We start from the raw sequence: 115051 nt of genomic DNA on the forward strand, positions 1-115051 counted from the left end.
CGGCGATCTGCGCGCGAACCACGTCGATGCATTTGGTGGTCTTCACGTGCGGCCGGAACGCGACGCCGAGCGTGTTCATATGTCCCTGCATCCGCGCGATGTTCTTCTGCATCCGGGCAATGTCGATCAATGCGGCGGGGGTTTCGATCTGGTCGAGTTTCATGCTTTTACCGTGAAAAGGGAGTCATGCAAAGTCATGCCGGTTCATGCCGAAACGCGCGAGCCACGGCACGAGCGAGTCGAGCGTCGGCGCTTCGATCTCGGGCGGCTGCGCGCCGGTGACGAGCGGCAGGCCCACCCGATTGTGCCAGTACGTCCGCAAGCCGACGGCGGCCGTGCCGAACATGTCGTAGCTGGAGCCGGCGACGAACGCGGCTTCGTGGGCGTGCACGCCGAGTTTTTGCAGTGCAATGCGATAGGGCAGCGGGTCGGGTTTGTACACGCCGGCTTCTTCGGCGGTGACGATGGCGTCCCAGCGTACCGGGAGCAGGTCGGCCGCTTGCGTGCCGAGGCGCGCGGAACAGTTGGTGACGACGGCCAGCTTGCAATGCGGTGCGAGCGTTTGCAACGCATCGACTGCGCCGCTCCAGGGAGCGAGTTTCAGCCAGTCCGCTTCGAGCGCGAGCGCGGCGGATTCGGCCAGGCCGACCTGCGCGGCGGCTTCACGCACCAGTTGTTCGTAGGCGATGTACTGGCCGCAGCCGTAGGTCAGGCGCAGATAGGCGGCGCGCCACGCGCGGCCCGCCTGCTCGGAACCGGCGGCTCGATTCCACGAGGCCCAGGAGTCGAGCAGGGCGGTCAGGAGGTCGAACAGAACCGCTTTGGGATACGCGGCAGGCACGGAAGCGAGAGTCATGATCTAACCGGCGGTGGACGGTGAGCTGATTATAAAGTTGGCTCGTCGGCGGAATCTGTGGGTGGTTTGATGCGATTCATGAGGGACAGAGGAAGCGATAGAGTTTCTTGCAGGTAGCGTCAAAGGCGTTCTGCTCGTGCTCGGAGAGGTGCCTCGAAAGCGGGCCACCGAACTCGTGGATCTCATTGAGAAGCAGTGTGCGGGCATCCATGGCGGCTAAGTCCGGATCGACGTGACGGACTTCGATGAGATGGCCACCAAGCATCCAAAGGTGATCGCGGTGGCGGTGCAACGTTTTGCGGGCATAGCCGTGGGTCAGCAGGTGTTGCAGGAAAGGTGTGAAGACCTTCACGAGCGCCTGTCCGAATGGGATGTCCTCGTCCTCGAAGCGCCATGAGGCAGGCCAGTTCTGCAAGTCCGGGACGTAGCGCTCCAGTGCGTGCGGATCTGAGGTAACAATAGCGTCTTTACTGATTCCCGCGCGCTTGCTAACCATGTTGCTGACCCGCCTGCTCAATGCCTGCCATCATTTTCCCGGCTTCGTCTATGAAAGTGCCCGACTGTGCGAGCAGTCCAAAACCATCGAGATCGACGTGCGGCCACGCAAGGGTTCGAAGCCGATCTGTTCGTGTTGCAACCGGCCTGGCAGCGGCTATGACACGCTCGCATCGCGTAGTTTCGAATTTATTCCGATCTGGGGCTTCGCGGTGATTTTGCTGTACGCCATGCGCCGCGTCGACTGCCGTGAGTGCGGCGTGAAGGTCGAGACGGTGCCGTGGGCCATCGGCAAGCACACGCTGACCAAGGCCTACATGCTGTTTCTCGCGCAGTGGGCACGCAAGCTCTCCTGGAAAGAGACAGCGCAAAGCTTTCGCACCAGTTGGGAGAAGGTTGCCCAGGCGGTGGAGTGGGTGGTCGACTGGGGGCTGGCCCATCGCGAACTCGGCACCATCCGCGCTTTGGGCGTCGATGAAATCCAGTATGGCCGAGGGCACAATTATCTCACGCTGGTCTATCAGATCGAGGCCAGCTGCGTGCGCCTGCTTTGGGTTGGCCAGGAGCGCACGAAGGAAAGCTTCGCAAAGTTCTTCGTCATGATCGGCAAACGGTTGTGCGAGCAGGTCGAGTTCGTCTGCTCGGACATGTGGCGGCCCTACATCGAGATGATCGCACTACATTGCCCCAACGCGCTGAACATCCTCGACCGCTTCCACATCGTTGCCAAAATGAACAAGGCGATCGACGAGGTTCGCGCCGAGGAAGCTCGCCGCATGACCCGCGACGGCTATGAGCCAGTCCTCAAGAAGTCCCGCTGGTGTTTGCTCAAGCGGCCAGAGAACCTTACTGACAATCAGCGACTGCGCCTGCGCGATCTGCTGCACTACAACCTGCGCAGTGTCCGCGCCTATCTTCTCAAGGAGGAGTTCCAGCAGATCTGGGATTACATCTCGCCTGTCTGGGCAGGCAAGTTCCTCGATCAGTGGTGCACCCGGGTCATGCGCTCACGCATCGAACCAATGAAGAAGTTCGCACGCACCGTGCGCGCCCATCGAGAACTGATTCTCAACTACTTTCATGCGCGCAAGCAGTTCTCCAGCGGAATCGTCGAGGGTTTGAACAACAAGGCCAAAGTCACCATGAGAAAAGCGTACGGCTTCCGGACGTTTCGAACGACGGAAATCGCGCTATATCATGCACTTGGCAATTTGCCCGAGCCGCCGACAACCCACACTTTTTACTGACGAACCATAAAGTTTGATCAGCACGGCAACGTTCAAATAGGCTAACTCATAGATTCAGGCAGACTGAATCATTCATTTATGACCGGGCGTAACCGGTCGAAACCGGGCCTCGACACTCATCGCCGCCAGGGCGGCTGCGGCCTGAACCTGCCCTGCAAATACTGCATGAAATGGCGGGTACGCGCCGGCAGGCCCGTGCGCTGATGCGTGAGCGCGATGACGTCGGCAGCCGGCGCTTTCCATTCCGGCAGCAGGCGGATGAGTTTGCCCTTCGCCAGGTCGTCGGCCACGTCCCATTCGGAGCGCAGGATCACACCGCGGCCTTCGCAGGCCCACTGGCGGATCACGTCGCCGTCGTTGCAACTCAGCCGGCTCGCGACGCGCACGCTGCGGCGCGTGCGGCCTTTGTTGAACTGCCATAGCGAGACATCTTCGTTATTCTCGCGCAGCACGATGCACGGTAGTTTGCTCAATTCTTCCGGCGAATCCGGCGCGCCCATTCGCTTGATCAAGGCGGGCGCCGCGCAGACGAAACGCGCGTTCGGCGCAATCGTGTAGCCGACCAGGTTCGACACCGGCAACTCGCCGATATGCACGACGATATCGAAGCGGTCGGCCGTCTCGGTCAACGGGCGGTCGGACAGCGTGAGCGCGATATCGACATCCGGATTCTGCTGCTGGAATCCGGCGATCGCGGGCGCGAGGTGCCGCCGCCCGAACCCGAGCGGCGCGTTGATTCGCAGCGTGCCGACGAGGCCGCCGCGGCGCATCTGCAGTTCCTCGAACAGCGCGTCGAACTGCTGGACGAGCTCGGCGCCGCGTTCGCACAGCAACGTGCCTTCCTCCGTGAATTGCAGGCGGCGCGCGGTGCGGTTCACCAGTTGCGCGCCCAGCTTCTTTTCCAGTTGCTGAAGGCGCTGGGTGACCGCGGAGGGCGATAACCCGAGCTTTCGCGCGGCGGCGATCAGACTGCCGCTTTCGCGCAGCGTCAACAGAAAGCGGATATCGGCTGAATCGTTCATGTCGGCCACGTTTGAGTCCGGAAATCTGGCAGCTTAAAGTGTTTGGATGCGCGGTTCCAGTTTGGTTGACGAATGCGCCGACGAATGCGCCGAGGTTTGCAAGGTAAAGTGACGCTTCTGTCACCCGGTCGGCAGCGCGAGCCGCTAAAGTGTGTGTTTGCGCCGATTCCCGGCTGCTTTCATTTGAAGAGAAGTCCACATGCCGTTGTCCAATGGGCCGTTGAATGGCCCGTCAAACGATGCCGCGCGGCGCAGCACCCTGAAACAGGCAGTGTTTCTGCACACGGGCTGGCGTAGTGCGGGAACGTGGGTCTGGTCGCGTCTGCGCGAACTCGACACCGTGACCGCCTTCTACGAACCGCTCAGCAATGTGCTCGCGGAGCTGAGCCTTGCCGACGTGTCCGCGTCGCGCCCCACGCTGACTTCAGGGCACCCGCCGCTGGCCGCGCCGTACTTCGAGGAATACCGGCCGTTTCTGCAGGAAGGGATTCCCGGTGTGGCCGGATACCGACGCGGTTTCAGTCTCGATCGCTTCGCCAGCCAGCCGGACGCGGAATTTGCCCCAATGCAGGCCTATTTGCGCAATCTGTGCGAGCGCACCGCCGCACAGGACAGCGTGGCGGTCTTCAAGTTCTGCCGTTCGTCGGGCCGGCTGCCGTGGCTGCGGCAAGCTTTTCCGCAAGCCATGCACGTGGGCGTGTTGCGAAATCCGGCGTCGCAATTCGCATCGGGGTGGCTGCTCAGCCGGCAATGGAGCAACCCGTTTTTCGTGGCGGCGCCGTTTCGTGTGCTGGGCTTGAATCAGGCGGATCCGTTGGTCAGGCAGGCCATCGAAATTTGCGGTGTTGGTTTGCCGCCTGCCACGGCCACTTCGGAGGATGCTTATGCAATGGCGTGCGAACACTACGCGCGCTCGGCCGAAGGCAATAACGCGTATCGCGCGTTCGTGGCGTTGTGGATTCTCTGCGCGTTGCGCATGGCGGACGGTGTCGATCTGTTGATCGACATCGACCGGCTCGGAGCCTCGCGCGACTACGCGGCGGGTTTGAGCGCCGGGTTCGCGACGCAGAGCGGTTTGTCGCCCGACTTCAGCAGCGCCCGCGATCTGGTCGACGAGACGCGTCGCGGCGCCGCACGCATGAGCGGAATCGACGGACGGGCAATGCGCGCGGTGCATTCCGCCGCGCTCAAATTTCTCAAGGCGCAAGCTGGCAGCCATGCCGCCTTTGTGGAAGTGATCCGCGAGAAGATGGTGCTGGCCAACGAATTGACCGACGCCTGGCGCTGAGCCCGCGCCGCGCGCGGCAAACGGCCCCGGGCGCGGCGCGGCGGACTCGTCGCAGCTCAGGCGGCGGCCGCGACGGCCGCGCGCAAGCCGAGCAGATAGCTGTCCGCCCCAAAGCCGCAAATCTGTCCTTTGACGATTTCCGCGAAGACGGATTGATGCCGGAACGCTTCGCGCGCATGGATGTTCGACATGTGGACTTCCACCACCGGCACCGTCAGGATCGCCAGCGCATCGCGAATGCCGTAGCTGTAGTGAGTCCATGCTCCGGCGTTGATCATGACGCCATCGGCATTGTCCGTGAAAGCCTGGTGGATGCGCTCGCACATGGCGGCTTCGCTATTGGTCTGGAAGCTCTCCACCTGGACACCCAGTTCCTTGCCCAATGCCTGCAGGCTGCTATCGATTTCGGCCAGCGTCACGGTGCCGTATTGCACGGGGTCGCGCTTGCCGAACATGTTGTGATTGATGCCATGAAGCATCACGAAGGTTTTCATGGAGCTTGCCTTGAATGACGGAGTCGGTGGTGCAGTCGGCGCGACCTCAATGGGCCGCCGCGACGGCGCGTGTCGTATCGATCACCGAGCCGGTGTTGGCGGCTTCGGCGATCGCCTCGGTAATGCGTAGATTCTGCAGGCCGTCGCTGGCGCTCACCAGCGGTTCGGCTTCCTGGCGGATGACACGCTCGAAATGGTCGAGTTGAAGCTTGAGCGGATCGTCGCGCGTCATATCCGCGACACTCGTTTCAAAGGGCTTCCACCACGAACGGTCCTCAGCTTTTCGATAGGTTTTCAGCCGCATGGTGGGCACGGCGAGCGAACCGAAGGTGCCCGCGATCACATAGCAGTCTTCATCCGGATAGGTCGGGTAAGCCTTGTTTTCCTGCGAGGTCTGCTCCCAACTGCGAGCGCTGGCCGCCGTGTCCGACAGCATGAAGCTGCCGAGCGCGCCGTTCGCGAAGCGCAGGTTGATCGCCACCGTGTCTTCGACCGGAAAACCACGCGCGGCATGTGAGGAAAACGCCTGCACGGCCACGATATCGCCGCATAGCATGCGCAGGTTGTGCATCTCGTGAATCATGTTCAGCAGAATCGGACCACCGCCCGGCTCGCGCCGCCAGGGCGCGTCGGAGAAGTACGCATCCGGCTTGAAAAAGACCGCGCTGCCCATTACCGCGACCAGTTTGCCGAGCCGCCCTTCGTCGATCAGTTGCCTTGCGCGGGCCATAATCGGACTGTGCGCGCGATGATGCCCGATCAGCAACGGCACGCCGCAGCGCTCGACTTCGCGGACCAGCGCTTCGGCGGCGTCGACGGTGGGAGCGATCGGCTTTTCGAGCAGCGTGGGCACGCCGGCCGCGAGACAGATCAACGCGTGCTCCACGTGCAACTGGTTCGGCGTGGCGAGGATCACGCCGTCAGGGCGGTTCCGTTCGAGCAGTTCGTCGAGCGTGCGGTAAAGCGGGACGCCGGCCTCGTCGGCGAGCGCCTGGGCCGCCGGCGACGGATCGACGATCGCCGACAACGTGCATGTGCCGCTCTGCTGCGCGACAGCCATGTGAGCGCGGCCGATGTAACCCGCGCCCGCCACGGCGATCCGGATCCGGTTCATGGCTCGATTCCTCCGAAGCTCGGGCGGGACGGCTTACGCGAGCGCTTTCCTCGTTTCCGCCATGGTCTCGGCGCGGATCCGCTCGTAGCTGGGCTTGTCCATCGGCACGGCGTTGGGTTCGCCCAGATCGCTCAGCCTGACGCGGTAGTTCTCGCGTGCGCTCCATGCGGTCACCGCTGCGATGATGGTGATGCCGAAGGTGATCGAGCCGATGATGAGCGGAACATTATGCGATCCGGGCGGCGCGACGTAGGCGAACAGCGCGGGCAGCAGTGCGGTGATCGTCGTGCCGATGTTCTGGCCGATCGCCATGGCGGACACGCGCGAGCGGGTCGGGAACAGTTCCGGATAGAAGCTCGGGAAGATGGCGTTGTACCCTTGATAGATGATGCCCCACATGAGGATCGACATCACCATGGCGAGCGGGACGTTGCGGATGCTGATCGCGTAGAGGTAGCCGAACGAGAGCAGACCCGCGCCGAGCGCGCCCACGACGATGGGCAGGCGCCGGCCGATCCGGTCGGACAGATTGCCCACATAGGGAATCACCAGCACGGCGACGATATTGCCGATCACCGGAATCCACAGATAGACGCTCTTGGAAAAACCGATGCCGTACGAAGCCTGCACCGCGTAGGCCGCGCCGAAGATGGTCGCGACAACGGGTATCACGTTCATCAGCGAGCAGCCGACCACCCGCAGCATATCGCCCCAGTTGTAGCGGAAGGCCTCGACAATCGGCGATTTGGGTACGCTGCCGGCCGCGTCTTCCTTGGCGAAGGCGGGCGTTTCGTCGACCTCGCGGCGAATGATGTAGCCGGCAATCAGCACCACCGCGCTCAACAGGAAAGGAATCCGCCAGCCCCACGAGTTGAACGAGCTCTCCTCCATGAAATACGCGAGCGGCAGGAATACCGCGGCGGCGAGAATCTGGCCGGCCTGCACGCCTTGCAGGGTGAAACTCGCGTAATAACCGCGTCGCCCGAATGGCGCGTGCTCGAGAATCATCGAGCTCGCGCCCGAGATTTCACCGGCCACCGCGAAGCCCTGGATCAGGCGAAACACCACCAGCAAGGCGGGCGCGAGCAGCCCCACCTGATGATAGGTGGGCAGGAAGCCGACCGCCATCGTGGAGAAGCCCATCAGGAACATGCAGACGAGCAGGACGTTCTTGCGGCCGTGGGTGTCGCCCCAATGCCCGAGCACCAGTGCGCCGATGGGCCGCGCGACGTAGCCGACGCCATACGTGGCGAGCGAGGCCACGATCGCGATCTTTGGGTTGCCCGATGGAAAGAACAACTGCGGAAAGATAAGCGCGGCGGCCTGAGCGTAGATGAAGAAATCGTAGTACTCCAGTGCCGATCCGATCCAGCCGCTGGCGGTCGCCTTGCGGGCCTGCGAGCGGTGTTCGTGGCCGCCTGCCGATGTATTGGTTTCCATGTTGTCTCCTGAAACAGAAATGTTTTGATCAGCTTCTACGGCTGACTCATTTGCGCCCTGAAAGTGAAACTATGCAACCCAGGATTTACCGGGGCGCGGCCTGCTCGTGGATACTCGAATGCTGCTATGCAGCGAATGAATCGACGGTGGAGACAGGGTTTACGAGTGCCTGGTTGTCCGGAGTATCTGGCGGACCGGCCCGGCTTGCCCGATCGATCCGTTAAGGCTAGGGTAATGTGCTTCTGCACCGACACAATGCGGCCAAATGGAAAATCAGAATGCGCTCACAGCCAGCAATGAGTCTTTTCTGCGCGACCTCCAGTTGTTCTGCAACATCGCGCGCCGGAGCAGTTTCGTGGCGGCATCGACGGAAATGGGCCTGTCGCCTTCTCATGTCAGCAAGCGCCTTGCCATGCTGGAAGCGAGTCTTGGCGTGAAGCTCTTTCAGCGCACCACGCGCCGCGTCAGCGTGACCAGCGACGGCGAAGCCGCTTTGCAGTGGGCGCAGAAAATCCTCGACGACGTGCAGGGCATGGCCGACGCGTTCGCCGATCGCCGCACCGAGCTGCGTGGCTTGTTGCGCATCAGCACGAGCTTGAGGCTCGGGCGCAAACACGTTTCGCCGATTCTGGCCATGCTGCGCAAGCGTCATCCGAACCTCGAGATCTGGCTGGAATTGCTGGACCGGCGCGCCGATCTCGTCGGCGAGAACTTCGATATCGACATTCGCGTGGGCGCGGTGCAGGAGCCGCATCTGATCGCGCACAAGATCGTGGAGAGCGCTCGAATACTCTGCGCGTCGCCGGACTATCTGGAACGCCGCGGCATGCCGGTCGAACTTGCCGAGCTGGCTCAGCACGACTGCCTGCTGTTTCGCGGGCGCGACGACCGCTTCGGCGTCTGGCGCCTGAGCGGGCCGGACGGCGAAAAGAGCGTGAAGGTGACGGGCACCGTTGCGTCCAATCTCAGCGATATCGTGGTGCAGTGGGCGAGGGACGGCTTCGGCGTGGTGATGGTGTCGATCTGGGATGTGGCCGAGAGCCTGCGCGCCGGCGAACTGGTGCGTGTGTTGCCCGACTATATGCAGTCGGCCGACGTATGGGCGGTGACCGCGGAGCGGTCGTCGTCGTCGGCGAAGGTCCAGGTGTGCATCGAGTTTCTCAGGGAGCAGTTGACGAGCGGCCCGTATGCGCTGGTGACGCGCGGCGTGGGCGGCTTTTGACGGGGCCGCGGTCGTCACGCTGCTGGAGCCTGGCCGAGATTGCCGTGCCAATACAGTTGCCACGCAAAAAACAATACAGTGAGGCGCGGTTTTATTTGGCTGTATCGGGAGTATGACCGGCGCCGTCGATACAGTTGGCAAGTCTCAATGGAGCCTGCCGACGAGCGGATGGCCGCCCGGCGCGTGCGACGTAGCCTGATTTTTTGCCTATGACCCGGTGGCGATATGCCGCGGTTGATCCCGAATACGAGGTAAGGACATGAACGTAGTGAACGAACAAGCGAAGCTGTCGGTGCGGCAGTTGGGCCATTACATCAGCGGCGCCCCGGCCGAGCCGACCAGCGGCCGCTTCAAGGACGTGTTCAATCCCGCCACGGGCAAGGTGACCGGCTCGGTCGCCCTCGCGTCGGTCGAGGAAGTCGATGTGGCGGTCCAGGCCGCCAAGGCTGCCTTCCCCGCCTGGAGCGAAACCGCGCCGCTCAAGCGCGCCCGCATTCTGTTCAAGTTCAAGGAACTGCTGAACACGCATCACGACGAACTGGCGATGCTGATCACACGCGAACACGGCAAGGTGTTCACGGACGCGCAAGGCGAAGTGGTGCGCGGCATCGAAGTGGTCGAGTTCGCGTGCGGTATTCCGAACCTGCTCAAGACCGACTTCACCGACCAGATCGGCGGCGGCATCGACAACTGGAATCTGCGTCAGCCGCTGGGTGTGGTCGCCGGCATCACGCCGTTCAATTTCCCGGTCATGGTGCCGATGTGGATGTTCCCGGTCGCGCTCGCCTGCGGCAATACGTTCGTGCTGAAACCGTCGGAGCGTGATCCGTCGGCGTCGCTGCGGATTGCCGAGCTGCTGAAGGAAGCCGGTTTGCCCGACGGTGTGTTCAACGTCGTCAACGGCGACAAGGTGGCCGTGGATGCGCTGATCGATCATCCGGATGTGGCGGCGCTCTCGTTCGTCGGCTCGACGCCGATCGCCGAATACATTCATACGGAAGCGTCGAAGCGCGGCAAGCGCGTGCAGGCGCTCGGCGGCGCGAAGAACCATCTGGTGGTGATGCCCGACGCCGATCTCGACCAGGCGGTCGACGCCTTGATCGGCGCGGCCTACGGTTCGGCGGGCGAGCGCTGCATGGCGATCTCGGTCGCGGTGGCGGTCGGCAACGTGGCCGACACACTGATCGAGAAGCTGGTGCCGCGCGTCAAATCGCTCGTCATCAAGAACGGCGAGAATCTCGACGCCGAAATGGGTCCGCTGGTTACCGCCGAACATAAGGCCAAGGTGGCCGGTTATATCGCGTCGGGCGAGGCGGAAGGCGCGAAGCTGGTCGTGGACGGCCGCGCGCATCCGGTGGCGGCCGAAGACGGCTTCTTTGTCGGCGGCACGCTGTTCGACCATGTCGGCACGGAAATGAAGATCTACAAGGAAGAGATCTTCGGCCCGGTGCTGGCGGTGGTGCGTGTGCCGGACTTTGCGAGCGCCGTCGAATTGATCAACGCGCACGAGTTCGGCAACGGCGTCTCGCTCTTCACGTCGGATGGCGGTGTGGCGCGTGCGTTCGGCCGGCAGATTCAGGTGGGCATGGTCGGTATCAACGTGCCGATTCCGGTGCCGATGGCATGGCATTCGTTCGGCGGCTGGAAGCGCTCGCTGTTCGGCGACCATCATGCCTACGGCGAAGAGGGCGTGCGCTTCTATACGCGCTACAAGAGCATCATGCAGCGCTGGCCGGACAGCATCGCCAAGGGTGCTGAATTCACGATGCCGGTGGCGAAGTAAGTTATCGGGCAAGTCCGCTCCCATGAAAAAAGCCGCGCCCGATTCAGGCGCGGCTTTTTTCATGAAGCTGTGTCAACGGGCCGTTAAACGCCCGACGACGAATCTTCCTCCACTTCGCTCAGTACAGCGTTCTGCACCGCGGCCGCCGGGCTCACGTAAGCCGGCGCCTGGCGCGGGTCGTCGACGCTGTAGCGCAGGCGTCCCGCCTCGAGATAGACACGCAGCTGGCGATACTTCACCAGATAGAGCAGGCCGACCAGCGCCGCCGCGAAACCCGACGCCGCGCCCACGCCGAGCGCCCAGCGCGGGCCGAACCGGTTCGCGACCCAACCGACGACCGGCGCGCCGAGCGGCGTGCCGCCCAGCGCGATGGCCAGCAGAATGGCGATCACCCGACCGCGCATGGCCGGCTCGGTGGAAAGCTGCACCAGGCTGTTGGTGGAGGTCGTGAAGGTTTGCGTCGACACGCCGATCACGATCAGCGCAAGGCCGAACAGCACAGAGTTGGGCATCAACGAGGCCACCGTGCAGCCCACGCCGAACACGGCCGCCGCGCCGAGCAGCAGCGCCATGCGCGGTTTCGCCCGGCGCGCGGCAAGCAGCGCGCCGGTGACGGAGCCGAGCGCCATGGTCGAACTCAACACGCCGTATTCGCCGGCGCCCGCATGAAACGCGGTGACCGACATCGTCGAGATGAAGATCGGGAAATTCAGGCCGAAGGTGCCGATCAGGAACAGCATCAGCAAGGCGGCCTTCAGGTCGGGCCGCTTCCACACGTACTTGAAGCCTTCCACGAAACTGCCGTGCGAGCGCACGGCGCGAGGCTTCAGATGCAGTTCGCTCACGCGCAGCATGCGCAGCGAACCGAGCACCGCAATGAAAGATAGCGCGTTGATCAGAAACACCCAGCCGGTGCCTACCGAGGCGATCAGCAGCCCGGCGACCGCGGGGCCGATCATGCGGGCCGCGTTGAACGAGGTGGAATTCAGCGCGACCGCGTTCGACAGATCGTGCTCGCCGACCAGGTCCGACACGAACGTCTGGCGTGCCGGCGAATCGAACGCGGTGACGCAGCCGAGCAGTCCCGCGAATACATACACGTGCCACAGCTGCACGAGGCCGGTGACGGTGAGGATGCCGAGGCCCAACGCGAGAGAACCCATGGCCGCCTGGGTCGCGAACAGCAGCTTGCGACGGTCGAAGTGATCGGCGGCGTAACCGGTCAGCGGCAACAGCAGCATTTGCGGGCCGAACTGCAGCGACATGACGATACCCACGGCGGTCGCGTTGTGTTGCGTGAGTTCCGTCAGTACGAGCCAATCCTGCGCCGTGCGTTGCATCCACGTGCCGACATTGGAGACGATCGCGCCGCTCGCCCAGACCCGGTAGTTGAAATTGCCCAGCGAACGGAAAGTGCCATTCACCGGACTGTTCTCGCGGGAATGCTCACAGGGATAGCTCGCGCGGCGCGCGAACTGCGAGGCGGGTTCTGGCCCGAGGTCATGCGCGCGAGTGTTCGAGCAGAGCGAGCACTTCCTGCGTCGTGCCCGTTTCGCCGAGGCGCGGGAAGATGCGCGTGAGGCTGTTGGCGTGAGCGTCCGCATGGAGATCGGTCATGGCGTCGACGGCGAACGTGACGTTCAGGCCGAGTTCGTGTGCGTAGCGCGCGGTGGATTCGACGCCGATGCTGGTCGCCACGCCCACGAGCACCACTTGCGTGACGACTTGCTCGCGCAGGTACGCTTCGAGATCGGTGTTCGTAAACGCCCCCCAGGTGCGCTTGGTGACCCGGTGATCGGACGGCTGCGCGTTCAGCTCGGGCACCAGATCCGTGAAGCCGGCGGGGAAGTCGCCGGTGTTGCGCGCCTGTTCCGCGCGGCCCGGCGCGCCGCCGGCCACGTTGACGAGCACCACGGGCAGGCCGTGGCGGCGAAAGGCCTGCGCAAGGGCGGCCGCGCGCTCGACGACTTCGCCGGTGGGATGCGCGGTGGGCAGCGCGACGATGCCGCGCTGCAAATCGATGACGATCAGTGCGGTCTTTGCATCGAGCGTGGTGAGTGCCATGAAGTGCTCCTGGGAGTTACGAGTCGATGAGGCGTTTGAGCAAGTCGACGCCGGCAGCGAGTTGTCGTTGCTCGGCCGCCGAGAAGCGCGTCTGGATAGTGCGGAACAGCCAGTCTTCGCGCGCCGCGCGGCTTGCCTTGATCTTCTTGCGGAAAGCGGGGGTGAGGGAAAGAACCGTTTGCCGGCCGTCGTTCGGATCGGGCGCGCCGCTGACCAGCCCGGCGGCTTTCAGAACCGACAGCGTCTCGCCCATGGATTGCGGGCGCATGCCATGGGCGCGCGCCAGCGCGGTGACCGTGGCCGGACCTTCGCGCTCCAGCAAGCCGAGTACCTGCACCTGCGAAGGCGTGAAATCGCCGACGTGCGACTCTTCGCGCAGGCGGCGGCGCAGTTTGCCGACCAGCACGCGCAAGTCTTCCGCCACGATGTGCAGGGCGTCGGGATCGATCGGGGAGTCTTGCTTGGTCATGTTGCGATAAATATGAAGGCTACCTACGAAGGTTACCTTCGTATATGCCTGAAGTCAAGTTGGGGATGGGCGAGGTGGAGAATGGGCGCAGGCTCTGCCGGCCTCGCTGCGAAGCGCGGTGCGGGCGTGGGCGCCGAGCGCTCGCGTGCTCAGGTGTTCGGTACCAAGAAGACTCGCGCGCTTGTCTTTTTGTCTACGGCGATGTCAATATCTGGGCATGTCGCCGAGAATGACGACCCACACAAAACGACGAAACGTCCCATGCAACACGGTCCCGCCATCACTTTCCGGTTTGCCGGCCAGTCCGACGCGAACGCGATCCGCACGATCGAATCCGAAGCAGGGCAGCGCTTTTTCAGCGTCGACATGGCGGGGATCGCGGACGCGCCGCCTATGGATCTGGAACTCGTCGTTCGCAAGATCGCGGCACGGGAGATCATCGTCGCCGTCGATGCCGATGCCGATGCAACGTGCGCCGGTTTCGTGATGTTCGAGCAGCAGCCCACGCGCATCTACGTGCAGGAACTCGATGTGCTTACCGCGTATGCCGGACAGCGTATCGGCGCGGCGCTCATCGAGCAGGTCGCGCAACACGCGCGTGCGCGACGGCTCTCGCAACTCATCCTGTCGACGTTTCGCGAGGTGCCGTGGAATGCGCCGTACTACCGGCGGCTCGGGTTTCGCGATATTGAAGAAGCCGAGCTGGACGCCGCGCTGATCGAACGGCGCAATGCGCATATTGCGCGAGGACTCGATGAATCAAAGCGCGTTTTCATGCGGCGCGACCTGGCGTGACCGGAGCTACGCCCGCGCTGTGCACGGGCATGAAAAAGCGCGGCAGATGTGACCGGAACAGTTCGTTCCTGCCGCGCCTGCCGCGCCTTTTTTCAGCGTACTGCCAATGCATTGGCTGCTCTAACCCGGCAGCCTAACCTCCGCCGGCTCCGCCCATAGCTTCGCCTTTCCCGGTTTGTTTCCGTGGTTACTCCACGGTTTCCAGCGTCGGGTAATCCACATAGCCGGTTTCGCCGCGTGCGTAGTAGGTCGCCGGATTCGGTTGGTTCAACGGCGCATTCGTGGCGAAGCGACGCACCAGGTCCGGATTTGCAATGAACAGCTGACCCCATGCGACCGCGTCCGCCTCACCCGCCTCGAGCACCTGCTGTGCGGTTTCCCGGGTGAACTTTTCGTTCGCGATATACGGGCCGCCGAATGCTTTCTTCAATTGCGGGCCGAGACGGTCGTCGCCGAGCGCTTCACGTGCGGCGATGAACGCGATCTTGCGCTTGCCGAGTTCACGGGCGACATAACCGAAGGTGGCGGCCGGATCCGAATCGCCCATGGTGTGTGCGTCGCGGCGCGGCGCGAGATGCACGCCGACGCGGTTCGCGCCCCACACGCCGATGCAGGCGTCGGTGATTTCGAGCAGCAGGCGGGCGCGGTTTTCGATCGGGCCGCCGTACGCGTCGGTACGCTTGTTGGTGCTGTCCTGCAGGAACTGGTCGAGCAGATAGCCGTTCGCGCCGTGTACTTCGACGCCGTCGAAGCCGGCTGCCTTGGCGTTCTCCGCGCCTTTGCGGAATGCTTCGACCACGCCGGCGATTTCGTCGAGCGCCAGGGCGCGCGGCGTCACATAGGCGCGCTCCGGACGCACCAGGCTCACGTGGCCTTGTGCGGCGATCGCGCTCGGCGCGACCGGCAGTTCGCCGTTCAGGAACAGCGGATCGGAAATGCGGCCCACGTGCCACAGTTGCAGAAAGATCTTGCCGCCGGCGGCATGCACGGCGCTCGTAACGAGCTTCCAGCCTTCAACCTGTTCCTGCGACCAGATGCCCGGCGTTTCGGCATAGCCCACGCCTTGCGGCGTGACCGAAGTCGCTTCGCTGATGATCAGGCCGGCGGTTGCGCGTTCAGCGTAGTACTTCGCCATCAGCGCGTTCGGCACGCGGATTTCTCCGGCGCGTTGGCGTGTAAGCGGCGCCATGATGATGCGGTTCGGCAGCGTGATGTCGCCAATTTGCAGCGGATCGAAAAGAGTCGGCATATGAGTTCACCTTTGACGGCGGGCGCGTGGCCCGAGCGTGACAAAAAACTGCGTGATGAAAGGAGTGCGGCGATGCGGATCAAGCGCCTAGAGCTGGCTGTTCATGTGCTCGAGAAACGCCTGGATGACCGGCTCGTTGCGTTTGAAAAACACCCATTGACCGACCCGCTTCGACGTGACGAGACCCGCGCGCTGCAAGGCCGCAAGGTGTGCCGATACGGTGGACTGCGACAGGCCGCAGGCCGCGTCGATCTTGCCGGCGCACACGCCGTGATCGAGCGGCAATTCCTGGTCGGCGAAATGCGCGTACGGCTCGCGCAGCCAGCCGAGAATCTCCCGGCGAACCGGGTTGGCCAGTGCTTTGTGAATCGCGTCGATGTCGAGCGTCATTGGGTTGGTTTCAAGGTTTTCGACAACAGGCAGGCGTGGCGCTGATTGGTGCGCGCGCCTGCATCGTTACAAGGCGAATTATATATCGTATTTTTACGATATGCACGAAAGCACTACGGGCAGTGGGGCGATAGATGTCACCCAAGGCATTGTCATCAGCGCATCCGGTGATCCGCCGGCCCGACGTCTCGGGCTTCGCCGGCTCCCGACTCCTCTCGCCTACATGCTTTCAGTTTGCTCCCAACCTCCGCCCAACACCTTGTACAGCGTCACGAGATTGGCTTGCCGGGACAGCGTATCGGTCGCGAGTTGCTGTTGCGCGGTGTAGAGCGTGCGCTGCGCATCGAGGAGGGTCAGAAAGCTGTCCGTGCCCGCCTTGTAACGTGCTTCGGCCAGTGCGTAGTAACGCTGCGAAGACGTTACGTATTCGCGATCCGCGTGCACCTGATCGATGTAGGTGGCGCGTGCCGTCAGCGCATTCGATACTTCCTTGAACGCCGTCTGGATCGTGCTTTCATAGTCGGCGACCTCGATCTGCTTCTCGATCTTCGCAACATCGAGCGATGCCTTGTTGCTACCGTAATCGAAGATCGGCATCGACACGCTCGGCGCAAATGCCCATGCTCCCGTGCCGGCCTTGAACAGACTCGAGAGCGTCGAACTCGACGTGCCGGCCGTCGCCGTCAACTCGATCTTCGGGAAGAACGCCGCGCGCGCGGCGCCGATGTTGGCGTTCGCCGCTTTCAGCGCATGTTCGGCCTGCACGACGTCGGGACGCCGGGTGAGCAACAGCGACGGCACGCCGGCACCGATGTCGGCGAACATGGACTCGTCGTCGAATGAGCGGGCAGGCGGCAGGTCATCGGGAATCGGCGCGCCGAGCACGGCGACCAGATTGTTGCGGTCTTGCGCGACGGCACGACGATAAGACGCGAGGCTGGCCCTCGCGCTCGCCAGAGAATTCTCGGCTTGTTGCACGTCCAGTAGAGAAGAGTTGCCCAACTCCTGCACGCGCTTCGTGACCTCGTAGGTCGACTGATCCGCCTTGACCGTGTCTTCGGTCAACTGCAGCAGTCGCTCATCGGACAGCAAGGTCAGATAGTCGCTCGCCACGGTCGCGATCAAACTGATCTGCGTGCTTTGGCGCGATGCATCCGTGGCGAGATAGTTCTCCAGCGCCTGACGCTTGAGGCTGCGCAAGCGCCCAAAGAAATCGATTTCCCACGACGTCGTGCCGACATTGAGATCGCTGACGCTGCTCGTCACGCCTTGGGTCCGCTCGCGAGTCAGACTGCCGCTCGCGCTGATCGACGGCGCAAGCGCGGCGCGCGTAATCCGGTATTGCGCTTCGTATTCGGCAACGTTCAACGCTGCCACGCGCATGTCGCGATTGTTCGCCAGCGCGATCCCGATCAACCGCTGCAGACGTTCATCGCGAAAGAAGCTTCGCCACGCGGTATCGACGGCGAGCGGTGCTGCCGCGGCCGTGCCGCTCGCGCTCATTGACGCTGCCGCCGCGCTCGTGCTTTCGTAGCCGTCGCCTTGCGGATACGCCACAGCAACCGGCGCGACGGGCCGTTCATAGTGTGGATCGAGCGTGCAGCCCGCGAGCAGGGCGAGCGCGAACGCTACTGCGCAGGCACCGAGTTTGAGTTTCATCATTTCACCCCTTGCTGTTGGCTGGTGTCGCCGTGCTCGCCGAACAGCCGTCGCACGACGACGAAGAACACCGGCACGAAAAAGATCGCGAGGAACGTGGCGGCGATCATCCCGCCCATCACGCCGGTACCGATCGCATGACGGCTCGCCGAACCGGCGCCTGTGCTGATCACGAGCGGCAGGACGCCGAATACGAAGGCGAGCGACGTCATCAGGATCGGCCGCAGCCGTAGCCGCGCGGCTTCGATGGTGGCCTCGATCAGCCCGCGCCCCTGCGCCTGCAGGTCCTTGGCGAATTCGACGATCAGGATTGCGTTCTTGGTGGACAGGCCAATGGTCGCGAGCAGGCCGACCTTGAAATAGATGTCGTCGGAGAGCCCGCGGATATGCGCGCCCAGCACCGCCCCGAGCACGCCGAGCGGCACCACCAGAATCACCGCGATCGGAATGGACCAGCTTTCATACAGGCCGGCCAGGCAGAGGAACACCACGATCAGCGAAATCGCGTACAGATAGATCGCTTGCGAGCCGGCAATGCGCTCCTGGTACGATTGCCCGGTCCAGTCGATGCCGTAGCCCGCGGGCAGTCTCTTGACGAGCGCATCGACGGCGTCCATCGCCTGGCCGGTGCTGGTGTTCGCGCCGGTTTGCGCGGTCATTTCCATCGCCAGCGTGCGGTTAAAGCGCTCGATCTGCGGCGGCCCGAAGGTCCATTTGCCGGTGGCGAAGGCGGAAAAGGGCACCATCTCGCCGTCGTAGCCGCTCGTGGTTGAACTGCTGGTCGAGCCGCTGCTCGTCGAAGTGGTGCTGCTCGAACTGCTCGAACTGCTTGTGGTGCTCGAACGCACATACCATCGGCCGATGTCCGACGGCATCATCCGGTACGGCGCGTCGGCCTGGACGTAGACCTTTTGAATACGCCCCGTATCGACATAGTTGTTCACATACGAAGAGCCGAACGCCGTCTGCAACGTATCGTTCACATCGGCAATGGAGAGCCCAAGGGCGCTCGCCTTCTCACGGTCGATGTCGACATGGAACTGCGGCGTGTCGTCGAGACCGCCGGGACGCATGCCGGACAAGGCACGGTCTTTGGCCGCGAGCGCGAGCAGTTGCTGGCGCGCTGTCATCAGCTTGTCGTGGCCTTGGCCCGCGCGGTCTTCGAGTTCGAAGTCGAGGCCGCTTTGTGTGCCGAGCTCCTGAATGGCCGGCGGGTTGAGCGCGAAAATCTGCGCGTCGCGCGTGGCGGCGAAGTGCATGTTGGCGCGCTGGATGAGCGCCGCCGCCGAGCCGTCCTTGCCGCGCCGGGCGCTCCAGTCCTTGAGCTGTACGAAGGTCAACGCGTTGTTCTGTCCGGAACCGTTAAAGCTGAACCCGGTCAGTGCGATGATCTTGTCGACCTGCGCAAGCCCGAGATAGTAGGCTTCGACCTTCTTCACGGTTTCCAGCGTCTGCGCGGCGGGCGTGCCGACCGGCGCGGAAATCGAGGTGATGATGATCCCCTGATCCTCGTCGGGGAGGTACGACGAGGGCAGCTTCATGAAGAGCAGCGCCACGACGCCCGCGATCAACACGTAGATCACCATGTAGCGCATCGGATTGCCGACCACGCGCGAGACCGCCGAGTCGTAGCGATCCGTGCCGCGCGCAAGCACGCGGTTGAACCAGCCTAACACGCCGCGTTTCGCGTGATGCTCGACGTCGGTACGCCGCAGCAAGGTCGCGCACAGCGCCGGCGTGAGCGTCAGCGCGAGGAACACCGAAAGCAGCATCGCCGCGACGATCGTGACGGAGAACTGCCGGTAAATCGCGCCCGTCGAGCCCGAGAAGAACGCCATCGGAATGAACACGGCGATCAGGACGGTCGTGATGCCGACCAGTGCGCCCGTGATCTGCTTCATCGCCTTGCGTGTGGCTTCGACCGGAGACAGTCCTTCTTCGGCGATCAGCCGCTCGACGTTTTCGACAACCACGATGGCGTCGTCCACCAGCAGGCCGATTGCCAGCACCAGCCCGAACATCGACAACACGTTGATCGAAAATCCGACCGCCGACATTACCGCGAACGTGCCGAGCAAGGCGACCGGCACGACAATGGTCGGAATCAGCGTCGCGCGCAGATTCTGCAGGAACACGTACATCACGACGAAAACCAGCATGACCGCTTCGATCAGCGTCTTCACCACTTCTTCGATCGAGATCTTCACGAACGGCGTGGTGTCGTACGGATAGTCGACTACCACGTTGTGCGGCAATTGCCCGCTCAGTTCGTCGAGCTTGGCGCGCACGGCCTTCGCGACGCTCATCGCGTTCGCGCCGCTCGCGAGCTTGACCGCGAGCGAGGCCGCCGGCTTGCCGTTCAGGCGCGAGTCCGTACTGTAGTCGTCGCCGCCCACCTCGACGCGCGCGACGTCCTTGAGCATGACCTTCGAGCCGTCGCTGTTCACGCGCAGCAGGATCGCGCCGAACTGCGCGGGCGTGGTGAGCAGGCTCGACGCGGAAATGGTCGCGTTGATGGCCTGCGTTTTCGTGGACGGCGAGCCGCCAATCTGGCCCACCGAGAGTTGCACGTTCTGATTCGTGATAGCGGTGGTGACGTCGGCGGTGGTGAGCCCAACCGCCTGCAGCTTCACCGGGTCAAGCCAGATGCGCATGGCGTGTTGCGCGCCGAACAGCATAACGTCGCCCACGCCGTCGATCTGCGTGAGCGGGTCCTCGATCTGCGTCGCGATGATATTGCCCAGATCGATGGAATTCATGCTGCCGTCGGTCGACGACAGCGACACGATCATCAGGAACGCGTTGGCCGCTTTCGCGACCTGCACGCCTTGCTCCTGAACCGTCTGCGGCAGCGACGAACTGGCCTGCTCGACCTTGTTCTGCACTTGCACCTGCGCGATATCCGCGTTGGTGCCCTGCTGGAACGTGAGCGTGATGCGCGCCTGCCCGGACGAACTGCTGGTGGACGACATATAGAGCAGATGGTCGATGCCGCTCAGCTTCTGTTCGATCACCTGGGTGACGGTGGTCGCGATGGTTTCGGCCGAGGCTCCTGGATACGTTGCCGTGACCTGCACGGAAACCGGCGCCACGCTCGGATACTGTTCGATAGGAAGCGTCCCAATGGAAGCGCCGCCGATCATCATGATGACGATGGCGATGACCCACGCGAGGATCGGTCGGTTGATAAAAAATCCTGCCATGAGATTCTCGCTCTAACTATGGGCTGCCGACGGGTTGTCCGCGGTGGCGGGCGCGGCCGTTATGCCGGACGTGCCGGGACTTTCGACGGGCTTGACCACCGCACCGGCACGCGCTTTCTGCGAGCCCGCGACGATCACGCGATCGCCCGCCTTGAGGCCGCTCGTGACGAGCCAGTCGCTGCCTGATGCGGTGTCGGCCGTCACGGCTGTTTGCACGACCTTGTTGCCGGCACCGACGGTGAGCACGCTGGCAGAGCCGTCCGACGCACGGGAAACCGCGAGTTGCGGCACCGTGATCGCCTGCTGGTTCACGCCTTCTTCGAGCCGCGCGCGCACGAACATGCCGGGCAGCAACACGCCGTCAGGATTCGGGAACACGCAGCGCAAGGTCACCGAACCGGTGGTGGTGTCGACGGTGATATCGGAGAACAGCAGCTTGCCGGCTTGCGCATAGGTGCTGCCGTCTTCCATCACCAGATGAACCACGGCGCCGTCCGTGCCGGACTGCTGCAATTGACCGCTCGCGAATTCCTTCTGCAGACGCAGCCAATCCGCGGAGGAGCGCGTGACGTCGAGATACATCTCGCTCGTCGCCTGCACCGTCGCGAGCGCGGTGGTCTGCTCAGCGGTCACGAGCGCGCCTTCGGTCACGCTCGATTTGCCGATGCGGCCCGCAATCGGCGCCACCACCCTGGTGTAGCCGAGATTGATCGCGGCGGTCTTCAGCGCGGCGCGGTCGGCGACGACGTCGGCTTTCGCCTCGTCCAGCGCGGCGACGGCGTCGTCGTAGTCCTGGCGGCTCACGCCCTGGATCTTTGAGAGTTCGGCGTAGCGCGTGGCCTTGGTCTGCGCGGCGCTCGCCGTCGCCACCGCTTTGGCCAGCGTGCCGATCGCCTGGTCGTAGGCGGCCTGATAACTGGACGCGTCGATCTGATAGAGCACGGCGCCGGCCGCGACCTGCGAGCCCTCGGTAAACAGGCGTTGTCTGACGATGCCTTCGACCTGCGGCCTGACTTCGGCGACGCGAATCGCCGAGAGCCGCCCGGACAATTCGGTGCTCGACACGACGGTATGCGGGGTGATGGTCTGGACGCTGACTTCGGGCACCGACTGCACGGGCCCATGCGACGCCTCGTCGCCACAACCGGACAACATGAACGTGGCGGCGGCAATGGCCGACGCAAGCAGCGTGAACGCCGGCGCGCGCCGTAACGGTTCAACCACGATGGTGAGAGTGGGCATGCTGTGAGCATCCTTCGACTGGATTCGAACAAGGTCCGTCTGGCATGCGCCGTTCGCTCGCGAAAGAGCCCACGCGGCGCTGCGCCAGCGGCTGGATGGGACCCAGCATAGAGACCAACGTCTTACGGTGGCTTAGACAGGGATTACGACTTGTAACGGAGCGCGGCTCGTGGCGTGAGGGCGAGGTGAGCGGATGTAGTGGGAACGTGATGCCGTGCGCAAGACGCTCGAGCTGGCAGCGCCGCCGTAATAAACTGTAAGCGTGGCTAAGAACCCGCAACCGCTCGCGTCGCGCAATTCGTTATATTTCGACAAGTGGCCGGCGCGCGGAACTGCCGTGCGTCAACTCTCCTCATCGATCGGGGCCTAGCCATGCCAGACACGCCCATCCAGGTTTTGCTGGTCGACGACGACGCCGACCTTCGTGACCTGCTTCGAACCTTCTTCCAGCAACGTGGCATCGAGATGTCCGTGCTGCACGACGCCAATCATTTGAGCCGCCGGCTCGAACGCGAGCGGCCCTCGATCATCGTGCTCGATCTGATGATGCCGGGCATCGACGGACTCAGCGCGCTCAAGCAATTGCGCGCGAATGGCGACGCGATCCCCGTGATCATGCTGACGGCACGCGCCGAGGGTGTGGATCGCGTGGTCGGTCTCGAACTCGGCGCCGACGACTATCTCGGCAAGCCGTTCATGCCGCAGGAACTGCTCGCGCGTATTCATGCGGTGCTGCGCCGGCACGCGCAACCGGCGCCTGCGGCAGGGTCGCCGGTCGAGAAGCGCGAAACACTACGCTTCGGCCGCTTCAGGCTCGATTTCGCCAGCCGCACACTATTTCGCGAGGACGAGCCGCTCAAGCTGACCGGCGGCGAATACGCCTTGCTCGAGGTGCTCGCCCAGCATCCGATGGAAACGCTGTCGCGCTCGAAGCTCGTCGACCTGCTGCACGGTCCGTATTCGGAAGTGACCGAGCGGGGTATCGACGTGCCGGTGTGGCGCCTGCGCCGCCTGCTCGAAGACGATCCCGCCAATCCGCGTCTGATCCAGACGATACGTGGCACCGGCTACATGTTCGTGCCTCGCGGCAGTGACGATGACCAATCCCTTTAACACGCTGTTCGGCCGGCTCTCGTTGATGACCGTGAGCCTGATCGTGCTGGTTCACATTACCGCCCTGGTGCTCGTGGACCGTGAGCGCGGCCAGATCGACACGGCTCATGCGCAGCGCGCGCTGCTTCTCGCGGTTCAGGCCGAACATGATGGCGCGTTGGCCGCTTCGCATGTATCGGCGATACTCGGCATGTCGTATGTGAAAGCGGGCGACGCGATCGCGTCAGGCTGTCCGGCGCCGTGTGAGAACACCTCGGGTCCGTTCGAACGCGACTTGCGTGCGAAGTTGCCGCCCGGCAGTCAGGTGGTGGTCGACGCCGACGACGGCACGGTGTGGGTGCACTACGCGGGCAACCCGGATTGGCTCAAGCTGCAGAATTCGATGCTGCCGGCGCGGCGTTTTCTCGGTGCGTCGGCGACCATGCTGGTCTTCGCGGTGATCATCGCGTTGTTCGGCGCGTGGCATTTACAGCGCCCGTTGCATCGGTTGGCGCTCGCGGCGCGCGAGTTCCGCGTGGGCCATCGCGCGCCGGTTGTCGAGGCGAGCGGTCCGCGCGAGTTGAAGGAGTTGATCGGCGACTTCAACCAGATGGTGCACGAACTCGCACAGGCCGAGCAGGATCGCGCGGTGATGCTGGCCGGCGTGGCGCACGATCTGCGCGCACCGATTACGCGCATGCAGGTGCGCGCGGATCTGCTGCCCGACGAAGCGAACCGTCGCGGCTTCCTGCGCGATGCGGAGTCGCTGTCGCGGATCGTCACGCAGTTTCTGGACTTTGCGCGTGAGACTGCGGACACCTCACCGCGCACCCATGTCGATGCGCATTGCCGCCGCCACTACGGCGACAGTCTCGCTGACGACACACTCGTGCGTCTGAATCTGCGCGCCGGTGACGGCTTCGAGTTGCCGCTCGTCGACCTCGACCGGATTCTGACGAACCTGATCGAGAACGCGCTCACCTACGGCGAACCGCCGGTGGAAATCTCGACGTCCCGGCATAACGGCCGCTTCACGCTCGAGGTGCGCGATCATGGCGGCGGCATACCGGGCAACCAGCTCGACCGCGCGCTGCAACCCTTTGGGCGACTCGACGAAGCGCGCGGCGGCGATGCGCATTGCGGTTTAGGCCTCGCGATCGTGCGGCGTCTGGTGCGGTATAACGGCGGCGATTTTCATGCGGATAACGCGTCTGATGGTGGGTTCGTGGTGTCGATGACGTTTCCGGTGTAGTGGCATCACTGCGGCGGCCGGCGTGACGAATTGTTGGAGAAGCAACCCAAGCGGGAGCGGGCGTGGGTCCCTGACGGATTCCTCGACGCCGGCAATGTCTGGGGCAACGAAGGCAACAGCACCGGCGCCAACGGTTTGCGCCACAGCTACGGCGCGGGTCTCGAATGGATTTCACCTATTGGCCCGCTCAAGCTTTCGCTTGGCTTGCCGATCGTCAAACACGCGACCGGCAAATATCGGAAGTTCCAGTTTCAGATCGGCACGTCCTTCTGAGCGAGCGCACTGACTGGAAAGCTTTGGTAAGCGCTTCGCCCTAAGGGTATCTAATCGCGTTTTATAAGCCGGGAGCAGGTCGGTAACATAGGTGATGAAGCTGCATCGTCAATTTTCAAACCACCCATGGAACTAGAAAGGAAGCCAGAACATGACTGGTCGCGTATGCAGAGTCCTCCTGTCCGGAGCGAATGTGCGGCGGCTTTTTTTGACCACCATGCTGGCGGGAATCGGCGGATTGCAAGGTTGTTCGACTACGCTGGAAACCCTTGGACTAGGGGTTGGGTTAGGCATCGGCGTAGGTGCGATCGGCGCGGTTGGTACGATCGCGTGTGCGATCGGCTGCGAGCGTGATCGCGGATTTTGAGGGGGGCTCGCGAGGATCGCGGCGAGCGTTCGTAGCGGATCTCTACCGATGACACGACGGACATAATCGGCGCTCGAATGCCGTTTAGCGTTTGACTCCCGTAACGATTGCGCGACAACCCAAACCTTTTCGACTGAATGTGCGAGGTCCATGCTGGGCCAGGCAGCTCGCGCGCGTGATCGTCGGCAAGGGCGTGAGTCTTTGTCCACGTGGCGGGCCACCCGCTGCAACATGATTGTAGAGACCTCGCACGCCGAGTACCTTGCGTTGGACATCAACGCCACAAGCCTCCAACGGGATCCGGCGTGTCCTGGGCGTATCGACGCCGAAACGGGCGCTCGTTAACTGCTCGTCGGTGCCCGGCCCATTTCACAGCATTTTTACGCGGCCCATTGAAATCGTTTCGCGGTCTTTACGAGGTCCTCCGTATAGTGGGCGGCTGGTGGTTCGACAAAGAACACAATCGCGAGATTTGCAGGGGCTCATATGGCGTTCAAACAAACCAGGGGCGGTGTGACCGTCGAGGCTTGCGTGTTTCCCGCTCCGGGTCACATGTTCAAAGGTGCATTGCGCGTGACGACCGTGCGGCACGACCAACCGGTCCAGCGGATCACCGGGCGCCGTTGCGGAAGGCCTGTGGCTAGCTCCGGGCAAGCGCTGGAACTGGCCGAACTCGAAGCACGCCGCATGCTCGGCGTCTGATATGCCATGACACCGTCAAGACCCGCCATGAGGTTCAGGGGGCTGTGCAAGCTCATCGCCATTGTGTTCGTCACCAATCAGGTTCTCACGACACTCTTCAACTACGCCGCCCAGCAACTCGATCCCGCGCTGCCGCCTGAATCGCTGTGGATTTTCAGCTGCTTGACCTGCGGGCTCGTGACGCTGTGGTTGCAGGCCGATGCGCGGCGCGCGTTCGGCCTCGCGCGCGAGAAGGGCTTTGTGAAGAACGGCGGCGACGGCAAGCAGGACTTGCAGATCGCCGAGGACTGCCCGAAGCGATGGCTCGTGATCTTGCATGTCGAACTGAATCCGGCGGCGATGCAGGCCTAGCGGCGGCGCGCCGGCCGGCCGTATCCGCTTGTTCGAGCGAACGGCTAATACTTTTACACGGCGTTAACGCGGCTTTAGCTAACCTCGAGTTACACACCGTTCGACACCCAGGATTTCTCGATGATACGAATGCTGATTCCCGTCCTCGATCATGGTGGCGCCGTCCAGGCCGCGCGCTACGCGGCGTTCATGTTTCTCGAGCGCGGTGTAACGGAAGTCGAACTACTGGAGGTCCTCGAACCGGTCGGGGAAGGGCGCGCGGCGGCCTTCCACTCCCGTAGCTTCCTGTTGCGCCATGAGAAGCAGGCCATGCTGAAGGCGTTGATCGACGCCCGTACGATTCTCGAAGAAGCCGGCGTGCCTTACCGCTGGAAACGGGTCTTCGGGCATCGCACGAAAGCGGTCGCGGACTACGCGGCGACGACTCGCCCGGACGTCATGGTGATCGACGCGAGCCATATGGGCTTCTTTCGCCGGCTCGCCATGCTTGCCTCGCTGGCGAGGCGAACGGTCACGCCGGTGACGATGGTTCACTGAATCGAATCATCCGGGCAACGCCCGGAATCAGACCATGCCGCCGGGCTTCCCACCCGCGCGGATTGCCGGTATGCACTGCAATTTCGACAGCGACAACGGTCTGGCGACGAGGCCGCTCCGACCTACGGCGACACTTGCCGCTGGACCGCTTTCCGAGGATCGGCAAGCTCGCTGTCGGACCATCCGCCCCCCAGATCGCCGATCAGCGACGCCGCATCGAGCAGCCGCGTTTGCTGCACGTTCAATGCGGTCTGCTGAAGACTCAACTGCGTGGCCTGCGCGGTCGCGACGGTCGTAAAGTCCACGGTGCCCGCCTCGTATTCATTGCGCGCGATCTCGGTGCCGCGCGTCGCGTCGCGTACCGCGCGCTCCAGCACCTCGGCTTGCTGCGCGAGGATACGCAAGCCGGCAAGGTCGTTCTCCACACCCTGGAATGCCGTCAAAACGGTGCCGCGATAGTTGGCGAGGGCCGCGTCGTAAGACGCTTTTGCCGCATCGACCTGGGCGCTGCGTTGCCCGCCGTCGAAAAGCGTCTCGCTCGCCTGGCCGCCCAACGACCAGACATAATTGGCGATATGCAGCAGCCCGTTCAACGGCGACTGCGTGAAGCCGTCCAGTGCCGACAGCGAGATCGTCGGGTAATACGCCGCGACGGCCACTCCGATCGCGGCGTTCTGCGCGGCCATCTGCCGCTCGGCGGCGGCAATATCGGGCCGGCGCTCCAGAAGCGTGGACGGTACGCTAAGCGGTATGGACGGCAGCGTCGGCAGCGTGGTGTTGGTGGGCACGTCCAGTTCTTCTGGATTCCTGCCGACTAGCACGGCGATCGCATGAACGTATTGAGCTCGCGCCACACCCAGCGCAATCAGGTTCGACTGGGCCGACTCCAGTTGCGTGCGGGCGCTCACCAGATCGGAAGGCGGCACGGTGCCGGCCTTGTCCTGCTCGGCGACCACGCGCAACGATTGCTCGAACGCAGCCACGGTGTGTTTGAGCAAGTCGATATTGGCATCCGTCACGCGCAGGTCGATCACCGCATTCGCCAGCGCGATCTGTTCGGAGAGGGTGGCGTTGGCGAGCGTCGCCTGGCTCGCCTGCGCGGTGGCGGCGCTTTCTTCGATGTTGCGGCGCACGAGGCCCCACAGATCGGGCGCCCAACTCGCGTTGGCTTCGAGCGAGCCGGCGTTGTTGATGCGCTGGAAGCTGCTCGCGCCCGAGCGGCCCACCAGACTGCTGCTCAGATTGCCGGTCGACGAACGTTCGCGGGTCGCCGATCCGGTTATGCCGATCGTGGGGAACAGGGCGCTGCGCGCGAGCCGCACTTCGGCCAGCGCTTGCTGGTAATTCGCATAGTTCTGACGCACGGTCTGGTTGGATACCGAGACGAGCGGCTCGAGTTCGTCGATGAGCGGGTCGTTGAAGGCCGTCCACCAGTCGCCCTTGGGACGTTCGGCGGCGGGCTGCGCCTCGGTCCAGCCGGGCAGTTCTTTCCACGTGGCGGGCGTGGCGACGGGCGGCCGGTGATAATCGGGGCCGACCATGCAGCCGCCCGTCAACACAGTCGATAGTGCCGCCACTATGCCGGCCAGTCGGGTGAGGGAGATCGTCTTCATCATGCGCTCGTATCCGATGCTGCGTCGCGGCGATTCCATGGCAGGCGCGCCGACCATCTCGCGAGTCGCGCGCGCAGCCGGTCGAGATACAGGTAGATCACCGGTGTCGTGTACAACGTAAAAAGTTGGCTCACGAGCAGGCCGCCCATGACCGTCACGCCGAGCGGCTGGCGCAGCGACGCGCCCTGGCCGATGCCGATCGCAAGCGGCACCGCGCCCAGCACGGCGGCCGCGGTCGTCATCATGATCGGGCGCAGCCGCACCACCGCCGCCTCGTGAATCGCATCGCGCGCATTCATGCCCTCATGGCGTTGCAACTGGATCGCGACGTCGACCATCATGATGCCGTTTTTCTTGACGATGCCGATCAGCAGAATGATGCCGATCATCGCGATCACCGAGAAGGGCGTGCCGAAGATGAGCAACGCGAGTGTCGCGCCGATGCCCGCCGACGGCAGCGTCGACAGGATCGTGAGCGGGTGCACTGTGTTCTCGTAGAGCACGCCGAGCACGAGGTAGACCACCACCAGCGCGGCGAGAATCAGCAGCGGCACGGCGCCCATCGACTGCCCGTAGGCCTGTGCGGCGCCGGCGAACGCGCCGTGCACCGACGCGGGCATGCCGATCTCGCGCTCGGCCTGCGCAATCAGCCGGCCGGCCTCGCTCAGCGATCCGCCGGCCGGCAGATTGAACGAAATGGTGCCGGCCACGAGGCCGCTCTGGTGGTTCACCTGGGTTGCGGTGCGGCTGTTCGAGAAGGTCATCATCGCGGCAAGCGGGACCATGGTTTCGGCCGCGGTGCTGTCCGCGCTGCCGCTGGAATTGCCGCCCTTGCTGTTCGAGATGCTGTTGGTCTGCTGGTTCGCTTCGGCGTCGGCGTTCAGCGAGTTCGTGTTCGCCCCGGTGCTCGACGCGCTGCTGACGGCCGCCGCCTGCGGCACGGCTTTGACGGTGGCGCGGGACATCTGCGTCTGCTGCGTGCCGCTCGCGTTGCCGGCGGCCGTGCTCAGGAAGATCTGGTTGAGCGCCTGCGGATATTGCCAGTAGGCCGGCGCGACTTCCATCACGACGAAGTACTGATTGAGCGGGTTGTAGATGGTGGACACGGTGCGCTGGCCGAAGGCGTCGTACAGCACGTTGTCGATCTGGTTCGGCTGGAGGCCGTAGCGCGCCGCGGTCGCGCGGTTCAAGCGCACGTAGGTCTGCAAACCGTTCTGCTGCAGGTCCGAGTTCACGTCTTCCAGTTTTCCGCGGTATTTGCCGAGCTCGGTGACGAGTTTCGGCACCCACGTGAAGAGCGCGTTGGCGTCGTCGCTGGTGAGCGTGTACTGGTATTCGGCCGCGGCCTGGCGCCCGCCGATCTGCAGATCCTGCTGCGCCTGCAGAAAGAGCCGCGCGCCCGAGACGGCATTGAGCCGGGGACGCAGCCGGTTGACCACCTCCGTTGCCGAGAGATGGCGTTGCGCGAGCGGTTTGAGTTCGATGAACACGTTGGCCGTGTTCAATGCGCGCCCGCCGGTGAACCCCGCCACCGACGCCACCGCCGGGTCTTCCTTCACGATCGCCTGCAATTGCGCGAGCTTCTTTTCCATGGCGTTGAAGGAGACGCTCTGATCGGCGATGATCTGGCCGATCAGAATGCCGGTGTCCTGCTCCGGAAAGAACGTGGCGGACAGTAGCGGGAACAGGAACACGTTGAGCACGAGCAGGGCGATCAACAACAGGACCACCGCGAGCGCATGATCGAGCGCCGCCGCGAGCGAGCGGGAATACGCCTGCTTGAAGCGCTCGAACTGCGCCTCGGCCCGGCGCGCCCAGCGCGACTGCACGTGCGTCGTGCGCTCGCGGCTGAGCAGGTAGGCGCACATGACCGGCGTGATCGTCAGCGAGATGAGCAGCGATATCAGGATCGCAATCGAGAGCGTGACGGCGAACTCGTGAAACAGCAGCCCGACGATGCCCGGCATCAGCAGGATCGGCAGAAACACGGCGATCAGCGAGAGGCTCATCGAAACCACCGTGAAGCCGACTTCGGCGCTGCCGCGCAGCGCGGCTTCCTTCGGATCGAGGCCGGCTTCGAGATGACGCACGATGTTCTCCAGCACCACCACGGCATCGTCGACCACGAAGCCGGTGCCGATCGTCAGCGCCATCAGCGAGAGATTGTCGATGCTATAGCCGAGCAGATACATCGGTCCGAACGAGCCGACGATCGACAGCGGCAGCGCGACCGCCGGAATCAGCGTGGCGCGCGGCGACAGCAGGAACACGAACACCACGCCCACCACCAGCAGCACCGCGATGAACAGCGTGCGCTCCGTGTCGGCCACCGAGGCGCGCACCGACTCCGAACGGTCGATCGCGACGTTCACGTGGATCGCGCTCGGCAACGCGGCTTCGATGATCGGCAGGCGCGACTGGATCTGCTGGACCGTCTGCACCACGTTGCTGCCCGGGGTCGGATAGACGATCACGAGCACCGCCGATTTGCCGTTGTAGAGCCCGGCGTTGCGAATGTTCTCGTTCGAGTCGCGCACCTGGGCCACATCGCGCAGCAGGACGGGGGCGCCGTCGCGATACGCGATCACCACGTCGCGATATGGCGCGGCCTTGCTGATCTGATCGTTCGAGGTGACCACATAGCGCTGCTCGCCCTGGTCGATGTGGCCTTTCGCGCTATTCGCATTCGCCGCGCCGATCGCCGCGCGCACGTCTTCCAGGCCGATGCCGTAGCTATTCAGCTTGCCCGGCTCCAGCTCGACGCGCACCGAAGGCAAGGCGCCGCCGCCGAGCGTGATCTGCCCGACGCCGTCCACCTGCGACAACTGCTGCTGGATCACCGAATCGGCGGAGTCGTAGAGCTGCGCTTTCGTCAGCGTGTCCGAGGTCAGCGCGAGCACCATGATCGGTGCGCCGGCCGGGTTGTACTGGCGGTATGTCGGGTTGCTGCGCAGCGTGGTCGGCAGATCGGCGCGCGCGGCCTGGATGGCGGCCTGCACGTCGCGCGCCGCGCCGTTGATATCGCGGTTCAGACCGAACACGACGATGATCATCGACGAGCCCACGTAACTGATCGAGGTGAGCTGGTTCACGTCGGCGATGGTGGCAAGGCGCCGCTCCAGCGGCTGGGCGACCGTGGCGGCCATGATTTCCGGGCTCGCGCCCGCCATGTTCGCCTGCAGCGCGATCACCGGAAAGGCGACGTTCGGCAGCGGCGCGACCGGCAGCCGGAAATACGCGAGCACGCCGGACAGCAGGATCGCGACCGCCAGCAGCGCGGTCGCCACAGGGCGCCGGATGAAGAGCGCCGAGAGGTTCACGGCGCGCTCTCCGGCGGCGCGGCGGCGCCCTCGCTCGCGGCGCGGCGCCGCTCCTTCACGCGCTGCGCAAGGCGGTCGAAGAACAGATAGATCACCGGCGTGGTGAACAGCGTCAGCACCTGGCTGAGCGTAAGGCCGCCGATGATCGCGAGCCCGAGCGGGCGGCGCAATTCGGAGCCGGTGCCGGTGCCGAGCAGCATGGGCAGCGCGCCGAGCATGGCCGCGAGCGTGGTCATCAGGATCGGCCGCAAGCGCAGCAGCGACGCTTCGAAGATCGCCTCGCGCGCCGGCTTGCCGTGCACGCGCTCTGCCTCGAGCGCGAAGTCCACCATCATGATCGCGTTCTTCTTGACGATGCCGATCAGCAGCACGATGCCGATAATGCCGATCACGTCGAGGTCGCTGCCCGCGATCATCAGCGCGAGCAGCGCGCCGATGCCGGCCGACGGCAGCGTCGAGAGGATCGTCACCGGGTGAATGTAGCTCTCGTACAGCACGCCGAGCACGATATAGACGGCGACCAGCGCGGCGATCAGCAGATACACCTCGCTCGTGAGCGAGTCTTCGAATGCCTGCGCCGCGCCCTGAAACGACGACGTGATCGACGGCGGCAGGGCGACTGCGCGCTCGGCGTCGCGGATCTGGGCGACGGCCGCGCTGAGCGAGGCGTCCTGCGCGAGGTTGAACGAGATCGTCACCGACGGGAACTGGGCGAGATGGCTGATCATCAGCGGCGATTGCGTGATGCTGATCTTCGCGATGCCCGACAGCGGCACCTGGCCGCTGCTGCTGGTCTGGCTCGGCAGATACAGATTGCCGATCGACTGCACGGTGGGCAGCGTTTCGGGCTTCGCCACGAGAATCACGCGGTACTGGTCGGACTGCTGGAAGATGGTCGAGACGATGCGCTGGCCGAGCGCGTCGTACAGCGCGTTGTCGATCGTGGCCGCGGTGATGCCGTACCGCGCGGCGAGCTGGCGGTTGACTTCGACGTTCACGCTCAGGCCGTTGGTGTTCAGGTCGCTCGTGACGTCCGTGATCGAGGCAATCTGCTTCATGCGCGCGATCAGCGCCGGCACATACTGGTTGAAGGCCTGCTGGTTCGGCCCGCGCAGCACGAAGTTGTACTGGTTGCGCGAGATCGCGGTGTCGAGCGTCAGGTCCTGCTCGGGTTGCAGATACAGACGGATGCCGGGCACGTCGGCGACTTCCTGCTGCAGCCGGCGGCCGATTTCTGCGGCGCTCGCCGAGCGGTCGTCGCGCGGGCGCAAATTGATCAGAAAGCGCCCGTTGTTGAGCGTCGGATTGGTCCCGTCGATGCCGACATACGAGGTCAGCGACACCACGTCGGGGTCCTTCAGAATCGCGTCGGCGAGCGCGCTCTGACGCCGGACCATGGCCGGGTACGAGACCGAATTGTCGGCCACGCTGATGCCCTGGATTACGCCGACGTCCTGCACAGGGAACAGCCCCTTCGGAATCACGATGTACAGAATCGCGGTGAGCGCCACCGTGATGAGCGCGACCACCAGCGTCAGCGTCTGGTGATCGAGCACCCAGCGCAGGCCGCGTTCATACGCCGCGAGCGTCCTGTCGAACACGCCTTCGCTGAACCGCTCGAAGCGGCTCGGATGGCGTTGCGCCTGCGCGCGCAGGAGGCGCGCGCACAGCATCGGCACGACGGTCAGCGAGACCACCGCCGAAATCACGATCGTCACCGCGAGCGTGATCGCGAATTCGCTGAAGAGCCGGCCGATCACGCCGCCCATGAACAGCAGCGGGATCAGCACCGCGATCAGCGAGACCGTCAGCGAGAGGATCGTGAAGCCGATCTGGCCGGCGCCTTCGAGCGCGGCTTCGAGCGGCGTCCTGCCTTCCTCCAGATAGCGCACGATGTTCTCGATCATCACGATCGAGTCGTCGACGACGAAGCCCGTGGCGATGATCAACGCCATCAGCGAGAGGTTGTCGATCGAGTAGTTGAGCTGGTACATCACGGCGAGCGTGCCGATCAACGACACCGGCACCGAGATGCTCGGAATGATGGTGGCGGGCACATTGCGCAGGAACACGAAAATCACCAGCACGACCAGCACGACGGCGAGCACCAGTTCGAACGCGGCGTCCGAGACCGACGACCGGATCACGCCCGTGGTGTTCGCCACCACCGTCACCTGCATGCCGGCGGGCAGCGTGGATTCGAGCGCGGGCAACTGCTTCATGATCTGGTTCACGGTGGCGATCACGTTCGCGCCCGGCTGACGCTGCACGTTCAGCACGATGGCCGGCGTGCGGTTGTACCACGCGCCGCGCTCGACGTCCTGCGCGGCCTGGCTCACGCGCGCGACATCGCGCAGATACACCGGCGCGCCGTTCTGATAGGCGATCACGGAGTCCAGGTAGTCCTGCGGGTCCACGATCTGATCGTTCGCGTTGATCGTGTAGTCGAGTTCGGGACCGTCGAAATTGCCTTTCGGCTGGCTGACGTTGACGTTGGCGAGCAGGGTGCGCAGATCGTCGAGATTCAGGCCGTAGGCGGCGAGCTTTTGCGGATCCGCTTCGACGCGTATGGCCGGCACGTTGCCGCCGGCAGTCGTCACGAGACCGACGCCCGGCACTTCCGAGATCTTGGTGGCGAGACGATTGTTGGCGGCGTCCTGCAACTGCGTGAGCGACATGGACTTCGAGGTGACCGCGAGCGTGAGGATCGGCTGGTCGGCGGGGTTGACCTTGGCGTAGGTCGGCGGCGCGGGCAGACCCGCGGGCAGAAAGCTGTTGGCGGCGTTGATCGCCTGCTGCACGTTCTGCTCGGCAATGTCGAGATTGAGCGAGAGATCGAATTGCAGGGTGATGACGGACGCGCCTTCCGAGCTGTACGAGACCATCTGCTGCAAGCCCGGAATTTCGCCGAGCTGGACTTCGAGCGGGGCGGTGACGGTGGTTGCCATCACGTTCGGGCTGGCGCCCGGGTAGAAGGTCTGCACCTGGATGGTCGGATAGTCGACGGCGGGCAGCGACGAGACCGGCAGAAAGCGCACAGCGACCAGCCCGACGAGCACGAGCGCGACCATCAGCAGCGACGTCGCCACGGGCCGGAGGATGAACAGGCGGGAGAAGTTCATCGACGGGGCGGCCTACGAAGCCCCGGAGGCCGCGTCGGGCAGGGACGCTGCACGCGCGCGGCTGGCGGCGGACGGCGGTGCGGGCGCCTGCGCCGGCGTGGCAGCCGAAGCCCCCGAAGCCCCCGAAGCCCCCGAAGCCCCCGAAGCAGGCCGGGGCGTGGACGCCTTGATCTTCGCGCCGTCGCTCAACCGGTCCATGCCGTCGGTGACGACCACGTTGCCGGCGGCGAGCCCCGACGTGATCACCGTATGCTGGCCGTCGCCCGGTCCGAGCGTGACCTTGCGCACCGATACCGTATTGTCCGCGTTGACCAGATACACATAGTCGCCGGGCGCGCCGCTCTGCACCGCGGGAGTCGGCACCAGCACCGCGTTTTGCAGCGTATCGACCAGCAGCCTGACGTTGACGAACTCGTTGGGAAAGAGCGCCTCGTCGTCATTGGCGAACATGGCGCGCAGCGTGACCGTGCCGGTCGCGGTCGCCATCTGGTTGTTGACCGCGTACAGCGTGCCGGTCGCGAGTTGCCGGGAATTGTCGCTGCTGAATATCGTGACCGGCAGCTGGGCGCCGGCGTTGGTGCGCCGCAGCACCTTGTCGAGCGCGGTCTGCGGCACGGTGAATTGGACGGTGGTCGGCTTCATCGTCGTAATGACCGCAATGCCGGGTTGACTCGACGCGGTGACGTAGTTGCCCGGATCGACGAGGCGTAGCCCGACCCGGCCCGACACCGGCGCGGTGATGTGACAGTAGATCAGGTCGAGGGCGAATTGCGCGATATTGGCTTCGTCGGCCTTGATCGCCGCTTCGTCCTGCTGGACGAGAAATTTCTGGTCCGCATAGGTCTGCTCGGCGATCGACTTGCGCTCGTTGAGCTGCGTATAGCGCGCGAGATCGGCGCGGGCCTGGGCTAACGCCGCCTTGTCCTTGGCGAGTTGCGCCTCGGCCTGGCGCTTGCTGATTTCATACTGGCGCGGGTCGATTTGCGCGAGGAACTGCCCTTTCTGCACGTCCTGCCCTTCGCGGTAGCCGACGGCGGTCAGGTAGCCGCTCAGTTGCGGCAGCACGGTCACGGTGGCGACCGGGGTCACCGTGCCCAGTTCGTTCAACGTTTCCGGCATCGGTCCGGTGGTCGCGGCCGCGACCGTGACGACCTGGGGCGCGACGCCGGGCGCGGGCGCCTTCGAGCGCAACAGATGAAACGCCACCAGCGCGACCAGCGCCAGCGCCACGATCGCCAGCACGAGGCGGCCTCGCCGCGGACGCTTCGCCCCGATTGACGGCGCTTCGCTCATGACGGCCTCCGGCGGGACCCGTGGCACCCGGCGAACACTGTCCCTGAACGGCCAGGCCAATTGCGGTCGAAGAGCGTCATACGAACTCCGGGGATGGGTATCGCCGATGCCGGCGACAGGAATCCAGACAATCAGTAGCAGAGTCTATCCGACTGTGGCGCCAATTCTCGCGACATCGCCTGGAAGGAGTTTTCGGTTTGTTACGGCCAGCGGGCCGGGCCGCCGCGGCGGGCGCAGGTGTAACGGCGTAATTCGACGCAACAGGATCGCCGCTGCGCCGTCGGTGCGAATGCATGTTGGATATGCCGATGACGCCGCGCGGTGTTCCACAGGTGTTTCACCTTTTCGCGCAGCGCGATACCCTATACTTTCAACTCGAATCGTCCCGGCGCTCGCCTCCGGAAAACCTGTCTGGCTAGCCGCTGCGAAGTGGGCTTCAATCAATTTCGACTCGCCAGGAATGCGATGAGTGACACCATGCAGCCGCCGTTTTCCATTCTCTTCGTCGACGACGATGAGATGTCGCGCAACCACTTCGCGCGCGCGATGAGCGCCGACTACAACGTGCACGTCGCCCGTGACGCCGATGAGGCGATGACCGTGCTCAGCCGGTACGGCGCCGAGATTGCCGTGCTGGTGACCGACTTCCGCATGCCGGGCCGCGATGGCGACGACCTGCTGCGCGAGGTGGCGCAGGCGTATCCGCAGATCGTGCGCATTCTCGTGACCGCCTATGCCGACAAGGACATGCTGCTGCAGACGGTCAATACCGGCGACGTGTTCCGCATCCTCGAAAAGCCGCTGCGAACGGACATGGTGCGCGAGGTCCTGCAACTGGCGACCGCGCGCTACACGGAACGGGAAACGCGTCAGCAGCGGCTCCTCGCGATGGACGAGACACTCGCTTTCCTCGCCCACGAACTGAATACACCGCTGGCGACGATCTCGCTGTGCGCGCGCTCGGTCGAGAACGACGTGGCCGCGCAATACGATCCGCAGCGCCAGCGGGAGATCGGCCTCGCGGCCACTTCAATGCTGAACAACGCGCAGTATTGCCTGACCTTGATCTCGTCGTTCTGGGCGACCGTGCACAAGAGCGGCGGCCAGCAGTCCGCGTCGGGCGGCGCCACGCGCGCGGTCAGAGCAACCCGTTTGATTGCCGCATTGCTCGACACTTATCCATTTGTCGCGTCGCAGCGCGATTGGGTCAAGGTCGACGTGGAGGGGGATTTCGTCGTGCACGCCATGCCCAATTGCGTGGCGCTCGTCTTGTCTTCGTTGTTGTCCAATGCACTGCGCGCGCTCGACGGCAGAAGCGCGCCGTCGCTGCGTGTGGAGGTCGTGGCCTTTCCCGAGCCCGAGATCCGTATTCGCGACAACGGGCCGGGGATCGCGCCCGAGATAAAAGCGCGTCTGCTGCAAGATCCGGTCACCACTCACTCCGGAGCCGGCGGCCACGGCATGGGCATGATCTTTTGCAACCGCATCATGCAATCGTTTGGCGGCTGCCTGCGGATCGAATCCACGTTGGGCGCGGGGACCACGGTGACCATGGGCTTTCCCGGTTCCAACGGCCGCCTGCACGCCACGGGCGACGAGGAACCGTCGGACACTCAGTTGGCCTCGCGATGAGACCGAACGGCTTTCATGGCCATTCGTCGCGTAAGAGATCGCGGTGTTCGCGGCGTGCGTTGGCTGAAGCGAAATAGGCCTGCAGCGCGTGGGTCGAACGCTCGCTCAACGTGTCGATGCGCGCGAGCCAATCCGCTTGCGCCGGCCATCCGCCTTCCACCAGCCGCGCGTAAATCTGCCTGACGAATTGATGCAGCGCCCTTGCGCCAATGTTGCCGCTGACGCCGAGCAGAAGGTGCAGCGCGCCCTGTGTCGATTCGAGGTCCACGGCTGCGACACTGACCGCAAGCCGCGCCACGAGCAGGCGAATCTGCTCGATGCCTTTGAGGAACGAGTCGTCGAGCAGCTCGAGCGACGCCAATTCTTCGAGGTGCTTTTCGTCGAGCAGTTCGCCTTCCGTCATCATGGCAGGCGTGCCGGCCGGCGTGGGCGCCGGCGTTGCCGGCGCACCGGCTGGGGTGGGAACGGGCTCGCCGCGTTGGTGTGCGAACTGCCGCGCAAGGCACGCGTAGAGCGAGCCGCTTTGCAGCGGCTTTATCATGACTTCGTTCATGCCCGCGGCCAGACACGCCTGCACCGCCTTGATGTCCGCCTGGCCGGTCAGGGCAATGATCGGCACGGCGGCATACGCGTCGGCGCGGGCACGAATCAACTCGGTCGTTTCCACGCCGCCCATGCCCGGCATATTCATATCCATGACGATGGCGTCGATCACACCGTCCCGCTGCAGATGGTCGAGAACCGCCTGCCCATGGTCGGCCTCGACGACGCTCGCGCCGCATCGCTCCAGATAGCCTTTGGCCACCAGCCGGCTGTAGGTGTCGTCGTCCGCCACCAGGATCGACTTGCCGGTGAACGCGTCGGATTTCTGGTTCAGATGGTGCCGGTTGCCGTTTTCGAACAGCGCCTGAAGCGCCGTAATCAATTCGAGCACGCTGCAGGACTTGCTGATGATCTCGTCCATGCCGGCTCGCCGTGCGAGCACGCGCACCACCGTGCCGGGCTCCGCGGTGTACGCGGCGATCAGGACATTCCAGCTCGGATCGCCGTGGCCGGCGCGAATGGTCTCGGTGGTCCGGTAGCCGTCCAGAACCGGCATGTTGATATCCATCAACACGAGGTCGTAGGGAATGGACTCCCGCAGCACGGTCAATGCGATCGCGCCGTTTTCGGCCTCGCTCACGTGGGCGCCTACCTTCGATAACGCCCGCGAGGCCCTTGCGCGCTGACCCGCGTCGTCGTCCACGATGAGAATACGCTTGCCCTTGAAGAACGGCGTGGCGTGTTCGAGAATCCGCCGCTCGTGCTCCGCGACTTCGCTCTTCGGGACGACCGGAAATTGCAGCGTGAATTCCGTGAACTTGCCGAGTTCCGAGCGGCACGCAATGCTGCCGCCGAAGGCTTGCATCGCGCGCTGGCAGTAGGCGAGTCCCAGTCCTGTCCCGCCCGAGTTTCCCGCCGTGCGAAACGGCTCGAACAGATGCGCCAGCATCTCGGGCGCGATGCCCGGGCCGGTGTCGCGAACCACGACCGACTGTTGTTCGACCGTCAGCGTGAGCGTGGCCGCCGGCTGCGCGGCGATGTGCTGCAGCGCGTTCTTGATCAGATTGAACACCGTGAACAGATAGACGGTTTCGTCGACCTTGAAGGTGAAATCTTCCCGCACGACCAGCCTGACCTTGTCGCGTTCTGTTTCGTCGCCGAAGCCGTATTCCTCCAGCGCCTTACGCGTGGTGCCCGCCGCGCTCAGATAGGTCAGGCAATCCGGGCGAATGGGCTTGGCGCTGACTTCGTCCAGCGTCATGGCGATGATGCGCAGGCCGCGCTCGATCGACAACTGGCCATGCGCGAGATGGCGATACAACTCGCCGGCGTTCTCGCGCGGCAGCGCCGGCGAAGGGTTGGTTCTGGCCGTCGAAGGCAGGGCTTCTTCCACGCGATCCAGCACATAGCGCAGCTGGCTGAGCGGATTGCGCATTTCATGGGCGATCGAACCCGCGAGGGCCTGCAACGCGCGGTTCTTTTCGACGAAGATGCGCCCTTTGCTGATGGCATGACTGAAGGCCATGCTGCACAGGACGACCACCGGCAGCACCGCGAGATTCGACTGATCGGCCGCGCTCACCACGATCGGCACCGGGGAACTGAGCACCGCGGCCAGCGCGCCGGAAAACACGCCAATGCCGATGCAGCCCATCAGCAAAAGCGGATTGTCGATGCATAGCGCCAGAATGAAGATCATCATGACCTCGGTCATCATCCACATGGTGGAGAATGAGTTTCTGATCGCGAGGAAGGTGCAAACGAAGGGCAATACGTAGATCAGGCAGCAATGCCAGTAAATCAGCAGGTAATGATTGAACCGTTTTGGCCAATGCGCCTGGAAAATCAAGGGAATGCAGACGAGCGCCGCACTCAGCCGCAGGGGGAGGTTGTCGTAAGGCTGGGGCAGGACATAGGTCCAGACTACGTAGTAGATGGGGTGGCACAGGAGGCCCAGTGCGCCGCCCCATCGTATTGCAAACCGGCTTCTTTCCAGCACGTCCCGCATGCTCTCGCGCGGTATGACCATCAGGCCTCCAGTGACGTCTACGAACCCATCAATTCATGCTTGCCGCGAAGTTGTGCATCCAGCGTGATCGGCGAACCGTTTTTCCCATGAAACGGCCCGACCGCGAAACCGTACTTCTTCAGCAGACTGTGCGTGTAGGAGACGGACCACACGGGCGGGCTGCCGATAATGAAGTCGGACGCAATGCCTTCCTGCCAGGCGGAATAACCTTCGGCGAAACAGGTATAGCAATCGCGCGTGGTGGGCAGCCGGAACGGGAAGGTGGTATTGAGTCCGGCAGGGCCACGAGCGAAACACTCAATATATAGCGTATGGCTGCGTGACGCGAGTTCAGCCTCGACGCTCGCCGCCCGGGGATGGGAGTCGTCGATCCAGAACTGCGCGCGCTTGAGGTCGTCGGCGGTGAGGTAGGGCACGCTGGTGCTGCTCGCCAGAATGGCGCCGTCGAACTCCGGCAACGGCGTGTTCGGACTGAAGGTGTGCACCGAAACGCGGGTCCTGCCGAGCAGGTCCGAGGCCATCAACTCTTTGGCTTGCTCGGTGAGCAGGTTCACCTTGTCCGGCAGGTCGATCAAAACGAGTTCGCGCGGTGCATCTTTATAGAGCGCGTATTTGGCTACCGTCGTGCCGAGCCGGCCCGCGGCGCCGAATAGCGCCAGCTTCGTCTTGCCGAATTCGAGGTCGAGTTCATTGCAGCAGTGCATCGCCCAGTCTTTCAGCATCGCCGCGGTGGCGGCGTGGCCGGTGGTGATATGCGGCGGTCTGGTATCGCGCGGCAGTGCGCCGTAGTTGCAGGCATAAGGCGTGGAAGCGCCCATCGCCACCATGTTCAAGCCCGCTTGCCTTGCCAGTTCCAGTGCCGGGAAAAATTGCGTCTCGCGGAATCGCTTGATGCCGCGCGGGCTTCCCAGCCACATCTCGAGAGGAACCGGACAGGCAATATTGGCCCCGATGATCTGAGATCCTGAATAGATCGGCGATGCAATGAAAGGCCTGGTTTGCCAGAGTTCTTCTTCAAAAGACGCGTTTCTGGTCTTGACGTTATGAAATGAAAACGAAAGCGTATCCCAGTCGGTAGCGTGAAATAGAAACCCCACTCCGCCTTGACCCGCAGGCAGGTTATCGCGGATCTCTTCCGGGGTGATGGTGTGTTTGAGTGCCAGGGGGGCGCTATTTTGAAGGTGACGAATGCCGGTTGGCTCGTCGGGATTGGTTATTACTTTGTGGTGAACAGAGGTTCTCATTTGATTTTCCCTTTGATTGAACTCACGCCGGAGAATCAGCGCGACAGTCGACCGACACAATTGATGGTCAACCCTTCAACTCTAGAGAAAACTAATACAGCGTGCCCGTCTGTTGGTTCGCATTGCGCAGAATGGGCGTCGAGGCCGAATTCCGGATGCCCGCCTCGAGCAAAAGTTACCCACAGAAAATGTTCATATCCTTGTGGACAAGTCCTGGCCAGTCGGGCTAACTGATTGAGCGCAGGGCAATTTCTCCGTCATGACAGCGAATGTGCTCACTCCACCGGCGAGGCGAGCAGCGACACCGGCACGCCATGACAACTCACCTTGCCGACGATCGCCGCGCCGAGATTCCCGCCGGAGCGGGCGTGCGCGTCGAACGAGGTCGTCGCCCTGTCGACCCGCAGAATGTTGATGGGCCACGACGGCCGGGACAGCCGTTCGTGCGCAAAAGCGCCGACCCACAACGGTGTGGTGGACGTGCCGTTCTCCACGGCATAACCGCTGGGCCAGAAGCGCAGCACGTCGCGTTCGTCGCGCGTGTCGCCCGGACGCATGAAGACGAGCGAAGACGGCACGCCGTTGTTCAGCTTCGGCAAGACCGGCAGCGACACCGCCGCCACGTTGGGCGAAGCGAGCGAGAGCAGGCTGTGCGCCGACACGTCCGTGCCCTCCACCCACCCTTGGGCGCGCAACTGGCCGCGGATCGAATCGAGGCTCGAGGCCCACTGCAGCGTGAGCGGCTCCTTGCGGTCGCCGCCCATATCCGAGCGATAACACGGCAGGCGCTGCCACACCGACAGCGTCCACTGCGCCTGCGTGACCAGCACGGGCGGCGGGCGCAGCGCGCTGTCCGGCGGCGCTGCGGGCATGGCGAGCCCGAGTTGCACGCCCACGCTGACCAGCATGACCAGCAGCACCACCACGGGCATGAACGCGCGCTCGGGCGGCGTCTCCGGGTGCCGCCACATGGCTGTCAATGCAACGATCGCCACCCAGACGTACGCGAGCGCGGCGCCGCCGATCGCGTCGGAAACCCAGTATCTGCCGAAGTAGAGTCCCGCGAGCGCGACCACGATCACGACGATCGTGCTTGCGGCCGCCACCAGCACGCCCTCGAGCATGCCGACCCGGCGCGCCAGCAGGAAGGCGAGAAAGCCGTACACGATAACGGTCGCGGCGACGTGATTGCTCGGAAACACATAGGCGCCGACCATCAGTTCATTGGGCGGCGCGCGGTGCATCGCGAATTGCAGCGCGAAGATCAGCAACTGCGAGAACAGCACCGCCGCGAGCCAGTAGCCGATGGTGCGCCAGCGCTGTTCCAGCAGCATCCAGATCACGACCGTCACGGTCAGTACCGCGAGCGTGATGCTGCTGCCGAGCGTCGAGAGACCCGCGAGAACGGTATCGCTCCAGGGTGTGCGTACCGATTGCAGAAAGTGATAGACGGAAAGGTCCACACGCGTCAGCGGATCGCCGCTGAGCACGTCTTCGAGCACGCCGAAAAAGAGCGCGCCGGATCCGAGTACGATCAGCGACGCCAGCAGGATGCTGCTGGCGTCCGGTGTCTCGGGGTCGAGCATTTTCCGCGCGAAACGGCCGAACAGCCCAGGGTGCCGGCAGGCCCAGCTTCCCACATGGCGGCCGGCCGCGCTCGACCACGCGTTGGCATGCGAAAGCAGAACGCGCGCGCCGCGAAAGCTCAGCCAGATGATGCCCACCAGCAGCGCGATGATGACGACGAGCCGGAACGACACCGCGCCGGCCAGCAGCACCGAGGCGCCGAATATCATGCCCGGCAGGATATGCGCGGGCGCCCAGACCAGCGCCGACAGCACGTTCATCGCGTAGAAACGCAGCGGCGGCATGCGCAGCATGCCCGCCACCACCGGCACGATGGCCCGCAACGGGCCGATGAAGCGCGCCAGCACGACGCTCTTTGCGCCATGTTTGCGAAAGAAACGGTGGCCGGCCTCGAGCACTTCGGGGTGTTTGCAGAACGGCCAGAACTGGACGATCCGGTCTTTATAGCGGCTGCCGAGCCAGAAGCTCATGCCGTCGCCGGCAATCGCGCCTACGATTGCCCACACGAACACCCAGCCGAGACTGAGCGAGCCGGTGCCGGCCAGCGCTCCGGCGAGAAACATGGCGGTACTGCCCGGAATGAAGGTGCCGATAACGGCGACGGCCTCCAGAAAGGCCGCGAGGAAAACGACCGTGAGTGTCCAGCCCGGATGGCCGGCCAGCAGATGCAGGAGTTGAACGTAGGCGTGCTCCATCGTGTGTGATCAGCCGTATCTGGCATAACGATTGATCATAACGCGCACGGCGGCCGTCTTATTCCTTTTTGGAAGCCGGCAGCCGATGAATCCTGCCACGGGTTCGCGAAGCGCGCAGTGAATCGCCGGATGTGCCGTCTCAATGCGGTCGCAAACGTGCATGCGTCCGGCGATCCGCGCGCCCGGTTGCGTCTGGGAGGCGGCGTTGGACGCTCAGATCTCGTCGCTGAATTCGTCGAGGAAACGCTGCAGACGGGCGTGACGGATGCCGGCCAGACGCGCGCCCGCCGCCGTCTGAAACCCGGCGGACAGCTTCAGCAACTTGGTGTGGAAATGGTCGACCGTAAAGCGCGTGTCATCGAGCGGACGCTGCGCCGCGTGCGGATCGGCCGGGTCGTACAACGCGCGGCCCATCCGCCCGGCGACGTAGAAGCAGCGCGCCACACCCAGCATGCCGATCGCGTCGAGCCGGTCGGCGTCCTGCAGCGTTTTCGCTTCAACGGTGGCCGGCGTGACGCCGGCTGAAAAACTGTGCGCTTCGATTGCGTGCGCCGTCGCCCGAACTTTCGCCTCGGGCCAGCCGAGCGACGCCAGCACGCGCGCCGCTTTTTCCGCCGAGAGTCTCGATGCCTGCGCGCGCAGCGGCGAATTCTTTTCGACCGCTACGCAGTCGTGCAGCAGCGTCGCCGCGAACAGGACCTGCGCGTCGCCGCCTTCTGCCGCGTGGATCGACGCGGCGTTTTTCCAGACGCGTTGCAGATGCGAGGTGTCGTGCGCGGCATCGCCGTTGTCGTCGCACGCGTACGGCAGGAGGGTTTGGGCGAGCTCCTGAAAGGGGGCGAAGGGTGCAAAGGGGGCGAACGGGGCGTGGGTTGTCGAAGGCACCGAAGTCATCCAGGCGGTCTGGGAAGAAAGCCGTCGATTATCGCGCATCCGTTCGTCGGGCCCCGATTTTCAGTTCTGAACGAAGCGGGCGCGGCGTCGTCATATGGGTGAGCGGTCCGCACTGCTGAAGTCGCGGCCGCGCAATTCGACGATGTGACGGAGTGGCTATGAAGACAGTAAAGGGCAGTACTGCCGTGTGGGCATTGATGATCGGCTTCGCTGCAGCGGCGTGCGCGCAGCCGGCCAATGCAGGCACAGGCGTGATCGGCATGCAGTCGAACGGAAGCAACGCCACGGGCGGTGCGCCGGGAACGGGGCTGGGGACGGGCGCCGGCACGAGTGCGCCACCGGCCGTGGGAAGGACGGGCGCTGCGGGGGGCGGCCCCGCACTCAGCAACATGCGCGCAAACGGCACGAGCCTGAACGAGAACCCGGACCCGCGTGCGCCGCATCTCGCCGGCAGGCCGTTGCCGCCGAATTAGTCAGCAAGCGGCGCGCGTTCGTCGCGTGATAGCCGCGTATAAAATGCTCGCCTTAGCAACCGGAGCGGATTCAAAACACAAGGAGGTTGGCATGGCGTACGGCGAGCACACATACAAGGTATCGGTGCAATGGACCGGCAATCGCGGCAGCGGCACTTCGGGATACCGCGATTACGGACGCGATCATGTGATCGCCGCGGGCAACAAACCCGAGCTTCCCGGGTCGTCGGACCCGGCTTTTCTCGGCAACGCCAAACGCTGGAATCCGGAAGATCTGCTGGTTGGTTCGGCCAGCGCCTGTCATCAACTCTGGTATCTGCATCTGTGCTCGGATGCCGGCATTGTTGTGACCGCTTATCGCGACGACGCCGAAGGCACCATGCTCGACGATCCGAAGCAGGGTCGCTTTTCACGTATCGTGCTGCGCCCGCGGGTCGTGATTCGGGCGGGCGGCGACGTCGAACTCGCCGCGCATCTGCATCACGTCGCGCACGAGAAGTGCTATATCGCGAACTCGGTCAACTTTCCGATTCTCTGCGAACCGGTCATTGAAGTGGAAGGGCCGTAAGCGAGCCGCGCCCGGCTGCGCTTTAACGATTGCCGTCGAGCAGGTCGCCGAGCAATTCGTCGAACGCGGCTTGCGCGTCTTCGAGTTCCTGCAGCGCGGCGTCGAAGGTTTGCAGCGCGAATTGCGAAGGCTTGCCGCCGCCAGCCGGCGGGAATTGCGACTGCAGCGACGCGAACGCCGACTGCACCCGCTGCGTCGCGGTCAATACACGCGCCATCGCGGCGGTTTCTTCGGCTCGCGCCTGTTCGTGATCCATGAAAACTCCCGTTTAATCCAGTCGGCTCGCGCCGTTTCAAAGGCGTGACTATGCCACGTTCGCGTTCAGGACAGCGGCAAGCCGCCGTCGGCCTTTATCTCTCGCAACGATAGCGCCGATTCCACCGATGTCACGCCAGGCAGGCTGCGCATCTCGTCGCGCATGAACGTGCCGTAGTCGTCGAGGTCGCGCGCCACTACCTGCAGGATGTAATCGGCGCTGCCCGACACGTTGTGACACGCCAGAATCCGCGGGATGGCCTGCACCTCGCGCTCGAAGCGCGTCGCGACCGCCCGGTCGTGCACGGCAAAGCGCACATAGACGAAAGCCACCACGCCGAAGCCGAGCGCGGAGCGCGACAGCATGGCGCGGTACTGGTCGATATAGCCGTCGTTTTCGAGGCGCTTGAGACGCCGCGCGCACGGCGTTTCGCTCAGGCCGACCGTTTCGGCCAGCCGCGCATTCGACATGCGGCCATCTTTCTGCAGCGCGGCGAGGATCGCGCGGTCGGTCTTGTCGAGGTCGGTTGTCATGGCTCGGTGATGCTGATCGAGGATTGGGGGAAAGCGTGAGCTTAAAGCACAATGTTAGCGTATTCCGCCAAATACGAAGTCACCCGGCCGGTAATTCGCCAACAAACCCTCCGCCGGCAATAGCAAGATAGAGCCGTGAAAAACAGGAGGTTTTGATGATTTCCGTACACCTGCTGGCCGTCTATATCGCAGCGCTTTTCGTCGTCTATGCCGTGCCCGGCCCGGACATGGCGCTGGTGCTGCAAACCAGTATCGGCCGCGGCACGCGCAGCGGTTTCGCCGCCGCCGGCGGGCTGGGGCTCGCGCGCGCCACGCACGTCACGCTCTCGGCGTGCGGCGTGGCCGCGCTGATGCGCAGCGCGCCCTGGCTATACGACGTGGTGCGCTATGGCGGCGCGGTTTATCTCGCGTGGGTGGGCATCCAGATTTTTCGCTCGCCGGTGTTCGCGCTGCCCGATGGCGACAGCGCGGGCGTTTGCGCACGCGGCGAGTCGCGCCCGTTGCGGACCGCGTTCGTCAAAGGTCTGCTGACTAACTTGCTGAACCCGAAAGCGCTGTTGTTCTGTTCGGTGCTGCTGCCGCAGTTCGTGCGCCCGGAGGCGGGGCCGGTGGCCGTGCAGATGGTCGAGCTCGGGCTGGTACTGCTCGCCGTCGGCGCGTGTTTCGACGTGATGTATGCGATCGGCGCCGCCCGGATCGCCAACTGGATGCGGGCCCATCCGCTCGCGCAAACGCTGCAGCGCTGGACCTTTTCGGCCGCGTTGATCGGCTTTGCGTTGCGGCTTTCCCTGGACTGACGCGGCGGCATGACGAGGATCGCCGCGCGTCGCGCGGCTCCACGGGTTGGCGGCGCGGCTTACTTGCTTAGCTTATGCTCGCGCCGCGAGCGGTCCTCGATGATTTTCCTGCGTTGCTTGTCTTTCATTTTCTTCCAGCTTTTGCATTCGTCGCGGGTGCGCAGACAGCCGATGCAGAAACCGGTTTTGCTGTCGAACTTGCAGATGTCGATGCAGGGTGACGCGATGCTCATGGCGAAGGGCAATTAAAAGAAGGATCTGAAAACTCTCGCACGCGCCGTGCCCACGCGCAAAGTGATTGTGTTAATAAAGCCGATAGAGCGCCGCCCACTGTCAGTGGCATCACAATCCCTTGCTCGCCTCTATCGATGAAGACTTTTCTGCTTTATGCCGTGACCGCCGTTGCTGAAATTCTCGGCTGCTATTTGCCGTGGCGGTGGCTGAAAGAGGGCGGTTCGATCTGGCTGCTCGTGCCGGGTGCGCTCAGCCTCGCGTTGTTCGCGTGGCTCCTGACCCTGCACGGGACCGCCGCGGGCCGCGTCTACGCGGCTTACGGCGGTGTGTACGTGGCCGTGGCGATTGCCTGGCTGTGGTGCGTCGACAAGGTGCGGCCCACGCTGTGGGACGCGGCAGGCGTCGCCTTCACGCTGGCCGGCATGGCGATCATCGCGTTCCAGCCGCGCGTTTGAGCAGGCGGGAGGCGAGGCTCGTGCGCCATTGCCTCGTCCCCAAACGTCTTTCATCGACGTTCAAGCCGCGTTCGCACAGGCCGCGAGGTCATGCGGCCGCGCGCTTTACTTGATGCCTCCGAGATAGTCGAGCTTGCCGAGTTCGACGCCATTGTGACGCAGAATGTCGTAGGCCGTGGTGACGTGAAAATAGAAGTTCGGCAGCACGAAACCGAGCAGATACGACAGGCCCGTAAACTCGATCGGGCCCGTGCGCATTTTCAGCGTGATCTCGCGTTCTTCCGAGCCGTCGATCTGTGCCGGCTTGAACTCCTTCAGATAATCGATCGTCTTTTGAAGGCGGCCATGCAGTTCTTCAAAGGTCTGTTCGACGTCGTCGTACTTCGGCGCTTCGACGCCGGCCAGACGCGCGGCGCAGCCCTTCGCGGTGTCGCTCGCGATATAGACCTGGCGCACCAGCGGCAGCATGTCCGGGGCGAGCCGGGCGGTCGTGAACACCGAAGGCTCGATCTGCTTCTCGGCGGCGTGCGCTTCGGCCTTGCCCAGAATGACCTGCAGGTTTGTCAGGCCGCGGATCAACACGGGCAGTGATGCTTGATACATCGAAATTGACATGGGGCTTCCTCTGATTCTTTGATCGTGCGCGCGGACGGCGCGCGAGGCAACGTAACGGCTGGATTGCCGCTGCAGCATCATAGCGCGAGCGGCCGGGTGTGCGCATCGATGCAGCGCGGCGTTAGCCATTCGGACAACTGCCGCGCGCGCCGGAACTGTGTTGCAATGGATTGGTCGGACGGTTTGACGAAGTCCCTGAATCAGTAACTTGCCGCCGGCTTCAGGCAATGAGGTTGTGCAGGCGCGTGGCGTGCTGGGCCCACTGCGTGGAATGCGCCGTCACGCTAACTGGAGAGTCGACACCATGGTCAACAAGCATCCGCTGCCAGGCAGTGAACGAACAGTGGAACAGGGTTCGAAAGTCGTGGGGCAATGCGATCCGGCGGAGCGGATCGAGGTGTTCGTCATGTTGCGCCGTCAGCAACAGGCGCAATTCGACGCGCTGATGAGCAAGATCGAAGCCGGCGACCCGAATGTCAAGCCGCTCTCGCGTGAGGCGCTCGCAAAAGACTACGGCGCCGCGCCGGAGGACATCGCCAAGGTCAAGGCTTTCGCAACCCAGCACGGTTTGACGGTGGTGCGCGAAGATCCGGCCGCGCGCTCGGTCGTGCTGGGCGGCACGATTGCCCAGTTTCAGACCGCGTTCGCCGTCCACCTGGAACATTACGAGCATCATACGGCCGGCCAGTTCCGCGGCCGCACCGGCACGATCAGCGTGCCCGACGACCTGCGCGACGTGGTGCAAGCCGTGATGGGCCTCGACAATCGCCCGCAGGCGCGGCCGCACTTTCGCATCCGGCCGCCATTCCAGCCGGCCCGTGGCCCGCAGGTTTCCTTTACGCCGCCGCAGCTCGCCTCGCTCTATCATTTTCCGCAGGGCGACGGCGGTGGCCAGTGCGTCGGCATCATCGAGCTGGGCGGCGGCTATAACACCGCCGATCTGAAGTCTTATTTCGCGAGCCTCGGTGTTGCATCGCCCACGGTGAAGTCGGTCGGCGTCGATCAGGGCAGCAATCAGCCGAGCGGCGATCCGAACGGGCCGGACGGCGAGGTCACGCTCGATATCGAGATCGTCGGCGCCATCGTGCCCGGCGCGAAGATTGCGGTGTATTTCACGCAGAACAGCGACGCCGGCTTCATCGACGCGGTCAGTCGCGCGGTGCACGACGCGACCAACAAACCGTCGGTGATTTCGATCAGCTGGGGCGGCCCGGAGGCGAACTGGACCAGCCAGTCGCTGCAGGCTTTCAACAGCGTGCTGCAGACAGCGGCGGCGCTTGGCGTCACAGTGTGCGCGGCGTCGGGCGACAGCGGTTCGAGCGACGGCGCGGGCGGTGGCGACCAGGTCGACTTCCCTGCGTCGAGTCCGTATGTGTTGGCCTGCGGTGGGACGAACCTCACCGCGTCGGGCACGTCGATCTCGCACGAGGTGGTGTGGAACGACGGCGCCCAGGGGGGCGCGAGCGGCGGCGGCGTGAGCCAGGCCTTTACCGCGCCGGTGTGGCAGAACGGCTTGTCCGCCACGTCGTCGAGCGGCGGCAAGAAGGCGCTTGGCGGGCGCGGCGTGCCGGACGTGGCCGGCGACGCTTCTCCTTTGACCGGCTACAGCGTATTGATCGACGGCACGCAGACCGTGGTGGGCGGCACCAGCGCGGTCGCGCCGCTGTGGGCGGCGCTGATCGCGCGAATCAATGCGGCCAAGGGGCAGCCGGCCGGTTTCATCAATCCCAGGCTGTACAAGACGCCGGGCGTGTGCAACGACATTACGCAAGGCAACAACGGCAGCTTCGTGGCGTCGGCGGGCTGGGATGCCTGCACGGGCCTCGGCAGTCCCAATGGCCAGAAGGTGGCCGCCGCACTATAGTCAGCAACACACGCCTCGCAGCAGATCCGCTCGGGGCCATGTGCAGGACGTGAACGAACCCATGGAGCGATCATGACGAACACCGAGTCTGCTTCCGTTAGTCCGCAGTCGTCGAGCAACTCCCCTTCGGCTGCACCGGCGGCGGCCAGCACGCCGCACAAAGCCGGAGATCATCCGTTCTTCGATCCGGTCGCATACGGCAACGGGCCGGACGATTCCGTCACCGACATCACCGAGACGGCCGCGATCACGCATCATTCCATCACCATCGGCGGCAGCAAGATCAACTACACGGCGACCGCGGGACACCTCGTGATCGTCGACCCGAGCAGTTCACAGCCGGAAGCCAGGATGTTCTACGTGGCGTTCACGCAGGACAACCAGAAGGAAGAAGCCCGTCCGGTGACCTTCTTCTACAACGGCGGGCCAGGGTCGTCGTCGGTGTTCGTGCTGCTGGGCTCGTTCGCGCCGCGCCGCATCAAGACCTCGATGCCGAGCTTCACGCCGCCCGCGCCGTATTCGATGGAAGACAACCCGGACAGCCTGCTCGACAAGAGCGACCTCGTCTTCATCAACCCGGTCGGCACCGGTTACTCGGCGGCCATCGCACCGAAGAAGAACCGCGACTTCTGGGGTGTCGACCAGGATGCCGACTCGATCAAGCAGTTCATCAAGCGCTTTCTGACGAAAAACAACCGCTGGAATTCGCCGAAGTACCTGTTCGGCGAATCGTACGGCACGGCGAGAAGTTGCGTGCTGGCGTACCGGTTGCACGAAGACGGCGTCGATCTGAACGGCATTACGCTGCAATCGTCGATTCTCGACTACACGCAATCCGGCAACCCGGTCGGAGTGCTGCCCACGGCGGCCGCGGACGCCTGGTATCACAAGAAGCTCGGCATCGCGCCGCGGCCGACCGATCTCGGCACGTTCGCCGAGGAAGTAGCGCAATTCGCGCGCACCGACTACCTGGCCGCGCTGCGTAAATTTCCAGCCACCGATTCGGCAACGGTCGAAAAGCTCAGCGAATACACCGGCATCGATAAGACCACCTTGATCGCCTGGAGTCTGGATATCGCGTCGTACGACAGCCGGGGCAATTCGCTCTTCCTCACTACGCTGCTCAAGTCCAAGGGGCTCGCGCTCGGCGAGTACGACGGCCGGGTGACGGCGATCGGCACGGGCATTGCCGGCAAGATCGATCCGAATTCCGGCGGCAACGACCCGACCATGACGGCGGTTACCGGCGTCTACACGACGATGTGGAACGTGTATCTGAACGAGCAGTTGAAGTACACGTCGAATTCGTCGTTCACCGACCTGAACGATCAGGCTTTCCAGTACTGGGACTTCAGTCACATCGATCCGACCGGCGCGCAGAAGGGGGTGGACGCGAAGGGCAACATCATCCTCTACACCGCCGGCGACCTCGCCGCCGTGATGGCGCTCAATCCCGATCTGAAGGTGCTGTCGGCCAATGGCTTCTTCGACTACGTGACGCCGTTTTATCAGACCGTGCTCGATCTGCAGCAAATGCCGCTGCTCAGCCAGCAGGTCCGGCAGAACCTGTCGGCGCGCTTTTATCCGTCGGGGCATATGGTCTATCTCGACGGTGGATCGCGCACCGCGCTGAAGGCCGACCTCGCGAAGATGTACGAGGCGACGGTGGCCGATACGCAGGCGGTGAGCCGTATTCGCGCTCTGCAGGCGCGGGTGCAGAAGTAGCGGCGCATTGACGCGGGGCGTCTCAGACGCGTCGCGCGCGCAATGCCGGGTGTCGCGCGCGGCGAGTAGAGCGGGCCTTGTGAGGTAGGGCATGGGCAGCGCGCGCGAGTAGCGCCGCCGCGGCTTCCGGCGGACTGTGAAATCCGCCACATGCGGCTTGTGCGCGCAGCGCGCCTAGACAGGCTTTTTTACTTAAGCATATTGGATGTGTTTTAATTAGTCTGCGAATTGAACTATTGCGTGCCGCTCCCGGTGCGCCGACGAATGAACGCAGGCATCGCACACAGGCGTCGCACTCACCACTTCGGCGACCCCAGCGGCAGTACGTACGAAACGGCTATGCCGGCGCTTGCGCGCCAACGGCGCGCTGCACGCCCTCGGCGCGGCGCGCGCATGGCGCTCGCAGTGGGCCTCGCGGCGCTCTTCACGCTGTGCATGGGGGAAGCCCGCGCACAGGGCGCCGGCATGCTGGACGAACGCGTTACCCAGCGATCGGTGGGCGAGACGATTTGCCGACCCGGTTACGCCGACGCGGTCGCTCCGCCGTTCGACGAACTGATGGCGCACAAAGACCGCTTGCTCGCCGCGCGCGGCATCGATGCGGACAATGGCGCCGCGTTTGCGCTCGACCGGCGCGTGCCCATCGTGCTCGGCGGCTCGCCGGACGCGCCTTCCAATCTCGATCTCCTGCCGTGGGCGGGGCAACAGGGCGAGCGCCGCAAGGCCCGTGCGGCGGTCATGCTCAAGCACTGCGTCTGCGAAGGCAAATTGAGCCTCGCCGAAGCGCAGGCCGCGATTCTCGGCAACTGGTCGGCGGTTTATTCGGGCTTCAGCCAGACGTCTTGCGACGTGAGCCGGCTCGATGTCGCCGCCGGCGGTGAAACGGGCCGCGGCGCCGGACACGATAACCCGCCGTGAAGGCGGTCCCTTCGCCTGCGTCACCATTTCGTTCATGCGCACGGCTTGCAGTTCGCAGGCCTGCCCCCATCTTTCTTTCTGGAGAATCATCATGATCCGTTCGCGTCTTGCCGTCATGGCGCTTTCTTTTAGCTGCCTGTTCGGCAGCGCCGCCGCCTCCGCTGCGGAGCCGGTGCGCTGCGGGCGGGCCGACACGCTGCAGATTCGCGGCGATGTGCCCGCGGCGATCAGCTTCGACGTGTACCGTCAGTTGCGGCCGTTGAGCGCGCAACGTATTGCGCTGTTCCAGTCGGCGGGCGAGGTGAAGCGCCTGCCTGACGGTCTCGCGGTATGCGAAGTTGCCGACGACGGCGTCGACGATCCGTCCGCGGTGCTGGTTCAGTTGCCGCAGGGCAAGAACGCGTGGTGGGTGAGCGCGGCCAATGTGCAAGCGGCGGACTGATCGCGACGATCAGCCCGCCTTTTGCGCACGTCCCCCGCAGGATGCCGTGGCGATGCGTGGGTAGCGGCCGGGTTTAGCGCCCACGGCCCACGTTTGACGCGTTTGCCGGGTCTGTACCGGGAAATGAAGCGCTGTTTTGCTGTTTTTGACGCCGCTTATTCAGGTACAGTGCATTAACGGAGGTTTCAGGTCCGTTTTGACGTCGCTGTGTCACATCGCTTTTGCTGTGATTTGTGGCTATCCTGAACACAGGACGAAATTCGCAGGGGAGAATTAAATGCTTGCCTTTTATCTGTCATTGGCCGCTTTGGGTGCCGCTGGCGCCGCGTTACTCCACCAAGTCGCTGCTGCACAGGCGAAACAGCGTGCCGCTTTGCGCCCCGTGCGCGTCCAGGGCACGGAGCGCAACGCGCGCCGAGGGTAGGCCGCATGAACCTGATCGTTCGCAACATCGCGGAGTCGTGCAGCGAGCAGGAAGTGCGGGAATTCCTCAAGCACGAACTCGGGCATTACGCGAAGAACATCGAGGTGGTCGACGCCGGCAAGCCGGGCGCGTACGCCACGGTCGAACTGGACGCCGAAGTGCCGTATGTGGGCGAAGTCATCGCGCGTCAGATACAAGGCAAGCAGTTAGGCGGGCTGGCGCTGGAGGCCAGCGCCGATCTGTTCACCGACGAACCGCCCGCAGCCGGGTGACCTGGCGCGTCCGGACACGCACACGATCGTGCAAGCCTGAGTGTGGCGAGCGAAACAGGCGCGCTTCGGCTCGCGCATGGCCGATACACCCACTTCGCTGCATTCGGCGTAACACCTGCACACCCATCACTTTCTCAATCTTCGCTGGCCTCCCCCGGCCAATCGAACGGCGTGTAGGGCAGCGCCCGCTTGTGACGGGTGGCGTCGTAATAGCGCAAGACGGTGGCGCGCGCCGTATCGCTGACCGGTTTGCCTTCCAGAAAATCGTCGATAGCGTCATACGGGATGCCGTACGCGTCTTCATCGGGCCGTTGCGGACGCAACATTTCGAGGTCGGCCGTCGGCACCTTGTGCGCCAACGCTTCCGGTGCGCCTAGCGCCTTGGCCACCGCGCGCACTCGACGCTTGTTGAGCCCCGCGAGCGGCAGCACATCGGCGCCGCCATCGCCGAACTTCGTAAAAAAGCCCATCACCGACTCGGCTGCGTGATCCGTGCCGATCACCACGCCGGCTCGCGCACCGGCCACCGCGTATTGCGCGATCATGCGCTGGCGCGCCTTGGTGTTGCCGTGCACGAAATCCCGTTGCGATTCGTCTTTGAACCGCACGCCGCTGTGATCCAGCGCAGCGAGCATGGCATCGGCCGCGGGTTTGATATCGATGGCGAGATTCCGGTCCGCGCGAATGAAGCGCAATGCTTGTTGCGCATCGGCTTCGTCTTTCTGTTCGCCGTAAGGCAGACGTATTGCGACGAAGTGCGCGTCGTAATGTTCGGCGCGCAACCGTTCGACCGCGAGTTGCGCGAGCCGGCCGGCGGTCGTCGAATCCACGCCGCCACTAATCCCGAGCACGTATGTTTTCAGGCCGCTGCTGCGCAGATAACCCGCGAGAAAAGCCACCCGGCGCTCGATTTCATATTGGGCGTCGAACTCGGCGCCGATATGCATTTCTTTCGAAATATCGCGCTGCCGTGCGACTGGATCGTATTGCGTCATGATTCTCTTTGCTCCTCGCGTCCGCGTATGGGTCGAACGATCAACGTTGCGCGCGCAACAACCGTCAAGACGAAGCAGCGCGCCGGTATGACGGGCAGCTTTCGGTTCATCCGCTGCGACGCATTTGCTTTCTGGCGGTTTGCCGCCGCTGACCGGCTTCGATTCACCTTCCCGCTGCATTCAATCTGCCGCGTCGAACAGCAAATGTGTCCGACTATTACGGCTATTCATCTGAATCGTCGAATCATTATCGACAGATCGCTATGTGCTTAGTAACATCCTCGTCCGAGAGCGCCACATAAGCTGGCGGGCAGTCAATAATAATCAGGTTTGCTCCATTACGCGATGAACCACTCCGATCGGCCTGGCCAGCCTGTACTGGACCGTCTGACCTTCGCGTCGGTAGCTCGTGCGCGCGATGTGCTGTTTCATTCGTGTCAACTTTCTTCCGCGCGGAGCAATGCGCGGCGCTTGCCTTCTTTCCGCCGTCTGACGCATATGCTGGGCACCGCCTTCTGCGCGCTGTCCTGCGGCGCGGCGATCGCCGCTTCGGCGGCCGCTGCGGGATCGGCGCCGAGAGTGCCGACTCGTCCGCCGGCGCCCGTCAATATGTCCGCTATCGCCGCGCCCGATGCTGCCGGCGTGGTCGATCCGCGTCGCGCGTTCATGCTGCGGGACGTGTTCGCGCAAAGCGTCACACGCAAGCTGAAGGTGCCGCAGGCGGATCAGCAGGCCTATGCGCAGCGGCTGCAAGCCGCGCTGCGCGAGAACACGCTGGGCAATCTATCGGGCGAGTATGTCGTGCTGGTCGATCGCAACGCCAATGTGCAGGCCGTCTTCATCTATTTTCGCGCCACGCCGGCGGACGTCTGGCAGATGATCGGCGCGTCGCCGGTTTCGACGGGGCAGCCGGGCGAGTATGACCACTTCATCACGCCGCTCGGCGTGTTCGAACACACGCCCGCCAACATGGATTTCCGCTCGGAAGGCACGCAAAACGAGAACCATATTCGTGGTTACGGCAAACGTGACATGCGGATCTTCGACCTCGGCTGGGCACAGGGCGAGCGCGGCTGGGGCAAAGGCGGCATGTCGCAGATGCGCTTCCAGATGCACGCCACCGACCCCGACCGGCTCGAATCGCTGCTCGGCATTCGTCATTCGAAGGGCTGCGTGCGGATTCCCGCCTCGCTCAATACGTTTCTCGATCACTACGGCATTCTCGATGCCGAGTACGCGGCGCTCGTCGAGTCGGGCAGATCGCTGTGGGTGCTGAAAAGCGATCGCCACTTGACGCCGTGGGCGGGGCGTTACCTCGTCGTGGTGGATTCGGCGAGCAAGAGCCGCCCGGCATGGGCGCCCGCGCCCGGCGGGCAGACGCGAGCTAAGGTGCCGGCCGGCGCGGATACGGCGGATTGATTCGGGGGGGCGCGCCGCTCAGCGCGACGCCCACGAGCGCGACGGCGAACCCGGCGATCCGCGCCGGCAGCAACGCCTCGCCGAAGCCCGCTTCCGCTCAGCGTGAGCGCGTCAGCACGACACCCACGAGCGCGACGGCGAACCCGGCGATCTGCACCGGCAGCAGTGTCTCGCCGAAGCCCGCATAACCTTCGAACGCGGCAAGCGGCGGGGCGAGAAACATCAGCGCGGTGGCGCGCGCCGCGTCGCCGCGCCGGACCATCCACACGAGCAACGTGACGCTGATGCCGGAGAGCATCACGATGCCCCATGCGAGCGACGCCCACAGCGCCGGCGACGCGATCCAGCGATGCTCGCCGAGCGCCACCACGAGCACGCCCGCGACGAGCGCCGCGCCGAAGTTCTGCACCGCGCTCGCGCTGCGAATGTCGGCCCTCGCAAGCGAAGTCTTCTGAAACAGCGTTCCCGCCGTAATCGCGCCGATCGCGGCGATCGAGATCGACACGACCAGCCATGCCGGCGCGCTGCCGCGCGGTGTCGAGGCCGCGGCCGCCCCCAGCTTCGGTTCAAGCACCAGCACGACGCCGGCGAGGCCGAGCGCCATGCCGGTCCAGCCACGCCGCGACAGCCGCTCGCCGAACAGCGGCGCCGCGACGGCGGCCGTCGCAAGCGGTTGGAGCGCGCCGAGCAAGGCCATCACGCCGGCGCTCAAGCCTTGCGCAACGGCCCAGTAACCGGCGCCGAGATACACCCCTTGCAGCAATGCGCCCGCCACCAGATGTTTGCCGAAGTCGCGGCCGCCCGGCCATGCGGCGCGTGCCGCCAGCGCGGCCAGCGCGAAGACCAGCGCCGTGCCGCCGAAGCGCGCGAGCAGGAAAAGATTGGGATCGGCGTACGGCGTGATCGCGCGGGCGACCACGAACCCGGTCGACCACAACACGACGAAGACGGCGGCGATCAAGGAAGCGAGCATTGGATAGTGTGATGCGAAAAGCCGCCATCTTCTCGGGCCAGACGACGCGTGTCTTGTTCGAAGCTGCAATCGGTGAAACGAGGCAAGGCAGGGTAGCCACGCCCGTCCGCGCAGCGCCGCCTGAACGGCGCAGCGCCGCCATCACCACATCAGCAGCACAGTCCCCGCGCCGAGCACGCCGCCACACACGGCGCACGCCCACAGCAGCGCGCGCGTGCGCCGGTATTCGCGGCCGATCTCCGCGATCAGTTGCGCATTCTGCTGCGGCTTGCGCGCGCGGTCGTGCTCGTGCTGCAGATACCGTACCGCCAGTTGCGGCACGCGCGGCAACATATGCGCGAGGTGCGGCAACTCGCGGGAAATCCGCTTGATCCAGCCACGGTGATCGATGTCGCGCCGCGCGATATCCGCCAGCACGCCGCGTGTGATACGCCACGTGTCGAGCCCGGGATGCAGCGCGCGCGCCAGCATTTCCGCTTGATGAAACGAGCGCTGTGCGGTCGCGAGCCGCGCGGGCACCGCGCCTTCGAACGGCTGCACCGCATGCAGCAGATGATGAAACAGCGAACCCGCCGAGCGGTCTTCCGGCGCGGCCGCGAAATGCGCTTCGGCGCGCGTGCGCAACTCGGCTTCGAGCATCTCGGCGCGCGTGTCGTGCGGCACGTGCCCGGCATCGCGATGCATCTCGGCGAGCCGCGCATAGTCCTGATCGAAGAGCGCAGTCGCGCCGTGCACGAAGAACTCGCGCTCGCCGGTCGAGAGGCTCGACATGATCGAAAATTCCGCCAGCACGAGACGTCCCAGCGTGTCCGGTTCGATGCTCACGCGCACGCGGCGCGCGTCGAGGGTGGCGTGGAAGAAGCCGTGCTCGAACGCCTGCTCGGTCACCACTTCGACGATATGCGCAGCCAACGGCGCGAGCTTGACGTGATGCGCATGCAGGCCGGGCAGGTCGTTCGCCGGCAAGGTGCTGACGCGTCGCATCGTCAGCGTGTACGGGGTGCAGAGGTCCCAGATCACGTCCGGCACGACGATGCGCGCGTCGCCGTCGAAATGATGGCCGGTCTGGCTCAGATTGGCCGCTTCGGCGCGCAGATCGAAGCGGCGCAGGATGTCGTCCGCGAAGCTCTGCGCGAGCGCGCGCAGTTGCAGGCGGCGCGCGGTGCCGGAGAGCTTCTCCAGCCAGCGCGCGACCCAGCGCAGCAGCGCGAGTTCGTCGCCGATCTGCTGCAACTGGTCGGCGCGCACCAGTTTGATCGCCACTTCGTAATGGCCGTTCACCGGCACCAGCAACCGTGCGAGATGCGTCTGTTCGGCGAAGCCGCCGCGCACCGGCACCCCATCCACGGCGCTGAACAGCGTGGCGAGCGGCTTGCCGAACGCGCGCGCGAGCGCCTGTTCCGACTCGTGCGGCGGCAGCGGAGCCTCCATGTGATCGATCGCGTCGATCGCGTCGTGCAAGGTGCCGCTCGCGAGTTCTGGCCGCTCGGCCAGCGTTTGCGCGAAGCGGCCCGCAAGCGGCCCGAGTACCGGCAGCACGCCGTTCAGGCTTTGACCGCCGCGTCCCGCCGCCTGCAAGCGGCCGACCAGCTCGATCATCCAGTGCAGCTTGTGATCTGCCGGCGCGGCAAGCCAGATCAGGCGCGCGCCGTAACGCAGCGCGTGGAACAGCAGCAGGAGACGGCGAAACAGTGGCGGCATCGGCAGTTCGTTTGATGAGCCACGCGGCGTCCACGTCATTCGAGGGATGCGCGCGCGCGGCCAGGGGGTTCAGGTTAGCAGGTCGGCGCGCCGGGAGGAGCATCGCCGCGCGCCGCGTAATACAATACGCCGGCCTTCTCCAACCGTGGCGAAACCCCAGCGTGCCGGCTTCCGGCCTTTCATCGATGCTCGCAGAACAACGTCACCAATACATCCTGGCGCAAGTCGCTAAAACGGGCGCGCTTTCGGTCGCGGAACTGGTGCGCGAACTGAACGTGTCGCGCGAGACCATTCGCCGTGACCTGAACGCGCTGGCCGGGCGCGGCCTGCTGGTCACGACGCACGGCGGCGCGCTGTCGAGCGACCGGCGCGAGCCCGACCTCGATACCCGCGAAGCCGCGAATGCCGGCGCGAAGCGCGCCATCGGCGAACGCGCGGCGGAGTTCGTGCCGGACGGGGCATCGCTGATCATCGACTCGGGCAGCACCACGCAGGCAGTGGCGCGGGCGTTGCTCGACCGGCATCGCCTGTCGGTGTACACGAACGACTGGCGGATCGCGCTGCTGCTCGGCCGCCGCAACGACAACCGCGTCACGCTGCTCGGCGGCGAGCTGTCCGATATCGAAGACGCCACCTTCGGGCTCGACACCGTTCATCAACTGACGCAGTACCACGCGGACTTTGCCTTCATCGGCGCGGGCGGGATTTCGCCGGACGGCTATCTGACCGACTACAGCCGCATGGCCGCCGAGGTGCGCAGCCGCATGATCGCCGCCGCCGACATGGTGGTGGTCGTCGCCGACCATTCGAAGTTCGGCCGCGTGACGCCGGTGCGCATCAACGGGATCGAGTCGGCGCGTTATCTCGTGACCGAATTGGCCCCGGAGCGCGCTCTCGGCAAGGCGATCACGGCGCATGGCCCGGAAATCCTGATCGCCTGAGGGCGTCGCGGCTGTCCTGCCTGCTTCACCGGATGCGGCGCGGCTCGAACGTGGCCGCCGCTTCGACCGCGGAGGTTGCGCTGCCGCGAAACGGCACGCATCCCCGGTCATTTTCGCCATGTACGATCGTCACGGGATCGGCGCATACGCTGTGGGTCGTGCGGTTGAACGCGTGCTCCCACGAACCCGATCGAATCCGATCGCGCGGCATCGCTTCGCGCTCCCGCGACGAAGCGATGCCGCGGTAAGCGGTAAGCGGGCTAGGCAACAGGACCGGGTCATTTCCAGAGGTCACACAAACCTGCGTCATCATCCGAAAACGGGCGTCTCCCGGACCGGATGGCGAAAAGATTGGCTTGGATATTATTGGCGAATTGTGTCATTTTTTGGAATTGAGCAGAATCGTCATGGCGCTGTCATGCAAACCTGTGATCCTTGCCGTGCCCGTTCAGGCATGGCTGGCAGCGCGAGCGTCGTAGGTGGGCTGTAAGTCGGGCTGGAAAAGAGACAACATGGGGCAGCAAAGTTGTTGGCAATCTGCAATCCGCATGAATCCGCACACGGCTTGATGCGGGCAACACGCAAGCGGCGCGGCGCTACCGCCGTTCAATCACAACAGGTATCGGGATATCCCGACCGTCTGGTTTTTTGCCTTTCGGAGAAAACGACATGACAAAGACGAATTCCCTTCACGCCACGACCGGCCTCGTACGCAAACTGTTGCCGGCGCTGGTCGCCGCGGCGGCATTCGGCGCGACGGCCATGCAGGCTCACGCGGCCGACGCCGTGGTGCTGTACACCGCGGACGGCCTCGAGAACCTCTATAAGGACGTGCTGCCGGCCTTCGAAAAGAAGGAAGGCGTGAAGGTCAACATCGTCACGGCGGGTAGCGGCGAAGTGGTGAACCGCGCCACCATCGAAAAGGATCAGCCGAAGGCGGACGTGCTCGTCACGCTGCCGCCGTTCATCCAGCAAGCCGACCAGAGCGGCCTGCTGCAGGCTTATGAGAGCGCCAATTACAAGAACGTGCCGGCGATCGCCAAGGCGTCGAACGGGGCGTGGGCGACCTTCGTGAACAACTACTTCTCGTTCGCGATCAACCCGGAAGTCACCAAGACCGCGCCGAAGACCTTCGCCGACCTGCTGCACCCGGACTTCAGCGGCAAGGTGGCCTACTCGAACCCGGCTACGGCGGGCGACGGCATGGCGGTGATCATCCTGACGACGTCGCTGATGGGCGAAGACAAGGCGTTCGACTATCTGAAGAAGCTCGAAAACAGCGCCAAGTTCCACACCAAGGGCACGGGCTACCTCGACGTGCTGCTCTCGCGTAACGAAATCGCTTTCGCCAACGGCGACCTGCAAATGGACCTGGACGACGCGGCCAATGGCGGCCTGTCGCTCAAGCCGATCTTCCTCGCTGCCGCGCCCGGCGGCCAGCCGACCACGTTCCAGTTGCCGTACGCGATCGGCCTGATCAAGAACGGTCCGAACCAGGCAGAAGGCAAGAAGCTGATCGACTATCTGATGTCGACGCAAGTGCAGGCCAAGGTGCCGGACATCTTCGGTATTCCCGGCCGTAGCGACGTGCCGCTCGCCGGCAAGAACGGCGAAGCCGTGAAGCAGGCCATCGCCGGCGTGAAGCTGATTCCGGTGGACTGGACGCAGGTCATGGCGAAGAAGGCCGACTGGACCGCGCGCTGGAAGAACGAGGTGATCGGTTCGTCGGGCAAGCAGATCGAAGTGGTCAAGCCGAAGTAAGCCGTCGTTCGTGGCGTAATCGACGTCGCCCGGAACTCGACCGGGCGAGGTCGCAGAATCAGGCGGCGCCAGTGGGACTTTCCGAGGCGCCGCATCAGCATCAATCCAGTTGGAGGATGAACCCGGTGAATACGGCCAGTCTTGCTCACCCAGGCGCGCTCGGCGCCTCACCGGACGCGCTCGATGCCGCGCGTTCGAATACGCCGGGCGGCGTGCAGATCGACCATCTGACGGTGCGCTTCGGTTCGCGCACGGTGCTCGACGATCTGACGCTGACCATTCAGCGCGGCGAGTTGCTGACCGTGCTCGGCCGCAGCGGTTGCGGCAAGACCACCTTGTTGCGCTTCATCGCCGGGTTTATCGAGGCAGACGGCTTGTCCGGCACGCTGACCGTGGCCGGTCACGATCTCACCCACGTGCCGCCGCACAAGCGCAATCTCGGGCTGCTGTTCCAGAGCTACGCGCTGTTTCCGCATCTGTCGGTGTTCGAGAACGTCGCCTTTGGTTTGCGCGCGCGCCGCACGCCGGCCAAAGATGTCGCACGGCGCGTCGCCGATGCGCTGAAGCTCGTGCAACTCGGCGACGCCGGTCACGTGATGCCCGCGCAACTCTCGGGCGGCATGCAGCAGCGCGTGGCGCTCGCGCGCGCGCTGGTGATCGAGCCCGACGTTCTGCTGCTCGACGAACCGCTTTCCGCGCTCGACGCCAATCTGCGCGCGTCGGTGCGTTCCGAACTGAAGGCGCTGCATGAGCGCCTGCCGAATCTGACGATCGTCTGCGTGACGCACGATCAGGACGACGCGCTGGTGTTGTCAGACCGCACGCTGCTGATGCGCGACGGCCGTATCGCGCAACTCGGCACGCCGCAACAGCTGTACGACACGCCGGCCGACGGTTTTGTCGCGCGCTATCTGGGTGCCGCCAATCTGCTGCCGCCGCAGGTGGCGTTCAGCATGAGCGACGCGCGCTACAGCGAGCGCGAGCGCGTGGCCTGTCTGCGTCCCGAGGCGCTGCGTATCGTGCCGCTCGGCGAAGGGCATTTGCATGGCGCGATCGCCTCGGTCGAATGGTATGGCGCGGTGTTGTCGGTGTCCGTCGCATTGGACGCGATGCCCAACGAGCCGGTGCTCGTCACCATGCAGCGCGCTCACGGCATGATGCCGGAGAAGGGCGCGCGTGTTTCCTTGCGTTACGAGGCTGACGATGTCGTCCTTATCAACCCCTGATACGCCGAACCCGCTCGGCACGCCCGCCGCCGACGTCCGCCGCAGCGCCAGCGCCGCCTCGCATGCCGCCGCGGTGAAGCGCCGCGAACGCGCCGCGCAATGGCATTTGCTGTTCATCGCCGTGGTGGTGCTCGGGCCGCTCGTCATCTATCCGCTCGTGCGCCTCGTGTTGCTGAGTCTGACCGGGCCGCACGGCTTGAGCCTGCACGCTTATTCGGCGTTCTTCGGCAATCCCGAAACGAGCGGCGTGATCGGCACCACGCTGTGGATTCTGTTCGCGAGCGCCGGGCTCGCGTCGCTGCTCGGCGTTGCGCTCGCGTCGCTCCTGTTTTTCAAGCCGTTCCCCGGCGCGCGAATGATCACGCGCTTTCTTGAGCTGTTCGTCGCGTTCCCGTCGTTTCTGGTCGCGTTCACGCTGATCTTTCTATACGGCTCGCAAGGCTCCGTCAGTATCGGCTTGCAGCGGCTCTTTCATCTGCAGGCGCCGCCGCTCGATTTCCTGTTCGGCGTGGGCGGCGTGATTCTCGCGGAAGTCGTGTTCTACGCGCCGTTCGTCGTGCGTCCCACGCTGGCTTCGTTCGCCACGCTCGACATACGGTTGATCGAAGCGGCCCGCAGTCTCGGCGCGAGCGGCTGGATGGTCGCGTTCAAGGTGATCCTGCCGCTCGCGTGGCCGGGTATCGCCGCGGGCACCATCTTGTGCTTTCTGCTGACGCTCAACGAGTTCGGCATTCTGCTCGTGCTCGGCAGCGCGCATCTGATCACGCTGCCGGTGGCGATCTACAGTTCCGCCACCGTCGATCTGGATCTGCCGACCGCCGCCGCCGGCGCGGTCGTGATGCTGATCATGTCGTTGTCGCTGTACGCGTTGTACCGCCAGGTCAACCGTCGCAAGGTGAAGGGAGCGGGCTATGGCCGTTGAACTCGACCCGACCGTTTTGCCGGTCATGCATAAGAAAGCGCGGCCGGTGCGCCGCAGCCTGGCGGTGCGCATGCTGGGCGGCCTGTTTCTCGGTTTTGCCGCGTTGCTGTGCTTCTGGCTGTTCGTGCTGCCGGTGCTGGTGGTTGCGCTTTCGAGCGTGGCCGCGCACTGGTCCGGCACGATCCTGCCCGACGGCTTCAGCCTGCGCTGGTTCGAGCGTCTCGGTTCGAGCGACTTCGACGCGCTCACCACCAGCCTCGAAATCGGCATGGGCGTCGCGGTGCTCGGCACGATTCTCGGTCTGTGGCTCGCACTGGCGCTGGAAGGGCGCGACCGCCGCGGCCTCGGCGCCTTCGTCGACACGGTCGCGATGATGCCCAACGGCGTGCCGAGCGTGGTGCTCGGCCTCGCGGTGCTGATCGCGTATCACAAGCGGCCGTTCGATCTGTCGAGTTCCGCCGCGATCGTCGTGTTCGTGCAGCTCGCGCTGGTGCTGCCGTTCTGCTACCGGTGCGCGGCCGCCGCGTTGCGCCCGGAACTGACGATTCTGCGTGAAGCGGCGGCGAGTCTCGGTGCGCCGCCTTCGATGGTGTTGCGCCGGGTCGTGCTGCCGCAACTGGTGCCGGCGATCCGCGCGAGTCTCGCGCTGGGGTTCGCGCTCTCGCTCGGCGAACTCGGCGCCACGCTGACCGTGTATCCGCCGGGATTCGCGACGGTGCCGATCGTGGTCGTCGGTCAGGTGGAGCGCGGCTATTACCTGCCGGCCTCCGCGCTGTCGCTGATTCTGCTGCTGGTTTCGCTGGCTGCGCTGTTGCTGATCGCGGCGCGTGTGCCACGCCGTCGGGCGGACTGACGGGCAACTTCTGACGCGTGCGCGGGCGTGCCGTCACGGCGCGCCTGCACACATCGATGTGGCAAAAAATGTCAAAATGACCGAATATATGCAAGCTGCTTCTGTCGATCCGATCGAGGTTGTGCGCAGGCATTCGCTGACCACACTGGTTCGCGACGAAATCGAACGGCACATCATCGAGGGGGCGCTCGCGCCCGGCGACAAGCTCAACGAAGCCGATTGGGCCACGCGTCTGCAGGTGTCGCGCGGTCCGGTGCGCGAGGCGTTCCGCGCGCTGGAGCAGGCCGGCCTCGTGCGTACCGAGAAGAACCGCGGCGTGTTCGTGCGGACGGTGTCGCTGGCGGAAGCCGACGAGATTTACGCGGTGCGCGCGGTGCTCGAAGAGGCGGCGTGCCGGATGCTGGCGGCGAGTATCGATGCCCGCAAGCTGGCGCTGTTGCGCGACTGGCTCGACGCCATGCGCGCGGCGCTCGACGCGCGGGATCCCGATGCCTACGCGCGCGCCAACGTGGCGTTTCACGACGCGCTGGTGGCGGCGTCGGGCAACCTGAAGCTGTATGAGACGTACCGAAGGCTGGTGTGTGAGTTGAGCCTGTTCCGGCGTGCCGCTCTGGTGGTGCATGCCGATGCGATGGAGCGTTCGCTGGCCGAGCATCGCGCGATCCTGACGGCGCTGGCTTCGCGCGACGCCGGGCAAGCCGCCGCGCTGATGCAGGCGCACGTGAATGGCGGCTTGCGGCGCGCCCATGCGGCGTGCGAACCGGAAGGACCGTTGGGTGTGGCGCGGATACCGCCGGCATCGAACGAATGAGGTAGTGGCAACCGACTGATTACTACGCGCGTGCGCGGCACGCATGGAAGGCAACAATGGCAAATACGAGCACCAGCACGAGCACCGGCACGAGCGGACGCACGATCGAAGTCAACGGCCGCAGCTACCGGCTACCGTCGCAACCGACGGTGGTGGTGTGCGTCGACGGCTGCGAATTCGATTATCTCGAAGCCGCGGTCGCGGCGGGCGTCGCGCCGTTCATCGGCAAGATGCTCAAGGGCGGCGGTGCGTTCAAGGCCGACTGCGTGATCCCGTCGTTCACCAACCCGAACAATCTCTCGATCGTGTGCGGCGTGCCGCCTTCGGTGCACGGCATTTGCGGCAATTACTTCTGGGATCCGGACGCGAACGGCGGCGAGGGCGCGGAAGTAATGATGAACGACCCGGCTTATTTGCGCGCCGGCACCTTGCTCGCCGCTGCCGCCGACGCGGGCGCCGCGGTGGCCGTGGTCACCGCGAAAGACAAACTGCGCCGGCTGCTCGGCTGGCAGCTGAAGGGCATCTGCTTTTCGGCGGAAAAAGCCGACACGGTGACGCTCGAAGAAAACGGCATCGGCGAAGTACTCGATCTGGTCGGCTTGCCGGTGCCCGACGTGTATAGCGCGGGGCTGTCCGAGTTCGTGTTCGCCGCCGGCGTGCGGCTCGCGCAAACCCGCAAGCTCGATCTGATGTACCTGTCGACCACCGATTACATCCAGCACAAATTCGCGCCCGGCACCGAGGGCGCGAACGCGTTCTACGCAATGATGGACGGCTACCTCGCGAAGCTCGACGCGCTCGGCTGGGTGATCGGCCTGACCGCCGACCATGGGATGAACGCGAAGCACGATCCGCAGAGCGGCGAGCCGAATGTGATCTATTTGCAGGACGTGCTGGACGAGTGGCTCGGCGCCGGCCGCGCGCGTGTCATCCTGCCGATCACGGATCCGTACGTGGTGCATCACGGTGCGCTCGGCTCGTTCGCGACGGTCTATCTGCCGCGCGATGTCGGCGTCGCTCAGGTGATCGAACGGATAGGCGGCTTGCAAGGGATCGATACCGTGCTCGACAACCCGGCGGCGTGTGAGCGTTTCGAACTGCCCAACGACCGCGTCGGCGATATCGTCGTGGTCAGCACGAAGCATGTCGTGCTCGGTACGCGGCGCGATGAGCACGACCTGTCCGGGCTGACCGTGCCGTTGCGCTCGCACGGCGGTATCTCGGAGCAGGAAGTGCCGCTGCTGTTCAACCGGCGTGTCGAAGGGTTGCCGTCCAGTGGTGAAGGTGCGGGCGGCACGGGCGGCACGGGCGGCACGGGCGGCAATAGGCTGCGTAACTTCGATATCTTCGACATCGCCTTGAATCGCGTGTCGGCATCATGAACGCCACGCTGCGGGACCATCCGGCGTTCCGGGCCGAAGCGCTGCGCCTCAAAGGCGAGCGCACGACGCGCTCGCGCACGCTCGACGTATTCGATCCTTATACGGGTGCGCGCGTGGGTACGGTCCCGTTGGCGAGCGTCGACGACGTGCGCGCTGCGTTCGAGTACGCGGCCGCCTATCAGGCGCAGCTCACGCGTTACGAGCGCTCGCAGATTCTCGAACGCGCGGCGGCGCTCATGCGCGAGCGGACCGAAGAGGCGTCGGATCTGATTTCGCTCGAGTCCGGACTGTCGAAGCAGGACTCGCGTTACGAGATCGGCCGCGTGGCCGATGTGCTGAAGTTTGCTTCGATCGAAGCGTTGCGCGACGACGGGCAGAGCTTCTCCTGCGATCTGACGCCGCACGGCAAGAAGCGGCGCGTGTTTTCGCAGCGCGAGCCGCTGGCTGGCGTGATCGTGGCGATCACGCCCTTCAACCATCCGATGAACCAGGTTGCGCACAAGATCGCGCCGGCCATCGCGACCAATAATCGGGTGGTGCTCAAGCCGTCGGAGAAGGTGCCGCTGTCGGCGCTCTATCTAGCCGACGTTCTGTACGAAGCCGGCTTGCCCGCGCCGATGCTGCAGGTGCTGACCGGCGATCCACGCGAAATCGCCGATGAACTGATCACGCACCCGTTGGCGGAGCTCGTCACGTTCACGGGTGGCGTGGCGATCGGCAAATACATCGCGGCCAAGGCGGCATACCGGCGCGTGGTGCTGGAGCTGGGCGGCAACGATCCGCTGATCGTGCTCGAAGACGCCGATCTCGAACGCGCGGCAACGCTTGCCGTGCAAGGTTCCTATAAGAACTCCGGGCAGCGCTGCACGGCGGTCAAGCGGATGCTGGTGCAAAAGAGCGTGGCCGCGGATTTCACCGATCTGGTCGTCGAGAAGACGCGCGCCTGGACTTTCGGCGATCCGTTCGATGCGTCGAATCAGATGGGCACCGTGATCGACGTCGCCGCGGCGCAGCTTTTCGAAACGCGCGTGAACGAGGCGGTGGCGAGCGGCGCGCGTCTGCTGACCGGCAACCGGCGCGACGGCGCGTTGTATGCGCCGACGGTGCTGGACGGCGTCGATCCTTCCATGACAGTTGTGCGCGAGGAAACCTTCGGGCCCGTGTCGCCGATCATCACCTTCGACACGCTCGACGACGCCATCCGCATCAGCAACGGCACGGCGTTCGGGTTGTCGTCAGGCGTGTGCACGAACCGGCAGGATGCGATCACGCGTTTCATCAACGAATTGCGCGTGGGGACGGTCAATGTGTGGGAGGTGCCCGGTTACCGGATCGAGTTGACGCCGTTCGGCGGCATCAAGGACTCCGGGCTTGGCTATAAGGAAGGCGTGCAGGAAGCCATGAAGAGCTTCACCAATCTGAAGACCTTTTCATTACCGTGGGAGTGATAGCGTGGCGTTGAGTGTGAAGGACGTTCGTTCCCTGTTCGAGCAATACGGCAATCTCGCTTATAGCGGCGAGCCCGTGACGCAGCTCGAACATGCGTTGCAGAGCGGCTTGCTGGCGGAACAGGCGGGCGCTGACGAGGAACTGGTCGCGGCGGCGTTTCTGCACGACCTCGGCCACCTGCTCAATCTGCAGGGCGAGACGCCGACGGAGAGGGGCATCGACGATCTACATCAGTATTTTGCGCTGCCGTTCCTTCGGCCGGTGTTGTCGGACGCGGTGTTGGAGCCGATACGCCTGCATGTGGACGCCAAGCGCTGCCTGTGCGCCATCGACGACACGTATTTCGGCCAGCTTTCCGCCGATTCGGTGCGCAGCCTGGAATTGCAGGGTGGCATTTTCAGCAAGGAGGAGGCGCAGGCGTTTCTGCAGAAACCCTATGCGCAAGACGCATTGCGCTTGCGCAGATGGGACGATCTCGCCAAGGAAGAGAACCGCGCGACGCCCGATCTCGATCACTACCTGGGCGTCGTGGAGCGAGCGATGCTTAGGCACGCGGCTGTTTGAGTCTGTCGGGGAGTTTCTGTTTGAGGCTGCTTCAGTTCTTTGCGCGCTTCCCGGCCATTTGATTATTTCGTCGACTTCGCGCCGTTTCTGGCGCAATCCATGCATATCAAAATAACGCTTGCAAGGCGGTGTGCGGCTCGCTAGAATCTCGCTCTTTCGTGCTTCGGTCAACGGGGCGCGGGAGGCGGGAGAGCCAGCAGTGGCAAGGCTTTCAGCGGAGTGGGCGGGTTGAGAAAGTTAGAAAAACCTGTTGACGACGTAGCGAAAGTTCTTCATAATCTCGTTTCTCTGCTGCTGATGCAGCGACGCAGAACGAAGCGGTGCCGGGTAGCTGGAAGTGCGGTACTGGTTCGGTAGTGAATGCGGACTCGATCTTTAAAAATTAACAGCCGATAAGTGTGGGCGCTTGATGCGCGATGCGGGCTGGATTCTCCGGAATCTGGCGCAAAGCAAAAGTATCAAGTCTCACACAGTAATGAAAGGAAGGTTTGACTGTCGCAAGATGGTTGGATCATTCGTCAGTACGTTGAGTGAGCGACCGGGTTCGAAAGAGCCCGAAAAACAGTAACAGGTTTGAACTGAAGAGTTTGATCCTGGCTCAGATTGAACGCTGGCGGCATGCCTTACACATGCAAGTCGAACGGCAGCACGGGGGCAACCCTGGTGGCGAGTGGCGAACGGGTGAGTAATACATCGGAACGTGTCCTGTAGTGGGGGATAGCCCGGCGAAAGCCGGATTAATACCGCATACGATCTTTGGATGAAAGCGGGGGATCTTCGGACCTCGCGCTGCAGGGGCGGCCGATGGCAGATTAGCTAGTTGGTGGGGTAAAGGCCTACCAAGGCGACGATCTGTAGCTGGTCTGAGAGGACGACCAGCCACACTGGGACTGAGACACGGCCCAGACTCCTACGGGAGGCAGCAGTGGGGAATTTTGGACAATGGGCGAAAGCCTGATCCAGCAATGCCGCGTGTGTGAAGAAGGCCTTCGGGTTGTAAAGCACTTTTGTCCGGAAAGAAAACCTCTTGGTTAATACCTGAGGGGGATGACGGTACCGGAAGAATAAGCACCGGCTAACTACGTGCCAGCAGCCGCGGTAATACGTAGGGTGCAAGCGTTAATCGGAATTACTGGGCGTAAAGCGTGCGCAGGCGGTTCGCTAAGACAGATGTGAAATCCCCGGGCTTAACCTGGGAACTGCATTTGTGACTGGCGGGCTAGAGTATGGCAGAGGGGGGTAGAATTCCACGTGTAGCAGTGAAATGCGTAGAGATGTGGAGGAATACCGATGGCGAAGGCAGCCCCCTGGGCCAATACTGACGCTCATGCACGAAAGCGTGGGGAGCAAACAGGATTAGATACCCTGGTAGTCCACGCCCTAAACGATGTCAACTAGTTGTCGGGTCTTCATTGACTTGGTAACGTAGCTAACGCGTGAAGTTGACCGCCTGGGGAGTACGGTCGCAAGATTAAAACTCAAAGGAATTGACGGGGACCCGCACAAGCGGTGGATGATGTGGATTAATTCGATGCAACGCGAAAAACCTTACCTACCCTTGACATGTATGGAATCCTGCTGAGAGGTGGGAGTGCCCGAAAGGGAGCCATAACACAGGTGCTGCATGGCTGTCGTCAGCTCGTGTCGTGAGATGTTGGGTTAAGTCCCGCAACGAGCGCAACCCTTGTCCCTAGTTGCTACGCAAGAGCACTCTAGGGAGACTGCCGGTGACAAACCGGAGGAAGGTGGGGATGACGTCAAGTCCTCATGGCCCTTATGGGTAGGGCTTCACACGTCATACAATGGTCGGAACAGAGGGTCGCCAACCCGCGAGGGGGAGCCAATCCCAGAAAACCGATCGTAGTCCGGATCGCACTCTGCAACTCGAGTGCGTGAAGCTGGAATCGCTAGTAATCGCGGATCAGCATGCCGCGGTGAATACGTTCCCGGGTCTTGTACACACCGCCCGTCACACCATGGGAGTGGGTTTTACCAGAAGTGGCTAGTCTAACCGCAAGGAGGACGGTCACCACGGTAGGATTCATGACTGGGGTGAAGTCGTAACAAGGTAGCCGTATCGGAAGGTGCGGCTGGATCACCTCCTTTCTCGAGCTAACGCGTCAGGTGTTGAGCGCTCACGCTTATCGGCTGTGAAATTGAAGACAGATACGCAGACAGACTCAGGGGTCTGTAGCTCAGTCGGTTAGAGCACCGTCTTGATAAGGCGGGGGTCGATGGTTCGAATCCATCCAGACCCACCACTGATTCTGCGGTGGCTGACCGGTGAAACCCCTGGGATGAAAGCAGATCTGATCTGTGCATGACTGGGGGATTAGCTCAGCTGGGAGAGCACCTGCTTTGCAAGCAGGGGGTCGTCGGTTCGATCCCGTCATCCTCCACCAATCCTCAATGCCAAGGGTTCAGTTGAACTGAATGTTTGGCATTGGCGATTGAGCCAGTCAGAGTGATACGCGGTTATAGCAACTGCGATATCGGCTGTCGTTCTTTAACAATCAGGAAGAAGTAGTAAAGAGATTCACGAAAGTGTACTTAGAGATGGGTGCGCAAGTAGGTGAATCAGGGTTGTGATTGTATCAATGTATGAAAAGGTGATCGAAAGATTGCCTTGGAATACGGCGCAACACGAATACTCAACCTGTAGCGATTGTGGCGAGCGTGTGATTCCCAGTGGATCACACATGAGACACACCCGTTATAGGGTCAAGCGAACAAGTGCATGTGGTGGATGCCTTGGCGATCACAGGCGATGAAGGACGCGGTAGCCTGCGAAAAGCGGTGGGGAGCTGGCAAACGAGCTTTGATCCACCGATATCCGAATGGGGAAACCCGGCCCGTATGGGTCATCCGTAGCTGAATACATAGGCTACGTGAAGCGAACGCGGTGAACTGAAACATCTAAGTAACCGCAGGAAAAGAAATCAACCGAGATTCCCAGAGTAGTGGCGAGCGAAATGGGACCAGCCTGTACTCTTTATCTTCATTGTTAGTCGAAGGCTCTGGAAAGTGCCGCCATAGCAGGTGATAGCCCTGTAGACGAAAACAGCGAGGAAGAACTAGGTGTACGACAAGTAGGGCGGGACACGTGAAATCCTGTCTGAAGATGGGGGGACCATCCTCCAAGGCTAAATACTCGTGATCGACCGATAGTGAACCAGTACCGTGAGGGAAAGGCGAAAAGAACCCCGGGAGGGGAGTGAAATAGATCCTGAAACCGCATGCATACAAACAGTCGGAGCCTCGTAAGGGGTGACGGCGTACCTTTTGTATAATGGGTCAGCGACTTACATTCAGTGGCAAGCTTAACCGATTAGGGCAGGCGTAGCGAAAGCGAGTCCGAACAGGGCGTTCAGTCGCTGGGTGTAGACCCGAAACCAGGTGATCTATCCATGGCCAGGATGAAGGTGCGGTAACACGTACTGGAGGTCCGAACCCACTAACGTTGAAAAGTTAGGGGATGAGCTGTGGATAGGGGTGAAAGGCTAAACAAACCTGGAAATAGCTGGTTCTCTCCGAAAACTATTTAGGTAGTGCCTCGTGTATCACCTTCGGGGGTAGAGCACTGTCATGGTTGTGGGGTCCATTGCGGATTACTACGCCATAGCAAACTCCGAATACCGAAGAGTGCAATCACGGGAGACAGACATCGGGTGCTAACGTCCGGTGTCAAGAGGGAAACAACCCAGACCGCCAGCTAAGGTCCCCAAATATTGCTAAGTGGGAAACGAAGTGGGAAGGCTAAAACAGTCAGGAGGTTGGCTTAGAAGCAGCCATCCTTTAAAGAAAGCGTAATAGCTCACTGATCGAGTCGTCCTGCGCGGAAGATGTAACGGGGCTAAGCAATATACCGAAGCTGCGGATGCACATTTATGTGCATGGTAGGAGAGCGTTCCGTAAGCCTGCGAAGGTGCATTGAAAAGTGTGCTGGAGGTATCGGAAGTGCGAATGCTGACATGAGTAGCGATAAAGGGGGTGAAAGGCCCCCTCGCCGTAAGCCCAAGGTTTCCTACGCAACGTTCATCGGCGTAGGGTGAGTCGGCCCCTAAGGCGAGGCAGAAATGCGTAGCTGATGGGAAGCAGGTTAATATTCCTGCACCATTGTTAAATGCGATGGGGGGACGGATCGCGGAAGGTTGTCCGGGTGTTGGAAGTCCCGGTCCTTGCATTGGAGAAGGCGCTTAGGCAAATCCGGGCGCGGAATTCAAGGGTGCGAGGCCATTCACTTCGGTGAAGAAGCAACTGGAAGTGGTTCCAAGAAAAGCCTCTAAGCTTCAGTTTAACAAGACCGTACCGCAAACCGACACAGGTGGGCGAGATGAGTATTCTAAGGCGCTTGAGAGAACTCGGGAGAAGGAACTCGGCAAATTGGTACCGTAACTTCGGGATAAGGTACGCCCCTGTAGCTTGACTGGCCTGCGCCAGAAGGGTGAAGGGGTTGCAATAAACTGGTGGCTGCGACTGTTTAATAAAAACACAGCACTCTGCAAACACGAAAGTGGACGTATAGGGTGTGACGCCTGCCCGGTGCCGGAAGATTAAATGATGGGGTGCAAGCTCTTGATTGAAGTCCCGGTAAACGGCGGCCGTAACTATAACGGTCCTAAGGTAGCGAAATTCCTTGTCGGGTAAGTTCCGACCTGCACGAATGGCGTAACGATGGCCACACTGTCTCCTCCCGAGACTCAGCGAAGTTGAAGTGTTTGTGATGATGCAATCTCCCCGCGGCTAGACGGAAAGACCCCATGAACCTTTACTGTAGCTTTGCATTGGACTTTGAACCGGTCTGTGTAGGATAGGTGGGAGGCTTTGAAGCGTGGACGCCAGTCTGCGTGGAGCCGTCCTTGAAATACCACCCTGGTTTGTTTGAGGTTCTAACCTTGGTCCGTTATCCGGACTGGGGACAGTGCATGGTAGGCAGTTTGACTGGGGCGGTCTCCTCCCAAAGTGTAACGGAGGAGTACGAAGGTACGCTAGGTACGGTCGGAAATCGTGCTGATAGTGCAATGGCATAAGCGTGCTTAACTGCGAGACCGACAAGTCGAGCAGGTGCGAAAGCAGGTCATAGTGATCCGGTGGTTCTGTATGGAAGGGCCATCGCTCAACGGATAAAAGGTACTCTGGGGATAACAGGCTGATACCGCCCAAGAGTTCATATCGACGGCGGTGTTTGGCACCTCGATGTCGGCTCATCTCATCCTGGGGCTGTAGCCGGTCCCAAGGGTATGGCTGTTCGCCATTTAAAGAGGTACGTGAGCTGGGTTTAAAACGTCGTGAGACAGTTTGGTCCCTATCTGCCGTGGGCGCTGGATATTTGAAGGGGGCTGCTCCTAGTACGAGAGGACCGGAGTGGACGAACCTCTGGTGTACCGGTTGTCACGCCAGTGGCATCGCCGGGTAGCTATGTTCGGAAGAGATAACCGCTGAAAGCATCTAAGCGGGAAACTCGCCTTAAGATGAGATATCCCCGGGGCTTCGAGCCCCTTGAAGGGTCGTTCAAGACCAGGACGTTGATAGGTCAGGTGTGGAAGCGCAGTAATGCGTTAAGCTAACTGATACTAATTGCCCGTAAGGCTTGATCCTATAACAGGTGTGTCTTGCGATGATCGTTAGTGCTTCAGCACTTACGAGCATCCCACCCCCGAAGGGGGCACGCGTGAACTCCAGATGGGGCACGCAGAACGCACGGTTGAGATCAGTGTTGTGCCAACAGAAACAACACAACCCCACGCTCTACCCTGGTGAGCATCACCAGAAACTACTTCTTCCAGATTGGCTGGGCTGTCCCCGGGACAGCCGAGCAACAAGTCATGCCTGATGACCATAGCGAGTCGGTCCCACCCCTTCCCATCCCGAACAGGACCGTGAAACGACTCCACGCCGATGATAGTGCGGATTCCCGTGTGAAAGTAGGTAATCGTCAGGCTCCCCAGCAGCATCAGAAACCCCACCCCCAAAAAGGTGGGGTTTCTGCGTTTACCGGCCGCCGTCCCCGGACTACCCGGAATACCGGTCACCCCCGCCACTACCGGCGCGGCAAACCGGCGCACAAAAGCTAAAACAATCTAATAAAGCCTCGTTTCCTACGCCGTCTAACAACTGCCGCAGCACGACTCGCGAACGGCATTCTGCTCCAAACACCGGCACCGCTACCACACCCACGTGTGGTAGCGGCATCCGATGTCAGCCGCCTCCACCTCACTGCGTCGAGATATCCGCTCCGTGGCTCGCACCGACAGGCACTGCGGCATCACTGACCTGCGCTTTGTCGACTTCTGCAAGCAACGCTTCGTCGCGCGCAATGACTTTGGGCAGATGTGTGCGTAAGAATTCGACCCAGGTCCGCGTCTTCGCATCGATGAACTTACGCGACGGGTAAAGCGCGTAAATATTCATTTTCTGCGCCGTATATTCCGGCAATACGCGCACCAACGTTCCGTCACGCAGTCCGGAAATTGCTGCATACAGCGGCAGCATGCCAATGCCCATCCCTTCGCGGATCGCGACAACCAGCGACTCGGCGATGTTCACATGCACGGGTCCATTCACCTCCATCGTTTCGCCGCCATTCGGCCCGTCGAGCACCCAATCGTGCGGCGGAAACGCCGGAGTGTGCAGGATCAAACACTCGTGATGTGCCAGTTCGGCCGGCTTTTGCGGCGCGCCGTGAGTGCGCACGTACGCCGGCGAAGCGCACAGAATGCTGAAGGTCGTTCCCAACGGAAGCGACACGAGATCTGAATTAGGCAACGTGGAGGCAAGGATCACCGCGACATCCGCACTGCCTTCGAAAAGATCGGGCATGCGCTGCGACATCGTGAGTTCGACCGTTACCTCGGGATATAGCGCGCGATAGCGCGAGATGGCCGGCAGCACGTAATGCTGGCCGATGCTGGCAAAGCTGTGCATTCGCAACGCGCCAGTCGGTCGCTCGTGTGCACAACTGGCTTCTTCTTCCGCCGTGCTGACATCTGCAAGTATCTGCTGGCATCGCTTCAGATAACGCTCGCCAGCGGTGGTGAGTGCGAGCCGTCGTGTGGAGCGGTTCAGCAACCGAGTCCGCAGATGAGCTTCGAGCTCTGAAACCGCGCGAGACATCGCGCCGGTGGTTGAATTGAGCGACTGCGCGGCGCCGGTGAAACTACCGGCCTCGACCACGCGCACGAACACTCGCATATTTTGTAACGTATCCATCGATCCTTCTATTTCACGGCAGAAGCCATATTGTCCGCCTGTCTCGGATGCGCATTGTTGTTCGTTTTGGAAGGAACGTTCCGCGCCTGTCCTCTTAATGCCAGCATAGCTTGATCCTACAATCGGCGCCTTGCCTGCCGGAATGAGTTGTCTTCGCCGGTGCTGCTTTGCGCGACCAACCGGGGTGCATTAGTCTTAAATGAAACGCGAACATGCGATCAAGCCGACGGCCGATTCCGGCCGGCACTGGAGCGTCATGTTGCGATCGCTCAGTCCCGCGGTTTTGGACTGGGCAAATAGCGAAGGCCTGGTCTGGCTGCATCTGTTGAAAACGGTCACCGCCGGTCTGCTGGCGCTGGGTGTCGCGATGCTGCTGGATCTGCCGCAGCCGCGCATCGCGATGACAACGGTGTTCGTGCTGATGCAGCCGTTCAGCGGCATGGTGCTCGCCAAGAGCTTCTACCGCATTCTCGGCACTGCGGTGGGCACTGTCGCCGCACTGGTGCTGGGCGCATTGTTCGTCCAGCAACCCGAGTTGTACATGATCGGCATGATCGGCTGGGTGAGCGCCTGTATCGCGGCAGCAGTCCGGTTTCGACATTTCAGGTGGTATGGCTTTGTGCTCGCGGGTTATACCGCTGCGCTGATCGGCATCCCAAATGTCACCGTGCCTCACGACCTGTTTCTGGCGGCGCTCACGCGCGCAGCGGAAGTGGCGGTCGGCATCGTGTCCTCGAGCGCGGTCAGCGCGCTAATCGTGCCGCAGCGATCCAGTCTCGCGCTGCGCCACGCACTACAAATTCGTTACAGAAATTTTACTGCGTTCGCCGCCGACGTGCTGGTTCGCGGTCTTGAGCGTGGTCAATTCGAGCGACGCTTTGCGGATCTCGTCGACGAAATCGTCGGTTTCGAGGCGACTCGCACGTTTGCCGCCTTCGAAGATCCGGCCATGCGTTCACGCAGCCAGCATCTGGGTCGTTTGAACAGCGAGTTTATGGATGCGTGCGCGAGGCTCCACGCGCTGCATCAACTGCTCAAGCGTCTGCGCGTAAACGGTTCGGTGCCGATCGCCACGGCGATCAAGCCGTATTTCCACGAACTGGCCGCGCTCATGGCGCCGCAGCCGGACATCACCGTCGATGCAGCGCGGATGGCCGCCCGGTTGCAGCACTTTCAGGCAAGTTTGCCACGGCGCGTTCGCGAAACGAGAAGGCCGCTGGAAACCTCGCCCGCCGAATCGCTGGCGGACTTCGATACGGCGGCGGAATTGCTGTACCGGTTCGTCGACGAATGGATCCGGTACTCGGGCACGTACGCGTCCCTGACGCGGCACAAGGCGGCAGCTCAGCCGCGGCCCATCAGCCGTTACGTGAGCAAGACCAACAGCTTCGTGGTCGCATTGACTTTTGTCCGCTCGGCGGTGGTCATGGCGATCGCAAGCTGGTTCTGGATCGCGACAGACTGGCCGAGCGGCGGTTTGGCGGTGATCGGCGCGGCGCTGGTGTGCGCGTTGACATCGACCGCGCCGAATCCCTCGAAGATGGCCATCCAGATGGCTGTCGGCGCCGTGCTGGCGACCATGACCGGTTATCTGTTCACCTGCTACGTGTATCCCAACATCGACGGCTTTCCGCTCTTGTGCGTCACGCTTGCGCCGGTGCTCGCGCTCGGTGCGTTCGTCGCCACGCGCAAGCTCGCGGCGGGTTATGGGGTCGGCTTTTCCGTGTTCTTCTGCCTGCTCGCCGGACCCGACAACGTCGTCACTTACGCACCGGACCTGGTGATCAACAATGGCCTTGCGCTCACCGCGTCGCTGCTGCTGGCGGCCCTCGTCTTCGTGATCGTATTCCCGGCTGACATGCCTTGGCTCGTCGGGAAAATCATGGGTGATCTGCGCGCGCAAGCCGTATCCGCGTGCAAGGACGAACTGCCGGGACTCAATCAGCGCTTTCAGTCGCGCACACACGATCTGACTTCGCAACTGCGTGTGTTGTTGTCGCGACGCTCGCGCCGCCGCCGCGACGCCTTGCGCTGGATGCTCGCAACCCTTGAAGTGGGCCATGCCGTGATCGATCTGCGCAACGAAGTGGTGCACGCCGACTACGCGCACGCACTGCATCCGCGGTGGGGCAGCGCCATCGAGCGCACGTGCGACGACCTCGCGCAATTGTTCGAACAGCCCGATGGGCGTGGTCTCGAGCGCGCGCTCCTATCCGTGCGCTCGGCCACCTGGATTGCGCAGGAAGTGCTGCAGGCGGTTCATGCCGAGCGCGACAGGCGTCACGACCTGCAGCGCATCTTGAGTTGCCTGCACTTCATCCGCACCGCGTTGCTCGACAAGGACGCGCCCTTCAACGTGCGTTGATTGATGGATCTTAGGTCGCGGCTCCGCATTGTGGCCCGAACGGATGGACGTGGAGTCGAGGTACACACTGCATGCCGGAAACGACGGGCGTTGAGTGGCGACGTTAAATCATGACCCTAAGTGATGGGCATTCGAATCTCCGCGCCCAATCATCTGCCTCGATGTCCCAGACATCGTCCCGTGCGGACCACGCTCCATCCCACGCGCCGATCCTTCTTCAGGATGGAAAGATCACTTCCGGGCGGCCCCGTTTATCTGCGTGGAGGTTAACCCTATAGTTACATCACTGCCTCGCAGTAATCGTAAGTTCTGGAGAGAGAAATGAAAGTGTTGAAAATCGCCCTGATCGCCTGCGCGTTGTCTGCTGCTGTCGCTCAGGCTCAAACGGCTCCGGTCGCCCCGCAACAGCAGGCCGCTCAAGCGACCGCGCAGCACGACGCGAACGCGGAGACGCGAGGCCGCGTCGCTGCACCGGCAGCCAAAGCTGAAGAGTGCGTCGGCCCTGTGAGCTTCTGCAACATCTACTTTGGCAGCTAAGCGGCGTCACGCGTCACCCCTGTAGTGCATGCAAGACCTGTCGCGAACATCTGAGGCGCGACGAATACCCGCTCGCGACGCCGTCCTGTCGTGACGCCGCAGCGGGGGCGACAATCCGGCTACTGAGTGAAGCACACCGCAGACGTGCGCATCAGCATGCCGGACTGGTGATTATGGAGAGACTGAGTTTCATGTACCAAGACCGGATTCGCTGCGCCGCGCTGCGCGGAAAGATCACTTCAGCCGCCGAGGCGGCGCTCCTGATTCAGGATGGCATGCGTGTCGGCGCGAGCGGCTTTACGCGCGCGGGCGATGCCAAAGCCGTCCCCGTTGCGCTTGCCGAGCGCGCGCGTCAGGAAGGCAAGCCATTGCGTATTACGTTGATGACCGGCGCATCGCTCGGTCACGACGTGGACCGCTTGCTGACCGAGGCGCACGTGCTGGCTCGGCGCTTGCCGTTCCAGGTGGACAAGACGCTTCGCGACGCAATCAATCGCGGCGAAGTCATGTTCGTGGATCAGCATCTGTCTGAAACCGTCGAAATGCTGCGCGCGAACCAGCTCGGCAAACTCGATATCGCCATTATCGAAGCCACCGCGATCACCGAGACTGGCGGCATTGTGCCGACCACGTCGGTGGGCAATTCAGCGAGCTTTGCGATTCTCGCCGACAAGGTCATCGTCGAAATCAATCTTGCGCAGTCGCCCGCGCTCGAGGGACTGCACGACATCTGGATTCCGGGTCGCAGGCCGCATCGCGAGCCGCTGCCGATTGTCCGTCCGCAAGATCGTGTCGGCACGAAGGCCATTGAGATCCCGCCCGAGAAAATCGCGGCGATCGTCATCACCGATATGCCAGACAGTTCGTCGACGGTGCTGCCGGCGGATGCCGAAACCCAATTGATCGCTGGTCACCTGATCGAGTTTTTTCAGCATGAAGTGACGCACGGGCGCATGCCCCGGCAGCTGCCGCCGCTGCAGGCGGGTATCGGCACGATCGCCAATGCCGTGCTGGCCGGTTTCGTCGATTCGCCATTCGAAGCCTTCGAAATTTATTCAGAAGTGCTGCAGGATTCGACCTTCGACTTGATGGATGCCGGCAAGGTGACGTTCGCCTCCGGTGCGTCGATCACGTTGTCGGCCGCGCGCCAAGCGCAGGTGTTCGGCGAACTCGAACGCTATCGCGATCGGCTCGTGTTGCGTCCGCAAGAAGTCAGCAACCATCCGGAAGTGATTCGCCGGCTCGGTCTGATCGCGTTGAACACCGCGCTGGAATTCGATATTTACGGCAACGTGAATTCGACCCACGTGGGCGGCACGCATATGATGAACGGCATTGGCGGTTCGGGCGACTTCGCGCGCAACGCGTCGTGCGCGATCTTCGCGACCAAGTCGATGGCGAAGGGCGGCCGCATTTCGAGCATCGTGCCGATGGTGCCGCATTGCGACCACAACGAACACGACGTGGACGTGGTCGTGACGGAGCAGGGGCTCGCCGACTTGCGTGGCCTCGCGCCGCGCGAACGCGCGACGTTGATCATCGAAAACTGCGTGCATCCGCTGTATCGCGATCTGCTGCGCGACTACTATCGGGAAGCGTTGAAGGGCGGCGGGCAAACGCCGCATCAACTTGATCAGGCTTTCGCGTGGCACACGCGGTTGCGTGACACCGGTTCGATGTTGCCGACGCAACACGCAGGGCTTTAAAACCGGACCCGTTGCGGGTCTAGCTGGCGTCAGGTGGCATTCGCCCCTGACGCCGTGAGACATCAGAAGCGCCGCTCAAGTACCTCGCCGGATGAGCCGGATAAGAAACAAAAGAATGACCGCGCCGATCACCGCAGTGATGATCGAGCCGATCCAGCCGCCGCCGAGCGATATATGCAGCACGCCAGCGAGCCAGCCGCCGATGAACGCGCCGACGATCCCGACAATGATGTCGACGATCAGGCCGAAGCCGCCGCCTTTGACGAGCACACCTGCCAGCCAGCCGGCGATCGCGCCGATGATGAGCCATGCAATGATGCCGTGTTCCATAATCGAGACTCCATGGTTGAATGTGAAAAATTCACGGTGACAGAGCTTAGTCGAAGGTTATGGGACAGTCCATATTCAGGACGCGGAATTAACATTGTCTAAATCTATTGCAAGCTAAGTGTAGACGATGCACGCGAATCCGGGGGGGGCTTACACGCGGTATTCACTCAGGCGTCGGCTCCGCTTCTCTGGCCGTCCAGCTGACGCTGGAGACGCTCTTTTCCATGCTGATGCGGCTAGCCATCTGTTCGAGCTTCGACTGATCTTTGGGATGCATCTTCAAGGTTGCCGTCACACGAATGCGTCCTGATTCGTTTTCGACGTCTTCGCTCGTCAGGCTTTGAAACGATAGCGGCGTCGAGTACATCGAGTTGGAGACAGCGGTGCGAATATGAATCTCGTCGGCCTCCCGGCAGACGATCGTCAACACGTATTCGCGAACCAGGTCGGCGTTCGAAACGGGCGTCGCATTGATCGTACGGCTGACTTCACGCAGCACGGTATTGGTCAGCAGCACGACCACGGTGCCGGCCAGTGCCGGCCCGTAATGGCCCGCGCCGCACAATACGCCCACCGCGGCGGAGCACCACAAGGTCGCTGCGGTGTTGATTCCCTGAATGGAACCTTTGTCACGCATGATCACGCCGCCGCCGAGGAAGCCGACGCCGGAGACCACATATGCGGCGATCTGGGTGATGCCGCTCGTGCCATTGCCGGTCAGTACACCGAGCGTAACGAACAGGCACGCGCCGCTCGCGACCAGCGTGATCGTGCGCAGGCCGGCATTGCGCTGACGCATCTGCCGTTCAAGGCCGATGGCCACGCCACAGGCGAAAGCGGCGAGTAGCCGCAAAACGAATTCCATTGTCATCGGTCAACAGGGTTGAGGCGCGAGTTCGCGCAGTGTGAACCTCGCGCGTGACACCGGCGCGTCCGTCTCGAAGAGAGCGGGCGCGATCGGGCATCACTCAGCGCGCGGGCAAGCCTTGCGGCGCTGAAGGCAAGGCCGGCCGGCACGGGATTCGGCCGTGCCGGGTTCACTGCGGCTTGACTTGCAACAGGTGGGTATGGGTATCAACGACGTGCGCCGCTCGCCAGAAGGCAAGACGGCGACAGACAAAGGCTGGCGCGGAAATCTTGCCGATCAGGCGATCGGGCGAATCGAAGCTCGACGGGTACTACTGCTACTGTCCAAGATCGTATTTCCGGATAAGTGAACTGGGCGGATTTTAGGCGCCTCTGCAAAGTTAAGTCAAGCCGCGATCAGGCAAGGCGACGAATGAGTTGCCTTCAATCTTTGGGAAGTTTCGGTGCCTATAAAAGAATCATTCCCGCACAAATACGGACTCCGAATGTTGACGGTCTTCATCCCGGAAAACAAACTGTCTGGATAACCCGCAGCGCGTCGTGCCACGTCGGCGCCTGGTCCGCCTTCTTATTTCGCGCGGTTCCGCTCGCATCGCCCAACTGTTGTTGCGTCGCGATCCGCTTGGCGTCGTCGTTTCCACCGCTCATCCGAATTGAGGAATGTATGAAAGTGAAAGCTCTTAACGTCATTGCCGGCGTGTTGATCGCCGCCGCTCCCCTGGTATCGCTCGCTGCGGGTTTGCCGGCGCCCTTTGAAGGCCGCAGCACGCTGCAGGCCAATGGGGTCGTGAAGGCGATCGATCAGGCGAACCATTCGGTCACGGTGCTCGACGCGCAAGGCGGCGAGGCGTCATTCAATGTCACCGACGCGCGCAATCTCGGGCAGATCAAACAAGGCGGCAAGGTTCACATCCGCATGATGCGCAATGCCGTGATCAGCGTCACGCGCAGTGCGGACGGGCAGGCCGAGACGGCCCAAATGGGGCAATCAGACACGGTGCAGACCGTGACCGCCCGCGTCGAGGCCATTGACCATGCTTCCGGCGTCATGGCGCTCAAGGGCGAGGACGGTTCGGTGTTCCATATTCAAGGCCGCGACCCGGCAAAGACTGCCGGCGTAACGCCGGGCATGCAAGTGGTCGTGGCGTTCGCGCCGCAAGTCAGCGTGGCCGTGGCGCCGATGCAGTAACAGTAACGCGCGGCTCAGTCAGGCTCGCCAGGCACGAGGCGCAAGCGGGTGATTTCGGACGGCGCGCCGAGGCGCTTCGGCGGTCCCCAGTAGCCGGTGCCTCGGCTCGTGTAGACCCAGAGTCCGTTCAACCGCGCCAGACCGGCGGTGAACGGTTGCTGAAACCGCACGAAGAAATTCCACGGGAAAAACTGGCCGCCGTGCGTGTGCCCGGAGAGCTGCAATGTGAAACCGGCGGCTGCGGCGGCTTCGGCGGAGCGCGGCTGGTGGGCGAGCAGCACCTTGATCAGCACGTCGCCGGGCGCGCCGGCCAGCGCCGCGACTGGATCGCTGCGGTGTGCCGGATCGTGATGGCCCGCCGAATAATCGGTCACGCCGGCAATAACGGCGCGTGCGCCGTCGTGGTCCACGATCACATGCTCGTTCAGCAGGACATTGAGTCCCAGGCGCCGGAATTCGTCGATCCAGGCGTTGGCGCCGGCGTAATACTCGTGATTGCCAGTAACGAGAAAAGCGCCATGGCGCGCGCTCAACCGCGAGAGCGGCTGCGTGTGTCTGGTCAATTGCGGCACGCTGCCGTCCACAATATCGCCGGTAACAGCGATCAGATCCGGCTTGAGGCGATTCACCGCGTCGACGATTGCGTCCACATAGCGGCCTTTGATGGTCGGGCCAACGTGAATGTCGCTGATCTGCACGATCGTGAAGCCGTCGAGCGCAGCCGGCAAGTCGTCGATCGGCACTTCGATTGTGACGACCCTGGCGCGACGGCGTGCGTTGAACAGACCGACAAGCGTGGAGAGCAGTGCCAACACCGGCACAGCCGCCGCTGAGCCGGTCCGCCAATGCGCGATGGCAACAGTGTTCGGCCAGATCGCATCGACGGTGAGCAGTGAGGCGAGCACGAGATCACGCGCGAAAGTCAGCACCAGTAGCGACGAGAAGAAGCCCATCGCCAGTAGGCCGACCCATGCGAGCCGGTCGCTGAGCGGCTGTTGTTTGATCGTGCGCGCCAGCATGCCGAGTGGAATGAGAAAGATCGACAGCACGAGCCACAACGCGCACAGCCAGCGGCCCGTGGTATCGATCGGCATGTCCGGAATCAGACGCAAGCCGACGTAGATGTGCAGCAAGATGCCAATCAGGATGATACGTACAAGAAACGATGAGCGGCGCATAGAGAGGATCAAGGCGGGAAGGGGCCGACACGAGCGGAGTAGCGGCAGCTACCCGTTCGCCGCGGCCATGCCGTAGCGAACGAGCCGACCCATTCTACCGAGATGTGCATTCGCGTGCCGACGGCGCCATTTGGTGTCCGGCGCGGCGAGCCGTCCACGTCCGAAAGCGCCTGGAATGTATTGCATTGCAGCACCACGCCGCTGCGTTGGCCATCCGGGCCGCCAATGCAGTTGAATTAAATGGGCTTTGAATTGTGGTCGAGCGTGGACTATTCTGAAATGGAACCCGCTTGCATCAAAGCTAAAGCAGAGTGGCCACAGCGAGGGCCGCCGCAAACCACTAGCGGTTCGTTTTGGCGCCGGAAGAGGGCAAGGCAGGAGGCACGTATGAAGCTGCTCAGATCAGGCAACCCGTTCCGCCACGCGCACCATGCGCATCACGTCGGGCACGAGGGCAGCCACGTCATGCTGCCGCTCGTGGTCATATCGCTGATGGCGATCGGCCTGTACTTCGGCGTGCGCGATATCGACTTTTCCGAGTTGGGGAAGAGCGCGCTATTCGATGTCGTGATGCTCTGCGTCGCGTTAGGTATCGCGGGATTGTTCGGCGTCGTCGGGGCGTGGGTACGATCGAACGGCGATGACGCCGAAGAGGGCTTCTGCTTCATCGGCGCGTTGATCGGCACCGTGGTGTTCTACGTCGCGCTCTTGCGTTGATCGCACCCGGACTTGGATCGCGCGCTGCGCGTCAGACGATCCGCGCGGCTTCGTCGAAAGCGAAGCGCGGGCTGCGCGGAAACAGCTTTGACGGGTCGCCGTAGCCCAGATTGATCAGGAAGTTCGACTTCACGGTCGTGCCGGCGAAGAACGCTTCGTCGACCTTGGCTGCGTCGAAACCCGACATGGGACCCGTGTCGAGGCCTAGCGCGCGGGCGGCGAGAATCAGGTAACCGCCTTGCAGCGTCGAATTGCGAAATGCCGTGTCGGCGATCATCTTGTCGTTACCGGCGAACCAGCTGCGCGCATCGGCGTGCGGAAACAGCTTCGGCAGATGCTCGTAAAACGCCATGTCCATCCCCACGATCACGGTGACCGGCGCAGCCATCGTCTTCTCGAGATTGCCCGCCGACAAAGCCGGACGCAGTTTCTGCTTGCTCTCCTGGGTCTTGACGAAGACGAAACGGCCCGGGCTCGAATTGGCCGAGGTCGGGCCGAGCAGAACGAGTTCGATGAGTTGCTCGAGCACGGCGTCGTCGACGGGTTTCGGCTGCCAGCCGTTGTGCGTGCGCGCGTTGCGAAATAGCTGATCGAGCGCCTGGTCGGAGAGAATCATGTTGAATGTCCTTTGAAGGATGCGTGTAAGGGATGAATGTGACTGGGACGGATGAAACCGCAAGCCGTCGGCATGAGCGCCGTCGTCGTTGCCGCCATAATAGCCAAGGTTCTCATTCGATCGCGCTGTGAACGCGCGATCGTACTCAGGCAATCTCATGACGGATCTCTTTGCGGATTTTTCCGATGCTCTGCCGGCGCCCGACGTCGACTGGTATCCCGATTGGCTGCCGCCCGCCACGGCGGCGCGGGCCTTGGCGCAACTCGTCGGTGAAGCGCAATGGCGTCAAGACATGATCGGCACGCCCGCCGGCCGCGTGCCGCTGCCAAGGCTGACTGCGTGGCAAGGCGAGCCGGACGCCGTCTACGTTTACTCGGGCATTCGCAACGTGCCGCAACCATGGACGCCGACGGTTGCCGAGCTGAAATCCGCTGTGGAGTCCGTTTGCGGCACGCATTTTAATAGCGTGTTGATCAACCGCTACCGTAGCGGCACCGACAGCATGGGCTGGCATGCGGACCGCGAGCCCGAACTCGGCGCTCAGCCGGTGATTGCGTCGGTGAGTCTGGGCGTCGCGCGCACGTTCGATCTGCGGCATAACAAAACCGGAGTCGTGCAGTCTTTTTTGCTCAAGGGCGGCAGCTTGCTGGTGATGAAGGGTAATACCCAGGCGGATTGGCGGCATCGGGTGCCGAAGGAGCCGCGCGTAGCCGGTGAGCGGATCAATCTGACGTTTCGATGGGTGACGCCGCGCGCAGGTGCTCGCTGAACCGTCGGTCAACAGGGGCGAACATCAGAATCAGCGGCGGACCCGACAACCGCCATCCCCAAACAACCGCCAGACCCAACGACCGCCAAACCCCAAACAACCGCCATCCCCAAACAAGCCCGCCACGCACGTAAGTGCATAAAAAAGCGCGAAGCGGAATCCCACGCCGGCCAGCGAGAGCCAAACACCGCTCCGTCGCGCCCAGCCTGGCCGCTACAGCCGACACCCGCCCCCTATACCAAAATCGATATCGCCGACGCGAATCATATGATTGGACGGTTAACGCCCCGCACACTACGCTACATCACGATCCACGCACCGTGAGGGCCGCAACGGCTGGACGGGTTCCATGGGTCGCTTGAATAACAACGATCAGGAGACAGTCATGGCGAATTCACGACGCGCAGCATGTCGTGCGTTGGGCGCGCTCGCATTCTGCGCGGGCTTTGGGGCGCTGACGCTGGCCGCACCGGGCGCTTACGCGCAGGACAAACAGATCACTCTCGGCTTCGCGCAGGTCGGCGCGGAAAGCGCCTGGCGAACCGCCAACACCGAGTCGGTCAAGTCCGCGGCGGCGGACGCAAAGATCAAACTCAAGTTCTCCGACGCGCAGCAGAAGCAGGAAAACCAGATCAAGGCGATCCGCTCCTACATCGCCCAGAAAGTGGACGTAATCGCCTTTTCGCCGGTGGTCGAGTCGGGCTGGGAACCGGTGCTGCGCGAGGCTAAAGCCGCGAAGATTCCGGTGATCCTCACCGACCGCAACATCGACGTGAAAGACACCTCGCTTTACGTCACGATGATCGGCTCCGACTTCATGGAAGAAGGCCGGCGCGGCGGCCGCTGGCTCGAAGATCACTATAAAGGCGAACAAGGCCCGATCAACATCGCTGAACTCCAGGGCACAGTCGGATCGGCGCCGGCCAACGATCGGCACTCCGGTCTGCTGGAAGTCATCAAGAACGATCCCAAATTCAAGATCATCGCCTCGCAAAGCGGCGATTTCACACTGGCCGGCGGCAAGCAGGTGATGGAGGCGTTTATAAAGACGTACGGGAACAAGATCAACGTGGTCTATGCGCATAACGACGATATGGCGCTAGGCGCCATTCAGGCGATGGAAGAGGCCGGCATGCATCCGGGCAAGGACGTCACCATCGTTTCGTTCGACGCGACCAAGGGCGGCTTCCAGGCCATGGCTGCCGGCAAGATGAACGTCGACGTGGAGTGCAGTCCGTTGCTGGGGCCGCAATTGATGTCGGCGGTGAAGGACGTGGTGGCCGGCAAGTCGCTGCCCAAGCGCATCCTGACGGAAGAGACGGTTTTCCCGATGAGCGTCGCCGCGCAAACGCTGCCAACGCGCAAATACTGACGTCGATGATCAGGTCTCCTGGTTGTGTCGAGCAAGCATAGGCGCGCGAGCGACAACGCGGCCAGGAAGCGCAGTACCGACAGATCGAAAAAGGTTTCTCCAGCGGTGCCTGGCCGTCCGACTGCTTGGGCAGCGGGCGGCCTCTTTTGCGCGCAACGCCGCTGGAGGCCGCTAAACCACGCACCGCCGATCGAGCGAGGCCTATGACGCATACCGCTTCCAATCCGAAGCCGCCGGCTGACGGCGCCGCCGTGATCCATGCCGAGGGCAGCGCGAGCGGACTCGAACCCGTTCTCGCCACGGCCGGCGTCAGCAAGACGTTCCCGGGCGTGAAGGCGCTGCAGCAGGTCGATTTCCGCCTGTTCCCCGGCGAGATTCATACGCTGATGGGACAGAACGGCGCCGGCAAATCCACGTTGATCAACGTGCTCACCGGCGTGGTCGCGCCGCAGGCCGGCACGATCCGTCTCGGTGGCGAAGTGGTGTCGTTCGCCTCGCCGCAGGAGGCCGAAGCGGCCGGCGTGCGCACGCTGTATCAGGAGGTGAACCTGTGCTCGAACCTCTCGGTAGCGGAGAACATATTTGCGGGCCGGCAACCGAAGCGCTTCGGCGCGATCGACTGGAACGACATCAAGCGACGGGCTCAAGCCGCGCTGGCGCGCCTCGACGTGACGCTCGACGTCACCCGTTCGCTCGACGCCTATCCGATCGCGGTGCAGCAGATGGTGGCCATCGCGAGGGCGCTCTCGGTCGACGCACGCGTGCTGATCCTCGACGAACCGACCTCTAGCCTCGACGACAGCGAAGTCGCGCAGCTATTCAAGATACTTCGTCATCTTAAGCAATCCGGCATTGCGATTCTGTTCGTCACGCATTTCATCGAGCAGACGTATGCCATTTCCGATCGCATTACGGTGATGCGCAATGGCGAGCGCGAAGGCGAATATCTCGCGCGCGATCTGCCGCCGGATCAGCTTGTGTCCAGAATGGTCGGTCACGAGCGTATGAGCGCGCGTTTGCGCGCAGCGGCGCAGGAAGGCCACGACAGCCAGACAGGCCCGCAGAGTGCGCGGGCCGGCCAGCCGTTCATCGAGTTGCGCGGCGTCGGACGGCGCGGCTCGATGCAGCCGATCGACCTCGATGTCGAGCCGGGGCAGATCCTCGGCCTTGCCGGTTTGCTCGGCTCGGGCCGCACGGAAACCGCGCGGCTGCTGTTCGGAGCCGACCGTGCCGACAGCGGCACGATTCTGGTGGAAGGCCGGCCGGTGCGGCTGCGTTCGCCGCGCGACGCGGTGCGCCATGGCATCGGCTATTGCGCGGAGGACCGCAAGAAAGAAGGCATTGTCGCCGAGCTGTCGATTCGCGAGAACATCCTGCTGGCGTTGCAGGCAAGGCGCGGATGGTGGCGCAAGATCAGCCGGCAGCGCGCGCGCGAACTGGCTGATCTGTGGATCGAACGACTCGGCATCAAGGCGTCGGATGCGGAACAGCCGATCGGCTTGCTGTCCGGCGGCAATCAGCAGAAAGCGCTGCTGGCGCGCTGGCTCGCCACCAATCCCAAGCTGCTGATACTCGACGAACCCACGCGCGGCATCGACATCGCGGCCAAGTTCGACATCATGGATCGTCTGCTGGCGTTGTGCGCGAGCGGCCTGAGCATCCTGTTCATTTCGTCGGAGATCAGCGAGGTGCTGCGCGTGAGTCATCGCGTCGCGGTGTTGCGCGACCGCCGCAAGATCGCCGAAGTAACAGGGCAGGCCTCGAACGAAGACAATATCTATCGACTCATCGCGGGGAGCGGCGAATGAATCTATCGAACTGGGTCGTACGCGATGGCGCCGAGCGCCCGTTGCTCTGGCCGTGCGTGACGCTGGCGTTGTTGTGCGCCCTGAACCTGTGGGTCAATCCGCATTTCCTGGCGCTGCGCATGCTCGACGGCCATCTGTTCGGCGCGCCGATCGATGTGCTGAATCGCGCCGCGCCGCTGGTGCTCGTCGCCACCGGCATGACACTGGTGATCGCGACGCGCGGCATCGACATTTCGGTCGGCGCGGTGGTGGCGATCGCGGGCGCCGCCGCGGCCACGATCCTCGCGACCCAGCCGGTGGCCTCGGCCGGGCTGATCGCGCAGGCGCTGGTGGCGGCGTTGATCGTGGGCGTGCTGAGCGGCATGTGGAACGGCTTGCTGGTGTCCTTCGTCGGCATGCAGCCGATCATCGCCACCTTGATACTGATGGTCGCCGGGCGTGGCATTGCGCAATTGCTGACAGCGGGGCAGATCATTCCGATCGGCGCGCCGGGCTATCTGTTCGTGGGCGGCGGTTACTGGCTCGGCGTGCCGTGTTCGGTATGGATCGCGGCGGCGGCGGTGCTGGCGACTGCCGCGCTCGTCGAAGGCACCGCGCTCGGGCTTTTCATCCGCGCGATCGGCGTCAATCCGGTCGCCACGCGTCTGGTCGGCTTGCGATCCAAGGCGCTCGTCTTTGCCGTGTACGGCTTCTCGGGGCTGACCGCGGCGATGGCGGGCATTCTCATCAGCTCGAACGTGCGCAGCGCCGACGGCAACAATGCCGGCCTGCTGCTCGAACTGGATGCGATCCTCGCGGTGACGCTCGGTGGCACCTCGCTGCTCGGCGGCCGCTTCAGTCTCGTGGGCACGGTGCTGGGCGCGCTGATCATTCAGACGCTGACCTACACCACCTATTCGATCGGCGTGCCGCCCGAGGCCACGCTCGTCGTCAAGGCGGCCGTGGTGCTGGCGGTGAGCATGATCCAGTCGCCGGCGGCGCGCTCGCTTGCCATGTCGTTCGGCAGGTCGGTCCGCATGTCCTTCAAGCAACGCGGGGTGGCGCGATGAGACGGATCGTCGAAGCCTGGGCTCATATCGTCGATCCGCGCACGCTGCCGATCGCCGTCACGATCCTGCTGTTCTGCGCGCTGTTCGCGTTCGGCTCGGTGATGTACACGGGATTCTTCTCGTGGCAGGTGCTGCTCGATCTGCTGGTCGACAACGCGTTCCTGCTGATCGTGGCGATCGGCATGACGTTCGTGATCGTGTCCGGCGGCATCGACCTGTCGGTGGGGTCGGTGGTCGCGCTGACGACCATCGTCGAGGCGGTGCTGTCCGAACACCTGCATTGGCCCGTGTGGGCGATCCTGCCGGTCGTGCTGCTGATGGGCACCGTGTTCGGCGCGGTGCAAGGCGCGTTGATCCACTTTTTCCGTTTGCAGGCCTTCATCGTCACGCTAGCCGGCATGTTCTTCGCGCGCGGCTTGTGCTTTCTGATCACGACGCAGTCCATCACCATCACCGATTCGACGTTCCAGAAGATTTCGGCGTTTCGTCTCGACATTGGCGTGGGCTCGGTCACAGCCAACGTGCTGATCGCGTTCGTCACGCTGCTGGCGGCAATCTACGTCGCGCATTTCACGCGTTTTGGCCGCAACGTGTACGCGATCGGCGGCAACGCGCGCTCGGCTTTGCTGATGGGCTTGCCGGTCGCGCGCACGCGCGTCGGCGTGTATGCGCTGAGCGGTTTCTGTTCGGCGCTCGGCGGCGCGGTCTTCACGTTCTACGTCCTGTCGGGCTACGGATTGCAAGGGCAGGGCATGGAGCTCGACGCGATCGCGGCGACCGTGATCGGCGGCACGCTGCTGACGGGCGGCGTGGGCTATGTGGTCGGCTCGCTGTTCGGCGTCGGCATTCTCGGCACGATCCAGACGCTGATCACGTTCGACGGCACGCTCAGTTCGTGGTGGACCCGCATCGTGATCGGCGCCTTGCTCTGCGCGTTCTGCCTGTTGCAACGGCTGATCGAGCGTCACGCGAAATCGGTGGGGCGTCCTGGCGGCACCGGCGCGGTCGTGACCGCGGGACGCGAACGCGCTCACGCGGACGGATCGGCCGCGTCGGACTCGCATGTGATCGGACGCGCGCCCGAACAGGCGTGAGCGGTGCGGCGGTGCGTCACGCGCTCAGCTGCCGTCCGCGGGTTTCGGGCAGCGTCAACGCAGCGAGGATGACGACGCCGTACGCCGCCGCCGCGAACACGCCGATCGCGTGGCCGAGCGTCATCGTTTGCGAGACGTAGCCGATCAGGAACGGAAACGTCGCGCCGATAGCCCGCCCGAAGTTGTAGCAGAAGCCCTGGCCGGAGCCGCGCATCCGCGTGGGAAAGAGTTCGGTGAGGAACGCGCCCATGCCCGAGAAGATGCCGGACGCACAGAAGCCGAGCGGAAAACCGAGCACGAGCATCGAGAGATTGTCGAGCGGCAGTTGCGTGTAGATCAGCGCGATCGCGCACGACGCCAGCGCGAACGCGATGAACGCGCGCTTACGCCCGATTCTGTCGCTGACATACGCGCCCGTGAGATAGCCGCAGTACGAGCCGACGATCACCACGCCCAGATAGCCGCCGGTGCCGATCACGCTCAGATGCCGTTCGGTTTTCAGATACGTCGGCAGCCAGGTCGTCACCGCGTAGTAGCCGCCTTGCACGCCGGTTGCCAGCACGGATGCGCGCAGCGTCGTCCAGACGATCTCGCCGCGGAAAATATCGAGCAACGAGGTGCGTGTCTGCGTGGCGGCTTGTACCGCTTTCTGCTGCCGATGCACCTCGGGCTCGTCGACGAAGCGCCGGATCCAGATCACGAACGGCGCCGGCGCAATGCCGATCGCGAACAGCACGCGCCACGCGTAATCGGCCGGCACCAGCGAGAACACGGCCATGAAGAGCAGTGTCGAAATACCCCAGCCGATCGCCCAGCCCGCCTGCACGAGTCCCACGGCCTTGCCGCGATCGCGTGCGCGGATCACTTCGCCGATCAACACCGCGCCTGCGGTCCACTCGCCGCCGAAGCCGAGCCCCATGAGCCCGCGCGCCCACAGCAATTGCGAGAAATTCTGCGCCAGCGCGCAAGCCAGCGTGAAGACCGCGAACCAGAGAATCGTGATCTGCAAGGTTTTGACGCGGCCGATGCGATCCGACAGGACACCCGCTGCCCAGCCGCCGAGCGCTGAGCTCAGCAGCGTGACGGTGCCGATCAGGCCGGCGTCGCCCCGCGTGATGCCCCATGTCGCGATCAACGTCGGAATGACGAAGCTCAGGAACTGCGTGTCCATCGCGTCGAGCACGTAGCCGATCTTGCAACTCCAGAAGGCGCGCTTCTCGCTGGCGGAGATCTGCCGATACCACGCGAACGGGCCTTTTCCTGAGCCGGACGCGCCGTAAGGTTCGGGGTCGGCGGTCAACTGCGCTTCGGTTTCCATGCTTGCACTCCGGTCGTCGTGGGCCGCGTCGTCGCGCGGCGGGTGAGGAGATGAACGCCGTGGCTACAGCACCGCGAGCGTGGTGTTGGGAATGTCCGTGACGAGCATGTGTCCCGGCTTGTGCGCGATCGCGAACGGCAGACGCGCGCTTTCGATGGCGGCTTGCGGCGTGACGCCGCAAGCCCAGAACACGGGCAGTTCGTCGCGGCGCACCTCGACGGCGTCGCCGAAATCGGGACGCGCCAGATCGCGAATGCCGATCAGCGCCGGATCGCCGATATGGACCGGCGCGCCGTGCACGGCGGGAAAGCGGCTGGTGATCTGGATCGCGCGGATGGCGTCGGCGGCTTTCATCGGCCGCATCGACACGACGCGGTTGCCGCCGAACACGCCGGCTGGCACGTTGCGCTCGTGCGTGCGATACATCGGCACGTTGACCTGCTGTTCGATATGACGCAACGCAATGCCTTCGCGCCGCAACATTTCTTCGAAGGAAAACGAGCAGCCGATTGCGAACACCACCAGATCGTCGCGCCACAATTCGTCGAGACTGCGCACTTCCTCGGCGCGCTCGCCATGCCGGTACACATAAAACGCCGGCACGTCGTTGCGGATGTCGAGATCGGCGCCGAGCGCGGGCACGCGCCAGTCGCCCGGTTCGCCGATGCCCAGCAGCGGACACGCCTTCGGGTTGAGCGTGCAGAACCGCAGGAAATCGCCGGCGTATTGACTGGGCAGAATCGCGAGATTGGCTTGCGCGTAGTCGCCGCAATAGCCGGCGGTGGGGCCTGACAATCGGCGGCTGCGAATCTGCTGACGAAACTCGGAAGGCGTGTAGGACATGAACTGCTCGGCTCCAGGTGGACCGCGTGGCCGAAAGGCTTCAGCGTCGGGACCCAGATTAGTAACGTCAAAAATATCCATCCAGCGAGTTTTTATTGCGTTTCGTTAAATTAAACTTAACAGCGCCGCAGCCGGTTTGCGGCGATGATCGCGTGCATCCCACCGCTGTTGAGCGAGCTCCGCAATGAATACCCGCTTTGTCGAAACCTTTCTGACGCTCGCCCGCCTGGGCAGCTTTCGCGCGACCGCCACCGCGATGCACGCGACGCCCGCCGCGATTTCGCTGCGCATCAAGACGCTCGAAGCGGAGTTGGGCGTCGAGTTGATCGAGCGCGACGCCCCGGACTTTCAGCTCACCGCGAATGGCGAGCGGCTGCTCGCGCATGCGCGCTCGGTGGTGCAGGCCACGCGCTCGCTGCAACTGGCCGCGCAGGACGAGACGCAAGTGGCGACGCGCTTGCGCCTCGGCGTGATCGAGACGGTGGTGCATAGCTGGCTGCCGGACTACATCCGGATGCTGAATCTCGAGTACAACCGCATCGTCGTGGACCTCACGGTCGATTCGAGCGCGATACTCGGGCCGCGTTTGCGCGCGGGCGAACTCGACCTGGTGATTCAGGTGGAAGAAACGGCGGAGCACGAAGCGTCGATCGTCTCGACCTTGCTGGCGAGCTATCCCGTGCGCTGGATCGCGCGCAGCGATCTGATACCGGCCAGCCGCGCGAAACATGTGCAGACCTTGTTGAGCAAGCCCGTGCTGACGTTCGGACGTGGCACCGCGCCTCAAGTGGCGGTCGAAACGATCGTGCAGGCGCTCGCGAGGCGCGCCGGCGTGCCGCTCGCGCAGACCCAGGTGACCTGCATGCCGTCGGTCGCGGTGATCGTCAAACTGGTGCGCGACGGTTACGGGATTGCGGCCGTGCCCGCTCTATTCGTCGAGCCTTATCTGAGCCGTGGCGAACTCGGGCAATTGCAGGTGCGGCCCCTGCCGCCGCCGATCGACGTCGCGATGTACTACCGCGACGATGCCGACGTCGGCGTGCTCGCGGCATCGCGTGTCGCGCGCAACGCGTGCGATCAGTATGCGAAGGCGATGGGGCGCCAGTTGATCGGGAAACGCTGAGGCATGCTGACGAATTCGCCGTGGCTCATTCAGTGCGCGTCGAGACGCCGTCGCGCAGTGGCCACGAGCCGATCGAACGCGAAGCTGCTGGCGGCGAGCGCGGCGGTATCCGGAAAGTGTTCGCGAGCGATATCGGTCAAGACCTGGCCCGGCGGCGTTTCGATCAGCACGTGCGCGCCCAATTCCTGCATGACCGTGAGCGCGTCGAACCAGCGCACGGTGTAACGCATATTGGTCGCGAGATCGTCGCGGATCGCATCCGCCGTGTACAAAGGGCGGCCGCCGCGATTGCCGACATAGATGCCTTGCGGGGTATGGAAGGGCACGTCGCTGGCGTAAGCGACCAACTCGTCGGTAGCCTGCGCGAGCAGCTCGCAATGGGACGGCACGCTGACCGCGAGGCGAGTGGCCTTGCGCGCGCCGGCGGCAAGCGCGAGAGCGATGAAGGCGTCGAGCGCGTGGTTCGCGCCGGCTATGACTATCTGGCGCGGCGCGTTCACATTGCCGATATAGACATGCTGCCGGGCGTCAGCAGCGTGCCGCGCGGCGAGTGTTTCCACCTGATGCTCGGTCAAACCCACGATAGCGGCGAGTCCGTAGCCGCACGGGTACGCGGCTTCCATCAACTCGGCCCGGCGGCGGACCATTTTCAGCGCGTCTTCGAAGTGAATCGCGCCGCAGCTCACTGCCGCCGGGTAGGCGCCGACCGATAAGCCCGCGCTGATCTCCGGCACGAGCTGTTCGTCGGCTAGCGCGCGGGTGATCGCCACGCCCGCGACCGTCAAGCCGATCTGCACCGCAACGGTCGAGCGCAGGGCGTCCGGCGTGTCCAGCGTGAGTACATCGACGCCGAGCACCCGCGACGCCTCCTCGAGCGTGTCGAGCACTGCTTGATGCTGGGGCAGCCGATGCAGGAACCCCTCGGTCTGCGCGCCCTGGCCCGGGAACAGCAGCGCGAGCATCAGGCGTCGCCCCCGTGAGCCGTGACGGCCCAGGGATCGGCGATCAATTGTGGGCCGCGCGCGTGGCGTGCCAGCACGCGCGGTTTGCCCGCCGCCCACTCGGCGAGCGCCACGCCGCCGGCGGGCGTGTCCAGTTGCGCATCGACGCGAACGCCGACGCGTTGCGCGAGCGCTTGCAGATAGTCCCGCAGTCCGCTTGCGACACTTGGTGCAAGCGGTTGGTCGTGGGCCCGGATCAGCAGATCGAGATCGCTCGATGCCGTCACTGCCGGCACGTGCGTCGCCAGTTCGAAACCGGCGCTGCCGGTCGGTCCCCACGCGAAGGCGCTCAACGGGCCGGCCGCGTCGTTCTGCAACGCGGTGAGCGCGGCGAAAGCGGGCAGGGCGTTGCGCCCTTCGAGCGGCGTGCACGACAAAGCGAGCGCTTCAGGCGACACGGCGCTCACCACGTCGGCGGACGATGCCCACGTGCCGTAGCGCTGCGACCGGCCGACGCCGCGCAGACCGATCGCGACAAACCCGTCGCCCGCCAGCGCGCGTCTGACCACCGCATACGGCGCGCGTTCAAAAGCCTCGCGCACCCACGACGGTTCACCATCGAACGCCTGCAAGCGTTGCAAACGCAACAGGTCATGCGGCCGCCAGCGCGCATCGCACGACAACGCGCGGTCGCTTGAAAACGGCGGCGCGGCGCACACTTGCATCACGCGGCATCCCATTGTTCGGCAAGGCGGCGGCGCACTTCGATCGACGCCGCGCGGTTCTTCTGCGCCGCCGCCGATTCCAGCCGATGCGCGAGATTGCGGCGGCCGTCGTCGCGCACGCTGCGAATCTGCTCGTTCAACATCTGGCGCACGCGCTCGATCTGCGCGGCGTCGGGCGCGTCTGCATCGATCCCGTCGATCAACTGGTCCAGCAGGCCGAGCTTGGCGAACGACGCCATCGAGTACGACATCGGCACGATGGTTTCGCCGAGCGCGTCGAGGGCTTCGACCGTGCGGCGCGTGACGCGCGCGGCGGCTTCCTTGCCCATCGCGTGAACCATGGTGCCGGGCGCGTCGAGCGCGACGATGCGGTTGGCCTGATAGCCGTGCGCGAGGAAGGCGCCCGACATCGCCGGTCCGACGATCAGCGCGATCACCGGATGACCCGCCTCGCGGGCGGCCGCGTAGGCGTCGACAGCCGCCGCGCAGGCGAGGTGAATGCCGAGCATCTCTTCGCGATAGCCGTAGGCCTGGCTTTTCACATCGACGATCGCGACGATCGGGCGGCGCGTGCCGCTCGCCGCATCTTGCGCGATCGCGCCGCGCACGGCGCGCGCGAGCCGCCAGCCCTGTTCGAGGCCGACCACGTTATCGGTCGCGCGCGCAAAGCGGTTGGCGGGATCGGGCACCACCGAGAAAAAATGCGCGGTCTCGCCGCCGAGTTGCGCGTCGCCGCTCAACACGGGGGCCGGGCTCGTCGATTCGCCGGCCAGCGCCTGGAACCAGCGCGCGCCGCGGCTCAGTTGTGCATCGCTCATGCTTGCTCCTTGCGCGATTCGGTTTGCGCGTGCCGATTGAACACGTCACGCATGGTATCCGGGGTGACGCTGGCGGGATCGATCCGTGCAAGCCGGTCGAGGAAAGTGTCGACCTGTTCGCTGCGATGCGCCGCCGGCACGCCTTGCGCGAAGGCCGCGCGCACGGCGGCGCGGATCGCGTCGGCGTCGTCGTCGACCAGTTGATCGGCAAGCGCGGTCGCGGTGCGCTGTTCGCCGCCGATCAGTTGCCACACGCGGCGGCGATCGCTTGCATCGAGTTCCTCGATGCCGGCTTCCTGTTCGATCACTTCGGGGCCGTTCATGCCCAGACGCCCTTGCTTCGTCACGACCAGATACGAGCACAACGCGGCCGCCAGCGACATGCCGCCAAAGCACCCGACCATGCCCGCGATCACGCCGACCACCGGCACATGGCGGCGCAACGCGACGATGGCCGCCTGAATCTCCGAGATCACCGCGAGGCCGAGGTTGGCTTCCTGAAGCCGCACGCCGCCGGTTTCGAACAGCACCACGGGCCGCACGATCTTGCCGTGTTCGCAGTCGCGCAGGGCCAGTTCGAGCGCCGCGGCGATCTTGCTGCCCGACACTTCGCCGATGCTGCCACCCTGGAACGCGGACTCGATCGCGGCGACCACGGCGGGCTCGCCGTCGATGGTGCCGCGCGCGATTACGCAGCCGTCGTCGGCCTGGCAGACCACGCCCTGCAACGGCAGCCACGGCGATTCGATCTTGTCGAACGGGCCGAGCAGTTCGCGGAAGGTGCCCGCATCCAGCAGCGAACGGGCGCGTTCGCGTGCCGGCAGTTCGATGAAACTCTCGCGCAGCATCGGCGCGCCATGATTGTTCGCCGCCGTGTTCATGCGTCGTCTCCCTGTTCGGCGGCTTCGACCGCTTCCGCAAGGCGCAATGCGACCACGCCGGGCGTCGCGCCGAAGTCGTTGATTTCGATTTGCGCGGCGCCGTCGTAGCGCGTGAAGAAGCGGTCGAGCACGCTTTTCCAGATGTGGCTATAGCCGTCGACGCTGGTGCGCACGACCACATGCGCGCTCAGTGCGCCAGCCGGCGCGGCGGGCGAGAGCAGTACTTCCAGATCGCCCGAGCCCACCACGCCGACATGCGCGCGGGTCGTGACGGCGCGTTGCGCCGGATAGTCGAAGGTCAGATGTTCCATGAGTCTGGGCTCCCGTTGGCGTCGTGATGCGCCAGCATGTCGAGAAAGAGAGTGGCGGCGAGCAGATCGGCCGCGCCGCCGGGCGATGCGTTGAGCGACAGCAATTCGTGTTCGAGTCGGGTGAGGGCGGCGCGGCCCGCGGGCGTCGAACTGCCGCCCGCGTCCAGCACGCGTTGCGCGCCGCGCTGTCCGGCGTGCAGACCGGGCAACCCCGCGCGATGCAACAGGCAGGTGTCGTCCAGCCGCGCCATGATCGAGAGCAGCGTGTCGACGCGCGCGGCGTTTTCGTCGATGCCGCGCTCGCGCGCCGTAAGCAGCGCAGGCAGGCCTACGTCGATCACATGCGGGAAGCCGTCTTGCGCTTCGCGGCGCGCTCCGCCGACCTGATAGCGCCGGCGCGCGCGTTCGCCGTGACTGTCGGAAGGCGCGGCGAAGCGATCCGGAAAGCACGCGATCTGCGCGGCGACCGCGCAGATGCGCGACCCATTCAGCCGCGCGGCGCCGGCGGGCAGCGACGCGCCCGCGACCAGCAGGCCGACGATCCAGATCGCGCCGCGATGCGCGTTGCTGCCGCCGGTGGCGCGCAGCATGGCCAGTTCTCCGGCGCGGCCGATCTGCGCGAGTTCGGTGCGCAACAACGCGGACGGCTCGCCGCGGCGGCGCGCCGCGCGAGCGAGCGTCGCGAAGGTCGGCTCGAGCGCGTTTGCCGAGCGCAGCATGGTGTCGAGATCGAGGTCGCGATGCGCGCCGCTGCCGCGCCGGTCGACCAGCGCGGGCTTGGGCGTGAGTTGCGCTTCGTCGATGAGCGCGGTGACCGCGTAGCGCGCGAGATGCGCGTCGCCGAGCGTGGGCGCGAGGCGCATGGGGCGCGCGGTGGCGTGCGAAATCCTGGCGGCCTCGGCAACACAGGCAACTCCGCCAGCCTCGGCACCTCCAGCGGATCCGTCAACTTCGGCGTACGAATTGGCCGGCATCGCACGTGTCGTGCGCGCGCACGAGGCCGGCGCCTGCGTACGCGCGAGCAATGCAGCGGGCGCCATGCTTACCAGCTCCTGAAGCGCGCCGGCGGCTCGTACAGGCCGCCCGACCACGTCACCAGATCGTCGATGCTGCGCGCGGCCAGCAGCGAGCGCTTGGCCTCGCCGCGGCGAATGCCGAGATCCTCGGGATACGCGACGATGCCGCGCCGGCGCAGCTCCGCCGTCTTCTCCGGTTTGGCGCGCAGCCCGATCGGCGTCACGCCGGCCACGGCGGCGATCGCCGCGCGCCGCTCGTCGATGCCTTCGGCCTTGTGCAGATGCGCGATGCCTTCCTCGGTGACGACATGGCTGACGTCGTCGCCGTAGATCATGACAGGCGCGATCGGCATGCCGTTTTTCGCGCCGACCGCGACGGCGTCGAGTTCATCGACGAAGGTCGGCTCGCCGCCTTTTTTGTAGGTTTCGGCCATTTGCACGACGAGTTTGTGACCGCGCGATACCGGCCCTTGATCCCGCAGCAGCTTGAGCCACGCTTCGCTCGAATGCCGCCGGCCGCGTGGATCGTGGCCCATGTTCGGCGCCCCGCCGAAACCGGCCAGGCGGCCGCGCGTGACGGTCGACGAATTGGCGTCGGCATCGATCTGCAGGGTCGAGCCGATAAACAGATCGACGCCGTATTGGCCGGCCAGTTGGCACAGCACGCGATTCGAGCGCAGGCTGCCGTCATTGCCGGTGAAGAACACGTCGGGCCGCGCCTCGATATACGCTTCCATGCCGACTTCGCTGCCGAAGCAATGAATACTGTCGACCCAGCCCGATTCGATCGCGGGAATCATGGTGGGATGCGGATTGAGCGTCCAGTTGCGACAGATCTTGCCCTTCAGGCCGAGCGACTCGCCGTAGGTGGGCAGCAGCAATTCGATCGCCGCCGTATCGAAACCGATGCCGTGATTCAGCGAGCTCACGCCGTACGGTTCGTAGATGCCGCGAATCACCATCATCGCGGTGAGCACCTGCAGGTCGCCGATATGGCGCGGATCGCGCGTGAACAGCGGCTCGACGGCGAACGGCCGGTCCGCCTGCACGACCACGTCGACCCATGAACCCGGAATGTCGACGCGCGGCAATTCGTCGACGATCTCGTTGACCTGCACGATCACGATGCCGTGACGGAAGGCGGCCGCCTCGGCGATGGTCGGCGTGTCCTCGGTGTTCGGGCCGGTGTACAGATTGCCGTGGCGGTCGGCTTTTTCCGCGCACAGCAGCGCGACGTGCGGCGTCAGATCCACGAACATGCGCGCGTACAACTCGACGTACGTATAAATCGCGCCGATTTCCAGCTGGCCGTCTTCGAGCAGTTGCGCGACCCGCAGGCTTTGCGGTCCGGCAAACGAGAAATCGACTTTATGCGCGATGCCGCGCTCGAACAGCGTCAGATGCTCCGGACGGCCAATGCTCGAAATCAGCAGATGCACGTCGTGGATCTTCTGCGGATCGACCTTGGCGAGCGAGCGGGACAGGAAGTCGGCCTGCTTCTGGTTGTCGCCTTCGAGGGCGACGCGGTCACCCGGTTGAATCAGTGTTTCGAGCGCGTCGACGATGCGGTTCGCCGGCAGTACGCCGTCTTCGAGCCAGGGGGCGATGGCGGCGAGGCGACGGTTCTTTTCGTCGCGGCGCGTGGTCCACGAACGGGCGGTGGGGGCGGACACTGCGGACGCAGCGGCTTCGGCGGGTCGGTTCATCGGCTTCTCTCAGCTCCCGGTGGCGGCGCGCGGGCGTCTGCCGCGCGGCTTGGGTTGATTGGCTAGCGCGGCTTCGGCCCGCGCGCGTTCGGTCAAAAAACGATAAAGCAGATCGCCCGTGCCGAGCAGATGCGCGACGACCAGCTTCTGCGCGGCGGGAATGTCGCGGTGTTGCACGGCGTCGAGCAGGGCTCTGTGTTCATTGTCGGACTCGCCCTTGTAAGACGGCAAGCCGAACTTCAGGCGCAGATATCTTTCCCCGCGCCGATGCAGCGTGCCGATCATGTCCTCAAGTTGCGCCCGGCCCGCCGGCGCATACAGGCTCATGTGAAACGCGACATTGCGCGCGACGTACTGCGACGGGTCCGCCTCGCGTTCGGCGGCGCGGCACAGTGCGGCCGATTCGCGCAACGTGGCGGCGGTGTGATTGGGAATGGCGAGGCCGATGGCGAGGCTCTCCAGCGCGGAACGGATCTCGTAGATTTCGCGTGCTTCTTGCGCCGACAAGGGCGCGACGGTCGCGCCCTTGTGCACGGCGGCCTTGGCCCAGCCCTCGCTCTCCAGTTGCCGCAAGGCCTCGCGCACGGGAATGGCGCTGACCGAAAAATGCCGCGCGATCGCGTCCTGCCGCAGCGGCGCGCCGGGCGCGAGCGTGCCGTCCACAATCGCCGCCCGCAGCGCCTCCGCGATCAGGCGGGACGTGCTTTCACGCGGCGCCGCCGCGGGTAGGAGCGGGCTGCGCGCCGGGGCGTCCAGGGGAAAACCATCTGTTGCGTCGTTCATAATATTAAATATTATATATGAAAAGATGCGAATTACAGGCGGGCAAACCCGCAAAAGAGACGTGCCGTTCTGCCCGCACAGTCTTCTGACCGGTGGTGCAGCGACACTCCAGGGTCATCCCGCGCGCGCCATCTCTCGTCGTTCCCGTTACGTACATTAACCGTTGGGCCGGAGGAGCATGATGAATTCACTAACCGACCGTACGTCGGCCGCGCGGCGCCGCACGCCGCTCAATCGGTCGCAGATCGTGGGTTTCTGGGGGGCGTGGGCAGGCTGGACGCTCGACGGGATGGACTCGTTCATCTACGCGCTCGTGTTGACGCCGGCTTTGACGGAACTGCTGCCGCGCTCGGGTTATGCGGCCACGCCGGCGAACGTCGGCCTCGCCGGCTCGATCCTGTTCGCGCTGTTTCTGGTCGGCTGGGGACTGTCGTTCATCTGGGGCCCGCTCGCCGACCGCTTCGGCCGCACCAAGGTGCTGGCCGGCACGATCTTCACGTTCGCCATTTTCACGGGGCTCGCGGCGACCTCTCACAATGTGTGGGAACTCGGCATCTATCGCTTCATTGCCGGCGTCGGCATTGGCGGCGAGTGGGCGCTGGCCGGGACGTACGTGGCGGAGGCGTGGCCGGAAGACCGTCGCAAGATGGGCGCCGGTTATCTGCAAACGGGTTACTACGCCGGCTTCTTCCTTGCCGCGGCGCTGAACTATACGGTCGGCGTGCATTATGGCTGGCGCGCGATGTTCCTGACCGGCGCGGTGCCCGTGGTGGTCGCGATTCTGATCCTGCTGCGCGTGAAGGAGTCGGAGAAGTGGGAGAAGGCCGAGGCGGCCACCGTCCGCACCAAACCGCTGCGCGAGATCATGGGGCCGGTGTACCGGCGCCGCACCTGGGTCGCGTGCATTCTGCTGACCATCGCCATCATCGGCTTGTGGGCGGGTGCGGTGTACGAACCGTCCGCCGTGATTCAACTGGCAACCCGGGCCGGCATGGCCAAAAACGATGCGATCAGAACGGCGTCGCTTGCCACGGGTTTGCTGTCCATCGCGACGATCCTCGGCTGTCTCGCGTTGCCGCCAATCGCCGAGCGTATCGGCCGCAAGAAGACGCTGGCGATCTACTTTCTCGGCATGGCGATAGCGATCGTCGGCAGTTTCGGCTGGGCGTTTTACCTGCCCAACGGACTCGCGCCGTTCATCGCGTGGCTCTTCGTGCTGGGGTTCTTCGGCGGCAATTTTGCGCTGTTCAGCTTGTGGCTGCCGGAGCAGTTCGAAACCCGCGTGCGCGCAACGGCGTTTGCCTTCTGCACGTCGTTCGGACGGTTCGTCGGCGCGGGCGTCAATTTTCTGCTCGGCGCGGCGGTGCTGCATATGCATACGCTCGGCGTGCCGGTGGCGTTGACGGCGCTCGCTTTTATCGTCGGCCTGTTCGTGATTCCGTTTGCGCCGGAGACGAAGGGCGAAGTGTTGCCGCAGTGAGGTGGGCCGTCGGCCGGGCGCACCCGAATCTCAATCCGCCTCGCGTCGCGCCCGTCCGCGAGGCTGCAGCCACGAAAGCAACGGCCACCCGAGATTGACGCCCAGACTCGCGATCACGATCAACGCCATGCCCGCAAGTTGCGGCATCGACAGCGCCCGCCCGTACACGAGGGCATCCACTACGATCGCGGTCAGCGGATACACGAACAGCAGCACGGCAATGATGGGCGTGCTCAGCTTGGGCAGCGCGCCGTAAATCAGCACATACGAGAGCCCCGTATGCAGCACGCCCATGCCGACCAGCCAGAACCACTGCATCGGGCCGATATGCACGGCGGTGAGCGGCGCGATGAACGGCAGGCACACGACACCGACCGCGCACTGCGCGAGCGTCAGCAGATGCGGCCGTAAACTGCCGAGCCCTTTGGCGATCAACGTGACGCTCGCGTACAGCACCGAGCCCGCCAGCGCTTCGCCGATGCCGATCAGGTAGCTCGTGTGGCCTTGCAAATTCTCCGTGGCCGCCACGCCCGACGCGAGCACGAGTCCCACGAAAGCCGTCGCGATCCAGCCGAGCCGGTCCACGCCGAGGCGCTCGTTGAACAGCGCCGCGCCGATCAGCACGACCCAGAACGGCTGCACGTGAAACACGACGGTGGCGACCGCGATGCCGGTACGGTGAATCGCATCGAAGAAACCGACCCACTGCGTGACCATCAGCGCGCCCGAGATCAGCGCCAGCGCGACCGTGCGTCGCGTGAAATGCGCGTGCGTGAAAAAGCCTTTCCACGCGCAATACGCGGCGAGTGAGAGAAAGCCGAACAGGCAGCGAAAGAACACGAGCGTCAGCGCGCCGAGCCGCGCTTCCTCGACGAAGACGCCGAGCGTGCCCATCAACAGCCCGCCGCTCGCCAGCGTGATGGCGCCATGTTGGCGTTGGGTGAGGGACATGCGCAAGCGGCTCCGTGATCCGATGCCACGAGTATTGCGCGGCTTGCACGGCACCGACAAACGAATTAAATTGAGCAATTCCATAAGCTGAATTGATAAATCATGCACCCCGAATTCGACGTCGATCTGCTGCGCACTTTCGTCGCGGTGGTCGAAACGGGCAGCTTCACGAAGGCGTCGGCGACCGTGCATCGTTCGCAGGCGGCCGTCAGCATGCAGATCAAGCGGCTCGAAACCATGCTCGGCACCACGCTGTTCGCCCGCAACACGCGCAACCTGTCGCTCACGCGGCCGGGCAATACGCTGCTCGAATACGCGCGGCGCGTGCTGGCGCTGCATGAGGAGGCGTGGTCGGCGATCGTGCGGCCCGAGGTTACCGGGCGGGTGGTGCTCGGCGCCCCGGACGATTACGTGTCCTCGCTGCTGTCGCCCGTGTTGCGGCGTTTTTCGAATCTATATCCGCACGTGGAGATCGAAATCGTCTGTGCGCAGAGCACCTCGCTCGCGCCGATGCTCGCCGACAACAAGATCGATCTCGCCTTCGTCACGCGCGACCGCAAGCTGCGCGGCGAATTCGTGCGCAGCGAGCCGATGGTGTGGGTGGGCGCGTCGCTGGACACCCCGGTGCTGGCCGCATCGCCGCTACCGGTGGGACTCTACGAGCCGGGCTGCGTGGCGCGCCAGCATACGCTCGCCGCGCTGGACGGCGCGCGCATCCGCTATCGCGCGGCGTTCAGCAGCGCGAGCCTGATGGGACTGGTGGCGACCGTGGACGCGGGATTGTCGGTGATTGCGCTGACGCGTTGCAGCGTGCCGCCGCGGCTCGCGATTCTGGGCGAAGCACAAGGCTTGCCGAAGATCGCGCCGCTGGAAATCGTGGTGGCGCGCAGCGCGAAGTCGGACCGGCCGACCTGCGACTATCTGGCCGCGCAGATGATGCAGGATCTGTCGCTGCGGCCCCAGGCTCAGCCGCGGGCGTAAGCCGTCACTTCGCCGTCCACCGCGATCCGCACCTGCTCGCCCGGTTGCGGGCAAAGATAGCCCGGCACGCGCGCGCGGATCATGGTCCGCGTGTCGGAGCGCAGTTGCAGCGCGACGCTGGCGTCCGGCCCCTGGAAGATCACAGCCGTGACGACAGCTTCATGAATCCCCGCGCCGTCGGGCATCGTTTCGTCGCCGCGCAACAGGCGGATCTGTTCCGGCCGCAGCATCACGTCGACCGCGCCTTGGCCGGTCGGCCCGGATAACGGCAATTCGCCCAGCTCGCAGCTCACCCGGCCCTGCCGGACCACGCCCGGCAACAACACCGCCTCGCCGACGAACGATGCCAGCTCGCGCGTCACGGGCCGGCGGTAGAGCGTCTCCGGCGTCGCTGTCTGGATCATCCGGCCGTTCCACAACACCGCCACCTCATGGCCGAGCGACAACGCCTCGGATTGATCGTGCGTCACCAGCACGGCCGTCGCGCCGCTCGTGGCCAGCGCGTTTGCCACGGCTTGCCGGGTTTCGAGCCGCAACGCGGCGTCGAGCGACGAGAAGGGTTCGTCGAGCATCACCAGCGTGGGCGACGGCGCGAGCGCGCGCGCCAGCGCGACGCGTTGCTGCTGGCCGCCCGATAGCTGCTGCGGCGCGCGCTCGCCGAAGTTCGCCGGCAAGCCGACCAGCTCCAGCAACTCGGCCACGCGATGCCGCGCGCGGCGCTGCGCGCGCGGCAAGCCGAACACGATGTTCTGCGCCACGGACAGATGCGGAAACAGCGCGCCTTCCTGCGGCACGTAGCCGATGTGGCGCTGTTCCGACGGCACATGCAGGCCGTCGCCGGCCACCCGCCGGCCGTCGATGTCGATACTGCCGCCATCCGCGCGCTCGAAGCCGCACAGCAGGCGCAGCAGGGTGGTCTTGCCGCTGCCCGACGGACCCAGCAGCGCGAGCAGCATGCCGCGCTCGACCGAAAGATCGATGCCGTGCAGCACCGGCGTGCCGTCGAATGATTTTTGCAGCGCGCGGATACGAAGTTCGCTCATGACAATCCGATGGTAAAAGCGCGGCGCCTCAGCCGCGTTCGCCGAGTAGCGCCGATTTGCCGAGCAGTGCGAACAGCAGGCCCGAGGCGAACAGCGAAATGCCGGTGAGCAACGCCGCGTACGGCGCCGCCGCGGCGAACGCCATCGTCGAGGTGTCGGCCCAGACCTGGGTGGCGAGGGTTTGCGTGTCGAGCGGGGAGAGCAGCAGCGTGGCGTTCAGTTCGGTGACGACCGAGATGAACACCATTGCCGCGGCCGCGCCGAGGCCGGGCGCCGCCAGTGGCAACACCACGCGAAACAGGGTTTGCGGCCAGTTCAGGCCGAGCGCGCGCGCGGTTTCCTCGAGGCGCGGCTGCGCCTGCATGAAGGCGGCGCGCACACTCACCAGCGCCACCGGCATGAACAGCATGGCGTAGGCGATCACCAGCAGCGTCGCGCTCTGATAGAGCGGTTGCAGCATGTGCACCGCGAGCGACACGATCGCGAGCGCGATCACCAGACCCGGCACGCCTTGCGCGAGAAACACCGTGCGTTCGAACAGCGTCGCGAAACGGCTCGGATAGCGCACCAGCAAAAACGCGAGCGGCACGACGAGCAGCGTGGTCAACAGTGCGGCGGCAAGGCCGAAACCCAGCGACGAAAGCGTGGCGTTGAACAGCAGTTCGGGCGAAACATCGGCCGGCGTAACGGCGGCCGCGCCCGGCTGGGTGAGCCAGTAGCCGATCATGCCGAGCGGCCCGCCGAGGGTGGTGACCGACAGCAGCGCGAAGCCGGCGACGACGATCCAGCGCCACACGCCGAGGTCGTAGCGCAGGACCGCGCGGCGTGTCCCGCGATCGACGCGTTCATAGCGCGCCGCGCCGCGCACGCGAAACTCGAAGGCCAGCACGATCAGGCAGATCACGATCAGCAGGCACGCGAGCAGCGACGCGCCGCCGCCATCGAAACTGGTGCGGAATTCCGCGTAGATCTGCGTGGTGAACGTGCGAAACCGCAGCAGCGTGAACGCGCCGAACTCGGACAGCACGCCGAGCGCCACCAGCAGCATGCCGCCGAGCAACGCGGGACGCAGTTGCGGCAGCACCACGCGAATGAAGCTGGTCCAACGGTTGCAACCGAGTGCGCGCGCGCTTTCTTCGAGCGCGGGATCCATGTTGCGCAATGCCGCGGCGACCGGCAGATAGACGAGCGGAAAATACGCGCAGGTCAGCACGAGCAGCGCGCCCGCGAAGTCCTGCAAATCCAGGCTCAGCGACACCCACGCATAGCTCGAGATGAAGGCCGGCATGGCGAGCGGCGCGGCGCTCAACACCGCCCACGCGCGGCGTCCGGGCAAATGCGTGCGTTCGACGAACCACGCCGCGGCTGTGCCGATCACGGCGCACACCAGCGTGGCCGAGACGGTGATCGTCAACGTGTTGATCAGCAGTTCGCCGACGAGCGGCCGGAACACCAGATCGATCGCTTCATGGGCGCCGAAGCTCGCGGCACGCCAGAACGTGAACGCGATCGGCAGCACCACCAGCAAAGCGCAGAGCGCCGCCGCCGCGAACAGACCGCGCGGCGCGCGCGAACGGGCGCGCGCCGGGAGCGGGGCGACGGCAGGTGGGCCGGCCGACAAAGCTTCGCTCATTTACAGCAGGCCTGCCTGACGCAGCAGCTTGCCGGCCTGGCTGTCGTCGCCGAGTTGCTGGATGGTCAGCGGCGGCGGGCTCAACTCGGCGAAAGGCTTGAGGATCGGGTCCGGAGCGACGCCCGCGCGCAGCGGATACTCGAACATCACGTGGCTGTTCGCCATTAACTGTTGCGCGCGATCGCTCACCAGGTAAGCGAGAAACTTCTGTGCGCCGTCCGCGTTGTGCGCGGACTTGAGCACCGCGGCGCCCGATACGTTCACTGCCGCGCCGGCGTCGCCGTTGCCGAAGTGATAGATCGCGCTGCGGGTCTTGCCATCGCCGAGCTCGGCATGCAGACGCGCCCAGTAGTAGTTATTGACCAGACCGGTCGCGACACCGCCGCGATTCACGGCGGCGACCACGCCTTCGTCGTCGTCGAAAATCTGCGCGTTGGTTTTCAGGCCCTTGAGCCATTGCAGCGTTTGCGCTTCGCCCTTCAGCGCGAGCACGGCGGAGACGAGCGGCAGGAAGTCGCCGTCGCTCGGGGCAATGCCGATCTTGCCTTTCCACTCCGGTTTGGCGAGATCGAACAGCGATTGCGGCAGTTGCGAAGCCTGCAGCTTGATGGTGTTGTAGGCGAGCACGTTTTCACGCGCGGTCACCGCGACCCATGCGCCGCCCGGCGAGCTGAAACGCGCCGGCACGGTGGCGAGCGTCGAGCTATCCACCTTGTTCAGCAGGCCTTTCTCTTCGAGCAGCATCAGCTCTGGCGAGTTTTCCGTGAAGTACACGTCGGCGGGCGTGGCCGCGCCTTCCGCGACGATCTGCGCGGCCATCGCCGGGCCTTCGCCGTTGCGGATCTTCACCGAAATGCCCGACTGCTTTTCGAAGTCCCTGGCGAGCAGATTGACGACCTGCTCGTGTTGCGCGTTATACAGCGTGATCGACGCGGCGTGCGCCGCCGACGGCGCGGTCGCGAAAGCGGTCAGCGTGAGCGCGGCCGCGCTGCCCAGAATACGCAGGCGAATGCCAAACCAGTTGTAAGCCATGATCCAGAAATCCGTTGTGATGGTGTAGGTGAGCGGTGTGGGGTCGACTGCCCGGTTCACATTACGTCTCGAACAATCCCGCGCCGATATACGAGCCCGGCTTCGCGCCCGGCGGCACGGCGAAAATCGCGCTGCCGACGTGCGTCGTGAACTGGTTCATCATGTCGAACTTCGCGAGCCTGTCGTTGATCGGAATGAAGCCGGTGCGCGGGTCGCTTTGGTGTGCAATGAAGATGAGGCCCGCGTCGTATTCCGTTTCCTGGCGCCATGGCGGCCAGCGCTCGATATAGAAGTTGGTGCCGTCGTTATACGAGTACGAACGGCGCAGAATCTGCGCGCCGTTGTTGCTCGCCTGATTCGACAGACGCACGTGCGAGTTCTCCGGAATCACCGGATTGCCGTCCTTGTCCTCTGCCTTCAGGTCCACGGCATCGAACTCGTTCTTCTTGCCGATCGGCGCGCCGCTGTATTTGTGACGTCCGAACACCTGTTCCTGAAAGTCCAGCTCGGTGTTGTCCCAGTGCTCGAGCGTGATGCGGATGCGCCGCACGACGGTGTAGGTGCCGCCTTCCATCCACGGCGCGTCGGCGCTGGCGCCGGCCCAGACGAATTCGTTCATCAACTGCGGCTTCGCCGTGGACGGATTGTTGGTGCCGTCCTTGAAGCCCATCAGGTTGCGCGGCGTCTGACCGCGCGGACCCGACAGGAAACCGGCCTGGCCCCAGCGCATGGCCGCCGTGCCGTAAGCGAGACGGGCCAACTGCCGGACCGCGTGAAACGCGACTTGCTGGTCGTTCGCGCAGGCCTGGATGAACAGGTCGCCGCCGGTTTTCTCCTTGATCAGCTGGTCGCCGTTAAAGCGCGGCAGATCGACGAGCGCGTCGGGGCGGCGCGCGGCGAGGCCATAGCGATCCTTGCCTTCGTGCGTGAACAGACCCGGGCCGAAGCCGAATGTGATCGTCAGGCCGCACGGGCCGAGACCGAGCACGTCGCCGGAGTCGGGGGCGGCCTTGCTGGCGCCGGCGCTGTCTGTCGGCAGCGGCGCGGCCGTGCCGCCTTGCGTCAGACGCGCGGCCGCGTCGGTCCAGGCGCGCAGCAGCGCGATCACGTCCTCACGCCTGTCGGTGCTCAGGTCGAGCGCGGCGACATAGGTGTGGCTTTGCTGCGGTGTGACGATGCCGCCTTGATGCGCGCCGTAGAACGGCTCGACGGCCAGTTGCGGATCGGCCGGAGCGTGCGGCTGCGTTCTGGCCTGCGCGTTCTGCGAGGTGGTCAGACCCGTGCCGAGGCTCGCGCCGGCCGCGACCGCGGCGCCGCCCGCCTTGAGAAACCCGCGCCGTGAGGGCCGCGGGGGGTGATCGGTTGACATGGTTACTTCACCTTCTTTCGGCGTTGGAACATTCTTCAAGTCACTTCGCGAGCACGAGCGTGTTCACGTCGTCCTGCACGTAGTAGAACCCGTCGCCTGCAGGCGTCATCGCGAGGCCGAACAGGTCGCCGTTGCCCGGAGGCGATTGCGCCTTGTCGGTGTCGATCCAGCGCGCGTAGATCTGCTTGCCGCTCGCCGGATCGATTTCGACGATCTGGCCGTTCAGCGCGTTGGTCACGAGCAGGTGGCCGTTGGGCGCGGTGACCATCGCGAGCGGGCGGTGCAGCAGACCGTCGGCGGTCAGTTGGCGGCCGACGCCCGCGCTCGTGTCGCGCGTCATCGGTTCGTCGATTTCGGTGATGCGGTTGCCGATCGCGTCGGACACGTACAGCAGTTTCTGATCGGCCGAGAGCGCGAGGCCGGTCGGGCCGACGAGGAATACGCCCTTGTCCGCCTGCGCGCCGAAGTTGCTGCCCACCACCGTTTCCTTCTTCACGACGGGCGGCTTGCCGGCCGGCACGTCGAGGTCGAGGCGCAGCACGGTGGCCTGCTTGAACACCGGCGGATTGCCGTCCGCGCCGCCCACGCCGAAGCCGGCGTTGCTGACGAACAGCGTGGCGCTCGTGCCGTTGTCGACGACCGCCATGTTGCCCCACGGATCGTTGATGTTCGGGCTCGTGATGGTCGACGCGACCTTGCCCTGCGGATCGATCACGATCAGGCAGCCGGCGCCCTTGGTGCCGGTGGTGCCGTCGTTGCTCGGCGTGCTGCCGACGATCACGTAGCCGGACTTGAGCATCGTCATCGCGGTGGACAGGCCGATGCCGCCGGGGCATTCCTTCAGATCGCGCGGCACCGTGGCGAACACCGTCATCTCTCTGGTGTCCGGGTGATAGTCGATGATGGTGCTGCCGGTGCCTTGCAGATTGGTCGAGTTATTGAAGTTGCCGACCAGCACGTCGCCTTGCTTGAGCGTGCCCGCCGTGACCGGCGCGACCACCACGGCATACGGATTCTGGTCGCCGTTGCCGGGCACGGTGTTGATCAGCGTCGTGTGGTGCTTCACCGTTTCGAGGAAGCCTTGCGGCTCGGCCTGCGCGCTGCCGGCCGTCGCGAATGCGGCCACGCCGACAGCGGCGGCGAACAGAGGCACGGCGAGGCCCCGCGCAAGGGCCCGCGCCGCGCGCGGCGAAAACTGGCGCGTGGGATTGTTCACGATTGAGCCTCCGTGCCTGCGCACAAAGCGGTGGTTGCGGTCATGATCGAAAGCATGGAATTCGATGTGTCGGTAGCGGGTGAATTGGGCGCGAACGTCATCAGAAGTTGATGTTGGTCCGCAGTCCGATGACGAACGTATTGCGCAGCGGCTGCGCCGGATCGTTCGGATTCTGGCCAGCGCCGGCGTTGAACGTGTATTGGGCGTCGGCCTGCAGTTGCCACCACGGATTGACCTGATACTGATAGGTCGCCTCGAGTGTGGTTTCGCTGGTGCGCACGCCATACGGGCCGTTGCTGAACGCACGGCTATCCAGATCGAGGCCGTTCACGTGGTTGCCGACCTTGATGTAGGTGAGCGCGAGGCCCGCGCTGTCGTTGTCGCGGCCGGCGAACGGCGCTTTCATCACCACGCCGAGGTTGGCGGCGACACTCACCAGGTTGCGATCGCCGGGCGCGCCCATCACGCGGGCGAACACGCCGATGCTGCGCGGCCCGTCCGGGTCCGGGCGCCAGACCATCTGGTCGGCCACGGCGTAGAAGCTGTAGTCGCCGCGATGATTCGCGGCGACGCCGCTCGTGGCCGGATTCGCGAGCGACAGGCCGGTGTTGTCGTAGCGCTGATCCGCGAAGCTGCCGTTGTTGTACCAGACACCGACCTTGTAGGTGCCCGGCAAACCGCCGCCGCCCGCGGCGACCATTTCGCCGTCGGCCGGCTGGTTGATCGCATATTGCAATTCGCCGATGAACAGCGTGCCGTTGTGCAGATTGAAGTTGGTGCCGCTCTTGTTGTCCGGGTTGTTGCCGAGCGGATCGCCGTCGAACACGCCGGCCAGCGCGGTCAACGAAGGCGTGATCTGGCCGCGCACGCGCACGCCGAGGGCGGACAGCGGATACGCCGGGCCGCCGGACGGCATGTCGTACGAGGGCAGGGCGGGCCAGCCGAACATCGTGTTGACGAACAGCGCGGAGTACGTGCTGGTGATGAATTCCTGGTCGATACTTTGCTGACCGATCTTCACGTCGATGCGCTTGTTCAGGAACGATTGCTGGTACCACAATTCCCACAGGCGGGTGGCGTCGTCCGCTTCGATACCGCTCGCCGTATTCAGCGTGCCGAGTTTGTTCGCGCTGAGATTGGCGCCGTGAATCTGCAGCGCACTGACGTTGAACAGGCCGCCGGGCAAGCCGAATGCCTTTTGCGTGTCCAGTTGCACGGTGCCGGTCGTCAGGCCGTCGTAGTCGGCGCCGCGCGCGAGGCCGCCGCGCAGGTTGGCGAGCACTTCGCTGGTTTCGGTGAGCGTGAAGGTCACGCCGTATTTGCCGAGCCACGGGCGCAAGCCGCCGATGTCGCCGAGCATCTGCTGACGATTCCAGAACCCGGTCCACTGATTCGTCTGGGCCGCCTGGATCTTCAGGTCGGCCTCGGGCGCTTCCGGCGCGGCATCGGGATTGGCTTGAGCCTGGACCGCGCCGGCGGACAGCGAAGCCCAGGCGAACGCCGTGCAAAGCGCGGCACGCCGCACAGAGGGCAAGCCGGCCAGACGTGAACGGCACGCCGCATTGGCGCGGGGCAGACAATCGCGAAGCGGACGCGCTTTCGCGCCGGGTCCGTTGAAATGGGCGAATTTCATCGAAATCCTTATTGGTGTTGTATCGACTGATTTGAACCATCGCGGCACGTCGCCGCGTGCCCGCGATTTTGCCGCATGGTTCGCGACATCCAGTGCAGCAGTTGGCGAGATCGTACGCATGCGAAATGCGTGCGTCAACACAAATGAGAACGATTCGCATCAATATTACTGGCGCACAACTTTTTGCCTTACGTGCAGCTACTAGCTGGCTTCTGCGCGTAATTCGTCGTGAATATGGATGCAATAAAACCGTAAGACGGTAGTCATATCGAACGCGTTCGGGGGTGCGGTGTCGAACTCGCACGAATGCCCCGGAACGCCAAATAAGGAGATGGATATGAACAAACGCAAGGTATTGATTTCGCTGCTGGCGAGCGGCGGTTTGCTGGTGAGTGGCGTGTCGAATGCGCAGTTGAACCTCAAACAGTTCGGCATAGGCGGCGATGACAGTTCGGCGGGCGCCGGTGCGACGGCGTCGTCGGGCGGCGTCTCGCAGCTGTTGCAAACCTATGTGGGCGCGAACCAGCAAGTGCTCAGCGGTCAGTCGAGCCTTGCTTCCGCGATGGGCATGAGCAGCGCGGCCGGGCAGGCGCAACAGGCGGCCGGATTGCTGAGCGGCGGGACGCCGTCGGTGAGTCAGCTGACCCAGGTGGGCAGCACGCAGCAGTCGCTGTCGCAAACGCTGACCCAGGCGTTCGCGAGCCGTGCGAGCGGCGGTGCGTCGGCTACGCCGGTCAACAAGGAGGCCTTCACGGACGGCCTGTCGTCGCTAGGTAAAGGCGTGAGCCAGTACGCCAGCTTGCAGTCGGGGCTCGGCAGCATCGGCCAGATGAGTCCGTCGTCGCTGCTGCAGTCCGGCATGAATCCGCAGACGGCGCAGAGCGCCTCGTACATTGCGCAATCGGCGCCGGGGCAGTTGCAATCGTTGATGTCGACGCTGAGTGCCGCCGTGCAGTTCGCGTCGAGCCACGGCATCAGCGTGCCGTCGATCGCGACCTCGGCGTTAAAGGGCGGGCAGTAACAAGGGCAATCCGCTGCGGCGCCGGCCGCCATCTACGAAAACAGGTAAAGGCCGCGGCAGCGAGCGGACCATAAAAGCGGCTATGATCGATTCCCGACACCGCCCGGTCGCACATAGCCGACAAGCGTCCGGCGCCCAACACCATACCGGGACCCTGCCGATGTCTCATACAGTGAATCTGGAAAATTACTTTGCCCGCATAGGCTACGACGGTCCGCGCGCGGCCACGCTGGAAGTCCTGCAAACCCTTCACCGCTTGCATCCGCGCGC

The 115051-nt window shown here is 64.0% G+C and carries 98 protein-coding genes, 2 tRNA genes, 3 rRNA genes and 1 pseudogene (2 of these 104 only partly in view); 52 read left to right on the forward strand and 52 right to left on the reverse strand.

The genetic code is table 11. The annotated features are described in order from the left end of the window. The 3 genes from CJU94_RS20050 to CJU94_RS20060 all read right to left on the reverse strand — a co-directional run. On the reverse strand, positions 1-163 hold the start of the coding sequence (locus tag CJU94_RS20050) for a DSD1 family PLP-dependent enzyme (protein ID WP_095420486.1). Its footprint begins 977 nt before the window's first position; the window shows 163 of its 1140 coding nt (coding positions 1-163); the start codon lies at positions 161-163; the stop codon falls past the left edge of the window. A 21-nt stretch (positions 164-184) separates the two neighbouring features. After that, entirely contained in the window at positions 185-856 is a 672-nt protein-coding gene (locus CJU94_RS20055; RefSeq protein WP_095420487.1) for an HAD family hydrolase, read from the reverse strand. A 76-nt stretch (positions 857-932) separates the two neighbouring features. Then, entirely contained in the window at positions 933-1352 is a 420-nt protein-coding gene (locus CJU94_RS20060) for a hypothetical protein (protein ID WP_095417045.1), read from the reverse strand. On the opposite strand from CJU94_RS20060, the gene CJU94_RS20065 reads away from it, so the two are divergent. Then, entirely contained in the window at positions 1351-2598 is a 1248-nt protein-coding gene (locus CJU94_RS20065; RefSeq protein ID WP_095417046.1) for an ISL3 family transposase, read from the forward strand. The two genes, CJU94_RS20060 and CJU94_RS20065, sit on opposite strands and share 2 nt — an antisense overlap. A 116-nt stretch (positions 2599-2714) precedes the next feature. Here CJU94_RS20065 and CJU94_RS20070 read toward each other — a convergent pair whose 3' ends face one another. Then, on the reverse strand, positions 2715-3620 hold the full coding sequence (locus CJU94_RS20070) for a LysR family transcriptional regulator (RefSeq protein ID WP_095422709.1): 906 nt from the start codon (positions 3618-3620) through the stop codon (positions 2715-2717). Positions 3621-3819: 199 nt separating this feature from the next. Between CJU94_RS20070 and CJU94_RS20075 the strand changes: the two genes are divergently transcribed. After that, positions 3820-4908, forward strand: a complete 1089-nt coding sequence (locus tag CJU94_RS20075; RefSeq protein ID WP_095420488.1) for a hypothetical protein — start codon at positions 3820-3822, stop codon at positions 4906-4908. Positions 4909-4964: 56 nt separating this feature from the next. On the opposite strand, the gene aroQ is transcribed toward CJU94_RS20075, so the two are convergent. The 3 genes from aroQ to CJU94_RS20090 are packed head-to-tail and all read right to left on the reverse strand — an operon-like array spanning position 4965 to position 7956. After that, the gene (aroQ, locus tag CJU94_RS20080; RefSeq protein ID WP_095420489.1) at positions 4965-5402 is read right to left on the reverse strand and encodes a type II 3-dehydroquinate dehydratase; all 438 of its coding nucleotides are present in this window, start codon (positions 5400-5402) and stop codon (positions 4965-4967) included. A gap of 46 nt (positions 5403-5448) precedes the next feature. After that, positions 5449-6516 (reverse strand): Gfo/Idh/MocA family protein, encoded by a 1068-nt coding sequence (locus tag CJU94_RS20085; protein ID WP_095420490.1) that lies wholly within the window; start codon positions 6514-6516, stop codon positions 5449-5451. 33 nt (positions 6517-6549) lie between these two features. Further along, complete coding sequence (locus CJU94_RS20090) at positions 6550-7956, reverse strand: MFS transporter (RefSeq protein ID WP_095420491.1); 1407 nt, start codon at positions 7954-7956, stop codon at positions 6550-6552. 265 nt (positions 7957-8221) lie between these two features. Between CJU94_RS20090 and CJU94_RS20095 the strand changes: the two genes are divergently transcribed. Beyond that, entirely contained in the window at positions 8222-9178 is a 957-nt protein-coding gene (locus CJU94_RS20095) for a LysR family transcriptional regulator (RefSeq protein WP_095420492.1), read from the forward strand. Between the two features lie 259 nt (positions 9179-9437). Beyond that, positions 9438-10961, forward strand: a complete 1524-nt coding sequence (locus CJU94_RS20100; RefSeq protein WP_095420493.1) for a CoA-acylating methylmalonate-semialdehyde dehydrogenase — start codon at positions 9438-9440, stop codon at positions 10959-10961. 83 nt (positions 10962-11044) lie between these two features. Here the strand turns inward: CJU94_RS20100 and CJU94_RS20105 are convergent, their stop codons facing one another. The 3 genes from CJU94_RS20105 to CJU94_RS20115 all read right to left on the reverse strand — a co-directional run bounded on the left by CJU94_RS20105 (position 11045) and on the right by CJU94_RS20115 (position 13494). Then, positions 11045-12385 carry an MFS transporter gene (locus CJU94_RS20105; RefSeq protein ID WP_095420494.1) on the reverse strand — a complete coding sequence of 447 codons (1341 nt, stop codon included), beginning with the start codon at positions 12383-12385 and terminating at the stop codon, positions 11045-11047. Between the two features lie 76 nt (positions 12386-12461). Then, complete coding sequence (locus tag CJU94_RS20110; RefSeq protein WP_095420495.1) at positions 12462-13025, reverse strand: isochorismatase family protein; 564 nt, start codon at positions 13023-13025, stop codon at positions 12462-12464. Positions 13026-13041: 16 nt separating this feature from the next. Further along, on the reverse strand, positions 13042-13494 hold the full coding sequence (locus CJU94_RS20115) for a MarR family winged helix-turn-helix transcriptional regulator (protein WP_095420496.1): 453 nt from the start codon (positions 13492-13494) through the stop codon (positions 13042-13044). 261 nt (positions 13495-13755) lie between these two features. On the opposite strand from CJU94_RS20115, the gene CJU94_RS20120 reads away from it, so the two are divergent. After that, on the forward strand, positions 13756-14289 hold the full coding sequence (locus CJU94_RS20120) for a GNAT family N-acetyltransferase (protein ID WP_095422710.1): 534 nt from the start codon (positions 13756-13758) through the stop codon (positions 14287-14289). 187 nt (positions 14290-14476) lie between these two features. Here the strand turns inward: CJU94_RS20120 and CJU94_RS20125 are convergent, their stop codons facing one another. From CJU94_RS20125 to CJU94_RS20145, 5 genes are all read right to left on the reverse strand, one after another. Then, a complete protein-coding gene (locus CJU94_RS20125) occupies positions 14477-15538 on the reverse strand; it encodes an alkene reductase (RefSeq protein ID WP_095420497.1) in 1062 nt (353 codons plus the stop codon). Positions 15539-15625: 87 nt separating this feature from the next. Beyond that, on the reverse strand, positions 15626-15928 hold the full coding sequence (locus tag CJU94_RS20130) for an ArsR/SmtB family transcription factor (protein WP_095420498.1): 303 nt from the start codon (positions 15926-15928) through the stop codon (positions 15626-15628). Positions 15929-16147: 219 nt separating this feature from the next. Then, positions 16148-17590: an efflux transporter outer membrane subunit gene (locus CJU94_RS20135; protein ID WP_095420499.1), complete on the reverse strand. Its 1443-nt coding sequence runs from the start codon at positions 17588-17590 to the stop codon at positions 16148-16150. After that, the gene (locus CJU94_RS20140) at positions 17587-20790 is read right to left on the reverse strand and encodes an efflux RND transporter permease subunit (RefSeq protein WP_095420500.1); all 3204 of its coding nucleotides are present in this window, start codon (positions 20788-20790) and stop codon (positions 17587-17589) included. Before CJU94_RS20140 ends, CJU94_RS20135 begins: the two co-directional genes overlap by 4 nt. 12 nt (positions 20791-20802) lie before the next feature. Beyond that, positions 20803-22032, reverse strand: a complete 1230-nt coding sequence (locus CJU94_RS20145) for an efflux RND transporter periplasmic adaptor subunit (RefSeq protein WP_095420501.1) — start codon at positions 22030-22032, stop codon at positions 20803-20805. 372 nt (positions 22033-22404) lie between these two features. Between CJU94_RS20145 and CJU94_RS20150 the strand changes: the two genes are divergently transcribed. The 6 genes and pseudogenes from CJU94_RS20150 to CJU94_RS20180 all read left to right on the forward strand — a co-directional run bounded on the left by CJU94_RS20150 (position 22405) and on the right by CJU94_RS20180 (position 26606). After that, positions 22405-23145: a response regulator gene (locus CJU94_RS20150; protein ID WP_095420502.1), complete on the forward strand. Its 741-nt coding sequence runs from the start codon at positions 22405-22407 to the stop codon at positions 23143-23145. After that, positions 23129-24376: an ATP-binding protein gene (locus CJU94_RS20155; RefSeq protein WP_095420503.1), complete on the forward strand. Its 1248-nt coding sequence runs from the start codon at positions 23129-23131 to the stop codon at positions 24374-24376. The genes CJU94_RS20150 and CJU94_RS20155 overlap by 17 nt, the downstream gene beginning before the upstream one ends. Before the next feature lie 78 nt (positions 24377-24454). Further along, positions 24455-24649 (forward strand): annotated as a pseudogene (locus CJU94_RS20160) (BamA/TamA family outer membrane protein); the annotation flags it as partial. An 853-nt stretch (positions 24650-25502) separates the two neighbouring features. Beyond that, a complete protein-coding gene (locus CJU94_RS20170) occupies positions 25503-25718 on the forward strand; it encodes a hypothetical protein (RefSeq protein ID WP_095420505.1) in 216 nt (71 codons plus the stop codon). A gap of 6 nt (positions 25719-25724) precedes the next feature. Next, positions 25725-26069, forward strand: a complete 345-nt coding sequence (locus CJU94_RS20175; RefSeq protein WP_095420506.1) for a hypothetical protein — start codon at positions 25725-25727, stop codon at positions 26067-26069. A gap of 129 nt (positions 26070-26198) precedes the next feature. Next, positions 26199-26606, forward strand: a complete 408-nt coding sequence (locus CJU94_RS20180; RefSeq protein ID WP_425272221.1) for a universal stress protein — start codon at positions 26199-26201, stop codon at positions 26604-26606. A gap of 122 nt (positions 26607-26728) precedes the next feature. Here CJU94_RS20180 and CJU94_RS20185 read toward each other — a convergent pair whose 3' ends face one another. The 4 genes from CJU94_RS20185 to CJU94_RS20200 are packed head-to-tail and all read right to left on the reverse strand — an operon-like array spanning position 26729 to position 35954. Next, entirely contained in the window at positions 26729-28222 is a 1494-nt protein-coding gene (locus tag CJU94_RS20185) for an efflux transporter outer membrane subunit (protein WP_095422711.1), read from the reverse strand. Further along, entirely contained in the window at positions 28219-31539 is a 3321-nt protein-coding gene (locus tag CJU94_RS20190; RefSeq protein WP_095420508.1) for an efflux RND transporter permease subunit, read from the reverse strand. Before CJU94_RS20190 ends, CJU94_RS20185 begins: the two co-directional genes overlap by 4 nt. Beyond that, entirely contained in the window at positions 31536-34661 is a 3126-nt protein-coding gene (locus tag CJU94_RS20195) for an efflux RND transporter permease subunit (protein WP_095420509.1), read from the reverse strand. Before CJU94_RS20195 ends, CJU94_RS20190 begins: the two co-directional genes overlap by 4 nt. Positions 34662-34673: 12 nt before the next feature. Then, positions 34674-35954 carry an efflux RND transporter periplasmic adaptor subunit gene (locus CJU94_RS20200; RefSeq protein WP_095420510.1) on the reverse strand — a complete coding sequence of 427 codons (1281 nt, stop codon included), beginning with the start codon at positions 35952-35954 and terminating at the stop codon, positions 34674-34676. Positions 35955-36419: 465 nt separating this feature from the next. Here CJU94_RS20200 and CJU94_RS20205 point away from each other — a divergent pair, with 465 nt between their 5' ends. Continuing rightward, positions 36420-37586 carry a hybrid sensor histidine kinase/response regulator gene (locus CJU94_RS20205; protein ID WP_095420511.1) on the forward strand — a complete coding sequence of 389 codons (1167 nt, stop codon included), beginning with the start codon at positions 36420-36422 and terminating at the stop codon, positions 37584-37586. Between the two features lie 13 nt (positions 37587-37599). On the opposite strand, the gene CJU94_RS20210 is transcribed toward CJU94_RS20205, so the two are convergent. From CJU94_RS20210 to CJU94_RS20225, 4 genes are all read right to left on the reverse strand, one after another. Beyond that, positions 37600-40158: an ATP-binding response regulator gene (locus CJU94_RS20210; protein ID WP_095420512.1), complete on the reverse strand. Its 2559-nt coding sequence runs from the start codon at positions 40156-40158 to the stop codon at positions 37600-37602. A 17-nt stretch (positions 40159-40175) separates the two neighbouring features. Then, positions 40176-41402, reverse strand: coding sequence for a hypothetical protein (locus CJU94_RS20215; RefSeq protein WP_095420513.1), 1227 nt, complete (start codon positions 41400-41402; stop codon positions 40176-40178). A 275-nt stretch (positions 41403-41677) separates the two neighbouring features. Next, positions 41678-43684, reverse strand: coding sequence for a bifunctional DedA family/phosphatase PAP2 family protein (locus tag CJU94_RS20220; protein WP_095420514.1), 2007 nt, complete (start codon positions 43682-43684; stop codon positions 41678-41680). Between the two features lie 213 nt (positions 43685-43897). Beyond that, complete coding sequence (locus CJU94_RS20225; protein ID WP_244221037.1) at positions 43898-44569, reverse strand: HD domain-containing protein; 672 nt, start codon at positions 44567-44569, stop codon at positions 43898-43900. Positions 44570-44736: 167 nt separating this feature from the next. Here CJU94_RS20225 and CJU94_RS20230 point away from each other — a divergent pair, with 167 nt between their 5' ends. Both CJU94_RS20230 and CJU94_RS20235 read left to right on the forward strand, forming a co-directional pair. Then, positions 44737-45051, forward strand: coding sequence for a hypothetical protein (locus tag CJU94_RS20230; RefSeq protein WP_095420516.1), 315 nt, complete (start codon positions 44737-44739; stop codon positions 45049-45051). 91 nt (positions 45052-45142) lie between these two features. Then, positions 45143-45619 carry an OsmC family protein gene (locus CJU94_RS20235; RefSeq protein WP_095420517.1) on the forward strand — a complete coding sequence of 159 codons (477 nt, stop codon included), beginning with the start codon at positions 45143-45145 and terminating at the stop codon, positions 45617-45619. Positions 45620-45641: 22 nt separating this feature from the next. On the opposite strand, the gene CJU94_RS20240 is transcribed toward CJU94_RS20235, so the two are convergent. Then, positions 45642-45875 carry a hypothetical protein gene (locus tag CJU94_RS20240; RefSeq protein ID WP_095420518.1) on the reverse strand — a complete coding sequence of 78 codons (234 nt, stop codon included), beginning with the start codon at positions 45873-45875 and terminating at the stop codon, positions 45642-45644. Between the two features lie 65 nt (positions 45876-45940). Further along, positions 45941-46408 carry an Lrp/AsnC family transcriptional regulator gene (locus CJU94_RS20245; RefSeq protein WP_095420519.1) on the reverse strand — a complete coding sequence of 156 codons (468 nt, stop codon included), beginning with the start codon at positions 46406-46408 and terminating at the stop codon, positions 45941-45943. A 155-nt stretch (positions 46409-46563) separates the two neighbouring features. Between CJU94_RS20245 and CJU94_RS20250 the strand changes: the two genes are divergently transcribed. Next, positions 46564-47205, forward strand: a complete 642-nt coding sequence (locus CJU94_RS20250; protein ID WP_095420520.1) for a LysE family translocator — start codon at positions 46564-46566, stop codon at positions 47203-47205. Between the two features lie 59 nt (positions 47206-47264). Here the strand turns inward: CJU94_RS20250 and CJU94_RS20255 are convergent, their stop codons facing one another. Continuing rightward, positions 47265-47438, reverse strand: a complete 174-nt coding sequence (locus CJU94_RS20255) for a DUF1289 domain-containing protein (RefSeq protein WP_095420521.1) — start codon at positions 47436-47438, stop codon at positions 47265-47267. Between the two features lie 135 nt (positions 47439-47573). Here CJU94_RS20255 and CJU94_RS20260 point away from each other — a divergent pair, with 135 nt between their 5' ends. After that, a complete protein-coding gene (locus CJU94_RS20260) occupies positions 47574-47894 on the forward strand; it encodes a YnfA family protein (protein ID WP_095420522.1) in 321 nt (106 codons plus the stop codon). A gap of 105 nt (positions 47895-47999) precedes the next feature. Here CJU94_RS20260 and CJU94_RS20265 read toward each other — a convergent pair whose 3' ends face one another. After that, positions 48000-48509 carry a DUF1993 domain-containing protein gene (locus tag CJU94_RS20265; RefSeq protein ID WP_095420523.1) on the reverse strand — a complete coding sequence of 170 codons (510 nt, stop codon included), beginning with the start codon at positions 48507-48509 and terminating at the stop codon, positions 48000-48002. A 304-nt stretch (positions 48510-48813) separates the two neighbouring features. On the opposite strand from CJU94_RS20265, the gene CJU94_RS20275 reads away from it, so the two are divergent. The 5 genes from CJU94_RS20275 (at position 48814) to CJU94_RS20295 (ending at position 54154) form a co-directional block, all read left to right on the forward strand. After that, complete coding sequence (locus tag CJU94_RS20275) at positions 48814-50373, forward strand: S53 family peptidase (protein WP_095420525.1); 1560 nt, start codon at positions 48814-48816, stop codon at positions 50371-50373. A 72-nt stretch (positions 50374-50445) separates the two neighbouring features. Then, on the forward strand, positions 50446-52098 hold the full coding sequence (locus CJU94_RS20280; RefSeq protein ID WP_095420526.1) for a S10 family peptidase: 1653 nt from the start codon (positions 50446-50448) through the stop codon (positions 52096-52098). Positions 52099-52362: 264 nt separating this feature from the next. Further along, entirely contained in the window at positions 52363-53016 is a 654-nt protein-coding gene (locus tag CJU94_RS20285; RefSeq protein WP_095420527.1) for a hypothetical protein, read from the forward strand. Between the two features lie 91 nt (positions 53017-53107). Further along, positions 53108-53458 carry a hypothetical protein gene (locus CJU94_RS20290; protein ID WP_095420528.1) on the forward strand — a complete coding sequence of 117 codons (351 nt, stop codon included), beginning with the start codon at positions 53108-53110 and terminating at the stop codon, positions 53456-53458. 429 nt (positions 53459-53887) lie between these two features. After that, positions 53888-54154 carry a hypothetical protein gene (locus CJU94_RS20295; protein WP_095420529.1) on the forward strand — a complete coding sequence of 89 codons (267 nt, stop codon included), beginning with the start codon at positions 53888-53890 and terminating at the stop codon, positions 54152-54154. A 134-nt stretch (positions 54155-54288) separates the two neighbouring features. Here CJU94_RS20295 and nadE read toward each other — a convergent pair whose 3' ends face one another. After that, positions 54289-55149 (reverse strand): ammonia-dependent NAD(+) synthetase, encoded by an 861-nt coding sequence (gene nadE / locus CJU94_RS20300; RefSeq protein ID WP_095420530.1) that lies wholly within the window; start codon positions 55147-55149, stop codon positions 54289-54291. A gap of 498 nt (positions 55150-55647) precedes the next feature. On the opposite strand from nadE, the gene CJU94_RS20305 reads away from it, so the two are divergent. Next, positions 55648-56568, forward strand: a complete 921-nt coding sequence (locus tag CJU94_RS20305; RefSeq protein WP_244221105.1) for a L,D-transpeptidase — start codon at positions 55648-55650, stop codon at positions 56566-56568. Positions 56569-56665: 97 nt separating this feature from the next. Here CJU94_RS20305 and CJU94_RS20310 read toward each other — a convergent pair whose 3' ends face one another. Then, on the reverse strand, positions 56666-57541 hold the full coding sequence (locus tag CJU94_RS20310) for a DMT family transporter (protein WP_095420532.1): 876 nt from the start codon (positions 57539-57541) through the stop codon (positions 56666-56668). Positions 57542-57682: 141 nt separating this feature from the next. Further along, complete coding sequence (locus CJU94_RS20315; RefSeq protein ID WP_095420533.1) at positions 57683-59242, reverse strand: ABC1 kinase family protein; 1560 nt, start codon at positions 59240-59242, stop codon at positions 57683-57685. A 185-nt stretch (positions 59243-59427) separates the two neighbouring features. Here CJU94_RS20315 and CJU94_RS20320 point away from each other — a divergent pair, with 185 nt between their 5' ends. The 14 genes from CJU94_RS20320 (at position 59428) to rrf (ending at position 75092) form a co-directional block, all read left to right on the forward strand. After that, positions 59428-60183, forward strand: a complete 756-nt coding sequence (locus CJU94_RS20320; protein WP_095420534.1) for a DeoR/GlpR family DNA-binding transcription regulator — start codon at positions 59428-59430, stop codon at positions 60181-60183. 669 nt (positions 60184-60852) lie between these two features. Next, positions 60853-61944: a 2-aminoethylphosphonate ABC transporter substrate-binding protein gene (gene phnS, locus CJU94_RS20330; protein ID WP_095420535.1), complete on the forward strand. Its 1092-nt coding sequence runs from the start codon at positions 60853-60855 to the stop codon at positions 61942-61944. A gap of 125 nt (positions 61945-62069) precedes the next feature. After that, positions 62070-63170 carry a 2-aminoethylphosphonate ABC transport system ATP-binding subunit PhnT gene (phnT, locus tag CJU94_RS20335; protein WP_095422712.1) on the forward strand — a complete coding sequence of 367 codons (1101 nt, stop codon included), beginning with the start codon at positions 62070-62072 and terminating at the stop codon, positions 63168-63170. Further along, on the forward strand, positions 63148-64092 hold the full coding sequence (locus CJU94_RS20340) for a 2-aminoethylphosphonate ABC transporter permease subunit (RefSeq protein ID WP_095420536.1): 945 nt from the start codon (positions 63148-63150) through the stop codon (positions 64090-64092). Before phnT ends, CJU94_RS20340 begins: the two co-directional genes overlap by 23 nt. Continuing rightward, the gene (phnV, locus tag CJU94_RS20345; RefSeq protein ID WP_095420537.1) at positions 64082-64945 is read left to right on the forward strand and encodes a 2-aminoethylphosphonate ABC transport system, membrane component PhnV; all 864 of its coding nucleotides are present in this window, start codon (positions 64082-64084) and stop codon (positions 64943-64945) included. Before CJU94_RS20340 ends, phnV begins: the two co-directional genes overlap by 11 nt. Before the next feature lie 76 nt (positions 64946-65021). Next, positions 65022-65756: a phosphonate utilization associated transcriptional regulator gene (locus tag CJU94_RS20350; RefSeq protein ID WP_095420538.1), complete on the forward strand. Its 735-nt coding sequence runs from the start codon at positions 65022-65024 to the stop codon at positions 65754-65756. Between the two features lie 56 nt (positions 65757-65812). Continuing rightward, a complete protein-coding gene (gene phnA, locus CJU94_RS20355) occupies positions 65813-67138 on the forward strand; it encodes a phosphonoacetate hydrolase (RefSeq protein WP_095420539.1) in 1326 nt (441 codons plus the stop codon). Beyond that, positions 67135-68586, forward strand: a complete 1452-nt coding sequence (gene phnY / locus CJU94_RS20360; protein ID WP_095420540.1) for a phosphonoacetaldehyde dehydrogenase — start codon at positions 67135-67137, stop codon at positions 68584-68586. The genes phnA and phnY overlap by 4 nt, the downstream gene beginning before the upstream one ends. Positions 68587-68590: 4 nt before the next feature. Next, positions 68591-69151 (forward strand): phosphonate degradation HD-domain oxygenase, encoded by a 561-nt coding sequence (locus tag CJU94_RS20365; RefSeq protein ID WP_095420541.1) that lies wholly within the window; start codon positions 68591-68593, stop codon positions 69149-69151. Between the two features lie 575 nt (positions 69152-69726). Beyond that, a 16S ribosomal RNA gene (locus CJU94_RS20370) occupies positions 69727-71257 on the forward strand. A gap of 78 nt (positions 71258-71335) precedes the next feature. Beyond that, positions 71336-71412, forward strand: a tRNA-Ile gene (locus CJU94_RS20375). A 65-nt stretch (positions 71413-71477) separates the two neighbouring features. Then, positions 71478-71553 (forward strand) — tRNA-Ala (locus CJU94_RS20380). A 317-nt stretch (positions 71554-71870) separates the two neighbouring features. Beyond that, a 23S ribosomal RNA gene (locus tag CJU94_RS20385) occupies positions 71871-74749 on the forward strand. 230 nt (positions 74750-74979) lie between these two features. Continuing rightward, positions 74980-75092, forward strand: a 5S ribosomal RNA gene (gene rrf / locus CJU94_RS20390). Together the 16S, 23S and 5S rRNA genes with 2 tRNA genes alongside form the textbook arrangement of a ribosomal RNA operon. A 272-nt stretch (positions 75093-75364) precedes the next feature. Here the strand turns inward: rrf and CJU94_RS20395 are convergent. Next, positions 75365-76360: a LysR family transcriptional regulator gene (locus CJU94_RS20395; protein ID WP_095420542.1), complete on the reverse strand. Its 996-nt coding sequence runs from the start codon at positions 76358-76360 to the stop codon at positions 75365-75367. Positions 76361-76559: 199 nt separating this feature from the next. Between CJU94_RS20395 and CJU94_RS20400 the strand changes: the two genes are divergently transcribed. The 3 genes from CJU94_RS20400 (at position 76560) to CJU94_RS20410 (ending at position 80968) form a co-directional block, all read left to right on the forward strand. Then, complete coding sequence (locus tag CJU94_RS20400) at positions 76560-78725, forward strand: FUSC family protein (RefSeq protein WP_095420543.1); 2166 nt, start codon at positions 76560-76562, stop codon at positions 78723-78725. Positions 78726-79046: 321 nt separating this feature from the next. After that, entirely contained in the window at positions 79047-79262 is a 216-nt protein-coding gene (locus CJU94_RS20405) for a hypothetical protein (RefSeq protein ID WP_095420544.1), read from the forward strand. Positions 79263-79453: 191 nt separating this feature from the next. Next, positions 79454-80968: an acetyl-CoA hydrolase/transferase family protein gene (locus tag CJU94_RS20410; protein WP_095420545.1), complete on the forward strand. Its 1515-nt coding sequence runs from the start codon at positions 79454-79456 to the stop codon at positions 80966-80968. Between the two features lie 75 nt (positions 80969-81043). Here CJU94_RS20410 and CJU94_RS20415 read toward each other — a convergent pair whose 3' ends face one another. Together CJU94_RS20415 and CJU94_RS20420 are read right to left on the reverse strand one after the other, a co-directional pair. Continuing rightward, on the reverse strand, positions 81044-81298 hold the full coding sequence (locus CJU94_RS20415; RefSeq protein WP_007176844.1) for a GlsB/YeaQ/YmgE family stress response membrane protein: 255 nt from the start codon (positions 81296-81298) through the stop codon (positions 81044-81046). Positions 81299-81461: 163 nt separating this feature from the next. After that, positions 81462-82169: an MgtC/SapB family protein gene (locus tag CJU94_RS20420; protein WP_095420546.1), complete on the reverse strand. Its 708-nt coding sequence runs from the start codon at positions 82167-82169 to the stop codon at positions 81462-81464. Positions 82170-82365: 196 nt separating this feature from the next. On the opposite strand from CJU94_RS20420, the gene CJU94_RS40950 reads away from it, so the two are divergent. Next, positions 82366-82515 (forward strand): hypothetical protein, encoded by a 150-nt coding sequence (locus CJU94_RS40950; protein WP_157763792.1) that lies wholly within the window; start codon positions 82366-82368, stop codon positions 82513-82515. Positions 82516-82829: 314 nt separating this feature from the next. Further along, entirely contained in the window at positions 82830-83354 is a 525-nt protein-coding gene (locus CJU94_RS20425; RefSeq protein WP_095420547.1) for a hypothetical protein, read from the forward strand. 14 nt (positions 83355-83368) lie between these two features. Here CJU94_RS20425 and CJU94_RS20430 read toward each other — a convergent pair whose 3' ends face one another. Then, positions 83369-84532 carry a metallophosphoesterase gene (locus CJU94_RS20430; RefSeq protein WP_095420548.1) on the reverse strand — a complete coding sequence of 388 codons (1164 nt, stop codon included), beginning with the start codon at positions 84530-84532 and terminating at the stop codon, positions 83369-83371. 387 nt (positions 84533-84919) lie between these two features. Here CJU94_RS20430 and CJU94_RS20435 point away from each other — a divergent pair, with 387 nt between their 5' ends. Further along, complete coding sequence (locus tag CJU94_RS20435; RefSeq protein ID WP_095420549.1) at positions 84920-85249, forward strand: hypothetical protein; 330 nt, start codon at positions 84920-84922, stop codon at positions 85247-85249. 31 nt (positions 85250-85280) lie between these two features. Here CJU94_RS20435 and CJU94_RS20440 read toward each other — a convergent pair whose 3' ends face one another. After that, on the reverse strand, positions 85281-85865 hold the full coding sequence (locus CJU94_RS20440; RefSeq protein WP_095420550.1) for a malonic semialdehyde reductase: 585 nt from the start codon (positions 85863-85865) through the stop codon (positions 85281-85283). A 157-nt stretch (positions 85866-86022) separates the two neighbouring features. Between CJU94_RS20440 and CJU94_RS20445 the strand changes: the two genes are divergently transcribed. From CJU94_RS20445 to yjfF, 5 genes are all read left to right on the forward strand, one after another. Then, positions 86023-86634, forward strand: a complete 612-nt coding sequence (locus tag CJU94_RS20445; protein ID WP_095420551.1) for an alpha-ketoglutarate-dependent dioxygenase AlkB family protein — start codon at positions 86023-86025, stop codon at positions 86632-86634. Between the two features lie 385 nt (positions 86635-87019). Beyond that, complete coding sequence (locus CJU94_RS20450) at positions 87020-88006, forward strand: ABC transporter substrate-binding protein (protein ID WP_095420552.1); 987 nt, start codon at positions 87020-87022, stop codon at positions 88004-88006. A 203-nt stretch (positions 88007-88209) separates the two neighbouring features. Further along, positions 88210-89814 (forward strand): sugar ABC transporter ATP-binding protein, encoded by a 1605-nt coding sequence (locus tag CJU94_RS20455; RefSeq protein ID WP_095420553.1) that lies wholly within the window; start codon positions 88210-88212, stop codon positions 89812-89814. Continuing rightward, entirely contained in the window at positions 89811-90863 is a 1053-nt protein-coding gene (locus tag CJU94_RS20460; protein WP_095420554.1) for an ABC transporter permease, read from the forward strand. Before CJU94_RS20455 ends, CJU94_RS20460 begins: the two co-directional genes overlap by 4 nt. Next, the gene (gene yjfF / locus CJU94_RS20465) at positions 90860-91957 is read left to right on the forward strand and encodes a galactofuranose ABC transporter, permease protein YjfF (protein ID WP_095420555.1); all 1098 of its coding nucleotides are present in this window, start codon (positions 90860-90862) and stop codon (positions 91955-91957) included. Before CJU94_RS20460 ends, yjfF begins: the two co-directional genes overlap by 4 nt. Before the next feature lie 16 nt (positions 91958-91973). Here the strand turns inward: yjfF and CJU94_RS20470 are convergent, their stop codons facing one another. Together CJU94_RS20470 and CJU94_RS20475 are read right to left on the reverse strand one after the other, a co-directional pair. Then, positions 91974-93275 carry an MFS transporter gene (locus CJU94_RS20470; protein ID WP_208645395.1) on the reverse strand — a complete coding sequence of 434 codons (1302 nt, stop codon included), beginning with the start codon at positions 93273-93275 and terminating at the stop codon, positions 91974-91976. Positions 93276-93338: 63 nt separating this feature from the next. After that, complete coding sequence (locus CJU94_RS20475) at positions 93339-94118, reverse strand: putative hydro-lyase (protein WP_095420556.1); 780 nt, start codon at positions 94116-94118, stop codon at positions 93339-93341. A gap of 184 nt (positions 94119-94302) precedes the next feature. Here CJU94_RS20475 and CJU94_RS20480 point away from each other — a divergent pair, with 184 nt between their 5' ends. Then, entirely contained in the window at positions 94303-95241 is a 939-nt protein-coding gene (locus tag CJU94_RS20480) for a LysR family transcriptional regulator (RefSeq protein ID WP_095420557.1), read from the forward strand. Positions 95242-95270: 29 nt separating this feature from the next. Here CJU94_RS20480 and mdcH read toward each other — a convergent pair whose 3' ends face one another. Genes mdcH through CJU94_RS20520 form a run of 8 tightly spaced genes read right to left on the reverse strand, consistent with a single transcriptional unit; the run spans position 95271 to position 102422 of the window. Beyond that, positions 95271-96203 carry a malonate decarboxylase subunit epsilon gene (mdcH, locus tag CJU94_RS20485; RefSeq protein ID WP_095420558.1) on the reverse strand — a complete coding sequence of 311 codons (933 nt, stop codon included), beginning with the start codon at positions 96201-96203 and terminating at the stop codon, positions 95271-95273. Continuing rightward, the gene (locus tag CJU94_RS20490) at positions 96203-96907 is read right to left on the reverse strand and encodes a malonate decarboxylase holo-ACP synthase (protein WP_095422714.1); all 705 of its coding nucleotides are present in this window, start codon (positions 96905-96907) and stop codon (positions 96203-96205) included. The genes mdcH and CJU94_RS20490 overlap by 1 nt, the downstream gene beginning before the upstream one ends. Next, positions 96907-97725, reverse strand: coding sequence for a biotin-independent malonate decarboxylase subunit gamma (mdcE, locus tag CJU94_RS20495; protein WP_095420559.1), 819 nt, complete (start codon positions 97723-97725; stop codon positions 96907-96909). Before mdcE ends, CJU94_RS20490 begins: the two co-directional genes overlap by 1 nt. Beyond that, on the reverse strand, positions 97722-98606 hold the full coding sequence (locus CJU94_RS20500; RefSeq protein ID WP_095420560.1) for a biotin-independent malonate decarboxylase subunit beta: 885 nt from the start codon (positions 98604-98606) through the stop codon (positions 97722-97724). Before CJU94_RS20500 ends, mdcE begins: the two co-directional genes overlap by 4 nt. Continuing rightward, a complete protein-coding gene (locus CJU94_RS20505) occupies positions 98603-98917 on the reverse strand; it encodes a malonate decarboxylase subunit delta (RefSeq protein ID WP_095420561.1) in 315 nt (104 codons plus the stop codon). The genes CJU94_RS20500 and CJU94_RS20505 overlap by 4 nt, the downstream gene beginning before the upstream one ends. Beyond that, a complete protein-coding gene (locus tag CJU94_RS20510; protein WP_095420562.1) occupies positions 98905-99957 on the reverse strand; it encodes a triphosphoribosyl-dephospho-CoA synthase in 1053 nt (350 codons plus the stop codon). The genes CJU94_RS20505 and CJU94_RS20510 overlap by 13 nt, the downstream gene beginning before the upstream one ends. Before the next feature lie 2 nt (positions 99958-99959). Then, a complete protein-coding gene (gene mdcA, locus CJU94_RS20515; protein ID WP_095420563.1) occupies positions 99960-101639 on the reverse strand; it encodes a malonate decarboxylase subunit alpha in 1680 nt (559 codons plus the stop codon). Between the two features lie 9 nt (positions 101640-101648). After that, complete coding sequence (locus CJU94_RS20520) at positions 101649-102422, reverse strand: GntR family transcriptional regulator (RefSeq protein WP_095420564.1); 774 nt, start codon at positions 102420-102422, stop codon at positions 101649-101651. A gap of 181 nt (positions 102423-102603) precedes the next feature. On the opposite strand from CJU94_RS20520, the gene CJU94_RS20525 reads away from it, so the two are divergent. Then, complete coding sequence (locus CJU94_RS20525; protein WP_208645413.1) at positions 102604-103902, forward strand: MFS transporter; 1299 nt, start codon at positions 102604-102606, stop codon at positions 103900-103902. A 30-nt stretch (positions 103903-103932) separates the two neighbouring features. Here CJU94_RS20525 and CJU94_RS20530 read toward each other — a convergent pair whose 3' ends face one another. After that, a complete protein-coding gene (locus CJU94_RS20530) occupies positions 103933-104853 on the reverse strand; it encodes a DMT family transporter (RefSeq protein WP_095420566.1) in 921 nt (306 codons plus the stop codon). 102 nt (positions 104854-104955) lie between these two features. Here CJU94_RS20530 and CJU94_RS20535 point away from each other — a divergent pair, with 102 nt between their 5' ends. Further along, complete coding sequence (locus tag CJU94_RS20535) at positions 104956-105834, forward strand: LysR family transcriptional regulator (RefSeq protein WP_095420567.1); 879 nt, start codon at positions 104956-104958, stop codon at positions 105832-105834. On the opposite strand, the gene CJU94_RS20540 is transcribed toward CJU94_RS20535, so the two are convergent. The 6 genes from CJU94_RS20540 to CJU94_RS20565 all read right to left on the reverse strand — a co-directional run bounded on the left by CJU94_RS20540 (position 105819) and on the right by CJU94_RS20565 (position 113760). After that, positions 105819-106877, reverse strand: a complete 1059-nt coding sequence (locus CJU94_RS20540) for an ABC transporter ATP-binding protein (protein ID WP_095420568.1) — start codon at positions 106875-106877, stop codon at positions 105819-105821. The two genes, CJU94_RS20535 and CJU94_RS20540, sit on opposite strands and share 16 nt — an antisense overlap. A 28-nt stretch (positions 106878-106905) precedes the next feature. After that, positions 106906-108510, reverse strand: a complete 1605-nt coding sequence (locus CJU94_RS20545) for an ABC transporter permease (protein ID WP_095420569.1) — start codon at positions 108508-108510, stop codon at positions 106906-106908. Next, positions 108511-109542 (reverse strand): iron ABC transporter substrate-binding protein, encoded by a 1032-nt coding sequence (locus CJU94_RS20550; protein WP_095422715.1) that lies wholly within the window; start codon positions 109540-109542, stop codon positions 108511-108513. Positions 109543-109603: 61 nt separating this feature from the next. Further along, entirely contained in the window at positions 109604-110911 is a 1308-nt protein-coding gene (gene efeB, locus CJU94_RS20555; RefSeq protein WP_095420570.1) for an iron uptake transporter deferrochelatase/peroxidase subunit, read from the reverse strand. Positions 110912-110951: 40 nt separating this feature from the next. After that, positions 110952-112127 (reverse strand): NHL repeat-containing protein, encoded by a 1176-nt coding sequence (locus CJU94_RS20560; RefSeq protein ID WP_095420571.1) that lies wholly within the window; start codon positions 112125-112127, stop codon positions 110952-110954. Positions 112128-112227: 100 nt separating this feature from the next. Next, on the reverse strand, positions 112228-113760 hold the full coding sequence (locus CJU94_RS20565; RefSeq protein ID WP_095420572.1) for a carbohydrate porin: 1533 nt from the start codon (positions 113758-113760) through the stop codon (positions 112228-112230). A 337-nt stretch (positions 113761-114097) separates the two neighbouring features. Between CJU94_RS20565 and CJU94_RS20570 the strand changes: the two genes are divergently transcribed. After that, positions 114098-114781 carry a hypothetical protein gene (locus tag CJU94_RS20570; RefSeq protein ID WP_095420573.1) on the forward strand — a complete coding sequence of 228 codons (684 nt, stop codon included), beginning with the start codon at positions 114098-114100 and terminating at the stop codon, positions 114779-114781. Positions 114782-114941: 160 nt separating this feature from the next. Continuing rightward, positions 114942-115051: the beginning of an arylamine N-acetyltransferase family protein gene (locus tag CJU94_RS20575; RefSeq protein ID WP_095420574.1), read on the forward strand. It continues 727 nt past the right edge of the window; 110 of the gene's 837 nt are visible here — the first part of the coding sequence; the start codon lies at positions 114942-114944; its stop codon lies beyond the right edge, outside the window.

This window comes from Paraburkholderia aromaticivorans (assembly GCF_002278075.1).
In the GTDB taxonomy this organism is placed as follows: domain Bacteria; phylum Pseudomonadota; class Gammaproteobacteria; order Burkholderiales; family Burkholderiaceae; genus Paraburkholderia; species Paraburkholderia aromaticivorans.

Coding starts and splice junctions, on each gene's coding strand:
- CJU94_RS20055 (WP_095420487.1), bottom strand. CDS start 856: ATGACTCTCGCTTCCGTGCCTGCCGCGTATCCCAAAGCGGTTCTGTTC.
- CJU94_RS20065 (WP_095417046.1), top strand. CDS start 1,351: ATGTTGCTGACCCGCCTGCTCAATGCCTGCCATCATTTTCCCGGCTTC.
- CJU94_RS20060 (WP_095417045.1), bottom strand. CDS start 1,352: ATGGTTAGCAAGCGCGCGGGAATCAGTAAAGACGCTATTGTTACCTCA.
- CJU94_RS20070 (WP_095422709.1), bottom strand. CDS start 3,620: ATGAACGATTCAGCCGATATCCGCTTTCTGTTGACGCTGCGCGAAAGC.
- CJU94_RS20075 (WP_095420488.1), top strand. CDS start 3,820: ATGCCGTTGTCCAATGGGCCGTTGAATGGCCCGTCAAACGATGCCGCG.
- aroQ (WP_095420489.1), bottom strand. CDS start 5,402: ATGAAAACCTTCGTGATGCTTCATGGCATCAATCACAACATGTTCGGC.
- CJU94_RS20085 (WP_095420490.1), bottom strand. CDS start 6,516: ATGAACCGGATCCGGATCGCCGTGGCGGGCGCGGGTTACATCGGCCGC.
- CJU94_RS20090 (WP_095420491.1), bottom strand. CDS start 7,956: ATGGAAACCAATACATCGGCAGGCGGCCACGAACACCGCTCGCAGGCC.
- CJU94_RS20095 (WP_095420492.1), top strand. CDS start 8,222: ATGGAAAATCAGAATGCGCTCACAGCCAGCAATGAGTCTTTTCTGCGC.
- CJU94_RS20100 (WP_095420493.1), top strand. CDS start 9,438: ATGAACGTAGTGAACGAACAAGCGAAGCTGTCGGTGCGGCAGTTGGGC.
- CJU94_RS20110 (WP_095420495.1), bottom strand. CDS start 13,025: ATGGCACTCACCACGCTCGATGCAAAGACCGCACTGATCGTCATCGAT.
- CJU94_RS20115 (WP_095420496.1), bottom strand. CDS start 13,494: ATGACCAAGCAAGACTCCCCGATCGATCCCGACGCCCTGCACATCGTG.
- CJU94_RS20120 (WP_095422710.1), top strand. CDS start 13,756: ATGCAACACGGTCCCGCCATCACTTTCCGGTTTGCCGGCCAGTCCGAC.
- CJU94_RS20125 (WP_095420497.1), bottom strand. CDS start 15,538: ATGCCGACTCTTTTCGATCCGCTGCAAATTGGCGACATCACGCTGCCG.
- CJU94_RS20130 (WP_095420498.1), bottom strand. CDS start 15,928: ATGACGCTCGACATCGACGCGATTCACAAAGCACTGGCCAACCCGGTT.
- CJU94_RS20135 (WP_095420499.1), bottom strand. CDS start 17,590: ATGATGAAACTCAAACTCGGTGCCTGCGCAGTAGCGTTCGCGCTCGCC.
- CJU94_RS20140 (WP_095420500.1), bottom strand. CDS start 20,790: ATGGCAGGATTTTTTATCAACCGACCGATCCTCGCGTGGGTCATCGCC.
- CJU94_RS20145 (WP_095420501.1), bottom strand. CDS start 22,032: ATGCCCACTCTCACCATCGTGGTTGAACCGTTACGGCGCGCGCCGGCG.
- CJU94_RS20150 (WP_095420502.1), top strand. CDS start 22,405: ATGCCAGACACGCCCATCCAGGTTTTGCTGGTCGACGACGACGCCGAC.
- CJU94_RS20155 (WP_095420503.1), top strand. CDS start 23,129: ATGACCAATCCCTTTAACACGCTGTTCGGCCGGCTCTCGTTGATGACC.
- CJU94_RS20170 (WP_095420505.1), top strand. CDS start 25,503: ATGGCGTTCAAACAAACCAGGGGCGGTGTGACCGTCGAGGCTTGCGTG.
- CJU94_RS20175 (WP_095420506.1), top strand. CDS start 25,725: ATGACACCGTCAAGACCCGCCATGAGGTTCAGGGGGCTGTGCAAGCTC.
- CJU94_RS20180 (WP_425272221.1), top strand. CDS start 26,199: ATGCTGATTCCCGTCCTCGATCATGGTGGCGCCGTCCAGGCCGCGCGC.
- CJU94_RS20185 (WP_095422711.1), bottom strand. CDS start 28,222: ATGATGAAGACGATCTCCCTCACCCGACTGGCCGGCATAGTGGCGGCA.
- CJU94_RS20195 (WP_095420509.1), bottom strand. CDS start 34,661: ATGAACTTCTCCCGCCTGTTCATCCTCCGGCCCGTGGCGACGTCGCTG.
- CJU94_RS20200 (WP_095420510.1), bottom strand. CDS start 35,954: ATGAGCGAAGCGCCGTCAATCGGGGCGAAGCGTCCGCGGCGAGGCCGC.
- CJU94_RS20205 (WP_095420511.1), top strand. CDS start 36,420: ATGAGTGACACCATGCAGCCGCCGTTTTCCATTCTCTTCGTCGACGAC.
- CJU94_RS20210 (WP_095420512.1), bottom strand. CDS start 40,158: ATGGTCATACCGCGCGAGAGCATGCGGGACGTGCTGGAAAGAAGCCGG.
- CJU94_RS20215 (WP_095420513.1), bottom strand. CDS start 41,402: ATGAGAACCTCTGTTCACCACAAAGTAATAACCAATCCCGACGAGCCA.
- CJU94_RS20220 (WP_095420514.1), bottom strand. CDS start 43,684: ATGGAGCACGCCTACGTTCAACTCCTGCATCTGCTGGCCGGCCATCCG.
- CJU94_RS20230 (WP_095420516.1), top strand. CDS start 44,737: ATGAAGACAGTAAAGGGCAGTACTGCCGTGTGGGCATTGATGATCGGC.
- CJU94_RS20235 (WP_095420517.1), top strand. CDS start 45,143: ATGGCGTACGGCGAGCACACATACAAGGTATCGGTGCAATGGACCGGC.
- CJU94_RS20240 (WP_095420518.1), bottom strand. CDS start 45,875: ATGGATCACGAACAGGCGCGAGCCGAAGAAACCGCCGCGATGGCGCGT.
- CJU94_RS20245 (WP_095420519.1), bottom strand. CDS start 46,408: ATGACAACCGACCTCGACAAGACCGACCGCGCGATCCTCGCCGCGCTG.
- CJU94_RS20250 (WP_095420520.1), top strand. CDS start 46,564: ATGATTTCCGTACACCTGCTGGCCGTCTATATCGCAGCGCTTTTCGTC.
- CJU94_RS20255 (WP_095420521.1), bottom strand. CDS start 47,438: ATGAGCATCGCGTCACCCTGCATCGACATCTGCAAGTTCGACAGCAAA.
- CJU94_RS20260 (WP_095420522.1), top strand. CDS start 47,574: ATGAAGACTTTTCTGCTTTATGCCGTGACCGCCGTTGCTGAAATTCTC.
- CJU94_RS20265 (WP_095420523.1), bottom strand. CDS start 48,509: ATGTCAATTTCGATGTATCAAGCATCACTGCCCGTGTTGATCCGCGGC.
- CJU94_RS20275 (WP_095420525.1), top strand. CDS start 48,814: ATGGTCAACAAGCATCCGCTGCCAGGCAGTGAACGAACAGTGGAACAG.
- CJU94_RS20280 (WP_095420526.1), top strand. CDS start 50,446: ATGACGAACACCGAGTCTGCTTCCGTTAGTCCGCAGTCGTCGAGCAAC.
- CJU94_RS20285 (WP_095420527.1), top strand. CDS start 52,363: ATGAACGCAGGCATCGCACACAGGCGTCGCACTCACCACTTCGGCGAC.
- CJU94_RS20290 (WP_095420528.1), top strand. CDS start 53,108: ATGATCCGTTCGCGTCTTGCCGTCATGGCGCTTTCTTTTAGCTGCCTG.
- CJU94_RS20295 (WP_095420529.1), top strand. CDS start 53,888: ATGAACCTGATCGTTCGCAACATCGCGGAGTCGTGCAGCGAGCAGGAA.
- nadE (WP_095420530.1), bottom strand. CDS start 55,149: ATGACGCAATACGATCCAGTCGCACGGCAGCGCGATATTTCGAAAGAA.
- CJU94_RS20305 (WP_244221105.1), top strand. CDS start 55,648: ATGCTGGGCACCGCCTTCTGCGCGCTGTCCTGCGGCGCGGCGATCGCC.
- CJU94_RS20310 (WP_095420532.1), bottom strand. CDS start 57,541: ATGCTCGCTTCCTTGATCGCCGCCGTCTTCGTCGTGTTGTGGTCGACC.
- CJU94_RS20315 (WP_095420533.1), bottom strand. CDS start 59,242: ATGCCGCCACTGTTTCGCCGTCTCCTGCTGCTGTTCCACGCGCTGCGT.
- CJU94_RS20320 (WP_095420534.1), top strand. CDS start 59,428: ATGCTCGCAGAACAACGTCACCAATACATCCTGGCGCAAGTCGCTAAA.
- phnS (WP_095420535.1), top strand. CDS start 60,853: ATGACAAAGACGAATTCCCTTCACGCCACGACCGGCCTCGTACGCAAA.
- CJU94_RS20340 (WP_095420536.1), top strand. CDS start 63,148: ATGTCGTCCTTATCAACCCCTGATACGCCGAACCCGCTCGGCACGCCC.
- phnV (WP_095420537.1), top strand. CDS start 64,082: ATGGCCGTTGAACTCGACCCGACCGTTTTGCCGGTCATGCATAAGAAA.
- CJU94_RS20350 (WP_095420538.1), top strand. CDS start 65,022: ATGACCGAATATATGCAAGCTGCTTCTGTCGATCCGATCGAGGTTGTG.
- phnA (WP_095420539.1), top strand. CDS start 65,813: ATGGCAAATACGAGCACCAGCACGAGCACCGGCACGAGCGGACGCACG.
- phnY (WP_095420540.1), top strand. CDS start 67,135: ATGAACGCCACGCTGCGGGACCATCCGGCGTTCCGGGCCGAAGCGCTG.
- CJU94_RS20395 (WP_095420542.1), bottom strand. CDS start 76,360: ATGGATACGTTACAAAATATGCGAGTGTTCGTGCGCGTGGTCGAGGCC.
- CJU94_RS20400 (WP_095420543.1), top strand. CDS start 76,560: ATGAAACGCGAACATGCGATCAAGCCGACGGCCGATTCCGGCCGGCAC.
- CJU94_RS20405 (WP_095420544.1), top strand. CDS start 79,047: ATGAAAGTGTTGAAAATCGCCCTGATCGCCTGCGCGTTGTCTGCTGCT.
- CJU94_RS20410 (WP_095420545.1), top strand. CDS start 79,454: ATGTACCAAGACCGGATTCGCTGCGCCGCGCTGCGCGGAAAGATCACT.
- CJU94_RS20415 (WP_007176844.1), bottom strand. CDS start 81,298: ATGGAACACGGCATCATTGCATGGCTCATCATCGGCGCGATCGCCGGC.
- CJU94_RS20420 (WP_095420546.1), bottom strand. CDS start 82,169: ATGACAATGGAATTCGTTTTGCGGCTACTCGCCGCTTTCGCCTGTGGC.
- CJU94_RS40950 (WP_157763792.1), top strand. CDS start 82,366: ATGGGTATCAACGACGTGCGCCGCTCGCCAGAAGGCAAGACGGCGACA.
- CJU94_RS20425 (WP_095420547.1), top strand. CDS start 82,830: ATGAAAGTGAAAGCTCTTAACGTCATTGCCGGCGTGTTGATCGCCGCC.
- CJU94_RS20430 (WP_095420548.1), bottom strand. CDS start 84,532: ATGCGCCGCTCATCGTTTCTTGTACGTATCATCCTGATTGGCATCTTG.
- CJU94_RS20435 (WP_095420549.1), top strand. CDS start 84,920: ATGAAGCTGCTCAGATCAGGCAACCCGTTCCGCCACGCGCACCATGCG.
- CJU94_RS20440 (WP_095420550.1), bottom strand. CDS start 85,865: ATGATTCTCTCCGACCAGGCGCTCGATCAGCTATTTCGCAACGCGCGC.
- CJU94_RS20445 (WP_095420551.1), top strand. CDS start 86,023: ATGACGGATCTCTTTGCGGATTTTTCCGATGCTCTGCCGGCGCCCGAC.
- CJU94_RS20450 (WP_095420552.1), top strand. CDS start 87,020: ATGGCGAATTCACGACGCGCAGCATGTCGTGCGTTGGGCGCGCTCGCA.
- CJU94_RS20455 (WP_095420553.1), top strand. CDS start 88,210: ATGACGCATACCGCTTCCAATCCGAAGCCGCCGGCTGACGGCGCCGCC.
- CJU94_RS20460 (WP_095420554.1), top strand. CDS start 89,811: ATGAATCTATCGAACTGGGTCGTACGCGATGGCGCCGAGCGCCCGTTG.
- yjfF (WP_095420555.1), top strand. CDS start 90,860: ATGAGACGGATCGTCGAAGCCTGGGCTCATATCGTCGATCCGCGCACG.
- CJU94_RS20470 (WP_208645395.1), bottom strand. CDS start 93,275: ATGGAAACCGAAGCGCAGTTGACCGCCGACCCCGAACCTTACGGCGCG.
- CJU94_RS20475 (WP_095420556.1), bottom strand. CDS start 94,118: ATGTCCTACACGCCTTCCGAGTTTCGTCAGCAGATTCGCAGCCGCCGA.
- CJU94_RS20480 (WP_095420557.1), top strand. CDS start 94,303: ATGAATACCCGCTTTGTCGAAACCTTTCTGACGCTCGCCCGCCTGGGC.
- mdcH (WP_095420558.1), bottom strand. CDS start 96,203: ATGCTCGCGCTGCTGTTCCCGGGCCAGGGCGCGCAGACCGAGGGGTTC.
- CJU94_RS20490 (WP_095422714.1), bottom strand. CDS start 96,907: ATGCAAGTGTGCGCCGCGCCGCCGTTTTCAAGCGACCGCGCGTTGTCG.
- mdcE (WP_095420559.1), bottom strand. CDS start 97,725: ATGAGCGATGCACAACTGAGCCGCGGCGCGCGCTGGTTCCAGGCGCTG.
- CJU94_RS20500 (WP_095420560.1), bottom strand. CDS start 98,606: ATGAACACGGCGGCGAACAATCATGGCGCGCCGATGCTGCGCGAGAGT.
- CJU94_RS20505 (WP_095420561.1), bottom strand. CDS start 98,917: ATGGAACATCTGACCTTCGACTATCCGGCGCAACGCGCCGTCACGACC.
- CJU94_RS20510 (WP_095420562.1), bottom strand. CDS start 99,957: ATGGCGCCCGCTGCATTGCTCGCGCGTACGCAGGCGCCGGCCTCGTGC.
- mdcA (WP_095420563.1), bottom strand. CDS start 101,639: ATGAACCGACCCGCCGAAGCCGCTGCGTCCGCAGTGTCCGCCCCCACC.
- CJU94_RS20520 (WP_095420564.1), bottom strand. CDS start 102,422: ATGAACGACGCAACAGATGGTTTTCCCCTGGACGCCCCGGCGCGCAGC.
- CJU94_RS20525 (WP_208645413.1), top strand. CDS start 102,604: ATGAATTCACTAACCGACCGTACGTCGGCCGCGCGGCGCCGCACGCCG.
- CJU94_RS20530 (WP_095420566.1), bottom strand. CDS start 104,853: ATGTCCCTCACCCAACGCCAACATGGCGCCATCACGCTGGCGAGCGGC.
- CJU94_RS20535 (WP_095420567.1), top strand. CDS start 104,956: ATGCACCCCGAATTCGACGTCGATCTGCTGCGCACTTTCGTCGCGGTG.
- CJU94_RS20540 (WP_095420568.1), bottom strand. CDS start 106,877: ATGAGCGAACTTCGTATCCGCGCGCTGCAAAAATCATTCGACGGCACG.
- CJU94_RS20545 (WP_095420569.1), bottom strand. CDS start 108,510: ATGAGCGAAGCTTTGTCGGCCGGCCCACCTGCCGTCGCCCCGCTCCCG.
- CJU94_RS20550 (WP_095422715.1), bottom strand. CDS start 109,542: ATGGCTTACAACTGGTTTGGCATTCGCCTGCGTATTCTGGGCAGCGCG.
- efeB (WP_095420570.1), bottom strand. CDS start 110,911: ATGTCAACCGATCACCCCCCGCGGCCCTCACGGCGCGGGTTTCTCAAG.
- CJU94_RS20565 (WP_095420572.1), bottom strand. CDS start 113,760: ATGAAATTCGCCCATTTCAACGGACCCGGCGCGAAAGCGCGTCCGCTT.
- CJU94_RS20570 (WP_095420573.1), top strand. CDS start 114,098: ATGAACAAACGCAAGGTATTGATTTCGCTGCTGGCGAGCGGCGGTTTG.